The sequence below is a fragment of the Nonomuraea sp. NPDC049129 genome, from assembly GCF_040648495.1.
In the GTDB taxonomy this organism is placed as follows: domain Bacteria; phylum Actinomycetota; class Actinomycetes; order Streptosporangiales; family Streptosporangiaceae; genus Nonomuraea.
The window spans coordinates 1-115,343 of sequence record NZ_JBEZDU010000014.1 but is presented as its reverse complement, the minus strand read 5'-3'; the positions used below and the strand labels follow the sequence as shown (position 1 = coordinate 115,343).

The window sequence follows — 115,343 nt, the reverse complement described above, 5'->3', positions numbered from 1 at the left end:
ACTCCTCTCTAGGGCGACCTACCCCCGCTTTCATGGGCAAACATCGCGGCTGTGTACCCTGCCGAGGGTGTTCGATCCCGGTGTGAGAATCACCACCGCGCGGCTCGTGCTCCGGCCTTTCGGCGTCTCGGACGCCGACCGGATCCGCTCGATCGTGCAGTCCGGTGCCCAGTTCCTGCCGCCCGGCACCCCCGCCAAGGTGTCGGGCATCGCGCAGTGGCTCAAGACCGGCGTGCACGAGCTGCGCCGCTCCGGGCAGGGCGTGCACCTGGCGATGGCCGACGCCGACGACCGCGTCGTGGGCGCCATCAGCCTGTTCAAGACCGCGTGGGGCGCGGGAACGACCGAGGTCGGGTACGGCGTGCACCCCCTCTACCGGGGCCGCGGGTTCGCGCCCGAAGCCGTACGCGGGCTGGTCGAGTGGGTGTTCGCCACCACGGAGCTGCGCAGGATCGACCTGACGGCCAACCTCGACAACCTGGCCTCGCTGCGCGTCGCACAGAAAGCGGGCTTCACCTGGGAAGGCGTGCTCCGGGACGCCGCGATGGAGGACGACGGGCCGCACGATCTGGTGATGTTCGGCCTGCTGCGCGGCGACAGCCGCGTCCCGTGCGACACGCTGCCCCGCACCGAGCTGCGTACCCGGCGGCTGCTGCTCAGACAGCCGGCCGAGGCCGACGTGGCGGACCTGGCGGCCACGGGCGCCGACCCGCTCACCCAGGCCGAGACCGGGCTGCCGCGCGGCTACACGGTGGCGGACGCCCGCGCGTTCATCGGCGCCGCCGAGCGGATCCGGATCAGGGGACAGGGGATCGCCTACGCCGTGGAGGAGCTGGCCGGCGGCCGTTTCGTGGCGAACGTGGACCTCAGGGACGCCGACTGGGTCAACAGATCGGCGGAGGTCGGCTACATGACCGCGCCCTGGGCCCGCGGCCAGGGGTACGCGGGGGAGGCCGTGCTGGCGATCGCCCGCTGGCTGTTCGTCACGCAGGGCTTCGGACGGCTGCAACTGCGGGCGGCGGTCACCAACGTGGCCTCGCAGCGGGTGGCGGAGAAGGCGGGCTTCGTCCGCGAGGGCGTAGCACGCAACGCGCTCCAGGGGCGTGACCTGGTCGTCTACAGCCTCACACCGGCCGATCTGGCGTGACGGATCTCACCGGTCCGGCCGGACAGGACGGGGTGGTTCGTGCGGACAGGCATACCGGACAGGCGTTCGTACCCTTTGTGAAACACCGCGGCACCCGTCACCCTTAGTGGTGAGGCGGTGGTGCGCATGATCACAGTGGTCGGGTGGGACGGATCGGAGCTGTCGGCCAGGGCGGTCGAGCGGCTGCGCGGGGCGACGCTCGTGGTGGGGCCGGACGCCATCATCGGGCAGCTCAGGCTGACCGCTTCGGTCGTGGCCGACGGGTCGCTGCTCCAGACCCTCGACAGCCACTTCGAACAGGGCCAGGGCGCCGCCGTGGTCGTCGCCGAGGGTGATCCCGGCTTCTTCGGCGTGGTACGCAGGCTGCGCGCCCACGGGCTCAAGCCCGACGTACTCCCCGCCACCTCGCTCGTCACCCGCGCCTTCGCCTGCGCCGGGCTCAACTGGGAGGACGCGCTCGTCGTCGCCCCGGCCGGCCCGCACCAGCTCAACCGGGTCGTCAACGCCTGCCGGGCGCACCCCAAGGTGGCCCTGCTGGTCGCGCCCGGCGTCGGGCCCGGCGACATCGCCCGCGAGCTGGCTCCGACGACGCCGCGCGAGCTGATCGTCTGCGAGGACATCGGCGGACCCGATGAGCGGGTCACCCACAGCCGCATGGGCGAGGCCACCACCCGGCCGTGGAAGGACCCCGACGTGGTGCTCGTCATCGACCCCCTCCACCAGGCCAGGGAACCCGGCTGGGTGGCGGGCGCGCAGCCGGGGCCGGCCGAATGGGCGCTGCCGTTCGAGAGCTCGATACCGGCCGAGGTCAGGGCGTACATCCTGGCCAAGCTCGGCCCCCGGCTCGGCGACCTGGTCTGGGACGTGGGCGCCGGCTCCGGCGAGATCGCCGTCGAGTGCGCCCGGCTCGGCGCCGCCGTCGTGGCCGTCGAGCGGGACGAGGCGGCCTGCGCCCGGCTGCGCGCCACCGTGCTCGAACACGGCGTCAAAGTGGCCCTGGCCAGGGGACAGGCGCCGCCCGCGCTCGAACCGCTGCCCGACCCCGACGCCGTCTTCGTCGGCGGGGGCGGGGCCGACGTCATCGTGGCCTGCGCCGCCCGCCGGCCGCGCACGCTGGTCTGCGCGCTTAAGACGGTCGAACGGGTCTCCGCGGTGCTCGACCGGCTCCGCGAGCACGGCTATCGTGCCGAGGGCACGCAGATAATCGCCTCAAAGCTCACCATTCAGCCGGACGGATCGCATAGCCTGGCCGCGGCCGACCCTGTCTTCGTCGTACACGCGACCCCCTCGCGTGTGGCGTGACCTGTTTCAACCGGCACGCATCGGTTATCCTCGCGTGTCTTGCCTACGCACCGGAGATTCCCTCAATGAAGCCCCCGCTCCTGCTCATCGGGCAGGGCTCGAACGATGACGCCGACTCCGCCGAGTTCGGCAGGTTCGTCCACAGGCTCCGTTGCCGCCTGGACCAGCGGGCCGCCGACGTCTCCGGAGGCTATCTGGAGCGCGCCACGCCACGGGTCAGCGAGTCCGTCGCCTCCCTGGTCGCTCGCGGACACCACCGGCTGGTGGCGCTGCCGCTGAGCCTCAGCCGGGTGGGCGCGGAGTTCCCCGCCGCCATGGCCAGGGTGCAGGAACGCCACCCGACCCTCATGTGCGACTACGGCCGCCCGCTGGGGCCCGACCCCCGCGTGCTCGCGCTGCTGGCCGAGCGCCTCAACGACGCCGCCACCGAGATGCCCAAGCTGCGCCCGCTGGAGCTGGTCGGCGGCCGGCCGCGGCTGCGCGCCGTCGACTCGGCGGCCATCGAGCTGCCCCTCCACGTCGAGCCGGGAGAGACCGCGGTCGTCCTGGTCGGCGAGGGCTCCACCGACCCGGCGGCCAACGCCGAGATCCACCGCGTCTCGCGGCTGTTCTGGGAGACGCACGCCTACGACTTCATGACGGTCGAGACCGCCTTCGTCTCGGTCACACCGCCCGGGGTGCCCGGCGGGCTCGAGCGCTGCCGCCGGCTGGGCGCCAAGCGGGTGATCGTCGTCCCGTACCTGCTGTTCGCGGGCGGGATGCTGGAGCGCGTGTGGGCGCAGGCGCTGGCCTACGGCGCCGGCCACCCCGATCTCGACATCCGTTGCGCCGAGGTGATCGGCGACTGCGAGACCCTGGCCGATGTCGTCATCGACCGTTACGAGGAAGCGCTCCAACTGGTCCCCTGACCCCCTACCCGGAGGTAAGCCGTGCTCGCTGAGACGCTCGCCGCGATTCACCCCGCCGACCCGCGCGCCATCGCCGACGCTCGGGCCTACCAGGACCGTCTCACCAAGCCGCGCGGCTCGCTCGGCGCGCTGGAGGAGGTCGCGGTACGTCTGGCGGGCGCCGCGGGCACCACCCCGCCGCCCATGCCGACCCCGGCGGCCCTGGCCATCTTCGCGGCCGACCACGGCGTCCACGCCCGGAACGTCACCCCGTGGCCGCAGGAGGTCACGATCCAGATGGTGGCCAATTTCCTGTCGGGCGGCGCGGTGGCCAACGCCTTCGCCAAGCAGGTCGGCGCGACGGTGACCGTGGTCGACGTGGGCGTCGCGGCGGACCTGCCTGACGCGCCGGGCCTGGTGAAGCGGAAGATCGGCTACGGTACGGCCGACCTGGCGGCGGGGCCGGCCATGACAGTGGATCAGGCCGTACAAGCTCTGGAAGCCGGCATCTCGGTGGCCCGCGAGCTGGTGGCGGGCGGCGCCCGCTGCCTGATCACCGGCGACATGGGCATCGCCAACACCACCGCCTCCGCCGCGCTGATCTCCGCCTTCACCGGCCGGGACCCGGCCGACGTGACGGGCAGGGGGACCGGGATCGACGACGAGACGCACGCCCGCAAGGTGAGCGTGATCCGTGAGGCGCTCCGGGTGAACGGCGTCAACTCCGTCATGTCCCTGCCCAACGACGCCCTGCGGGCCCTGGCCGCCGTGGGCGGGTTCGAGCACGCGGCGCTGGTGGGCTTCATCCTCGGCGGCGCCGCGGCCCGCGTGCCGCTGATCCTCGACGGAGTCATCGCCGGGGCGGCCGCCCTCGTGGCCGCGGCGCTCGACCCCGCCGCGCTGGACCACTGCGTCGCCGGGCATCGCTCGGCCGAGGTGGGCCACACCGCCGCTCTCGGACACCTCGGCCTGCGCCCCATGGTGGACCTGGAGCTGCGGCTGGGGGAGGGCACCGGCGGGCTGCTCGCCTACCCGCTCGTCTGCGCCGCCGTACGCGTCATGCACGAGGTCGCCACCTTCGACTCGGCGGGAGTGACCGAAAAACACGTGTGATGATGGGGCCATGTCGAGATACGGCCCCATGTACGGCCCCGATGTCACCTTCCTCGGCGTCGAGCGGTGCGATGTCGGCGACCCCGCGACGTACGCGGGGGCCGACGTTGTGATCATCGGGGCTCCGTTCGACGGTGGCACCTCCAACCGTCCCGGGGCCAGGTTCGGCCCGATGGCCCTGCGCCAGGCCTGCTACCTGCCGCACGACGGCTCCAGGCCCAGTCTGGCCCTGCGCGTCGACGCGCTGCGGGACCTGCGCGTGCTCGACGCGGGCGACGTCGAGTGCTACTCCGGCGACGTCGAGTCCTCACTGGCCGCCATCGAGGACGCGGTCCACCGCGTCGCCGCCTCCGGGGCCGTGCCGCTCGTCCTGGGCGGCGACCACACGGTCGCGCTGCCCGACGCCAGGGGCACGTCCAGGGCGTACGAGCCGGGCCGGACCTCGATGATCCACTTCGACGCGCACGCCGACACGGGCAACATCGCCTTCGGCCACCTGTACGGCCACGGCCAGCCCATGCGCCGCCTCATCGAGTCCGGCGCCATCCGCGGCGACCGGTTCCTGCAGATCGGGCTGCGCGGCTACTGGCCGGGTCCCGAGACGCTCGGCTGGATGGCCGAGCAGAACATGCGCTCGTACGAGATGACCGAGATCGTCACCCGAGGGCTCGAAGAGTGCCTGACGGAGGCGTTCGGCATCGCGCTCGACGAGTGCGACCAGATCTTCCTGTCCGTCGACATCGACGTCTGCGACCCCGGTCACGCCCCCGGCACCGGCACCCCCGAGCCGGGCGGGCTGTCGGCCAGGCAGCTCCTCGACTCGGTCCGGCGGATCTGCTACGAACTGCCGGTGGCCGGCATGGAGGTGGTCGAGGTGGCTCCGCCGTACGATCACGCGGACATCACCGCGTTCCTCGGGAACCGGGTTATCCTTGAGGCGCTGTCAGCGATGGCCAGACGCCGGAGGGACGATAATGGCGGGCCCCGCTGGGATCCTCACCAGCCGCTCCTTGACGGCCGATAAATCTCTCGGTAAGACCCGGTAGGTTTACCTCTTAACACACCAAGCTTCGCGAACGGGAGATTCCCCAGCATGGGCCCCTACCTCCTCGGCCTGCGGCTTTCCGGGCGCAGGGTCCTCGTCGTGGGCGGCGGGCGCGTCGCGCAGCGGAGGGTGCCCGCCCTGCTGGAGGCAGGCGCCGAGGTCACCGTGGTGTCCACGAGCGTCACCCCCGCTCTCGACGACCTGATCGCCACCGGCCGGGTCACCTGGCACGCCCGCCCCTACGAGGTCGGCGACTGCGACGGAGCCTGGCTCGTCCAGGCGTGCACCGACGACAAGTCCGTCAACACCGCCGTCGCGGCCGAGGCCGAGGCCAAGCGGATCTGGTGCGTGCGCGCCGACGACAAGGACGCCTCCGCCGCCTGGACGCCCGCCTCCGGGCGGGTGGACGAGATCACCGTGGCCGTGACCGCCGGCGGCGACCCGCGCAGGGCGGCCGGCATCAGGGACGCGGTCGTGGGCGCGCTGCGCGACGGCACGGTCGACGCCCGCCGCAGCCGCACCAAGCCCGTCGGAGTGGCCCTGGTCGGCGGCGGCCCCGGCGATCCCGGGCTGATCACCGTGCGCGGCCGGCAGCTGCTCGCGCAGGCCGACGTCGTGGTCGCCGACCGGCTCGCGCCCCGCGCCCTGCTCGACGAGCTGGCGCCCGACGTCGAGCTCATCGACGCCGCCAAGGTCCCCTACGGCAGGTCCCTGTCGCAGGAGACCATCAACGAGTTGCTCGTCGACCGGGCCAGGCAGGGCAAGTTCGTGGTCCGGCTCAAGGGCGGCGACCCGTTCGTGTTCGGGCGCGGCGGCGAAGAGATGATCGCCTGCGCCCAGGCGGGCATCCCGGTGCTCGTGGTTCCCGGCATCACCAGCGCCGTGGCGGTGCCCGCCTCGGCCGGGGTCCCGGTGACGCATCGCGGGGTCAGCCAGGAGTTTCACGTGATCTCCGTGCACGTCGCGCCGGACGACGCCCGGTCGACCGTCGACTGGCCGGGGCTGGCCCGTTCGCAGGGCACGCTGGTGCTCATGATGGCCGTCGAGAGGCTGGCGAAAGTGGCCGAGGCACTCCTGAGAGATGGACGCCCTCCGGAGACTCCCGTAATGGTGGTACAGGACGGTACTCTTCCGACCCAGCGGGCGGTTGTGGCTCCACTTTCCAGCGTGGCCGACCGCGTGTCCGCGGCTGGTATACGGCCGCCGGCGATCGTCATCGTCGGCGACGTCGTAAGGGTCGGCCAGGAGGTCGAGATGGTCAGAGCGGAGCGTCTGCCGTGAACACGGCCATGGATGACGGGCGGCAGGAGTCGCCCGGGGAGCAGACGTTGAGCTTCCGCGCCTTCACGGACGAGTCCGCGGCGCCGGCGGCGGCATCCGCTGCTGACGAGGAGGCTTCGGGCTCGGGCTCGGCTGGGGAGTCGCCCGGCGAGCCGGCGGAGCTCGGGGCGTCGCCGTCCGGCGACGAGCCGTCTGACGAGGCTGATGCGTCGTCAGACGAGCCCTCCGACGAGGCTGAGGTGTCGTCTGACCAGCCACCGACTGATGAGCCTGAGGCGCCGTCCGATGAGCAGCCGTCGGACGAGCCTGAAGCGCTGTCTGACGAAGAGGCTCTTGGTGTTGCCGAGGCGTCTTTCGACGAGGAGCCTTCGGGCGATGCCGAGGCGTTGTCGGAGGCTGAGGCGTGGGCCGAGTTGGTGGAGTCGGCCGCGTTGGCCGATCCCGGGGGCGATGAGCCCGCGGACGACGACCTTCGCCTCGCTGATGACGAGCCTGAGGGGTCGGCGGATGTCCGCCCGGAGCCGTCCGCGTGGCACTTCCCGGACCCGCAGGCCGAACAGGGCTCAGACGACTCGCAGGCCGGACAGGATTCGGATGACGCGCGGGCCGAACAAGTCTCGGACGCGCAGGCCGTACACGCTGAGCCGGTTGAGCCCGTGGCTCCTGCGGAGCCCGTCGGCGCGGAGCAGGCCGCGCGGCCCCCCGCCCGGCGGGTCGAGCCGCTGCCCCCCGAGATGGTCGCCGCGCTGACGGCGGCGCTCGACGCGCTCCGCGAGAGCGTGTCCGACCTGCGGTTCGGCCTGGACCTGCCGGGCGCGGCCGAGGCCAGGCAGGCCCGCGCCGACCTGCTCGCCCAGCTCAAGGACTACGTGCTCCCGCGAGTACGGACGAACACCGCGCCCGCCCTCATCGTGGTCGCGGGCTCGACCGGCGCGGGCAAGTCCACGCTGGTCAACTCCCTCGCCGAGAAGAACATCTCCCGCACCGGCGTACGACGGCCCACCACCGGCATCCCCGTGCTGGTCTGCCACCCGGACGACCGGCAGTGGTTCACCAAGGGCGACCTGCTCGGCGGCATGCGGCGCATCGACAAGCCGTCGCCCGAGGACGGCATCGGCAGCCTGGTCGTGGTCGCGACCGAGAAGCTGCCGCAGGGCGTCGCGCTGCTCGACACCCCCGACATCGACTCGGTCGTCGAGGAGCACCACGAGATCGCCCACCGCATGCTCGACGCCGCGGACCTGTGGATCTTCGTGACCACCGCCGCCCGCTACGCCGACGCCCCCGCCTGGAACCTCCTGCGGCTGGCCAAGGAGCGCGGTGCCCGGCTGGCCATCGTGCTCTCACGGGTCCAGCCGAAGGCGCGTGAGGTCGTACTGAAGCACTTCATCCGGATGCTCACCGAATACGGCTTGGGCGAGGTCGACCGGTTCGTCATCGGCGAGACGAAGGTCGTCGACGGCAGGCTGCCCGATCATGAGATGACCGATCTGCGCCTCTGGCTGGCCGAGCTCTCCGTCGACGAGGACCGCCGCGCGCAGGCCGTACACGAGACGCTCAACGGTGTGCTCGACAGCTTCCGTACCCGCGTCCCCGCCCTGGCCAGGCATCTGGAGGGGCAGGTCGCGTTCCGCACCGAGCTGCGCGCGGACGTGGAGGCGGCCTACATGAGCGCGCTCGCCGAGATCGACAAGGCGACCAGGAACGGCATGCTCGTCCACGGTGAGGTGCTGGCCCGCTGGCAGGACTTCGCCGGGTCCGGCGACCTCATGCGCACGATCCAGTTCCGCAAGCGGGGCAGGTCGAGCAGGCAGGCGCCCGAGCGCGTCACGGCGTTCCGCGCGGCGCTGCGCGCCGGTCTGGAGTCGGTGATCGTCGCCGCCGCCCACCGCGCCGCCGAGGAGGTGGTCGCCCGCTGGCGGCACCGCTCGGAGGTGGGCGGCACGATCGGGGCGGGCCTCGAACGGCCTTCCGACGAGCTCGTACGGCATGCCACCCGGGCCATCTCCGCCTGGCAGGAGCACGTGACGGAGCTCGTACGCACGGAGGGTGTGGCCAAGCGGTCGGTGTCCAAGTTCGTGTCGTTCGATGCCGACTCGCTATCGTTGATCTTCATGGTTGCGATGTTCAGCGGCGGCACCGTCGAAGGCCTGCCGCACCGGCTGGTCAATGCCCTGCTCGGCGCCGAGTCGCTGCGCGGCATCGGCGCCAAGGCACTCAGTGACCTGCGAGCCAGGATCGGCATGCTGTTCGACGAGGAATCCATGCGTTACGTGCAAGCGCTCGACTCGGCCGGGATACCCGACGAGTCCACCGCGACCCGCCTCTACCAGGCGACGTACAACCTCGAGGTCGCTCGATGACCGCCGTCACCACCAGGCCGGGCCTGGCTCCGCGGCTGACCGCCCTGACCAAGGTCGTTGAGCTCGGGCCGGGTCGGCTCGACCAGAAGGTGCTCTCCGAGGCGAGCGCGCTGCTGACGCGGGCCGGCGACCGGCTCAAGCTGTCGTCGGAGCACACTGTGGTCGCCCTTGCCGGTGGCACCGGCAGCGGGAAGTCGTCGCTGTTCAACGCGATCTCCGGGCTGGAGCTCTCGCCGACGGGCGTACGCAGGCCCACCACGGCCCGTACCCACGCCTGCGTTTGGGGGCTGGAAGGCGCCGCGCCGCTGCTCGACTGGCTGCAGATCCAGTGGCGCCACCGCTTCGCCCGCGCCAGCGCGCTGGACAAGGGTGAGAGCCAGCTCCACGGGCTGATCCTGCTCGACCTGCCCGACCACGACTCGATCCGGGCACTCACCGACACCGAGGCCGACCGGCTCATCGGCCTGGCCGACCTGGTGGTGTGGGTGCTCGACCCGCAGAAGTACGCGGACGCCTCCACGCACCGGCGCTACGTCACCGACCTGGCCGGGCACGACGCGATGACCGTGTTCGCGCTCAACCAGGCCGACAAGCTGTCCACCGAGGAGCTCGCCGAGCTGGTCATCGACCTCAACGACCTGCTCCGCCGCGAAGGCGTCGAACATCCCAGCGTGGTACCCACCTCGGCGGTCAGCGGCCGGGGCATCGACAGCCTCAAGAGCGTCATCTCGGGCGCGGTCTCCCGGCGGCGGGCGGCCATCCACAAGATCGAAGCCGACCTGCGCCGGCTGGAGCGGCGTCTCACCGAGACCATGCCGGTCGGCGAGGCCCTCTCCGCGCCGGCGTCGGTCGACGAGGCCCGCAGGCTCGGCCTGACGGACGCGCTCTGCGACGCCGTGGGCGTTCCGGCCGTGGGCGAGGCCATGGAGAACGTCTACGCCGAGCGGTCGAGCCGCTGGGTGGGCTGGCCGTACCCGCGCTGGCTGGCCAAGTTCCGTCCGGACCCGCTCAAGTCGCTGCGCCTGGAGGATGTCAGCGACGAGATCCGCGGCATCACGACCGGTTCGGTGAGCGCGCAGGCCGCCGAGGTGTCCAACGCCGTCCAGGCACTCGCCGACGGGCTGTCGGTCGGGATGCACCCGGTGTGGCGTACGGCGGTGCACCGCGCGGCCCGCTCCCGCTCCAGCCAGCTGCCCAAGGTGCTGACCGAGGACCTCACGGAGGTCGCGCCGGAGCTCGACCGGGTGCCGGGTTGGTGGCGGATCCTGAAGATCTGGCAGTATTTCCTGGTCGGCGCCTTCATCGGCGGACTCGCTTGGCTGGCGGTGGGGCTGACCGTCCCCGGCCAACTCCCCCCGTCCCTCCAACTGCTCGGCGACAGCGCCGCGCTGCCCTGGGTGGGGCTGATGATGGCCTCCGTACTGGGGTTGGGGGCGCTGTCGGGCATCGCGTCACGCAACTTCGTCGTACTCGGGGCATCGAGGGAACGCGAACGCCTGGAACGGGAGATGCGCCGTCGGGTGGCGGCGGTGTCGGAGACCATGGTGGTGGAGCCGGTGGAACGCGAACTGAGCCGCCACCACGCCTTCTACAGCGCCATGCGTGGGCTGTCCGGCTGAGTCCTCAGTAGGCTGGGTGGCTTTTCTCTTACGGCGCTGAGTGCGGTCGACTTTCTCGCGGTGCTGTGCGTGGTCGGTTTTCTCACGGTGCTGTGCGTGGTCGTCTTTCGGAGCGCTCGCCTGGCCTCTTTCGCGGGCAGCCGTCTTGGGGCAGCCTCGTGCACGGGCAGTTACGACAGGGGCGGCTCTCTCCACGGGAAGCCGTCCCAGAGACCGCCTCGCTCCACGGGAAGCCGTCCCAGGGATGGCCCCATTCCACGGGCAGTTCCCACAGGGGTGACTTGTCCACGGGCAGTCACCTCAGAGGTGGCTTCGTCCACAGGCAACTGTCCTCAAGGCGACGCTATCCACAGAACCCCGTTCGGCCCCGCCCGCCCACGCCTACCTGAGGCACCGTACTCCCAGGCCGCGGGCACCCCGCCCGCCACAGTGGAGGCAACGGGATGAACGACATCTACATCACACTCACCGGCAACGTCGCAGCAGAGCCACGCCAATACAGCTTCGACGACGGTGCCAGGGTGACCTCACTCCGGGTGCTCACCACCCACCGTTACTTCGACAAGAGGACCGGACAGTGGGCCGACGGGGAGCGAGTGTGCTTCGCGGTCCGTTGCTGGCGTGCCCTCGGTGACAACGTCGCCAAATCCGTGCAGGTAGGACAGCCCGTGGTCGTCTCCGGCAAACTCCGTATCAGAGAGTTCGGCCCCGAGGGCGACCGGCGCTTCATGCCCGAGGTCGAGGCCAGCTCGGTGGGCCACGACCTGCGCTGGGGCACAGGCGTCTTCGCCAAGCCGGAGCGCGGCGGCGGCACCGGCTCGGTGAGCAAGGAGATGCGCGACCGCCTGGACGAGGAAACCCAGGACTGGGCCATGGGCGCCAAGCCCGCCCCCGACCGCCTCACGACAACCCGGGTGACCGCCCGAGTAGATGCCCGGATGGATGAAGGCTCCGCCCCCCGCGTCGCGGAGGAGCAGAAGCGCGGCCCTGACCGTCCAGCGGAGCCGCTAGACGTCGCCGCGGCCAGGCCGACCGGGCCGGTGCTGGCAGACGAGGTGCTGGCACCGGGGAACCGCACGGCATCACAGCAGAACCACCCGGCTTCACCGCCCCACACGTCCGAGGAGAGCGGCACGTCCGAGGAGGGGCATGCGCCGACTCGCAGCATCGAGGACCAGATATCCGCCAGCGTGCTCGGCACCGGCTCCCGTAGCACCCGCGCCCTCGAAAGCCCCGCTACGGGAGCCGCCACCAAGCGGAGCGGCCCCGCAGCCACCAAGCAGCCCAACACCAAGCATTCCGCCTCTTCACCGAGCGCCACCTCGCCCACCGGTGATTCGTCAACCGATCTCGCACCCACCCACGCCGAGCCAATGGCTGCGGCGTCGATAGGTGCGGTATCAACGGCTGCCGCATCAAGGGGTGCGGCGTCAGCAGATGCCGCATCAACTGGCTCTGCGCCAGGCGCCGGACTAACCAGCACCGCGTCAACAGTTGCGGCGTCAACAGATGTCACGTCAGCAAGGGCGGCGTCGACGCGGTCCCAGTCCCGAGGTGCTCCGTCTCCGGCAGGCAGGAGCGGCGGCGCGACCGTACGGATCCTGGGTGCCGACGACAACGAGACCGAGGCGGAGGACGCTGGTTGGCCGACGGAGGAGCGAGCAGCGGCATAACGGACCAGGAGCGAGCGGCGGTGTAGCGGGCGAGGACCTGGCGGCGCCATAACGGGCGAGGACCGAGTGGCGACGGCGTAGCGGGCCAGCATCGAGCAGCGGCGGCGTAGCGAGCCAGGACCGAGCGGCGGCGTAGCGGGCTCTGCTGCACAACGGCTCACGCATGAGCGGAGCATCGGTCGATCAAGCCGGTGCCCGCTCATGCGCCCGCAGGTGAGAGCGGGAAGGAAGGGAGGGGTCACCGGCCGTACGCGGTGATGCCATGAAGCCCCACGGGGTGGCACCGAAAATTCGGCCGATGGTGTTGCCGGGGTGTCAGATTGCTAGAGCGTCTCTCAGGTCCAGGTCACGCCCTGCACCATGGCTGCTCCTTTCAACACGGTCCACTCGCGGAGTGAGCGGGTCATTCGCCGACTACAGCACGTATGTGGTCACAACGTCAAACGTAGTTGGTTCCCATCGCGCAACGCACACTCCGCAATTAATGTGTTACACATCGTTAGTCAGGGAGGGGACGAGATGGCGGCGACCAGTCACGCCTCGGTCAAGCCTCGCAACGGTGTTTCAACGCTGGCCGGCCGTTGGCCACTGCTCGGACAACGTCGTCCGCTTCTTTACTACCTGAGCGGGATCGTCATCCTGAATCTCGCCGCAACCGTCTTTTTCACGACATCTACCGAACTCCGGTGGCCGCAGCTATTGACGTTCGCCGCTCTCATGGGCTGCGGCGCGGTCTGCATCGAGGCCACCAGGCGTCTGGGCATGCCCGCCGGTGTCTCCCGCGACCTGCTGTCCGCGTGGTGGTTGCCGGTGGCGTTGCTGCTGCCGCCGGTCTACTCGCTGTTCGCGCCGATAGTGCTGCAGGTCCTGCTGCAATGGCGGGTCCGTGCGACGGTCCTCTACCGCCGGGTGTGCAGTGCGGCGGTCATCGGGCTGGCGGCCTGCACGGCGTCCGTGACGTTCCACTGGCTCGTACCCGACTCGGCGGTGCTCTCGCGGGGCAACGGACTCCCGATCCTCTGCGCGATCGGCTCCGCCGTGCTCTTCGCCCTGCTCAACACCATCCTCATCGCGATCGCGGCACACACCGCCAACCCCGACATCTCCTGGCGCGAGGTGCTCTGGGACAGGGAGAACGTGCTCCTTGACGTCGTGGAGCTCTGCCTCGGCGTCACGGTCGCGATCGCCTGCGGGCTCAACCTCGCCCTCTTGCTCCTCGCCTTGCCGCCGGTCGTCCTCCTCCAGCGCAGCCTCCTGCACGCCCAGCTCCAGGCGGCGGCCCGCACCGACGCCAAGACCGGCCTGCTGAACGCCGCCGCCTGGCAGCGAGAGGCCGACACCGAGATCGTCCGCGCCCGCCGCACCGGCGAGACGCTCGCCCTCCTGATCATCGACATCGACCACTTCAAACGGGTCAACGACACCCATGGCCATCTGGCCGGCGATCAGGTTCTCGTCGGCGTCGCGGCCACTATCCGCAGCCAACTGCGCGACTACGACGTGGTGGGCCGCTTCGGTGGAGAGGAGTTCGTGGTCCTCCTACCGCGCGCCGACATCCACGAGGCCCGCCGAGTGGCCGAACGCCTCCGCTACTGCATCGGCCGCATGTCCGTCCCGGCGGACGACGCGATGATCTCGGTCACCATCTCGGCAGGCGTGGCCTTGATGAGCGTCCACGGCGACGACCTGATCGAACTCCTCGCCGCCGCCGACCTGGCGCTGTACCGCGCTAAAGAACTCGGCCGCGACCGAGTCTGCGTCCCCGTCGTCCAACCACCTCCACCCGCCCTCCCTGAAGACCCCGCCGCCTGACATCTTCCCGAAGCCCTCGTCACCTGATCCCTAGTCATGGGCCTGCCGCCTGCCGCCTGCCACCTGGCGTCGTGGCGGGGCTTCGGCGGGCTGCTGCCTAATGTCCTTCTGGGGAGGTCGTCGTGTGGCGTCACACCAGACTTCTGCAGCACGCTGCCTGGCGTCTTCCCGAAGATCCCGCTGCGTGACGTCCTCCCGAAGGCTTCGTCGCGTGATGCCCTCCTGGCGTGACGCCCTTCCTGAAGGCTGCTGCTTGACGTCGTATTGGGACTTTAGCGGGGTGCTACCTGATGTCCTCCTGGAAAGGTTGCCGTGTGATGTCGCGCTCGACCTCTGCGGCCCGCTACCTGGCGTGCTCCTGAAGAGGTCGCCATCTGACGTCGAACCCGCAATCCTCCAGCCCGCAATCTGAGCCCAGCGCCCAAGCCGGGGGCTTTGTATGCGTCCTTCGGACTGTTGCTACACGGCGAGGCAATGCATACACTTCGTCAAGTACGTACTTTACGATAACGTCGGAGTTCGCATAGATGGAGCCGCAGGAGACCGAGTTCGTCGACCGAATGGGTCTGGTCATGGAGCGTTTGGGCGGGACGCGGACGATGGGCCGCGTGTATGCGTGGCTGATGATCTGCGACCCCTCGTACCAGTCGCTCACTGATCTGGCCGCGCAGCTCGACGTGAGCAAGACCGCGATCAGCACGGTGGCCAGACAGCTTGAGGGCGCCGGGATGATCGAGCGTGTTCCCACGTCAAGCCGTGAGCACCGTTACCAGATAGCCGGCGGGGGATGGGAACACGTCCTGAGGGTTCAGCTGGGCGGGGTGGGATTCGGCCTGGAAACGTTGGACTTCGGGTTGTCGATCGTCGGCGAGAGCCGGCCCGACCAGCGAGCGCGGCTGGAGGAGTCTCGGGAGTTCTTCGCCTTCATTGAGCACGACACGAACGAGTTCCTTCTGCGCTGGCAGGACTATCGCGAGAAGTCGGGTCACGAGGATCGGAGCGCTAAATGAACGCGGGAAAGGGTCCACTTCAGCGGCATGCCGATGAGGGGGTGACCTGAACACTTGTCGACATCCTCTACCTGTGGGGATGAGAGAGAGTCGTTCGCCACGGAGAATCCTCAGCGACCACTACGTGAGCGATGGAACCCCTACCTCGGATGCGTAGCGCATGTGCCCTTCATCACGCACCGCCGCGGGACCAACGTATTTCCTCAGGCTCGCGGCATCACCAGGCGACCCACGCACCAAAGCGTGATCCGCTCGCCAACGTACGATCAACGCGCCAGCGAACAATAGCGGCGCTAATGAATAATCAACGCACTTAGGCACGTTAACGGCGCTACTGCAAGATCAACGTATTTCCATATATTTCCGGCATCACGGCAGGATCTGCGCACCACCGCAGGGCCCACGTTCCACCGCAGGACTCACGTACCACCACAGGACTCACGTTCCACCGCAGGGCCCACGTACCACCACAGGATTCACGTACCACCACAGGAGTCACGTACCACCACAGGGCCCACGTACCACCACAAGATCCCGGTACGGCGCTACCACGTCCGTTATCGGCCCCAGGCGTCCTGTGTCAGCGCTACTGAACGTGGCCAGCGAAAACCGATCCCTGCTCTAAGCGCGCCGATGTCACGAAATCGCTCTCGCCGCGCATGTCCACGGAGATCGTCGCGGAGTCCACCGCGACGTCGCGCGCCGGGATCCAGCACGGATGCAGCTGCACGCGTCTTCCCGGCTGAGGTGCTCGCCGCAGCGGGGAGAGACAGGCGGCCGTATGTAGATGGCCGCATCTACCTGACCTCGGGCCGTCCCCGGGTGGCCAGGGAAGTACATCTCGATCTTTCAAGAACTGATCCCCAACCGAAAACGGATCCACTACCAAGGGAGAGGCGATGGCCGACATCGTCGAGAGGTACAACATCCCCAAACAGCACTTCTGGCTGCACGGGCCGCGAGCGGGTCAGCCGGTCGAGTACGACGCCGACATCGGAATGTGGAACGTCTACGGCTACCCGGAGCTACAGGAGGTCCTCGGGGACCCGGCGACGTTCTCCTCCGACACCATGCGGGTGATTCCCAAGAGCCTGATGCCTGCCGCCGAGGAATTCTCGATGGAGGGTTTCATCACCCAGATCGACCCGCCGGAGCACGGCAAGCTGCGCAAGCTGGTCAGCAGCGCCTTCACCCGTAAGGTCGTCGCGGATCTCGAGCCGAGGATCGCCGCCCTCACCCACGAACTGCTCGACGAGGCGCAAGAACGCGGCCAGCTCGAACTCGTGACCGATCTCGCCTACCCGCTTCCGGTCATCGTCATCGCCGAACTGCTGGGTGTGCCCAGCAGCGATCGCGCCCTGTTCAAACAGTGGGCTGATGCGCTGTTTCAGCGCGACGCCAAGATCTCACTCTCCAAGCCCACAGAGGAACAGAACGCGGACATTCAGGCCTCACTACGACCCTGGCATGAAATGTCCGCCTATCTCGCTGGCCATGCCGCAGAGCGCAAACGGCAGCCGCGTGCGGACCTGCTCACCAGGCTGGTGGAGGCCGAGGTGGACGGCGAACGCCTTCCCGACGTCCAGGTGGTCAACTTCGCGATCATCCTCCTGCTCGCTGGACACATCACCACGACAATGCTCCTCGGCAACACGGTGCTCTGCCTGGACGCCTTTCCCGAGCAGCAGGACAAGGTACGGGCTGACCGCGAATTGGTCCCGGCCGTCATCGAGGAATCTCTCCGCTTCTTCACCCCGTTCGCCGCCCTCGGCCGCTCCACCACCCGCGAAGCCGAACTCGGCGGCGTGACGATACCGGCCGACCAACTGATCATGGTCTGGCCCGGACCGGCCAACAGAGACCCTCGGCAGTTCCCCAACCCCGACGTCTTCGACCCCGGTCGCGACCCCAACCCGCATCTCGCCTTCGGCCGCGGCATCCACTTCTGCCTGGGCGCCCCCTTGGCCCGGCTGGAGGGACGGGTCGCCCTGAACATCCTGCTCGACCGGTTCAACCCCCTGCGCACCGATCCGAACGACCCCGTGGACTTCATGCCCGCGCCGACCATGACAGGAGTGCGCCGCCTTCGATTGATCTGACCATTTGCGCGTCGAGTCGCCTGGTCGAAGTGCACAAGCAACTCGTCGAGAACGGCATCCCGCGCGCGCCATCGGTCGGCCAGGGGCATGTCCGGTGAGGAGGGCGGCGCGTCGCGTGTGCCAACGGTCAGTTAGGGGGTTGTCCGGTGCGCCAACGGTCGGCCAGGGGCGCGTCCGGTGAGGGGGCGGCGCGTCGCGTGTGTCAACGGTCAGTTAGGGGGTTGTCCGGTGCGCCAACGGTCGGCCAGGGGCTGTCCGGTGAGCAGGACGGTCGGCCCGCCCTGGACGGGATGCTCGCCGGGATGCCGCGCCCCTGCCACGTTGAACGGCCGGATGGCCACCCCGCGCAGCCCGTGCTGGCGGCTCCGCGCGTCAGCGGTCGGCCAGGGGTGTGTCCGGCGATGCGATCCAGCCGGTGAAGCCGGGTGGGGTGGCCGATCTCACCCGTGGCCTGGCCGATCCGTCGACGATCACCCGTACCAACCCCAAGGAGTTGGGGTTGGTACGCCGATCTCGGGTTGTGGTGCGGCGGACGAGGTCGTCTCCGTGGCGACGACCCGAGTTTGGGATCACGCCGCAGCCGATGGCCGACACCCTGTGGAGCCCGGCCACACTGATCGTCAGGTGGCACGTACGGCTGATAGGAAGAGGTTCCAGACGGCCGACTGCGCAACGCGGCGGTGGACGATGGCGAAACGGACTCTGGTCGTTCACCTGAGCTCTTGGCGGGGATGGGTTCCGGCGCATGAAGCTGGTGTCGGGGATGGGTCCCGACGACCGAGGCCGTCACCGGGCATGGGTCCCGACGACCGAGGCCGTCACCGAGCATGGATCCCGACGACCGAAACTGTCGCCGGAGATCGCCCACTATCCGATGTGGCGCCTGCCGTCTCATGACCGTCCGGTGGAGCGGCGGAAGCCCGGGTCGAGAGCCCCTAAGCTAGATGCCATGCCGGAGTACATCTATACGTTGCAGCGCGTGCGCAAGGCGCACGGCGACAAGGTTGTCCTTGACGACGTCACGCTGTCGTTCCTGCCCGGAGCCAAGATCGGCGTCCTGGGTCCGAACGGCACCGGAAAGTCGACGCTGCTCCGGATGATGGCCGGCCTGGAGCAGCCGTCCAATGGCGACGCCAAACTTATGCCGGGCTTCACCGTGGGCATGCTCCAGCAGGAGCCCCCGCTCAACGAGGAGAAGACCGTCCTGGGCAACGTCCAGGAGGGTGTCGCCGAGACGCTGGAGATGCTCGAGCGCTACAACGCGATCGCCGAGCAGATGGCCACCGACTACAGCGAAGAGCTGCTCGCCGAGATGGGCAAGCTGCAGGACCAGCTTGAGCACCGCAACGCGTGGGACGTCGACAGCCAGCTCGAGCAGGCCATGGACGCCCTGCGCTGTCCGCCGCCCGACGCCGATGTGACCACGCTGTCCGGTGGTGAGCGCCGCCGTGTCGCCCTGTGCAAGCTGCTGCTGGAGGCCCCCGATCTCCTGCTGCTCGACGAGCCCACCAACCACCTCGACGCCGAGAGTGTGCAGTGGCTGGAGCAGCACCTGGAGAAATACGCGGGCACCGTCCTCGCCGTCACCCACGACCGCTACTTCCTCGACAACGTCGCCGGGTGGATCCTGGAGCTCGACCGCGGCCGCGCCTACGCCTATGAGGGCAACTACTCCACGTACCTGGAGGCCAAGACGCAGCGCCTCAAGGTCGAGGGGCAGAAGGACGTCAAGCGTAAGAAGCGGCTCGAAGACGAGCTTGAGTGGGTCCGCTCCAACCCGAAGGCCCGCCAGACCAAGAGCAAGGCGCGTCTGCAGCGCTACGAGGAGATGGCGGCCGAGGCCGACAAGCACCGCAAGCTCGACTTCGACGAGATCCAGATCCCGCCGGGCCCGCGTCTCGGCACCACGGTGATCAGGTCCGAGGACCTCACCAAGGGGTTCGACGACCGGGTGCTCATGGAGAAGCTGACTTTCGACCTGCCGCGCAACGGCATCGTCGGCATCATCGGCCCCAACGGCGTCGGCAAGACCACGTTGTTCCGCATGGTCACCGGCAGTGAGACGCCCGACAGCGGGTCGATCGTCGTCGGCGACACCGTCAAGATCTCCTACGCTGACCAGAGCCGTGGCGGCATCGACCCGAACAAGAACGTCTGGGAGGTCGTCTCCGACGGGCTCGACCACATCAAGGTCGGCAACGTCGAGATGCCGTCCCGCGCCTACATCGCGGCGTTCGGCTTCAGGGGGCCCGACCAGCAGAAGAAGGCCGGCGTTCTGTCGGGCGGCGAGCGCAACCGCCTCAACCTGGCGCTCACCCTCAAGCAGGGCGGCAACGTCCTCCTGCTCGACGAGCCCACCAACGACCTCGACACCGAGACGCTCTCCTCGCTGGAAAACGCGCTCCTCGACTTCCCGGGCTGCGCGGTCATCACCTCGCACGACCGGTGGTTCCTCGACCGCATCGCCACGCACATCCTGGCGTGGGAGGAAGGGTCGAACTGGTTCTGGTTCGAGGGCAACTTCGCCGACTACGAGAAGAACAAGATCGAGCGCTTGGGCGCGGACGCCGCCCGCCCCCACCGGATCACCTACCGCAAGCTCCACCGCGACTAACTTCTGCCCCGGCCGGGAGCGCACGAGTTTCCTCGACACTCCCGGCCCCGGACATCTGCGGTCATCAGCGGCCGGACGCCTGCGGTCATCAGCTGCCGGTGAATCTTGGCGGCTCGTCCGCCGTACGGGACCGGGGTGTGTGTCGTTGGAAGTGGTCGGGCGTTTCTGAGGTGTGTCGACCCGCGCGGTCAGGCTCGGCTGGCGCGCGAGGACGGCGGGCGGGCCGGGCTCGGGCCGCCCGGGGTGTGGGTTGTTGGCGGTGACGGGCTGTTTCCGTTGGTTTAGGCCTAGCCCGGTGTGTCGCGTGCCCCGTGCGGGGCGTGTGCCGCTGGACGTGGCTGGGCGTTCTCTTACCTGTTACGGCAGGCCCGGTGGGCCCCACCCTCTGTGCGTGGCTGGGGTCTGTCCAGGGGCACGCTCCTCCGGTGGAGGTGGCTGAGCGCCGTGACGTGCGTATAGTCGGCCGTCTGGGTGCTGAACCGACCCCGTGGATGCGACGCTAGCCGTCTACGAGGCGGCAGGCGCCAGCGGCATCCTGGCGAGCTCGGCGGACAGCTCGGTCGTCTTCGGCCTCCTCTGGTCGGCCACGCTTCGCCCCCAGGGACGGCCATCTTGGGCATCCCGAATGCGGCCATCCCTGCGGCCATCCCTGCGGCCCGGGCGGTCGTCGCTTGGCCCGCCGAGGGCGGTCGGCCTTCAGCCGACTTCAGGGGGGCTGTCAGCCTTCGGCCGACTCTAGGGCGACGGTGACAGGGGTGCGGGAGGGTCGGCGCCATGGGCCGTTGAACAGGACGATCGCCGGTATGAACAGGATCAGGCAGCCGAGCGAGATGAACAGCCAAATCTGCCAGTTCGTGGCCTCGACCACCCGAGGGATGACGACCAGCCCGATCACGGCGATGCCCTTGGTGAGGAACCCGAACAGCCCCCAAGCCGTGCCCTGCAGCCGCGGGTCGGCGTCCTCCGCGTCCTCGGAGTAGTTGGCCATCCAGGGTGCGTACGCCACGCCGAGCGAGCCGCCGAGCAGCGCGCCCACCAGCATGAGTGTGCCCGTCGAGACGCTTTCCTGCCCGAGCGAGACGGCGAGGTAGGCGGTGACGAGCACCGCGGCGATCGTGCCGCCCAGTGAGAACGGCTTGCGCAGCTGTGTGCGGTCCGAGAGGCGTCCGGTGATGATCAGTGTGATCAGGTTCAGGCTCCAGAACGCCGCCATGATGGTGGACGCCTGAGCGGTGCTGATGCCGAGCGCCCCGACGAGCATCGTCTGCCCGAACAACGACAGCGTGAGGTAGAGCACCAGCCAGAGCGAGATCCCCACCACGTGCGCCCAGATGTTGCGCCTGGCGAACAGCGAGCGGAGGCGGGCCGGCTGGCTCAGGTCGACCACCTGGGTGGCGGCCTGTTCGGTGTGCTGGATCCTGGCCCGCAGCTCGGGGGAGAGGTCGGCGATGTTGAAGGCGATGACGAACGAGATCACCAGCGAGAAGCAGCCCATGATGACGAACTGCGAGCGCCACGAATCGTGGAAGATCGGCAGCGTCCAGCCCGCGATGGCCGCGGCCAGGAAGTTGGCGCCGACCGGTCCCCAGGTCCAGAAGCCGAACGCCTGCGCCCGGCCGAGCCGCGGCGAGAAGTCGCGTACCAGGGGCGCGGTGCTGGCCATGGCCACGCCGTCCACGAACGCCAGCAGGATGCGGGCGAGCAGCAGGTCGCGCGGACTGTGCACGAGCGTCATGACGAAGCAGCACACGGCGGTGAGCATCATCAGGGGAACCAGCAGCCGCACCCGGCCGAGCCGGTCGGTGAGCCGTCCGCCCAGGATGGAGGCGATCGCACCGGCGATGGCGGCGGCGCCCGACACGGCGCCGTAGGTGGCCAGCGTCATGTGCAGGTCCTTGAGCAGCAGCGGGACCACCGGCGCGATCTGCGCCTCGTAGGACCCGATGAGGATGGCGAGCACGGCCATCGTGAGGATTTTCATGCGCCGGGCGCCGGTGGGGTACTCGTCGAGTTCGCGGACGTAGGACAGTCTCATGACTCGCCTCTCTCGTCGTACAGGCCCCCGTCATGAGTTCTAGAAGGTAGCTCTAGAATCCATTTCTGAAATGCTGCTCCTCACAACGCCCCACGTCAAGAGTGCGGGACGCTCCGCTAAGATCTAGAATCGAATTCTAGGAAGGGAGTCAGTGTGGACCTGGAACTGGACGGGCTAGAGGTGACCTTCGATCACACGGCCGTGGCGGCGCCGCGTATCCGGGACCTGCTGCCGATCTATCGCGACCTGCTCGGGGGCCGTCACCTGGGCGGCGGTGGCGATAACCGTTCGAGCGGCTACCGCACTCTGCAGCTCACCTATGAGGGCGGTGGCAAGGTCGAGTTGATGGAGCCGCTGGCCGGTTCGGACTTCTTCGACAGCTTCTTCGAGCTGACCCGCGGCAGAGGCGGCGTCCACCACCTGAACTTCCACGTCAACGACCTGGACGCCGCCGTGGCCAGGCTGACCGAGCGCGGCTACCGGCTCCACGGCCTGAACGTCCGGGACCAGCGCTGGCGTGAGGTGTTTCTGCATCCCAAGGAGGCGCACGGCGTGCTGATCCAGCTGGCCCAGGCGGGTCCCCGTGACACGGAGCACCGGCCGTCGCTGGACGACGTACTCGACGGCCGTGGCCGCAACGGCAACGGAATCCCCAGCCCTTGAGGTTCGCCCGAATCCAAATCTAGAGTGTCATTCTAGAACTAGATTGGGGAGGCTGATGAAGCCCGCACCGAGGCCCACACCGGAGACGCAGCCCTTCTGGGACGGCACGGCGGCCGGAGAGCTCAGGATCCAGCGCTGCCGGGCGTGCGCGCGGCACTACTTCTATCCACGGCCCGACTGTCCGCACTGCGGCTCCGCCGACGTGGAGTGGGTGCGGGCCAGTGGCCGCGCGACCCTGTACTCGTACGTGATCAACCACCGTCCCGCGCCCGGCTTCGAGGACGACGGTCCGTACGCGATCGCCGTCGTGGAGCTGGCGGAAGGGGTACGCATGATGACGAACGTCGTCGGCGTCGAGATCGTCCCCGAGAACCTGCCGCTCGACCTGAGCCTCCGCGTGGTCTTCGAGCGGCGCGGCGACGTGTGCGTGCCGCTCTTCGAGCCGGCTGAAGAGACCGGCCGGAGCGATCGTGAAGAGACTGGCCGTAGCCACTCTGGAGCCACCGCATGAACCCGGCTGGAGCCACCGCATGAACATCGTGATCGCCGGCGCGGCCGAGACCGACGAGGTGGGCCGCCTGCCGTACCACTCGACCATGGGACTGCACCTGGAGGCCGCGCGCAACGCGCTCGCCGACGCGGGGATGACCAAGGACGACATCGACGGCCTCGCCACCGTGGGCACGCCGGGGCCGGTACAGATCGCCCACGCGCTCGGCGTCACCCCCGCCTGGCTCGACGGGACCGGCGTGGGCGGGTCGTCGTTCCTCTTCCATGTACGGCATGCGGCCGCGGCGATCCGCGCCGGGCTCTGCCACACCGTGTTGATCACCCATGGCGAGTCGGGACGGTCCCGGGTCGGCGCGGCGCGGTTCGGGATGGGGGCCGACTCGCTGCTGGGGCAGTTCGAGCTGCCGTACGGGGTGGCGGGGCCGCCGACGCTGTTCACGCTGACGGCGCTGCGGTACATGAAGGAGACCGGGCTCACGCACGAGCAGCTCGCCGAGGTGGCGGTCGCGCAGCGGCGGTGGGCACACCTCAATCCGCGCGCGATGTACCGGGAGCTGATCACGGTCGAGGACGTGCTGGCGTCTCGGCTGGTGGCCTACCCGTTCCACCTGCTGGAATGCTGTCTGGTGACGGACGGGGGCGGCGCGCTGATCGTCACCTCCGAGGATCGGGCCAGGCGTGAGCCGGTCCACCTGCTCGGCTCGGGTGAGGCGGCCGACTCGCCGATCATCTCGCAGATGGAGGACTTCACCTCGTCCAAGGCATTCCGGCTGTCGGGGGAGTCGGCCTTCGCCGAGGCCAAGATCTCGCATGAGGACGTGGACCATGTGATGGTGTACGACGCGTTCGCGCACGTGCCGATCTACGGGCTGGAGGATCTGGGCTTCGTCGGGCGGGGGGAGGCGGGGGCGTTCATCGCCGAAGGGCACACGTCGCCGGGCGGTCGGCTGCCGCTCAACACCAACGGGGGCGGGCTCTCGTACACGCATACCGGGATGTACGGGATGTTCGCCATCCAGGAGGCGGTCCGGCAGCTCCGCGGGGAGGCCGCCGCCCAGGTGCCGGGGGTGGAGGTGAGCGTGGTGCTGGGCAACGGCGGCATGTTCGCCACCGCCGCCACCTTGGTCCTGTCGAACCGGCTGCTATGACCGACCCGGCCCTGCCGAACCGGCCTCCGTGACGGACATCCGTAGTCCCGTCCGGCTGCCATGACGGACGCCTGCCGTCCCGTCAGGTGCGCCATGTCACCAGCGCGTCCAGAGCCTCCACGTGGGACCCCCTGACCAGCAGCGGGTTGATCTCCAGCGACTCCAGGCGGTCCCCCAGTGACTCCGCGAACGCCGCCACCCGCGCCACCACCTCGGCCACCGCGTCGAGGTCGGCGGGCTCACCACCCCTCACGCCTCGCAGTGACGCGGTCCCGCGCAGTTCCGTCAGCGCCTCCCGCACCGAACGGGCGTCCACCGGCAGGATCCGCAGGGCAGTGTCACGCAGCACCTCCACCCAGATCCCGCCCAGTCCCACAGCCAGAGTGAGGCCCCAGGCGGGATCCCGCACGACGCCCACCAGCAGCTCCACCCCGCCGTCGCGCTGGGGCTGCACCAGGGCGGCCGTCTCCCCCGCCAGCGCGGCGACCACGTCGCGGTACGCCTGCCGTACCTCGTCGGGAGAGGAGAGCCCCAGCCGTACGCCGCCCAGGTCGCTCTTGTGGCCCAAGCCCTCGGCGGCGGTCTTGAGCACCACCGGGAACCCGAACCGCTCCGCCGCCGCGACCGCCGCCACCTCATCGCCCACCAGCTCCGACGGCACGACAGGCACGCCCGCCGAAGCCAGCAGGGCAGCGGCGCGATGCTCCCCCCACACCCCGGCCGCCCCGACCAAGGCCGCCTCCTCACCCGCGCCGGCAGGGGCTCCAGCCAAGGCCGGATCGGCGAGGGCGCGGGTGTGGGCCGCCGACCAGCGGACGGCCGCGCCGATCGCCGACATCCCGTGCTCGATCCCGCCCACCACGTACGGAAACCCGGTCTCCTCCTGCACCGCCCGGCCGAACTCCGTCACATCCGTCAGCACGTTGCTCACCACGACGACAGGCACCGGCGACTCGGCGATCCGCCGGGCGCTGGCCGCGTACAGGGCGAAGGCCGGAGCGGGGTCGGGCGGCGCGACCCGAGGCGGTTCCGACAGCAGCATGACCAGGTCGATCCCCGGATCGGCGGTCACGGCTTCCAGCGCCCGGCCCAGCAGCGTCCGGTCGATCAGCACGTAGCCGGTCACGTCGAGCGGGTTCTGCACGGTGCCGAAGGACGGGACGATCTCCGCCAGCCGCGCCACCGTCGACGGTGCGAACGGCGGCAGCTCCAGACCCTCGTCCTCGGCCCGGTCGGCGATGATCTCCGACGCGCCACCCGACGGCGTGACGACGCCGACGCGCCGCCCGGGCAGCGGTCCCACGGAGGCGAGCAGCCCCGCCGTGATGACCAGGTCCTCCAGAGACCGGACCCTGATCACGCCGAGCTGCCGCAGCGCCGCGTCGATGACGTCGTCGTCCCCCACCAGCGCGCCGGTGTGGGCCTGCGCCGTGTGGGAGGCGAGCCTGCTGCGGCCGATCTTCAGCGCCACGATCGGCTTGCCCGCCAGCAGCGCCCGCCTGGCGACGCGGGAGAACTCGGCCGGATCCCGGATCGTCTCCAGGAACAGCGCGATCACCTTGGTGGCGGGATCATCCACGAGATGGTCGACCACGTCGGTGACGCTCACGACCGACTCGTTGCCCATCGAGGTCAGCAGGCTGATGCCGACGTTGCGGGCCTGCGCGAAGCCGAGCACGGAGCTGGCCAGCGCGCCGCTCTGCAGCACCACGCCCACCGATCCGCGCAGCAGCGGCTGGGGGATGGGCAGTCCGTACGGGGTGATGCCGGCGGCGGCGTTGATGTAGCCGTTCCCGTTCGGCCCCAGGATCGTCAGATCATTTTCCTCAGCAAAAGCCGAAATTTCCGACTCCAGCCGCGCACCCTCAGGTCCCGCCTCCCCGAAGCCCGCCGTCAGGATCACGTAACACCGGATCCCCAGCTTGGCCCCCTCCCGCAGCACCCCCAGCACCGCGCCCGTCGGCACCATGACGTAGGCCAGGTCGACCGGCGCCGGAACCTCGGCGAGACTCCGGTGGGCGGGCTCGCCGTGCACGGTCCCGCCACGCGGATTGACCAGGTACACGCGCCCGGCGAAGCCGTAGGTACGCAGGTTGAGCAGCGTGCTGATCGACCACCCCGACTTGTCGGTGGCGCCGACCAGCGCGATGGATCCCGGGTTGAACAGCGCCTCGACCGACATATCACTCCCCAATGGTGCCCAAGCGGGCGTGTCCCTTGATCAGATTGCGGGCGATCGTACGGCGCTGGATCTCGTCGGTGCCCTCGAAGATGCGCAGCAGGCGCAGCTCGCGATACCAGCGTTCGATCGGCAGTTCCTTGGTGTAGCCCATGCCGCCGTGGATCTGCAGCACCCGGTCCACGACCTGGTTGGCCATGATCGCGCCGTTGAGCTTGGCGATCGACGCTGCGTGCCGGGCGTCCAGGCCCTCCTGCACCCGCCAGGCCGCGTACAGGGTCAGCCACTTGGCCGCCTCGATCTCCACCTGCGAGTCGGCGATCATCCACTGGATCGCCTGGTACTCGGAGATCGCCTGCCCCATCGACTTGCGGATCTTGGCGTAGTCGATGGCCATGCCCAGCATGCGCTCGGCCGAGCCGATGGCCCGCGCCGGGATCATGTAGCGGCCCTGGCCGATCCACTGCATGGCCAGCTCGAAGCCCTTGCCCAGCTCGCCGAGGATGTTCTCCTCGGGCACCCGCACGTCCTGGAACACCAGCGACGCCGGACCCCATTCGCCCATGGTCGGGATCGGCTCGGACGTCCAGCCCATGTCGCGGTCGACCAGGAAACAGGTCACGCCGTACGGCTCGGCCACGGCGAACACCATGACGAAGTCGGCCTCGCTGCCGCCGGTGATGAACGTCTTCTCGCCGTTGATGATCCACTCGGCGCCGTCACGGACCGCGCGGGTACGGATGTTGCGCGCGTCGGAACCCGCGCCCGGCTCGGTGATCGCGAAGCAGGAGCGGCGCTCGCCCTCGATCGTCGGGAGCAGGTAGCGCGCCTGCTGCTCGGGGGTGCCCGCGTAGAGGATGTTGTCGGCGCTGCCGCCGAACATGAACGGGACGAAGGTCCGGCCCAGCTCCATGACGATGATCGCGGACATGACCGGGCCCAGCGCGGCGCCACCGTACTCCTCGGGGGTGTTGATCCCCCAGAAGCCCATCTTCCTCGCCCTGGCCCGCAGGTCGCGCAGGACCTCCGGGGCGAGCGCCGGGCGGCCCTCGCGCTCGTTGCGCAGGACCTCCGGCTCCAGCGGCATGATCTCCTTCTCGACGAAGGAGCGCACGGTGTCGCGGATCTGACGCTCCTCGGCGCTGAGCGAGAAGTCCATGACCGCCTCCCCAATTTCTAGAACGTTCCTCTAGGAAGCCAGCCGGGACGCGTTCCTGTCAAGAATCAAATTCTAGAATTCGCCCCGGTACGATAGGACCCATGGCACGGAAGTCGTCGTGGGAGTGGAGCCGTACGGCCCAGACCCGCCAGAGCATGCTGACCGCGGCTCGCGAGGTCTTCAGCGAGCACGGTTTCGCCGAGGCGAACGTCTCCGAGGTCGTGGCCCGCGCCGGCTCCAGCGTCGGCAGCCTCTACCACCACTTCGGCGGCAAGACCGAGCTGTTCCTCGCGCTCTACGAGGACCACCAGGCGGCGCACGAGGAGGCCGCGGCCGCCAGCGTGTCGCGGGCCAAGCAGGCGGGCGTCCACGACCCCGTCGAGCTGCTCATCGCCGGGGCGCGGGCCTACCTCGCGGGCGCGTGGGAGCGGCGCGACCTGGTCCGGCTGTTCATCGACGGCGACGGACCGCCGGGCTTCGAGCTGGTCCGCCGCACCCGGGGCCGGGAGTGGGTACGCCAGAACGCCGTGCTGCTCGGTGCGGGCGCCGACTCGCTCGACCGGTTCACCGTCGCCGCGCTGACCAGCATCATCGGCGAGGCGGCCCGCGAGGTCGCCACCAGCGACACCGAGGACGCCGCCCGCGAGGTGATCGAGGCGGCGATGACGCTGATCCGCCGCCTCGACCCACTCAGGGTCCTGGCAGAGGGCTGATCACCCCGACCACACGCGGCGCACCACGTTCAGCTCTCCCGCCAAGAGATCGGTCAGCTCTCCCGTCCAGGGATCTGGCCGTTGGTCAGCGCGTTGGGCGCGGCCTTGTCGACCAGGGCGGGGATGACCGCGCCCAGCTCGGCCGGGTCCCACCGGCCACCCTTGTCGACGGCCGGACCGGCGTGCCAGCCCTCGGCCACGCTGATCACCCCCGCCCGTACGTTGAACACCCGCCCGGTGATCCCCCTGGCCTCGGCGCTGGACAGCCAGACCACCAGCGGCGCGATGTCGTCGGGGTCGGCGCCCGATGAGCCGGCGCCGGTCGGGACGAGGTTCTCCGTCATACGGGTGAGCGCCGCCGGGGCGATCGCGTTCACGGTCACGCCGTAACGCTCCAGCTCCTTGGCCGCGATGACCGTCAGGCCCGCGATGCCCGCCTTCGCGGCGCCGTAGTTGCCCTGCCCCGGATTGCCGTAGATGCCGGAGGACGAGGTGGTGTTGATGATCCGCGCGTCCACCCGCTCCCCGGCCTTCGCCTTGGCCCGCCAGTAGGCCGCCGCGTGCCGCAGCGGCGCGAACGTCCCGCGCAGGTGCACCCTGATGACCGCGTCCCACTCCTCGGCCGTCATGTTGACCAGCATCCGGTCACGCAGGATGCCCGCGTTGTTGACCAGCACGTGCAGGTCGCCGAAGCGGTCGACGGCCGCCTGGACCAGCCGGGCCGCCCCGTCGAAGTCGGAGACGTCCTCGCCGTTGACGATCGCCTCCCCGCCCAGCGCCTCGATCTCCTCGACCACCGCGGCGGCGGCGTCCGATGAGCCCGTGCCGTCGACCTCCGCGCCCAGGTCGTTGACCACGACCTTCGCGCCCTGCCGGGCGAACTCGAGCGCGTGACCGCGCCCGATGCCCCTGGCCGCGCCCGTGACGATCACCACGCAACCCTCGACGATACCGCTCATGTCGCACCTCCTTGACTACCTGCCGATGCGAACTAGATTCTAGTATTGAAATCTAGAAAGGACAGGCCCCGTGGTGACGGTAGTCGAGGAACGGGAGCAGGTCCGGTACGCCTGGCGCACCCTGTCGGTGGTGAGCCTGGCCAGCGTCCTCACCGGGCTCGGCGGCAGCGCGATCAACGTCGCCCTGCCCGAGATCGCCAGGAGCACCCACGCCGACGCCACGGCCGCGAGCTGGATCCTGCTCGGCTTCCAGCTGACCAACACCGTGCTCATGGTGGTCTTCGGCCGGTTGGCGGACATGTTCGGGCGGCGCATGCTCTACCTCTGCGGGCTGGGCACCGACACGCTCGCGGCGCTGCTGGCCGGGCTGTCGCCGGACGCCTGGACGATCGTCGCCCTGCGGGTGTTACAGGCCGCCGGCGCCGCCATGCTGATGACCAACAGCGCCGCCCTGGTCACGGACGCCTTCCCCCGCGCGCGGCTCGGCGAGGGGATGGGCGTCTATGTCGCCTCGTTCTCGATCGCCCAGCTCGCCGGGCCCACGCTCGGCGGCCTCCTGGCCGAGCAGCTCGGCTGGCGCTGGGTGTTCTGGTACAACGTGCCGCTCGGGCTGGCCTGCCTGGTGTGGGGCGCGATCGTGCTGCGACGGGTCGAGCCCGCCGGGCGTGATCGCGGTCTCGACCTGCCGGGCAACGTGCTCGTCCTGGTCACCCTGGGCGGGTTGCTGCTGGCGCTGTCGGAGGTGACCAGGCTCGGCTGGGGCCACCCGCTGATCCTCGCCGGGCTGGCCGCCTTCGTACTGGGGTTGCCGCTGTTCGTGGTCAGGGAGCTCAGGGCCGCCCATCCGGTCGTGGACATCGGCCTGTTCGGGGATCGCGGCTTCGCCTTCGGCACGCTGGCGTCGTTCCTCAACTCCGTCGCCCGCGTGGGGCTGGTGTTCCTCGTCGCGCTCTACTTCCAAGCCGTGCGCGGCGACGACCCGGTGCGCGCTGGGCTGAAGGTGCTGCCGCTGGCCGCCGCGGGGATGATCGGCTCGGCGGGCTCGGGCCTGCTGCAGCGCCGAATGAGCCCGCGCACGCTCGCGGTCGCCGGGGCCGCCACGACCACCGCCGGGCTGTCGCTCCTGCTCTGCACGATCTCGTCGAGCGTCCCGTACGTCACGGTCGCGCTCGCGCTGGTGCTCATCGGACTCGGCTCGGGGGTGTTCCTGCCCTCCAACACCACCGCGATCCTGGACGGCCTGCCCTCGAACCGGCTGGGCATCGTCAACGCGATGCGGCTCATGCTGCAGAACACCGGCGTGGTCGTGGGCACCGCGCTGACGCTGTCCATCATCACCGCGCCGCTGCCCGCCGCGCTGCACGACCGGGTCTTCGCCGGCACGCTCTCGCGGGTCTCCGGTCTTGCGGTCGAGCAGCTGGTCACCGGCTACCGATGGGCGCTCGGGTGCACGGTCGCGATCTCGGTCCTGACCGTTCTGGCCTGTACGGCCCGGCGCAAGGCCACCTGACCGGGGCGGGTACGGTGGCCTGCGTGGTTGAACAATCCCTCGCCCAGCGGCATATCTTCCCCCGAATGGTGAGATTTGCGGACATCGACTCACTTGGGCATGTGAACAACGTCCGCTTCTTCGACTATCTGGAGGACGCCCGGCTGGGGATGCTCCACATCGATCCGTACAAGGCGGGTGACGCCCCCTTCAAAGGCCTCGTCGTCTCCCGCCACGAGATCGACTACCTGCGCCCGCTCGGCTTCCGCCCCGAGCCGGTCCGGGTGGAGACCTGGGTGACCGAGATCAGGCCGGTCCGGTTCACGCTGGAGTACGAGATCCGCGACGACGAGGAGCTGTTCGTCCGGGCCACCTCGGTGATCGTCGCCTACGACGTCGAACGTGCCGCGCCCCGCAGGCTCACCTCCGACGAACTCGGCTACCTGCGGCGGTTCATGTCGGCATGAAGCGCTGGCTGATGCTTGGTCTGGGGGTCAACGCGCACGCCTGCGTCACGCTGGGGCTGTTCGGGCTGCCGCTCGTCATGCCGGATATCCAGCGATATTTCGGTGTCTCGCTGCCGGTGGCCGGAGTCATCGGCAACGCTCCCGGTTTCGGCATCCTGCTGTCCCTGGTCGCCTGGGGCATGCTGGCCGACCGGCGGGGCGAGCGGCTGGTGCTCGGCGTCGGCGTCGGGCTGGCCGCCGTACTGTTCGCCGCCCTGGCCTTCGTGACCGAGATCTGGGCGGTGGTCCCGCTGCTCGCCCTGGCCGGCGCCATGGGGTCGGCGGCCATGGTCGGCGGCGGCCGGATCGTGCTGCGCTGGTTCGAGCCGCCGGAGCGCGGCGTCGCGATGGGGCTGCGCCAGGTCTCCTACACCCTCGGCATGGCCGTGGCCGCGTTCGTCCTGCCGCCGATCGCGCGGGCCCACGGCATCTCGGGGGTGTTCATCGTCTGCGCGGGGGTCAGCCTGCTCGCCGCCGTCCTGGCCGCCCTCTTCCTGGCCGAGCCGCCGCACGCGATCTCGGGCGCTCGTACGGCACCGGCCGCCTCGCCGTACCGGCAGCCCGCGCTCTGGCGGGTGCACGCGACCAGCGCGCTGCACGTGGTGCCACAGATCGTCGTCAGCACGTACGGCGTGGCCTGCCTGGTCGGCGTCTACGGCTGGGACGGCGTACGGGCGGGACAGCTCTTCGGCATGGCGGCGATCGGCGGCGCGGCGGTGCGTATCGCGGTCGGCCGCTGGTCCGACCGGAGCGGCCTGCGGATGGCGCCGCTGCGGCTGCTGACGTTCGGCTCGCTGGCCGTGCTGGCCCTGCTGGTGCTGGGCGCGGTCACCAAGTCGTGGCTCGGCCCGGCCATGCTGGCGCTGGCCGCGGTGATCACCGTGGCGGGGAACGGGCTCGCCTACCTCTCGGCGGGCGAGCTCGCCGGCCCCGGATGGGCGGGGCGGGTGCTGGGCACCCACAACACCATCCAGAACGTCGTCTCCCTGGCCGTCACGCCGCTGGCCGGGCTGCTGATCACGGCCACGGACTACTGGGCCGGGTTCGCGGCGGGGCTGGCGTGCGCGCTGATCTCGCTGCCCGTCATCCCCACGCGCGGCGAGCGGCACGCCACCGCGGAACCGGAGGAGGCCCGCCCGTCAGGCTGACGCACGCAGCCAGACGGCCGTGTCGGGCGGCAGCAGGTCGCCTTCGAGCGGTCCGCTGGGCAGCAGGACGCCGTCGTGCGACGGCAGCCGCACCGGCTCGGTGCCGCAGTTGAGTGCGCAGATCAAGGAGCCGCGGGTGAAGAAGAGCGCGCCTTCGGGGGAGTCCAGCCACTCCAGCGTGTAGGGCAGCGATCCCACCAGCTCACGGCGGCAGGCCAGGGCCCGGCGGTAGAAGGACAGCGTCGATCCAGGATCGGCGGCCTGGGCCGCCGCGCTGAGTGCCCCGAACGCGGCCGGCTGCGGCAGCCACGGCGCCACCCCGTCGGGCGAGAACCCGTACGACCCGCCGTCGGCCGACCACGGCAGCGGCACCCGGCAGCCGTCGCGGCCGGCCACTTCCCCCTTCGACTGGATGAAGACCGGGTCCTGCCGCGCCTCCGGGGGAAGATCCTTCACCTCAGGGAGGCCAAGTTCCTCCCCCTGGTAGAGATATGCCGACCCGGGGAGAGCCAGCATCGTGAGCAACGCCGCCTTGGCCCGCATCAGACCCGTGCCCGGATCGGCGGCGTCGTAGCGGGTGCGGTGCCGTACGACATCGTGGTTGGACAGCACCCACGTGGCGAACGGGACCGCGGCCAGCGTGTCGTCGATGACCTTCTTGAACGCGGTCGCCGACCACGGCGCCTGCAGCCAGGCGAAGTTGAAGCTCTGCTGCAACTCGTCGGGGCGCACGTAGAGCGCCAGGTCCTCGGGGCTGTCCGTCCACACCTCGCCCACCGCCATGCGCTCGCCGGGATAGCCGTCGAGCAGCTTGCGCCAGGACCGGTAGACCTCGTGCACCTCCGGCTGGCCCCAGATCGGGGAGACCGACTTGAAGGACTGGTCCTGGATGTCGGGCAGCCCCCACGCCTTGTACAGGCCCATCGCCACGTCGATGCGGAACCCGTCGACGCCCCGGTCCAGCCAGAACCGCAGGATGTCGAGGAACTCCCGGTGGATCTCGGGGTTGCGCCAGTTGAAGTCCGGCTGGGCGGGGGCGAACAGATGCAGGTAATACTGCCCGTCCGGCAGCCTCGTCCAGGCCGGGCCGCCGAAGGTGGACTGCCAGTTGTTCGGCTCGGCGCGGAAGAGGTAGCGGTCGCGGTGCTCGCCGCGCAGCGCGGCCTGGAACCAGGGGTGCTCCGAGGAGCTGTGGTTGGGCACCACGTCCACGAGGACCCTCAGCCCGAGCCGGTGCGCGTCGGCGACCAGCGACTCGAAGTCGTCCAGCGTCCCGAACAGCGGGTCGACGCCGCGGTAGTCGGCCACGTCGTAGCCGCCGTCGGCCATCGGCGAGGGATAGAAGGGGGTCAGCCAGATCGCGTCGACCCCGAGCTCCGCCAAGTAGGGCAGCCGCTCACGCACTCCGGCCAGATCGCCGACGCCGTCTCCTGAGGCGTCGGCGAAGCTGCGAACATAGATCTCGTAGACGACGGCATCACGCCACCAGGGGATGTCCATGGGGCGGTCATGCCCGCTATGTCGGAGAGTTCACCATGCTGTGCGCCGCGTAGACCAGGTAGTCCCAGAGCTTGGTCTCCTGCTCCTGCGGCAACTCCAGCGACTCGACCGCGTCGCGCATGTGCCGCAGCCAGGCGTCGCGCTCGGCCTCGCCGATGACGAACGGGTTGTGCCGCATCCGCAGCCGCGGGTGCCCGCGCTCCTGGCTGTAGGTGGTGGGGCCACCCCAGTATTGGATGAGGAACCCCCGCAACCGGTCTTCGGCCCCGGTGAGGTCTTCCTCCGGGTAGAGCGGGAGCAGCAGCGGATCCTGCGCGATCCCCTCATAGAAGCGGTGTACGAGTCGCCGGAAGGTCTCCTCGCCGCCGACGGCCTCGTAAAAGGAGGTTTCAGTCACCGTACAAGCCTATGCGGTGGCGACCATGGGGATGCCCGCGGCGTCGAGCGCGGACTTGACCTGGAGCCTGAGCTCCCGTGCGACCTGCGCCTGCTTGGACGGCAGCGTCTTCGCGGAGATCCGGAACACCACCGAGCTGTCGGACAGCTGCTCCACGCCGAACACGGAGGGCTCCTCCACGATGAGCGTCTCGCGGAAGTCGGTGTCGGCCCAGATCTCCTCGGCCACGTGCTCCAGTATGGCTCTAACGGTGGTGACGTCGGTGTTCCAGGCGACGGGGACGTCGAGGTAGGCCCGCGACCAGCCCTGTGACTCGTTGCCGATGCGGGTGATGGTGCCGTTGCGGATGTACCAGACGCGGCCGTCGGCGTCACGCAGCCTGGTGACGCGCAGGGTGACCGCCTCGACGGTGCCGACCGCGGCGCCCGAGTCGATCACGTCGCCCACGCCGTACTGGTCTTCCAGCAGCATGAACATGCCCGCGATGAAGTCCTTGACCAGCTCCTGCGCGCCGAAGCCGATCGCCACGCCGAGGATGCCGACGCTGGTGAGCAGGGGAGCGATGGGGATCGTCAGCCGGTCGAGCACGGTCAGCACGGCGGTGCCCATGATGACGATCGAGGCGATGTGCTGCAGCACCGAGCCCATCGTCTCGGCGCGTTGCTTGCGGCGCTCGTGGAGCAGGGCGTCGATGCCCTCGGTCGCGGCGCCGGACCTGCGGAACCGGCCGGTGATCGAGCCGCCGGTGGCGGCGCGGCTGACCACCCGGGTGATCAGGCGCTTGGCGATGTTCCGCACGACGAGGGCGAGCACCAGGATCAGGATGACCGTGATGAGCGTGGCGATGAGCGGGGCGAGGAAACCTACAGGCAGCGAGGCTTGCAGGAACCCGCACAGGAACGTGTCCTTCTCACAGGCCGCACCCACATCGCTGATCATCTTCGACGGGTCCAGGGGACTCGGCGGAGGAGTAGTAGGCGTTGCCAGCAGGAACACTGGTTGGGTCCCCTTCCGGAAGCGGTTCGGTCGACGGACTTTTCGAGCGGAACGCTCAAAAAGATACCGCCGACCGAACCGGCCGCAGTCACATCACGCCGGGGAAGACGGGGACATCAGGCCTCTTGGGCCGCGGAGGGCGAGGCCTGACGCTCCGGTGACGTACGGCTCGGCTGGGACACACACCCGGAAGCATGTCCCAAGCCGTTTCCGGGAGGGGTCCCCCGAACACCCTCCAGGCGGACCTGGAGGGCATCTCCTGTGTACGGCTGGCTGGCCGTACAAGCACGAGTCCCGCGAGAAGCGGAACCGGCGGGATGGCCAGAGCCCCTGCCGTGTGCAGGAGACCCTCCGCACCGACCACCCCGCCGGCTCCGAGAAGCCGCCATGGATGCGGTGAGCCGTGGTGGCTGCGCTCCACCCGGACCACCGCGTCATCATTCCCCCACGGCGGCGAGTACGCGTGCGACCTTGGTCGCCGCACCAGCCGGGTCGTCGGCCGTATGCATGCGCTCACCCCAGGACCAGCAGTACCACCAGTCCGGAAGCTCGGCGACCGCAGTGGGCCGGCAGGTGACGCTCTCGGTCAGGCTGGTCGCGTTCGGGTTGATCACCCGGACGAACACCCGCCCGTTCTGGGTCCGAACTACTCGTGCGAGCAACCCGCGAGCGTCGAGTTCTGACACCAAACGCTCCAGGTGCCCGAAGTTGTCGTCCCCCACCTTTCGTCCCTCCCTTGAATCGTTGCTGGTGGGCCAAAGATGACTCAAGTCAACGGACTGCGCAACGCGAGGTTTCTGCTCACGGGGCGCCGGTTCTCACTCATAGGTGATAAGAAACAGTCCGCCGGAGGACGATCCTTAACCGGAACCTCCAAGAAGGCGTTTCCAACCCCTCATCAATGCGCCATAGTCATTGGTAGGCGCAGCGCGACCTTAACGCTACGCTCAGTTAGCAGTTTCGGACCGACGGGACTTGCGTGAGAGGGGCCGGGATGTCCGGCAGGCAGCACAGAGAGACGGAGATGGCGCGACGGATCCGGGCCAGAGGGCTCGCGACCGGGCGCACCTCCGCTCAGATCGCTGAGGAGATCCACGAGCACTGTGGGCCCCAGTTCGGCACGACCAGGATCAAGGGACATCGCCTCTCGTACGGCATCGCCTTGGCCGACGTCATCGAGCAGGTCAGAGCCCTGTTCGAGCGCGACGGCAAGACTCAGCCCGGCATCGGCGAAACCCTGCTGTCCGCCTACGAGAGCGGGCTCAAGCGGCCGGGCCCCGAATATCTCCACTACCTCTGCACGGTCTACCGGGTCGAGCCGGGCGCGCTCGGTTACGAAGGGCCGTGCATCTGTGGCCACGGCCACCGGATGCCCGGGGTGGTCGCCGCCGACCTCAAGGAGCGACTCCCCGCCGCGAGCCCGCAGCGCGAGCTGTTGGTGCCGCCGGAGAAGACGACGCCGGCCCCCTCCGACGAGGAGGACGAGAACATCCTGCGCCGCACGCTGCTGAACATGCTGTCCAACGGCCCCCAGGCCGGTAGGTTCGAGGGCCCGGTGCTGGGCGCCTGCGAGGGCATCAGACGGCGGATGGACGCCATGCTGGTGTCGGCCACCGTCTCTCCCGCCATGCTCGATCAGTGGGAGGAGGCCACGCTGGCTTTCGGGCGCCAATACACCACCACCGCGCCGCTACGGCTGCTGTGCGACGTGCTGCTCGAACTCAGCGCCGTCCACAGCGCCATGTCCTGCCGCCAGCCCATCGACCTGCAGGAGCGCCTGTGCCGCATGGCCGCGCAGCTGTCCGGGCTGAGCGGCATGATCATGATCAACCTCGGCGACCACCGGCTGGCCCGCTCCTTCTTCCGCACCGGCCGCACGGCCGCCGACGAGACCGGCGACCGCGCGCTGCGCGCCTGGGTGACGGCTCGTGAGGCGCTCGTCCCGCTCTACTACGGCGACGCCCGCGAGGCGCTCAACCTGGCCAAGAAGAGCCGCGACCTGGCCGGCCAGACGCCGTGCGCCGCGCAGGCGATGGCGCCGGTCGTCGAGGCCCGCGCGCTGGCGATGATCTCGGGCGTCGACAGTAAGAAGGAGGTCGTCGACCAGGCCAAACGCGCTCTGGCGCGGGCCAGGAACGCTTTCTCGCACATGAAATCGCACGAGCGTGAGGACATGGCCTTCGGTTACACCGAACGGCAGCTCTACTTCTACCAGGGCGACGTGCTCACGAAGCTCGGACAGACCCTCGAAGCCGAGGTGGTGCTCGACCAGGCACTCGACAAATATCAAGATCACATCATCGACCAGACGCTGATCAGGCTGGACCGCGCACAGTGCCGCCTGATCGAGGGGGACGTCGATGAGGCCATCGCCATGGGCAGGGCGGCGATGCGCCTGCTCGGCCCCGAATACCGCACCGATTTCATCATGCGCCCGGCTGTCGCGCTCGCACAGGCGATCAAGGCGCGCGACGCGAATCATCCCGACCTGGCCGCGTTCCTGGAGGAACTGCGTCCTTCTGAGCTGGCCACCGGGGAAGGGAGTGCATGAAGCTGAAGATCCGACGTTATCGTTGGTCTGACCTCGACACCATCCTCGCCCTGCACCGGATCTGCCTCGCCGAGGTGGGACTGGCGCCGGGCGACGGTGTTTACTACGACGACGACTTCCCTCGCATCCAGGAGCTCTACCTGGCGTGCGGCGGTGACTTCCTCGTCGGCGAGCTCGGCTCGCGGGTCGTGGCCATGGGCGGCCTGAGACCCATCGACTCGCAGACGGCCGAGGTGTGCCGGCTGCGGGTCCATCCGGGCTTCCAGCGGCGCGGGTTCGGCGCCACCATGCTGCGGGCCTTGGAGGAACGGGCGGTGGAGCTGGGATTCCACCACGTCCGCGGAGACACGACGCTCAACCAGGGGGCCGCCCTGGCGCTGTATGAGCGCCACGGCTGGCGGGAGATCGCCCGGCGGCAGGTCGGCGACCTCGTCGTCGTCTATGGCGAGAAGAGCCTGGTGCCGGAGGAGGGTGACCGCCGGCGGGTCATCGAGTCGGCCGACGCGCTCGAATCGTAGTGCCATAACCCTGTGCCTGCCCGGGCCGAAGTGCGCGGGCAGGCACACTCCGTAGTCGCGAGGTCGGTCCGGGCGAGCGGATGTGACGGAAATGGTGCTCTGGGGACTCCTGCGGATAGGGATGTACGTACCCGCGGGTGAGGCTCGTTCCTCTCGGTGGTAGAGGAACATCTCCGGCTGCTGCCTGTACACCGATGGCTGCTGATTGTAGTGAGATGCTTTTTGGCATGGCCGTTGTGCCCGCTCCCCGGCCCCTCCTGGGAGCCGTGCTCCTGTTGTTCGTCAGCGCCGCCTGGGGGTCGGCGTTCCCGCTGATGAAAGATCTCATCCTCCGGTTACCCGTCGAGGATCTGCTCGCCGAGCGATATCTCCTCGCGGCGCTCACCCTCCTCCTGCTCCGGCCGCGCTGCCTCCGGCGCCTGCCGCGGGGGACCTGGGTCAACGGGGTCATCCTGGGGGTCATGTTCGGCGTCGGGCAGTGCGCCCAGGCCATCGCGCTCGACAGTCTCCCGTCGGCTGTCTCGGGGTTCGCCGTCGGGTGCAACGTGGTCATCACCCCGATCCTGGCCCTGGTGGTGTTCCGGGCCAAAGTGCTCCGCCGGGTCTGGGTGGGCGTGGGACTCGCCTTGGCCGGCATGACCGTATTCACGTTGATGCGCGGCACGGAGGACCGGGAGATCTCCTTGCTCGCGCTCGGGGTGACGCTCGGTGCCGCCGCTCTCTACTCCGGCCACACGCTGTTCCTCTCGCGGCTCTCTGGCGGCGAGAAGGTCTTCGACGCCTACGCGCTCACCGTCATCCAGCTCGCCACGATCGGCGCCATGGCCGGCGTGCTGGCCGTGCGCGACGGGTTCGCGGTGCCGGCCACCCTGCCCGACTGGGGGATACTCGCCCACCTCTCCGTCGTCTCGTGCGCTCTGGGCTTCCTGGCCCGCTCGTACGGCCAGGCGCACGTGCCGGCCATCCCCAGTGCCGTGCTGATGTCGTCCCAACCACTGTGGGTGACGGCGATCGCGGTGATCTGGTTCCACGAGCAGGTGGGCCTGAGCATGGTCGTGGGCGGCGGGCTGATGGCGGCCGCGATGCTGCTGGCCGTGCCCGGCAGGGGCTCGCCGCGAGAGGTGGGCGACCGGGCCCTGGTCGTGGTGACCAGGAGGGCCAGGAGGGTGCTGGCCGACCTGAAGATCAAGCGGGACGATCCGCTGAAGCTGGAGCGGCGCGCCGTGTCGTACCCCGCCAAGACCGCGTGCGCGCGCCCCGAGGCATGCCCGTGGAACGACGGCTCGCACAAGGGGGCGAGGGAGCCCAGTCTCGATCGGTTGATGGAGCAGGCCACCAACATCGTCCGAGCGAAGAACCTTTCTCACCACGGTTGTCCGTCGGATGGTCTCGTCGGCCGTTGTTTGTGCGCGTTGGTCGAGGAATCTGGACAGAAGAGGTCGGTGTCAATCTCCCGCTGGTTTCGGTCCCAATAGGCCACTAATCGCAGTCAAAAAACCAGGGGTTCTTATTGATTGACCGCTCACTTATTCGCCAGAAATCTTGATATTCGCTGAGGTGTCCGATAATGGTGAGTAAACCCAAAGTGAGAGGTTCATCATGAAGCGCATCGCCGTCCGCAAGCCTGGCACCGCGAGGCTCGCCGGGACCTCCAGCGTCATACATAAGGGGTGATCGAGGGGAGATCCCATCTCAGGGCTCAGGGGGCCCCGCCCGACCGATGGGAGGCCGTACACCTGCTGATGCCGGTGATCGACGGGCACAGACGGCCCCTGGGCCCCTACACCGTCGGATCCGCGCTGCTGCACCACCTGGTCCCCGCCGCCTTGGACAGCTCCAAGGAGCTCGTGGCGGCCCATGACATCGAGATCCGAGCAGTGGCACCCGGTCTGTGTGACCGGGTGCCCCTCCGCAGGATGGCCCTGGACGCGGGGCTGTCCGAGGACGAGCGCATTCTGGTGCCCGCGCCGCGCCGCTCACTGCGGCTGGCCAACGGGATCGCGGAGTTCGTCCGCGCGGTGGTGCCGCCCGGCCGCACGCTGGCCGTGTGCAACGCCGACGCGGCCGATCCCACCGACGCCGAACTGCTCGACGTGCTGATGCGCAGGATCCCGCCGGACATCCTGACGATCATGGTCTACTCCGGTGGGCCGGAGCCTCCCGAGGATTCGCGCGATGCCGAGGAGCTGTGGGAGCTCGTCGACCGCTGCACGAGGGAGGGCTTCCTGCACGCGCTGGTCGAGCTGGGCCAGCTCGGACTCGCGCGCACCGAGCCCGGCAGCCACCGATGGTGGCTCTTCGCGCAGCGCACCGCGACCGCGCTCGGCGCGCTCGGCCAGACGCTCGAGGCCCGCGTGCTGTGGGAGGCCGCCCGCCGCTCCAGCCAGGATCCCGCCGTCCACTCCGCCAGCGCGTACGGCACCGCCATGCTCGACGCCCGCCACCACGACGCCGCCCAGCGCGACCTGGGCCGGGCCACGGGCTGGATCAACCAGGCGATAGCCATCTCCAGCCTGCTGCCCGACCCCATGGAACGCGCCTTCAAACTCGGCTTCGACCGCAACGGGCTCGCGCTGATCGAGCTGCGCCAGGGCCGTCCCGAAGCCGCGCTCGCCCTGGTGGACTCGGCCCTCGACCTGGCCCGTGAGCTGGGTGAGCGGCACCCGGTGCACCGGATGGTGCTGCTGGCCAACCGCGCCCAGCTGCTGGCCTCGCTCGGGCGGGTCAAGGAGGCGCTGGAGGAGTACGGGGCGGCCATCGCGATCGACCCGATGTTCCCCGACTACTACCTCGACCGCGGCAACCTGCTCTTCCGGCTCGGGCGGCACGGGGAGGCGCTGGCCGACTACGAGTGGGCGATGCGGGCCGGGCCGCCGCTGCCCGAGGCGTACTACAACCGGGCCGAACTGCGCGTCGTACGCGACGATCTCGACGGTGCCCTCGCGGACCTCGGCCGGGTGATCGAGCTGGACCCGGACTACCTCGACGCCTACATCAACCGGGCGGGCCTGCTGGCCATGCTGGAGCGGGACGAGGAGGCCAGGACCGACGTGACGATCGGGCTCGGCCAGTCGCCGGGCAACCCGTACCTGCTGGTCGTGCTGGGCCAGCTGGATACCGCGGCCGGTCGGCTGGGCGAGGCCCGCCGGGCGCTGGACCTGGCGGTCGGCGCGGCGCCCGAGCTGGCGTCGGCCTGGGGCAACCGCGGCGTGCTGCGGTACGAGTCGGGGGACTGGGCGGGCGCGCTGGCCGACCTGACGCAGGCCATCACGCTCGAACCCCAGCAGCCGACCCTCTACGACAACCGCGCCGTGGTCCATCGCGCCCTCGGCCACCCGGCCGAGGCGGCGGCCGACGACGAGCGGGCGGCCCGTCTCCGGTCGGCCAGCCTGTAGGGCATCGGCCAGTATGGAGGACATGTCGAAGCAACGGGCGGCCAGGGCGGCGGCGGTCTACGCGGCCCTGGGCGTTCTCTGGTGGGCCACCGCCCGCATCGGATGGACGGCCGTCGGCTGTGAGGCGTGGAACTGCTTGCCTCCGGCGCTCGGTACCCTCCTGGTGATCAGCGTGGGCACGTTCGCCCTGTCGGCCGTGGTGCTCAACCGGGTGGAGGTACGCCCGGGGTTTCGCGTGGCCTGGGTGACGGCCGCCATGCTGATGGTTTTGAGGGTGGCGGGTGAGGTGCTTCCGTCCTCGTCGTCCAGGTTCGCCCACGTGGTGATGTCGGCGGTGGCGTTCGCGATGGCGGGTGCCGTGGCGGCCTTCGCGACGGACACGGAGGTCGCCAAGGGGAGGCGGCTGCTCGTGTCGCTCGGCGTCCCGGCTCTGGTGCTCGTCGCGATCGTGGTGGCCTGGTGGTGGCGCGGCCCTTGATCCGGCGACCCGCCGGACGCGGAGTGGCACGAAGGGCGCTGGCAGAGCCCTCCTACGGCTACGGTGGACCCGTGGCCTTCGACGAGCAGTTGCGCGACCTCCAGGAAGGAGCCAGCGCTCAGGCGGCGGGCATCAGGCGTGGCTACGGTGGCCCGCCCGCCCGCGCGGTGAGCGTCCGCTCCGGCCTGGCCCGGCTGCGCTGCGCCTCGCTGCTCAAGCCGCTGTACGCGTGGGTGGCGGCCGCGCACATCCCCGACGCCGAGCGCTGGCGCCGGCACGCCGAGCCGGCGGTGGTCGTCTCGTCCAACGCCGACACGCTCAACCTCTGGCTCGCGGTCGGGCCACGGGTCATCCTGGACGACATCTATCAGCGCACGGGCGTCGTCTGGGCGCCGCCCAACGGGGATCCGTCGCGCTTCGGCTCGGTAGAGGTGGCGGCCGACGAGGTCGCCACCGCCTACGCGGCGCTCGCCCAGACCGCCGCCGCCGGCGACCCGGTGGCGGGCACGGTCCTCGACTGGATGCGCCAGGTCTCGGGCCAGCAGGCGTTCGGCACCCGCGAGGCGCTCAGCTCGCCGGAGGCCGGGATCAAGTGCGGCTGGTACGGCGCGCCGGACGAGAGCTGCCTGCGCACACATGCCGTGGCCGTGCTCCCCAGGGGCGGCACCCGGGCGACGGTCGTGGTGGGGATGACGGCGCAGCCCTACACCGACCCGGGGGAGCGGGAGGTCTACCAGACTCGGGTGAACGAAGGGCAGTCGGTGGAGGGCGAGCACGAGAAGGTGGCGGGCGAGCTGCTGCGCGGGCTGATGCTGGCCACGCTGACGGAGCTGGGCCACCGTTATCCGTCCTGAGCCCGCTATATGCTGACCGGCGGCGGCCGGGTGGTCGCGTACACGGGAGACACCGGGCCCGCCCCCGAGCTGGCCGAGCTGGCCCGGGACGCCGACGTGCTGCTGGCCGAGGCGACCTATCCCGAACAGGTGCCCGACGAGGACGCGCCCTACCTGTCGAGTGCCCTCGACGCGGGTCGTACGGCGGCTCGCGCCGGTGTGGCCCGGCTGGTGCTCACCCACCTGTGGCCGGACAGCCCGCCCGAGCCCGCGCTGGCGGCGGCTGCCCGGACATATGACGGCGAGCTGGCCGTGGCCACGGGTGGCCTCACACTGGACCTGTGACCGTCCGTCAGGCCGGTCCCGTCAGCTTGGCGATCACCTCGGCCAGTTCGGGCGGCTCGACGCCGTGCGGCAGCTCGTCGGCGGCGAACCACCGGTAGCCGAGGTAGGCCCGAGCCTCCTCGTCCGTGAGCTCACCCGGGTCCACCTCGGGGGCTTTCCCGGGGAAGCGGGCCAGGTAGAACGGCTCGGTCTTCACGTACCGCACACCGAGCCAGGTGAAGTCCCGATGGACGGGCACCCACTGATCACGCACCGCCGACCCCGGGAGGCCGGTCTCCTCGGTCAGCTCCCGGGCGGCCGCCTCCAGGGGCGTCTCGCCGGGGTCGATCCCGCCACCCGGCGGCTCCCAGATCGCCTCGCCACTGACGTGGTCATGCCATCGCACGAGCAGCACCCGGCCCTCGGCGTCCACGCAGACCACCCGCGCGGCCGGACGGTCACTGCTGATCTGGTGGGACTCCACGCGGCCTCCTCACGCACGTACCGCGGTCAGCGTTTCATGGAACCGTCGGCGATGGCGTCGGCGGCCTCGCCGATGGCCATGCCGACGATCTCCAGGCGGCGCACCAGCTCACGTTGCTTCATCGCGTCGGACGTCAGCTCGCCCGAGAAGATGCGGGCGATCTCGTACTGGTACATGCGCCTGATGGACCGGCCCGTCTTCTTCGCCTCCAGCGCGTCATGGAGCACGGCCGCGGGGCGGGCGGCGAGGTCGCGGACGGCGTTCTCCAGGGCGTCGATGCCCTCGATGACCTGGTCGAGCAGCGGCGCGAAGCGGAGCTGGTCCGGCACCCGATACAGGTGCGACTCGCGCACGAAGTCGCGCAGCGAGTCCAGGACGTCGTCGATCGAGCGGGAGAGTCGGTAGAGGTCCTCCCGGTCGATCGGGGTGACCAGGGCCGACTTGAGCTCCTCCACCAGGGTGCGCCGCTCCTGGTCGCCGAGGTGCTCGATCACCCGCATCTTCTCGTGCGCGCCCGTCCTGCCCACCTCCCCGCCGATCATGGCCATCGCCAGCCAGGCGCCCTCCTTGGTCGCCGCCAGCTGACCGAGCAGGGCCTCGGTGAGCGCGCTGTCCATGCGTCCTGACAGCAGCGCCTGGGCCCTTCGCAACCGCTTCATGCCGTCACCCCCTCACCGCGTACGACGCGAGCGCGGCCACCAGCGCGCTCATCGGAAGCGTCAGCACCCAGGCGACGACGATCTTGACGGCGGCGTGCCAGCGGACCCGGCCGGCACCCTGTGCCACCCCGGCGCCGATCAGCCCGCCGGCGATGGCCTGGGTCATGCTCACCGGCATACCCAGGGCCGAGCTGCCGATCACCGCGAGGCCCGAGGCCAGTTCGGCCGTCACGCCGTGCAGGGGGCGGAAGACGATGAGCTCCCGGCCCAGCGTGCGTCCGGCCTTGGGCAGGCCGTACACGGTGCCGAACCCGAACAGCACCGCCACCAGCGAGGTGTAAGGGAGCGGCGCGTTCGAGAAGCTTCCCGCGACCATCAGGACGGCCAGCACCTTCTGGCCGTCGTTGGCCGAGTAGGCGACGGTCTGCAGCAGGAAGCCCGCCCAGTGCCAGCGTGGGAGCCCCTTGATGGTCGTCACCAGGAGCAGCAGCCGAATCACCAGCCAGCCCAGCAGCCCGCCCACGACGGGCGCGGCCAGGGCGAAGGCCAGCACCTGGGCGACCGACCCGGCCGAGACCGGCAGCCCCCAGCCCAGACCGGCCCCGGTGAGGCCGCCGACGACGGCCAGGGTGAGGCTGGTCGGCAGGCCCTTCGCGCTCAGTGCCATGACCACGCTCAGCGCGGCGACCACCGCGATCGACATCGCGATCTTCGCGCCCGGCCCCTGGAACGTGGCCAGCCGGGTCACGAACGTCCGCGCGACCTGATGGGTCACCAGCGGCACCAACGCCATCAGCACCACCAGGGTGAGGGTGCCGACCGCCGGACGGATCGCGGGCAGTTTGAGCCCGGTCGCGAGCAGGGCGCCGCCGTCGTTCATCCCGGACACGAACGCGAACACACAGGCGATCGCGATCAGTACGGAAGCTTCCAAAGGCGGGCACTCCATCCCGTTTGGGTCGGCCTAGCGGGTGAGGCGCTCCGCATGCGCTGCCCGTCGGCCGGACGGCGATGTGGAGTCCGCCGCTGAGAGGTAGTCTGCCCAGGTCAACCGGAAGCCACCCCGTGATCTTCTGTCCGTGAGAGTGAAACGATGAGCTCTGCCGAATACATCCTGACCTTGTCCTGTCCCGACCGGCCCGGTGTCGTGGCCGCGGTATCGGGGCTGCTGGCCGGGCACGGGTGCAACATCATCGAGAGCCAGCAGTTCGGGGACCGGGAGGCGCAGCGGTTCTTCATGCGGGTCCAGTTCGCGGCGCCGCTGCCGGAGGACGAGCTACGTGCGGCCTTCGCCGCTCTGGCGCCGGAGTTCGGTATGGAGATCAAGCTGCGCGACGTGGCCAGGAAGCCGCGGGTGCTGATCATGGTCAGCAAGTTCGACCACTGCCTCAACGATCTGCTCTACCGGGTGCGCGCCAAGGCCCTGGACATCGAGATCGTCGCCGTCGCGTCCAACCACCCCGACCTGCGGCCCCTGACGCAGTCGTACGGCATCGACTACCACCACCTGCCCGTCACCCCCGAGACCAAGGCCCGGCAGGAGACGGAGGTGCTGGCGTTGGTCGAGCACTACCAGGTGGAGCTGGTGGTGCTGGCGCGCTACATGCAGGTGCTGTCGGAGGACCTCTGCGAGAAGCTGGCGGGGCGGGCGATCAACATCCACCACTCGTTCCTGCCGTCGTTCAAGGGTGCCCGGCCCTACCACCAGGCGCATGATCGGGGCGTCAAGCTGATCGGCGCGACGGCGCACTATGTCACGTCCAACCTGGACGAGGGGCCGATCATCGAGCAGGAGGTGGCCCGGGTGAACCACAGCCACTCCCCGGCGGACCTGGTGGCGATCGGGCGGGACGTGGAGTGCGTGGCACTGGCCAGGGCCGTCAAGTGGCACGCCGAGCAGCGGGTGCTGCTCGACGGCCACCGGACGGTCATCTTCCCCCGCTGACGCTCCTGTTCTCGGCTACAGGCCTGTCTCGGCTATAGGCCTGTCTCGGCTACAGGCCGGTGTGCCGGGCCAGGAACGTCAGCGTGTCAGCCGACAGATCGACCGACCTGCTGATCGAACGGGCGCCATGGCCCACCTCGGTCTCGTTGCGCAGCACGATCGGCCCCTCACCCGTGGAGGCGTGCTGCAGCGCCGCGCACATCTTCCACGCGTGCAGCGGGTGCACGCGAGTGTCCGACTGGAAGACCGTGAACAGCGTCGCGGGGTACGCCACCCCCTCGCGGACCTGGTGATACGGCGAGTAGGCCGACAACCAGCCGAACCCCTCGGGGTCGGCGGCCGAGCCGTACTCGACGTTCCAGGTCGCGCCCAGCCCGAACTGCTCGTAACGGATCATGTCCAGCAGCGGCGCGGAGCAGGCGACGGCCGCGTACAGCTCGGGACGCTGCGTCAGCGCCGCGCCCACCAGTAGCCCGCCGTTGGAGCCGCCGGAGATGGCCAGCTGCTCGGAGGTCGTCACGCCGGTCGCGATGAGATGCTCGGCCGCGGCGTGGAAGTCGTCGAAGACGTTCTGCTTGTTGCCGAGCATGCCGGCGCGGTGCCAGTCCTCGCCCTCCTCGCCGCCGCCGCGCAGGTTGGCGATCACGTAGACGCCGCCCGCCTCCACCCAGGCGAGCACCGAGGCGGAGTAGCCGGGGGTCATGGACAGCCCGAAGCCGCCGTAGCCGTACAGGATGGTCGGGCGCGGCCCGTCGCCGTCGACCGGCGAGATGACCAGCATGCGGACGTCGGTGCCGTCCTTGGACTGATAGACGACCTGGGAGGTACGCACCGGCGGCACGTCCACCACGCCCGGTGAGGCGGCCCAGAGCGTGGTCTCGCCGGTCCTGGCGTCGTAGCGCTGGATGGTCGGCGGGGTGGTGTTGTCGGTGTAGCCGAACCACGCCTCGTGGCCGCCCTCGGGACGCTCGGCGATGCCGCCGATCGAGCCGAGGCCGGGGGTGGGCACCTCGCCGATCCGCTCGCCGGTAGCCAGGTCGTGCACCGTGATCTCGCTGATCGCGTGGCGGGTCCAGCTCACCAGCATGACCGGGCGTTCGAGGTCGTCGAGGATCGCGAAGTCGGCCAGCACCGCTTCGGAGTCCTCTGGGATCAGGTCGCGCCAGTTGTCGAAGCCGGGCGTCTCCGGGTCGGTGACGCAGATCCGGACGCGCGGCGCGTCGCGGTCGGTGTGGATGTACAGCCTGCCGTCGCGGCCGAACGAGAACCCCGTCTGGGCGTCCACGCCCTCCTGCACGACCTGGAGGTCGGGGCTGTCGGGTGAGGAGGCGGTCAGGTCGGCCACCCACAGGTCGTTGCGCGGCGCCGTGCCCTCACTGGCGGAGATCTGGAGCCAGCGGCCGTCACGCGAGACCGAGACGCCGTAGTAGTTGGTCATCTTCAGGCCCTCGCCGAAGATCATCACGTCGTCCTCGGTGGACGTGCCGACGCGGTGCAGGTAGACGCGGCGGTGGAACTGCGACTCGCTCTCCGGCAGCTCCGTGCTCGGCAGCCGGCGTACGTAGTAGAACGCCTCGCCGCCGGGCAGCCACGCGATGGGGGAGTAGCGGCACCGGTCGATCGGGCCCTCGACGCGGGCACCGGTGGCCACGTCCATGACGTAGAGGACCGACTCCTCGTTGCCGCCCACCGAGATCTGGTAGGCGAGCAGGCGGCCCTCCTTGTCGGGCTGGACGGCGTCGAGCGTGGTCAGCCCCGACGGGTCGATGGCCATGGGGTCGATCAGGACCCGCTCGGTGCCGCCGGACTCGTCGTTTTCCGCGACGTAGTAGACCGCGTGCTCCTGGTCCGGCGTACGGCGGCTGAAGAAGTGGCGGTCGCCGCGCCACGCGGGCACCCCCACGGAGCCCGACCTGAGCAGCTCGGCGATGCGGTCCCCGAACCGCTGCGGCTTGCTCTGCCGCTTGAACAGGTCGGCCTGCGCGAGCAGCCATCCCTGCGTCTCCGGGCTGTCGGGATCCTCAAGCCAGCGATAGGGGTCCGCGACGGGAGTGTCGTGCAAAATCTCGGCGCTTTCCTCGCGGCGTGCTGTGGGGTAGGGCTCTCGCGTCATGCCCGAACCTTACTGCCAAGCAGGGCGCGTAAAGCCCTGGTGAAGTGGGCATAAAACGTACCGTGCGTCCCTCTGGTCATTCCGGCTGGGGGTTATGGGGTGGCGGGGACCACGCGGTAAACGTCAGACTTGGTGACAGGACGGTGCCGTGGTGACCATCCGCTGGACCGTCCGGCGGAGGTCCACGTGACGGAAGCACCAGTGCCCCAGGAGGGGCCGACAGCCGGGACATGCCACGGCATGTCCCCCTTGATACCCATGCAGCAGGGAGAGGCCCGATGACGCGCCAAGTCCTGCTGCTCAACGCTACTTACGAGCCACTCACCACTCTGTCGCTGCACCGAGCCATCGTGCTCGTGCTGCGGGAGAAGGCCGATATCGTCCACCGTGACGGCGGGGGCGCGGTCCTGCGCTCCGCGACGTGCACGCTGGAGGTGCCCTCGGTGGTCCGGCTGCGCAGATACGTCCGTATTCCCTACCGGTCTCGCATCCCCCTGACCAGGGCCGCGCTCATGCGGCGCGACGATTACCGCTGTGCCTACTGCGGCCTGCGGGCCGAGACCATCGATCATGTCGTCCCCCGGTCGAGGGGCGGCCCCCACACGTGGGAGAACTGCGTCGCCTCGTGCACGCCGTGCAACCACAGGAAGGCCGACAAGTTCCTGGAGGAGCTGGGGTGGACGCTGCGCGTCGCCCCGGCGGTGCCACGGGGCGCTCACTGGCGGCTCATCGGCGCCTCGCTCGTCGGCGATCCCCAATGGGCGCCCTACCTGGAAGCGGCTGCTTGACCTTCGGGCCCGGATCCCTGGGATCCGGGCCTGCAATGTCTTTGTCGTGCTTCACGGCTCCTGGCAGGATTCCAGGGCATGTGGACCTTTACCACCGACGTCGAGGAGTACGCGAGCGCCGCCGAGGCGTTCCTGCTGGCCGACCCCGTGGGCAACACAGTGCCGCTGACGGTGCTGGCCAACATTCGCGCCGGGATGCCCGCCGATGACGCCTCCTTCGGCTGGTGGACCACCGACGGCGAGGTCCGGGGGGCGGTCTTCCGTACGCCGCCGCATCCGATCGGTCTGGCCCGCATGCCGGTCGAGTCCATCGCGTCGCTGGTCACGGCGTGGCGGGGCGAGATCACGGAGGTCCTGGGCCCGCTGGAGCTGACCGGCGCGCTCTCCGAGGTGCTCGGCGAGCCCCGCTCCGTGCTGTCGGAGCGCCTCTACCGCCTCGGCACCCTGATCGTCCCCGACGCGGCCGGCCACGGCCGCCTGGCGGGTGTCGCCGACTTTCCCCTGCTGGTCGCCTGGTTCCAGGCGTTCGGCGAGGAGGTGGGTCTGGGCGTGGGCGGGGATCCCGTCCAGCAGGTCGAGCACCGGCTGGCCGGGCGGCAGCTGTTCATGTGGGAGGTGGACGGGGTCCCGGTGTCGATGGCCGCCCTGTCGCCCGCGGCGGGCGGGGTCTGCCGCGTCGGGCCGGTATACACGCCGCCGTCCTGCCGCAGACGGGGGTACGGCGCCGCGGTCACCGCGTTCGCCAGCCGGGTGGCGCTGGAGATGCGCTGTGAGCAGGTGGTGCTCTTCGCCGACCTGGCCAATCCAACGAGCAACGCCATTTACCGGTCGATCGGCTACGAGCCCGTCTACGACTACGCCCAGGTGACCTTCGCATCTTTGCCGTAGCCGTGTTTGCCGTAGTCTTGGGGGCATGCCGCGCTATGACTTTCGCTGCCGTGCCTGCGGGTCGACCTTCGAGGTGACCCGTCCGATGGCCGCCTCCGACGAGGCGGCCGCGTGCCCCGAGGGGCACGACGACACCGTCAGGTTGCTCTCCACGGTCGCGATGACCGGCGGCGCCGCCGCGCCGAGCTCGGGTGGCTGTTGCGGCGGGGGCTGCTGCGGCTGACGCCTCACCGGCCGCCCAAGCCGCCCCGCGATGCCGCAGGCCATCAGGCCGACCCGCCGCGCCAACAGCTGGGGCGCGACGGGTTCCGGCAGGGCACTTCTTAGGCGGCGCGAGCCCGCTTGCGTCGCTGGAACGGCAGGAACCGGTCCGCTAGGTGCGGCCGGGACGGGGTCAGCGTCGGTTCGACCGCGAGAATCCGGTCGAACCGGAACGCCCGGATGGCCCGCCGCATCCGGCAGATCCCGACGAGATACCAGTATTCGCGATGCACCAGGCACGTCACCGGTTCGACATCCCGAGCCGTGACATGTCCTGAAGCATCCCGATAGTGCAGACGAATCATCAGCCTGCTGGTGATGGCGTCCGCGATGAGCCTGGCCCGCGACGCGATGTCCACGGGCAGCGGCTCGGTGAGCGTCGTGAGGGTGGTGGCGATGACATCATCGTCGAGCTCCAGGTGCTCGAGCGCGTGCTGCAGACCGCGCCTGGCGGTGACGGCCTGCGGACCGGACCCCAGATGAGCGAGGGACAGAGCGAGGGCAGCGATCTCGGCGGTGGTCAGCGGGCGAGTGTGGGAGTTCACGCCTGTAGCCATACCCCCACAATAGAGACGACCACCGACAGTTTTCGAAAGCCTGTACGGCTGGTAAGCACCCTGTATCGAACGGATAAGGCCCTTCAGCCGCCACGCCACCACTGACGGAACCCGCAGGCCACACTGACGGAACCGCAACGTCCCCACCGGCGGAAGCCGCACGCCATCGCGGGCGGAAGCCACGGCCGACCATTGACGGAAGCCATGGCCGGCAAGACGCACGTCACGGCGCTCAGCCGGTGAACCGGAGGAGCGTGCCCCTGGACAGACCCCAGCAGGCACGGCGGGTGGGGCCCACCGTGCCTGCCGTAAAAGAAACTTATCGCGACAGCTGGGAGAGGTCGCGAGAGGCGCCCGTGGAGGCCGAGGTCGTCATGGCCGCGTACGCCTGCAGGGCGGCGCTGACCGGGCGGTTGCGGTCGCGGGGCCGGTAGCCGCCCAGGTCGGCGAGCAGGCGCGTACGGCGCTCCGCCAGCTCGGCCTCGGGGACCCGGAGCTCCATCGACCGGTTGGGGATGTCGATCTCGATCGTGTCGCCGTCCTCGACCAGCGCGATCATGCCGCCCTCGGCCGCCTCCGGAGAGGCGTGCCCGATCGACAGCCCGGACGTGCCGCCGGAGAAGCGGCCGTCGGTGACCAGCGCGCACGCCTTGCCCAGGCCCCGGCCCTTGAGGAACGACGTCGGGTAGAGCATCTCCTGCATGCCCGGCCCGCCCTTCGGCCCCTCGTAGCGGATGACGACCACGTCGCCCTCCTTGACCCGGTCGCCGAGGATGCCCTCGACCGCCTGCTCCTGCGACTCGAACACCACCGCCGGCCCGCTGAACTTCCAGATCGACTCGTCGACCCCGGCCGTCTTCACCACGGCGCCGTCACGCGAGATGTTGCCGTAGAGCACCGCGAGCCCGCCGTCCGCGCTGTAGGCGTGCGCCAGGTCGCGCACGCAGCCCTCGGCCCGGTCGAGGTCGAGGGAGTCCCAGCGGTTGTCCTGCGAGTATGGCTTGACCGTGCGGACGTTGCCCGGCGCCGCGTGCCACAGCTCCAGGGCCTCGGGCCGCACCGTGGGCGACTGGGGGTCCCAGGCGGCGATCGTCTCGCCGAGCGTGGCGCCGTTGACCGTCGGCACGTCGCGGTGGAGCAGCCCGGCGCGGTCGAGCTCACCCAGGATGGCCGGGATGCCGCCCGCGCGGTGCACGTCCTCGACGTGGTATTTGTTCGTCGCCGGAGCCACCTTGCACAGGCACGGCACACGCAGGGAGATCTCGTTGATCTCCTTGAGCCCGAAGTCGACCTCGGCCTCGCGGGCCGCGGCCAGGATGTGCAGGATCGTGTTGGTCGAGCCGCCCATCGCCACGTCCAGCGCCATCGCGTTCTCGAAGGCCTCGCTGGTGGCGATCGAGCGCGGCAGCACCGACTCGTCGCCGTCCTCGTAGTAGCGGCGGGTGATCTCCACGAGCTGGCGCCCGGCGTCCTCGAACAGGTTCTTGCGCGCCTTGTGCGTGGCCAGGATCGTGCCGTTGCCCGGCAGCGCGAGGCCGATCGCCTCGGCCAGGCAGTTCATGGAGTTGGCGGTGAACATGCCCGAGCACGACCCGCAGGTCGGGCAGGCGTTCTCCTCCATCTCCAGCAGATCCTCGTCGGAGACGCTGCTGTCGGCGGCGGCGACCATCGGGTCGATCAGGTCGAGCTTGCGGCCGGGCGTCTTGCCCGCCTCCATCGGCCCACCCGAGACGAAGATCGTCGGGATGTTGAGCCGGAAGGCGGCCAGCAGCATGCCCGGCGTGATCTTGTCGCAGTTGGAGACGCAGATCATCGCGTCGGCGCAGTGGGCGTTGACCATGTACTCGACGGCGTCGGCGATCAGCTCGCGCGACGGCAGCGAATAGAGCATGCCGCCGTGGCCCATCGCGATGCCGTCGTCGACCGCGATCGTGTTGAACTCACGCGGGATCGCCCCCGCCTCGCGAATCGCGGCGGACACCACGTCGCCGACGTCGCGCAGATGAACGTGGCCCGGCACGAACTGCGTGAAGCTGTTGGCCACGGCGATGATGGGCTTGCCGAAATCGCTCCCGGCTACGCCGGTCGCCCGGAGGAGGGCGCGGGCGCCGACCATGTTCCTGCCATGGGTGACCGTACGAGACCTGAGGGCGGGCATTGAACTTCTCCCATCGTTGCGAGTCCTCACATCGTACGACCATTTGCCCGGTTGCTGAGACAACTGTCCACGGCTCGGAACGCGTACGGCGGCGAGCTGGGTGGATCCCGCCCACGCGGGGCGTGCCTCCGGAACTGCCGAAGGCACGCCCGTCGGAACTGTCGACGGGCGTGCCTTCAGAGCTGGATCGGTCAGCCCTCGCCGTATCTCGCGGGCAGGACCTGGGCCGCGATGTCGTGCAGGCGGTCGATCTCGGCCTTGGTGAGCGCCCGCTCTCGCTTCGTGATCCACTTGCGGGCACGGCCGCCTTCATAGACGTCCACGCCGCGGATCGTCATGATCTTCCACGGCACGGGCGGCCCGTAGATGGCCAGCGAGGGCACGACGGAGATCTCCTTGCCGTAGGCCTCGCTGATCAGCTCGCTGGCCCGCGAAGCCTCCCATTTGGCCTCGGTGAGACGTGGCTTCATGTCGAACGGCCCATGGAAGAGCTTCTTGCCCATCTGGACGCGTACGGGCAGCCGTTTGTCCCACTTCTCGGAGTCGACCGCGTAGACGCCCGTCGGGCCCACCACGAGGTGGTCGATCTGGGCCTCGCTGTCCGGTATCGCCCGCGCGTGGAGCGTGCGATAGCCGTTGCGTTCGAGTTTGCGCAGTTGGGCCTCGGTGCGGCGCTCCGCGATGGAGGCACGGCGCCAGGCCGGCACGGTCGAGTTGGACCGCGCTCGGTAGACAGTGTCGAGGATGGCCGCGATCACGCCCGCGGTCACGCCTACCCGCCAGTCGCCCACGAGGATGCCCACGACCACGCCGACGGGGATCGCCAGCAGGGCGCGGTTGCGCATGCGGCGGAAGCGTGGCTGTTGGAGCAGGCTGCGCAACGACGCGCGCTCGATGGGCGCGTAGGTTGACGTGGGCGCCGATTGCTTCGCGGGGGCCGGCTCGCCTTCGGGTCGGTCACTCACCCAGATGGGTGAGGAGTTGTGACCGTCTTCTCGCTGATGGTCGGAGTCCACGTAACTCACCGTAGCCCGTGGTTCTTGTCGATTCCTAGTGCTGCCTTGTCCATAGTTTTATGGCCCAGCTCACTGTGTTCTACGCCCGTTTTCCGGGTATCTATTACGTTCTTCTCTAGAGATGCCTAGTGTGCGGTAGCGTGCGAGAACTTCACGAGCTTTCGGCGCTCGAGCAGGCGCAAGCCATCCGTGACCAGGAGATTTCGCCGGTCGAGCTCACGCGGCACTACCTCGATCGGATCGAGCGAATCGATCCACAGGTGGGTGCGTTTGTGACGGTGACCGCCGAGAGAGCGCTCGAACAGGCGCACCGTCTGGCCAAGGAGCTGCCAGACGGACCCCTCGCCGGAGTGCCGATCCCCATAAAGGATCTTAACCTGGTGAAGGACGTGCCCATCATGTTCGGGTCGTCGACATACCGGGGTTTCGTCGCCCCGGTGGACGACACGGTGGTCGAGCGCCTGCGTGACGCTGGCACGGTGATGCTGGGGAAGACCGCGACACCGGAGTTCGGCCTGCCCTGCTACACCGAGACCGCCCTCTCGCCGCCCTCTCGCTCGCCATGGGATCCGCGTACCTCCGCGGGCGGGTCGAGCGGCGGCGCCGCCGCGGCCGTGGCCGCCGGGCTGGCGCCGGCCGCGCAGGGCAGCGACGGGGCCGGTTCGATCCGCATCCCGGCTTCGGTGTGCGGGCTGTTCGGCATCAAACCCACCCGTGGCCGGATCAGCTTCGCGCCGATCATCCCCGACCTCGCGGGCCTGTCGACGAACGGCCCCCTCGCCCGTACCGTCGCCGACGCCGCGGCGCTGCTCGACGTGATGGCGCACAACAACCCCGGCGACCTCTACCTCGCGCCGCCGCACGAAGGCACGTTCCTGGAGTGCGCCGGACGCGAGCCGGGCCGGCTGCGCATCGCCCGCTACGCCCGGCCGGTCGTGCCCGGCGCCGACGTCCATCCGGACGTGCTCGTCGCGTACGAGGCCGCCGCCGCGACGCTGGCCGCACTCGGCCACGAGGTCGTCGAGATCGAGCCGCCGTTCGGACCGGAGACCGTGCCGCAGTTCACCGTCATGTGGTACGCCTTCGCCTGCATGCACCCCGTGGCCGAGGACCAGGTCGATCTTCTCCGGCCGCTCACCAGGCGGCTGCGCGAGCACGGCTTCGCCACTCCTGCCCCGACGTTCCTGCAGGCTCAGGCCGCTCTGCAGCTGGCCACCAGGGCGGCGCTCACGGTGACCAACGCCTATGACGCGGTGCTCACGCCGACGGTCACACAGCCGCCGCGGCCGGTGGGCTGGTTCGAGGACGTGGACGACGTCGAGGAGACGTTCGAGCGGATGAAGAGGTTCGCCGCCTTCCCCGCGATCTACAATGTGACCGGCCAGCCCGCCGTGAACCTGCCCCTGCACTGGACCGCCGACGGGCTGCCGATCGGCGTCATGCTGGCGGGCCGCCTGGGCGCCGAAGGCACACTGATCTCACTGTCGGCCCAGGTCGAGTCGGCCAGGGGCGGCTTCTGGGGCGACCGGCGACCGGCGATCTGGTAGCCGTGTCGTGCCGCTGGCGTGATGGTCGGGGGCCGAGTCCGCAGAAGAAGCGGCCCATGGCGGGCTTGCGCCGCCACCCGGTCAGGCCCTCCTGTGCCCGCGCCGTCACCCGCTTCCGCCCTACCACCAGGGTCTACGCCTGCACCTCCACCTGCAGATGCGTCCGCGCCCGCATCTGCACTTGCGTCCGCGTCCGCGTCCGCATCTGCACCTGTGGCAGCACGGCCGCCCTGATCGGGGCCCGGCTCGACGGCTCTCTCGGATCGCATCCCACAGTTGAGTTGACCTTGTCTGGGGGATCTTGAGTCAGACTCTCTCACGACCGGGTCTGGCCGGACAGCCGAACCGGGATTACGTTCTTGGGTGTGGACAGCGCGCTGGAGATTCTGGCTTTTCTCTTGGGGGTTTCGCTCGCTCTGTTCGTGCTGATCAGCCTGGCGGTCATGGTGCCGGGGCGGGGTTCGGCGCGGAGGATGGAGACGGGCCCGGTGTGGCTGGGCGGTCCGTCCGGGAGCGAGCACGGCGTGAGCACCTCGGGCCTGGTGCTGGCCGACCGGGTCGCTCATTGGGCGCCGGCGCCCGAGTCCGACTGGGTCGCGATGGCGGAGACGGCCGAGCCCGGCAGGCGCGTCGGCGGCGCTTCGGCGGGATGGTGATGGCGATGCGCGGACTGACCTCGGCTCAGGCCGACGACATCAGGCAGGCGCTCCACGTCGCCGAGCGGCGCAGCGGCCTGCGCTTCGGCGCCTTCCTCGGCGCGCCGGTGGGCGGCCGGCGGCACTTCGCCGAGCGGCTGCACGCCGCGCTCGGCGAAGAGGCCGACGAGGCCGTGTTGATCTTCGTGGACGTCGCCGGCCGGGCGCTGGAGATCGTGACCGGCGAGAACGCCCGGCGGCGGCTGCCCGACACCGCGTGCCGGCTGACCGCCATGTCGATGGCCACGGCGTTCAGCGCGGGTGACCTGGTGGGCGGGCTGCTGTACGGCATCGGCATGCTGGGTGAGCAGGCCACCGCCAGGCGGTAGATCGGGCGTCGCCTGCGCCCCCGCGGTAGGCGACGCCCACCCCGCCTTTCTAAGCGAGGCGGGCGACGCGGTCAGTCTGGAGGCTTCCAGGGTGCCCCCGCCACCCCAGGCCCAGGGGGCAACGGCAACCCCAGGCCCAGAGGTCAGCGTTGGAGCAGGCCGGCGACGTGCTCGCTGACGCCCGCCAGCAACGTGGCGGGCACGATCGGGGTGCGGCCGATGGCCGAGAACAGCGCGGGCAGGCCGGGCAGCGGGAATCCGTCATCCTGGAGCGCGGCCGAGCCGATCTCGTTCTTGTCCAGCGCCGACCGGCTGCGCTGCCAGGCGTCGAGCACCTCTTCCGGCGAGGGCACGCCGAAGCCGTGGCCGACGGGCGCCGCGTGCCGCAGGCGTACGAGCGGCGTTTCCGCGAACGCCAGCGCGGTGCGGGCCCGTACGTGCAGGTCGGCGCGTTCTTCCGCGTCGATCCAGTGCATCGCCGTGCACGGGTTGCGGCAGTCGGCGACGCAGACGGCCATCGCGCCGGCCACCTGGCTGTGCTGCCGGTCGAAGTACGCGCGCCAGCCCTCGGGCGGCTCGCTCGCCACCCGCAGGGTCCGGTTGGTGGCCGACTGCTCGGACTTGGTGTGGTCGCACTCGCGGTCGCCGATCACGCCGAACCTGCTGCCCGGCGCGCTCAGCCCCGCGGGCCAGCGCGCGGGGTCGCCGGCATGCCCCAGGTGCGGCTCGTAGGCCAGCAGCGGCAGGTATTCGCTGGCGATGTGGACGGCGGCGATCATCGAGCTCAGCTCGCGGCGCTGCCAGCGGACGGCGATGACCTCCAGCAGCAGCCCGTAGGCGGGCCGCAGCGACTCCAGCGCGCCGCGTGGCTGCTCGCGCGGGGTCTGCGGCATGTGGCAGGCCCGTGCCCGCCGCCGCAGGTCCGCGGGCACGGCCTTCGCCTCGACCGCGAAGTCCTCGGCGTCCAGCGAGAGCAGCCGGCTGCCGAACTCGCACACGCCGGCGATCTCCTCGGATGAGGCCAGTGCTCCGAGGTCGGAGAAGGCGTAGCGGCGGGCCAGCGCTACGAGCAGATCGCGAGTGGTATCCACCCGATCACCCTACTCACGACCGGATAGTCGCCTGTCCGGCCGAGACCGTCAGGAGGGCGGCTACGTGTGGCAGGGCGCCTTGATGCACTGGATGGTGTCGGTCGGTGGCTCGCTGACCGGTGGCTCGATCGTGGGCGCCGTCGGCTCGGGTGTGGTGGGCTTGTCTGTCGGCTCGGGGTCGTCGGAGGTCGGGGTGGCCGTTGGGGCGGTCACGGTCGGGCGGGCGGTGGCCGTCGCGGTGGCGGTCGGTGTGCGGGAGACGATCGGCCGCGCGGTGGGGGAGCGCTTCGACGGAGGCGCCAGCGGCTTCTTGCTCGGCGTGGCGGGGGTCGAGCGTGTGCTCGAGGCGGTCGTGACGGGGGGCAGGACGCTGCCGCTCTGCTCGGCCGCCTGGTCGTCGCGGATCCACACCGACCCGGCGACCGCCACGGTCACCAGGACCGCGACGGTCACCGCCAGCGCGGCGGCCAGCGCGCGGCGGCCGCGTGGCGTCGGCGGCAAATCCGGCGTGGGTGGCAGGTCCGGCAAGTCCGGCGTAGGCGGCAGGGCCGATGAGCCCAGCGAGTCAGGCGCGTCATGGGCCTTCCTCGCCGCCTCGGCCATCAGCGTGGCCGTCGGCCAGCGCCGGTCCGGCGTCTTTTCCAGCGCTCGCGTCACGACCTGGCGCGGCCCCGGCGGCACGTCGGCGGGTAGGTCCGGGACGGGGGCGTGCAGATGCTTGTAGATGATCTGGACAGGAGTGTCGCCATCGAACGGCAACCGCCCGGTCAGGCACTGGTAGGCGACCACGCCGAGCGCGTAGATGTCGACGGCCGGGGTGACGTCGCTGGCGGTGGCCATCTCGGGGGCGCAGTAGCCGGCCGAGCAGAGCATGGCGCCGGTGGCCGTGAGCTGGACCGCGGAGACCGAGTGGGCGATGCCGAAGTCGGTGAGCGCCACGCTGCCGTCGGGCCGGACCATCAGGTTGGCCGGTTTGACGTCGCGGTGCACGATGCCCTGCGCGTGGGCGGCGGCCAGCGCGTCGCCGACCTCGGCGACCAGCCGCATGGTGGCCGCCGGGCCGAGCGCCTCGCGGCGCAGGACGCGGTCGAGCGACTCGCCCTCGACGAACTCCATCACCAGGAAGCTCACCTGGCGCCCGTCGACCTCGGAGGTGCCGTAGTCGTAGACGTCGACCACGCCGGGATGCCGCAGCGTGGCCATCGCCCTGGCCTCGTTCTGGAACCGCTGGGCGAACTTCGGGTCCTCGGTCAGGGCGGGGATGAGCACCTTGACCGCCACGGTCCGGCCGAGCACCGTGTCGGTGGCCCGCCAGACCTCGCCCATGCCGCCGCCGCCCACGCGGCTGATCAGCGTGTAGCGATCGTTGAGGCTGGTCCCGGATCCGAGCACGTCTTCGAGGCTAACACCGCGACCTCGATGGACGCGCCGGATCCGGCGCTCAGAACGCCCCTGTGGTAGTGCCTCCCGTTCCCGAGGCGGGGCTGGTGAAGGTGCTGTTGCCACCGGGTTGCCACTGGTCGGCGGTGTCGGGGAAGTTCGTCTCCTGGCGCTTGACGCACTTCCACTCGATGGCGCTGTTCGGCGGCAGCTTGCCGATGGTTCCGGTCCAGGTCGGGTAGGCGGTCGGCGACAGTTTGACCGCGCTGGCCACCGACCAGCCGCCGAGCTGCGGGACACTGCCCACGGCGTAGACGGACTGGCCCGTGGTGGTCGTGCCGTTGTCGCACCTGAACGTCATCGACGCCGGAGCCTGCCCGAGCGTGAACGCGAACGTCTTGGCGGTTGTGACGCTCGTGCTCGCCGACTTGGCGACGATCAGGTTGCCGCCCGCGTTGTACCAGCCGCTGGTCGCGGCGTCGAAGGCCGCCTTGGTGGCGTGCTGGGTGAGCGCGGTGCCGTTGAGCGTGACGGCGGATGCCTGGGTGTCCGAGACCAGCTCGACCACGTTCGTCCTGCTCGCGGGCGCGCCGGTGTAGGTGCCGCTGGAGGCGGCCACCGTGACGGTCGCCGTGCTACCGCTGAGCTGCTGGCTCAACAGCGTCGTGCGTACAGCGCCGCTCTGGTAGCCGGTCGTCGCCCCGTCGTCCTCGTACAGGGTGAAGTTCGAGGCGGCCGGGTCGGTGTAGACCCGGGCCACCAGCTCGTTCCTGGTGGTGGCGTCGGTCCGCTTGCCCACGACGTTCATGGTCTTGTCGTCCACGTACATCTTCGGGATGATCGCCCCCGCCCTGGCGAACGCCGGCAGCCGGAACGCGCCGCCGACCCAGAGCGGCCGGTCGGTGAACCACTGGCCGGTGCTGGTGAGCTTCTCGCCCGAGGCGTAGTCGAACCAGGAGCCCGCCGGCAGGTAGACGTCCCGTTTGCGCTCGTTCGCGCCGGCTACGACGCCGACGAGCAGGTCGCGGCCGATGAGCTTCTCGTGCCCCATCTCGCGGACGTTCGCGTCGTTCTGGTACTGGTACACCAGCGGCGGCACCACGGGCTCGCCGTACAGGTAGGCCCGGTGGGCCAGGGAGTAGTAGTACGGGGCCAGCTCATACCGTTGCCGGAGGTTGGCGAGGTTGCTGGCCGTGTGCCCGATCGCGTCCGGCGAGGTCTGGGCGCAGTTGCACAGGTTCTCGGTGTGCGGCCGGATCGGCACCTCGAACCAGGCGCCGTCGGCGAACCACTGGGTGTAGAGCTCGTTCAGGTCGGAGTCGAGCATCTCGCGGCGGAAACCGCCGATGTCGGAGCCGTAGTAGTCGATGCCGGACATCGACATGTGCAGCTGCGCGTTCTGCTGCTGGGCGAGCGCGGTCAGCTTGGAGCCGATGTCGGCCGACCACATGGCCACGCCGTAGCGCTGCATCCCGGCGGCGCCGGAGCGGGCCAGCACGAACGGCCGCTTGGTGCTCGACGCGTAGCCCCTGGCGATGCTCTCGGCCCACTTGAGGTTGTAGACGTTGTGGTAGTCGGCGTGGGCGTGCTTGCCGGGCAGCACGCCGGACGTCCAGTCGGCCGCGTCGTACATCTCCGGTTCGCCCAGGTCCAGCCAGTGGCCCATGATGCCCTGGTCGATGAGCGGCTGGCGCTTGGTCGTCTGCCAGTAGTCGGCCGCGGCGTCCTGCGTCCAGTCGATCATGCCGCCGCGGCCCCACCAGTCGTTGGCGGTGAGGTAGACGGGGGAGCAGGTCGCGCAGCCGGACCTGACGAGGTAGCCGCGGTTGGCGAGGTCGGCGTGCTCGGCGAGGTTCTTGCCGACGTACGACTCCTCGATGGTCATCAGGCCGATGCCCTTGTTCGCCTGATAATTGGAAATAGTGGTCGCTGGGTTGGGGAAGTTGGCCGTGTCCCAGGAAAGCGTGCCCATGCGGGTGTTGTCGGACCCGGCCGTCACCCCGCCGAACCAGGGCAGATCCAGGACGAACCCATCCACGGGGAACTTCGCCGCCCGCAGCCCGTTCAGCCGGCTGTCGATCTCGGCCCAGTTGTCGTAGCCGAACTCCGACACCCACATGCCGAACGCCTTCTTCGGCGGCACCGGCGGCCGGCCGGTCAGCTCCATGTAGTCCTTGCGCAGGTCGGGCAGGTCCGGCCCGGTCATCGTGTACCACCTGAGCTGGTCGCCCCAGGTGTCGACCGTCCACGGGTCGCCGGTCAGGTTCCACTCCTGCTTGTAGACCTGGTCGAGCAGCAACCCGTAGTTCAGGTTCGACGCGCCGACCCCGAACAGCACGGGGATCTGCGCGTTGCCCACCGGGCCGTTGTCGGTGTCGTAGGCCATGGCGTTGCCGTAGGGGCCTCCCGGGGTGCGGGAGCGCCCCACCCAGTCGCCATCGGAGCTGCCGCCCATGAAGAACTGCTCGCCCAGCCCGTACGCGTTCTGGATCGAGCCTTTGGTGATCGTCAGGCCCTTCCACGCCTGGGTCAGGTTGCGCGGGCACGCCTCGTACAGCTGCCTGACCGGGTCCGAGACCCGCACGCACAACGTGCCGGCCGTGACCTCGACCTTCATCGAGGCCGTGGTCAGCGTGTTGCCGCTCTGGCTGAACGAGGACGGACCGGTGTAGTCCTTCTTCGCCACCTGCGGCGTGGTGAACAGCGCGGATCCGGTGCCGGGGCTGGTCCCTGAGGCCAGCTCGAAGTGGACGAGGTCGTCGTCGAGGAACTCGACGATCAGATAGGTCGATCCGCTGGTGAACTGCACCCGCTGGACCGCCGCCCGAGCCTCCCCCGCGACGAGGAAGGTGCCCAGGAGCACCGTCAGAAGGATGAGAGCGCGTTTCATGGCCGGCCCACCACCAGGTTGTCGAGGTTGATCCCGCCGGTGTTGGCCGCGTCATAGGCGATCTTGACGGTGTGCGCGCCCGCGGTGAGGGCCGTGGTGAGCATGGCGGTGCCCCAGGTGTCCCAGTTCGCCTGCGCGGGCAGCGTGAGCGTGCCCGCCGAGACGCCGTCGACGTAGACGGTCCTGGTGCCGGCCACCGTGGTCGAGTAGCGGAACTTGAGCTGATGGCTGCCCGCCGCGTCCGCCTTGACCTGGAAGGTCACCGCGTCACCCGAGCTCGCGAAGTTGTCGACGAACCCGGTGCCGGTGTAGCCCGCGTGGTCGGTGTTGGTCGTCGTGCCGGTGCCCGTCCCGAACTCCGCCTCGTACGCGGCCTTGTCCACGCCGTTGAGCGTGACGGTCCTGCTGGACGCACTGGCGGCCAGCTTGACGTAGGTGAGCTGCCGCACCGGGTCCCACCACCAGCCCTCGGCCGCCGCCTGGAGCGCCGCCAGCGTGGCCCGCGCGGTCGCGCCGGTCACCGTCGTCGGCTTCGTGCTCGCCACCTGCAGCGTGCTGGTCGTGGTGAGCGTGGGCACGGTGAGCGTCACCGAGTGTCCGGCCCAGTTCTCGGCCGAGCTGATCGTCCGGTTCGTGCCCGCCGAGTCCTCGAAGTAGGAGTAGGAGGAGCTGCCCGACGGGTAGATCCGGAAGACCAGGTTCGGATAGCTCGTGACGCTGTTGCCGATCTCGCCGCCGAGCTCGTAGTCGGCGTTGAGGTTGAGCGGGATGATCGCGCCCGGCCTGGCGTAGACCGGGATCGTGTCGAGGGCCGTGGCGTAGGACTTGGTGCCGGGGCCGGTGAAGCGGCCGCCGTTCCACAGGTCGTACCACTCGCCCGCGGGCAGGTAGACGTTCCTCGTCGTCGCGCCCTGCGTGGTCACCGGCGCGACGAGCAACTGGGAGCCGAACAGATACTGCTGGTCCTGCGCCGCGGCCGTCGCGTCGCCGGGGAAGGCGAAGCTCATCGCCCGCATCATCGGCGCCCCGGTGGTCGAACTGGCCTTGGCCTCGGTGTACAGGTAGGGGATCAGGTTCATCCGGACGTTGGCGAACTTCCGGAAGGTCGGCACGACCGTCGTGTCGCCGCTGCGCGCCTGGACGTTCCACGGCGTGCGGGCCTCGGACGTGCCCGGGTTCGACTTCTCCGAGTGATACTGCATGACCGGCGAGAACGTCGCCTGCGCCGCCGCCCGCAGGTAGAGCTCGGCGCTGGGGAAGTCACCGGTGAAGCCCGCCAGGTCCCAGGCCGTGTACGGCACGCCGGACTGCCCGGCGCTGAGCTGGGCCCTGACCGCCTCCTGGAAGGCGGAGAAGCTGGAGTTCTGGTCACCGGCCCAGAAGATCGAGTTCTTCTGACCGCCGGCGGTGGCCGCGCGGCTGAAGATGACGTTGTCCGCGCTCTCGGCCTTGACGTAGTCGCTGTAGGCCTTGGTGTAGCTGTTGGGGTAGGCGTTGTGCATCTCGTCGCCCTTGCGGCCGTCGGCGAACGTGACGCCCCGGCCGAAGATCGCCTCGCTGCCGTCGGTCTTGAAGCCGTCGATGCCGACCTCGTTGATCAGGTAGTCGCGCTTGCTCATCCACCAGGTGGTCGCCGCCGTACTGGTGAAGTCGGGGACCATGCTGTCGCCGAACCACTGTCCGGTCGGAATCCGATACGGCGCGTTGGACGGATTTTTCGCGACAAAGCCCTGCGCCTGGGCGTAGCTCTTGTCGTTGAGATGCTGCTGCGGCGCGGTCGGGGGATTGGTGTCGAAGTTCTCCTTGAAGACCGGGATCTGCCAGAGGATCATCTTGATCCCCTTGCCGTGGGCGTTGTCGACCATGGCCTTCGGGTTCTGCCACTCGCCGCCCGCCGGGAAGGTCAGGTCGCCGTAGGCGAGCTTCCCGCTGCCGGCGCTGGGCGTGTACGTGGCGCCGTGCCACAGGTAGAACGTGGCCTCGTCGCTCCACTGCTCCAGCACCATCGCCGTGTGCGGGATCTTGTACGTCCCGACCTTGTCCAGCTCGCTCTCCACCTCGGCCTGGGTGTTCCACTCGTTGGCCGACATCCACACGCCGAACGCCCACTTGGGCGGCAGCTGCGGCCGGCCGCTGACCGCGGTGTAGTCGTCCACGATCTCCGCGGGGGTGCCGGCGAAGAAGTGGTAGTCCAGCGTCGAGTCGAGCGCGCCGCTCGTGTCGACGGTGAACCCGGCCAGGTCGGCGAGGTGGGTGTTGAGGTTGAAGATCGCGTAGCGGGTGCTGGGGAGGTAGACCCCGTAACCGGCCGAGTTCAGGAAGAACGGCACGCTCAGGTAGGTGCGCCGGGTGCTGCCCTGGTCGCGATACTGGTTGTAGACGTAGTTGTGCACGTCGGTGCCGCGCTGGTCGAGGCGGTCATAGCGCTCGCCGAAGCCCTCGAACCGCTCGCCCGACGGCGACATGAAGTGGTCCTCGATCTTGGTGACCGTGGTGGCGCCGTCGCTGGCCCAGCCGATGTTCCTGAACGTGGCGGGGTCGTACTGCCGGGTGATCAGCGTCGTCCCGTCGCCCTTGTAGACCGACAGGCGGTAGGGCGACTTCTGGATCTTCAGCACCAGGCTCGTGGTGGAGAGGGTGAGGGTGCTCGCGGAATCCGTCACCGTATAGCCGGACACTCCGGAAATGTTCAGACCCTGGCCGCTGGGGGCGATCTGCGTGCGGAAGCAGTCGAGCGCCGGGAAGGCGAAGCGGATCTTCGGCGTGAAGCTCCCCGCGCTGTCACCAGTCGTGACATCTACCGACGTGCTGTTGTTGGTGTAGCCGGTCACGTTCGTCACCGTGCTCCACGAGGTGACCGTGAACGCGAACGGGCCCGTGCTCTTCTGCCCGCCCCCGTTCACGTCCGCGTTGACCGTGTAGGAGATCTTGTCGCCTCGGGCGAAGGTGCCCAGGTTGATCTTCCAGTAGCTGTTGTTGCCGTTGTTGTGGTCCCAGGCGGCGCCGATCGGGGTCTGGGCGGTCCCGTTCTTGGTCCAGGTCACCCAGACGGTCTGGCCGGACTCGATGGGCCAGGTGGTGGCGTTGATCTGGACGGCGTCCCCGGCCATCGGGTCACGGGGAGCGCGTTCGGTCGGCTCGCTGGAGTAGAGGTCGTCGATCCCGGTCGGGTTGTGAAAGATGCCGTCGAGCGCGTACGCGGGGACGGTCACGAGGGAGGCCAGCAGGGCGATCACCGCGACGATGACGCCCGACCGTAACCGGATCACGGGGGAGCTCCTATCAGGTGGCGAACACGGGTGAGAGATGAGGCCAGTGCTCCGCCGCGCAGAGGACCGGCGGACGGTCGAGCGGCGCGGGCAGCGTGACCTCGCGCCCGCCGCGATGGGCGCGGCCGGTCCAGACATCGACCCAGTCGCCTGCGGGCAGGTAGACCGCCTGCTCCGCGACCCCGGGCGCCGTCACCGGGGCCACCAGCAGCGCATCGCCCAGCTTGTACTGCAGCGGACGCTCCCAGACGCGCGGGTCGTCCGGGTGGTCGAAGAACAGCCCGCGCATCAGCGGCGCCCCGCCGCCGACCGCCTGACGGGCCTGCCCGGCCAGGTACGGCACGAGCCGCTCGCGCACCTTGGCCAGCCGCCTGAAGACGGGCAGCACCCGGTCGTCGCCGGTCCGCTCGGCCACGTTCCACGGCGTGCGGTCCCTGAGGGGCAGGCGGTGGTGGTTGAACTCCGAGTGGTACTGCATGATCGGCATGAACGCCGCCGCCCCCGCCGCCCGCAGATAGAGCTCGGCATCGGGCAGGTCACCGGAGAACCCGGCCAGGTCCCAGCCCCAGTAGACGATCCCGCAGGCCGAGGCGGTGATCCCGGCCCTGATGGACGACTGAAACGCCGCCCAGGTCGAGTCCTCGTCCCCGGCCCAGAACACGCCGTGCGGCTGGGATCCGGCGAACCCGGCCCGGCTGAACGTCACCGGCGCCTTGCCGTAGCGCTCCAGCAGCTCGCCGAAGGCACGCGCGTAATGCACGGGGAACAGGCCGTTGCCGTCGTCACCCCTGCGCCCGTCGGCGTAGCGCAGGTCGTGGCCCCACGCGTGCTCGCCGCCGTCGGTCTTGAACCCGTCCACGCCCACCTCGTCCACCAGGTAGGCGCGCTTGGCCGTCCACCAGTCGCGGACCTCGGGCGAGGACAGGTCGGGCATGAGCGCCAGCGGGAACCACCAGCCCCGGTTCCGGTACGGCCGGCCGTCGGCCTCCCTGACCCCGTAGCCGTTCTCGACCAGCTGCCGGGCGTCCACGGCGGCCTGGTGCCGGGGGTGCGGGCGCATCTTCTGCAGCGGGATCTGCCAGAGCAGCACCTTGACGTCCCGCTGGTGCAGCTCGTCCACCATGCCCTTGGGGTCCGGCCACGGCCCGTCCGGCGGGAAGACGTAGTCCGCCAGCCGGTGCGGCTCCTCCGACGGCTCGTATTCGGCCCCTCGGAACGCCGTGAACGTCGTCTCGTCACTCCACGCCTCGATGACCAGCGCCCCGACCGGGATGTCGTGCTCGCGGTGCCGGTCCATCTCGGCCATCACGCGTTCCTGCGTGTTCCACTCGTTGCCGCTGGCCCACAGCCGGAACACCCACGAGGGCAGCTCCGTCGGCCGCCCCACCTCGTCCAGGAAGTCCCGCAGCACGTCGGCCGGGGTCGCGCCGTCATAGAGCCGGACCGAGGGCTCGCCGTCCGGCCCCACCTCCGCCTCCACGACCAGCCGGTCCGGGGTGGACGCGCCGACGTCGTACCAGGTCCGCCTGGACGTCTCGACGTGGAACCCCCAGCTCGCCGCCCCGCCGACCACGAGCGCGAACGGCATCGGCAGGTACGTCCTGCCGTGCGCCCCTTGCGCCTTGTACTGCTCGAACACCACCGCGTCCAGCCGCCGCCCGCGCTGGTCCACCGCGTCGAACCGCTCGCCGAACCCCACCACGTGCTCGCCGTCGGCCAGCGCCAGCTCGAACCGCACCCGCCGCGCCCCGTCGCCGCCGACCAGCCACCGCACGCTCCCCGGCACCACCCGGTCGGCGCCGCGCACGACGAGCTTCCCGCCGCTCCGGCCCCACGCCGCCGCCGTCACCTCGAACCACCTGCTGGTACGGCTCCCACCGCCGTCCAGCGCGGCCCGGAACCGGTAGGCGTACCGGTGTCCGGCGCGCAACACGGGTGAGCGCGCCACCCATGATCCGGCGGCGGCCCGCGCCGCCCTGGCCTGCGCCGCGGCCAGATGCCCGCCGTCAACGGTCTCCGCCTCGGCTGCCTCCGCGGCCTCCGCCGCCTCCACTGTTTCCGCCGTGTCCGGGTCCGGTGCGGCACCCGACCTGGCCAGCGGCAGTTCGACGGGCGCCTTCCCGCCGGTGGCCCACTCGCACACCACCGAGACGACCTTCGCCGAGGCTCGCACCCGCAGCTCCACCGCCTCGCCGTCCATCGGCCAGGCGGGCACGCGCTGGTCCTCGGTCGTGGCGTACGGGTGCCCGGACCCGTACGGCCGATGCCGGATCATGCCCGCACCCCCTGTTCGTCAAGCCCGCCCTGCTCGTCAAGCCCACCCTGCTCGTCCAGCTCGTCCAGCTTGTTCAGCTCGTCGGCGAGGATCAGGTACATCCCGTGCGACCACAGCAGCGGCGTGGCCACGGTGCCCCATCGGTCCAGCCACTCCTGGAGCCGGTCGGGCGCCAGCAGCAGGTCGGACACCTGCTCGGGCAGGTCACCCTCGGCGGTCGCCTGGGCCGCCATCCAGTCCAGGTACCGCCGGGCCTCCGCACGCCGCCCGGCCCGCGCGTGGTTCCAGCCGAGGAACCCGGCCAGCAGCACCCAGCGCCCGCCGCCGTAGAAGGTGTCGGCCCGGTAGCGGTACACGCCGCCGTCGACGGCGAGCTGCCGCTCCACTTCGGCCACCGTCGCCGCGCCGACCGGGTGATCGGCCGCGTAGAGCCCGAACGGCTCGACGCACGCGAGCAGACTGGCGTCCACGGCCTCGCTGCCCAGCCATTTCGTGAGATATCCGGACTTCTGAGCGGCGGAGCCCGAGACGCCCTCGGCGGCCACCAGGGCCGCGATCCCCTCCACCGCCCGCCCCGCCGCCTCTGACTCGGCCCCGCTCAGCACACCCAGCCCGACGGCCGCCCGCAGCCCGGCGTGCACCGCGCCCAGCGTCGCCACGTGCCGCTGCTCGACATGCTCCTCCCACCAGTCGTAACACGGCATGTCCCAGAACGAGGTGAGATACCGGGCCGCCGTCCGCACCCCCTTCTCCACACCCGAGACCGCCCGGCCGTGCCGGAAGGAGTGCTCGCGCAGCGCCCACAGCCACGTGCCGTACCCGTCGAGCTGGAAGTCCCACCAGTCGACGTCCCCGTCCACGCCGTCGAGTGTGAACCGCGTCGGCAGCATCTCGGCGGGCGAGACCGGTTCACCGCGTCCCGCGCGCGAGACGAGCGAGTCGACCTGTCCCGCCCGGTCGCCGATCACCCGGGCGCACCAGGTGTGGAAGGCGTCCGCACCGGCGGCGTCGCCGTGCCTGCTCACCCCCTCGGCGATGAACGCCCCATCACGCAGCCACGAGTAGCCGCGATAAGCGGAGAAGGTGGGCGAGGCCGGGTAGGCGCCGGTGGGGGACTGGAGCCGCTGGATCAGGTCGAGGCTGTGCGAGACAAGGGACAACGAACTCTCCTAAGACAGCAGGGCGTCTACGTCGGCGGCGGCGGTCTTGAGCGCCTCCTCCACCGGCTTGCGCCCGGCGGCGGCCTCGGTCAGCTGCTTGGTCACGGCGTCCTGCATCTCCTGCTGGCGCTTGATGACCGGCGGCAGCGCGATCGACTTCAGCGAGTCGAACACCGCCTGGCGGTTGGCGGGCTTGGGGTCCTTGAGATAGCCGGACAGCACCGCCTGGTCGGCGACCGGCGGCAGCTCCCACGACGACTCGACGCGGGTGGTCGCCGCGGTGTTCGACGACGACAGGAATCGGGCCCAGGCCCAGGCCTCCTTGCCGTGCTTGGTGCCGGAGGAGGCGGCGACGGCGTTGTGGAAGACGGCGCTGGCCTTGGCGCTGTCACCGGGCTCGACGACCACGTCCCAGGTGAAGGCGGCGTCCTTCAGCCCGGCGAACTGCCAGATGCCGTTGTGCCACATGGCGAGCTTGCCGGACTTGAAGAGATTCGTGTCGTAGTCGGCGGTGCCGCCGATCTCCGCCTCGGTCGGCATCGTCTTGCCGACCTTGGAGACCAGCCACTGCGCCGCCTTGACCCCGGCCGGGCTGTTGAACGCCGACTTCTTGCCGTCGGCCGACAGGAACTCGCCGCCCGCCTGCTTGAGCGTCTTGTAGAACTCGAAGAACTGCACCGGCTGGAAGTCGCCGAACACGCCCTTCTTCTTGTCGGTCAGCTTCGCGGCGGCGGCCTGCTCGTCGGCCCAGGTCCAGTCGGCCGTCGGCGGGGCCACTCCGGCCTTGTCGAACAGGTCCTTGTTGTAGAAGAGCACGACCGTGGAGAACGAGGCGGGCAGCGCGTACTGCTTGCCGTCGCGCTTGAACGCCTCGAGCGACTCCTTGGCGTACACCGACGGGTCGCCGTCGCCCTTCACCGTGTCCAGGTCGAGCAGGGAGCCCGCGCTGGCGTAGGTCACGAAGTTCTCGTAGTTGAGCTCGAAGGTGTCGGGCGCGGTGCCGCCGGCGATGCTGGTCTGGAGCTTGGTGAAGTACTCGTCGAAGGGGGCGGTCTCCACCACCACGTCGACCTTCGGGTTCTCCTTCTCGAAGGCCTTCTCGATCTTGTCCAGGTCCTTCACATGGTCGGGCGCGGCCGAGAACGTGAAGTAACGCAGCGTCACCTTGCCGCCCTCGCCGGACGGGGCCTTCGTCGCCGACCCCTGGGAGCAGGCGGTGGCGAGCAGCGCGGCGGCCGCCAAAGAGGCGGCGACCCTGATCTTCTGTGACATGGGGGGACTTCCTTTACTTGTGCACAACTACTTGAGCCCGCTCTGCGCGACACTGGCGATGACGTGCTTCTGCGCGAAGACGTAGAGGATGAGGATCGGCACCACGCTGATCACCGAGCCCGCCATGACCACGTCCCACTCGGTGGTGAACTGGCCGTGCAGCGTGGCCAGGCCCAGCGGCAGCGTCATGAACTCGGGCGACTTGATGATGATCAGCGGCCAGAGGTAGCTGTTCCAGCTGGCCATGAAGCCGAAGATGGCGAACGTCGCCAGGGCCGGCCTGATCAGCGGCAGCACCACGTACACAAAAATCCGGAAATGTCCGGCGCCGTCCAGCACGGCCGCCTCGTCGAACTCCCTCGGCACCTGGTTGATGGCCTGCCGCAGCAGGAACACCCCGAACGCCGACGCGATCGTCGGCGCCAGCAGCGCGAAGTACGTGTCGACCAGGTTGAATGTGCGCATCTCGATGAACAGCGGCACGACCAGCACGGGCAGCGGCATCATCAGCGTCGCCAGATAGACGGCGAACAGCGCGCTCCGCCCCGGGAACGGCAGCCTGGCGAAGGCATAGGCGGCCATCGCGCTGGTGAGGAGCTGCAGCGTGGTGGAGGCCGCCCCGATCCAGGCGCTGTTGGCCACGATCCGCCAGAAGGGCAGCGTGTCGAGCAGCTTGCCGTAGGCGTCGAGGCTCGCGTTGTCGGGCGTGAAGTCCGGCGGTACGGCCAGCACCGCGTCGCTCGGCGTGATCGACGTGATCACCGCCCAGGCGAACGGGAACAGCATGACCACCGCGCCGAGGCCCACCAGCAGGTAGCGGATCGCCTTACCCATAGGTCACCCACCGCCGCTGCCCTCGGATCTGCACGATCGTCACGAGCAGCACCAGGGCGAACAGCAGCCACGACAGCGCCGAGGCCGCGCCCGCCCGGCCGTACCGGAAAGTGAGGTCGTAGATCTGCGACACGACGACCTGCGTCGCGCCGCCCGGCCCGCCACCCGTCATGATCTTCACCTGGTCGAAGACCTGGAAGCCGTTGATCAGCGAGATCACCACCACGAAGAACGACGACGGCGACAGCAGCGGCAGCGTGATGTGCCTGAACCGGCGCACGGCGCTCGCCCCGTCGACCATGGCGGCCTCCTGGAACTCCTGCGGGATGGCCTGCAGCCCCGCCAGCAGGATGATCATCACGAAGCCCAGGTCCTTCCAGGCCGAGGCGAAGATGATCGACGGCATCGCCCAGTCGGGATCGGTCCACCAGCCGGGCCCGCTGACACCGAACAGCCCCAGCGCCCAGTTGACGACCCCGCTGGCCGGGTTGAGCAGCCACTTCCACATCAGCGCCACGACGACCCAGCTGGTGATGACGGGCAGGAAGTAGACGCCGCGCAGCAGCCCGCGTCCCGGCATCGCCCGGTTCAGCAGCAGCGCCAGCCCCAGCCCGCCCAGGTAGACGAGCGGCAGGTAACCGGCGATGAAGTACAGCGTGTGCAGGAACGCGGCCCGGGTCCCGGCGTCGCCGAGCAGTTCGATGTAGTTGCCGAGGCCGACCCAGCGCATCTCGGTGATGAGGTCCCATTCGTGGAGGCTCGTCCAGAACGAGGCGACCATCGGGATCAGCGTGTAGAGCGTCAGCGGGATCAGGCTGGGCAGCAGGAACACGGCCACGGTCCCGGCGTACCGCCAGCGCCGCCGCGGCGCCCGCCGCTCCTGCGTGCCCCCGGCCTGCGGCCGGACGGCGGTGAGGGTCATGCGCTCGCTCCTCTGTAACTGGCTCATGGCGTCGTCCCGATCAGGCGGGCCCGGACCAGGCGGCCCTGCTCCCCGGCGGCCCCGGCGGCGTCGAAGGGGGTGGCCAGTACGAGGGCCGCCGCGCCCTGGGCCCAGCTGGTGTCGTCCCAGCTCTCCACCTCGATCGAGATGTCCCTGCGCCCCGGGTACAGCTGCGCCCTGACGGCCGGGTCGAAGCCCACCTGCCAGAGCGGCCAGTCGGCCGTCCCCTCGCCGAGCACCACCACGACCTCGGGATCGACGACGTTGATCAGCCCCGCCGCGGCCCGCCCGAGCACGGCCCCCGCCTCGGCGAACACCTCCCGCGCCGCCGGATCGCCCGCCGCCCCGGCCGCGCCCGGCCCGGTAAGACCGGCCGAGCCGCCGTTCTTGGCGCGGGCCGCCGCCAGTAGTCCCGCCGAGCCGACGTACGCCTCCAGGCACCCGCGCGCCCCGCACCCGCACACCGGCCCCGCCGGATCGACGGGCACGTGCCCGAACTCCCCGGCCCCGCCCCTGGCGCCCCGGTAGACCCGCCCGTCGGCCACGATCGCCGCGCCGACGCCGCGCCCGATGGTCAGCACCAGGAAGTCCCGGTGGGTACGCCCCCGGCCGTAGAGCCGCTCGGCCGCCGCCAGCGCGTTCACGTCGTTCTCCACCAGCACGGGCAGTTTGAGCCGCCGCCGCAGCCGCTCGCCCACCGGCATGGCCTGCCAACCCAGGGTCGGCGCGTTGACCGTACCGACCGCCTGGTCCTCCACGCTGCCGGGCACCCCGACACCGATCCCGAGCAGCGGCGGCGCCTGCCCGTGGTCGGCGGAGACGGACGTACGCGCCGTCAGCCCGTGCCCGCTGCCCGAGACCACCGCCTCGACGGCGTCGGCCAGCCGGTCCAGCGCCTCAGGAGACGACGGGTCGAACGCGCACTCCCAGGCCCCCAGCACCTCGCCGTCGAGCCGCACGTCGACCAGCACGAGATGGTCGGCCGTCACCTTCACGCCGAGCGCGCGCCCCGCGCTGCCCACCAGCCCGAGCCGCTGGGCCGGCCGCCCGCCGCGCGACGGCTTGAGGTCGAGCTCCTCGAGCATCCCGTAACCCATGAGCTCGCGCGTGAGCTGCGTGACGGTCGCCGGGCTCAGGTCCAGCTCGCGCGCCAGCTCGGTGCGGCTCAGCGGCCCGACGGTGCCGAGGAGCGCGAGGATCGCCGTCCTCGTGAGATCACCGCGATCAGTGCCTGCCATGTGATGAGAACGACTTTCTTTAGAAATAAAGTTAGTGGTGAAAATATGAAGCCGCGGCACGCCGCTGTCAAGGGTCCGGGAACGCGAAAAGGGGCCTCCGTCGCCGGAGACCCCTTCTCAAGAGCTGTTCGCTAGGACGCGTCCTTCGCGCGGTTGCGCAGCGCCCGGCTGACGCCGTCGGCGCCCTCCAGGATCATCCGGCGCAGCGCCTGCGGCGGCTGCTCCTTCTCCAGGTAGGACTCCGCCGCCCGCACCGTCTCCGGCTCGATGAGCAGCGCGGGGAAGCAGCCGACCGTGAACGTCTGCGCCTGGTCGAACGTCCACTCCCGGTAGATCCGGCCGATCTCCGCGAAGTACTTCTCCCGGTAAGGGGCCAGCAGCTCCGGGTGATGCGGATCCTGGAAGCCGTTGACCGTCGTACGGGCGATGTGGTTGGCCAGCTTGCCGCCCACGATCGAGGCCCACGCGGCGGCCTTGCCCTCGGCCGTCGGGATGGCCGCCCGGCACAGCGCCGCGGAGCGCTCGCCGGTGGCGGTGGCGTCACGCGCCAGCTCGGCGTCGATGTCGGCGCCGTCCAGCCGGCCGCCCACCACCAGCGCGTGGACGAGCGTCCAGCGCAGGTCGGTGTCGACGGTCAGCCCCTCGGGCACGGCCGAGCCGTCCAGGATGCCGGCGATGATCGCCAGGTCGGCCTCGGAGGTCGCCGTGGGCGCGAACGCCTGCAGGAAGGCGAGCTGGTGGTCCGAGCCCGGCTCCGCCGTGGCGAGCAGCGTGCGCAGCTCGGTGGCCAGCAGCGACAGGCCCTCGGCCCGCCACGCCGGGTCGGCGTACTGCTGAATGGCCATCCGCGCCTGCCGGAGCACGGCCTGCAGGACCGTGATGTCCTTGACCGTGCCGACGCCCGAGACGACCAGCTTGACGTAGTCGCGGGTGGACATCTCGCCGTCGCGGGTCATGTCCCACGCGGCCGACCAGCACAGGGCCCGGGGCAGCGACTCGGTGAAGCCGGCGATGCCGCCGTCGACCAGGGTACGCAGCGACCGCTCGTCCAGCCGGATCTTGGCGTAGGTCAGGTCGTCGTCGTTGACCAGGACCAGGTCGGGCTGCTCCTCCCCGACCAGCTCCGCGACGCTCGTCTTGGCGCCCACCACGTCCAGCTCGACCCGCTTGGTACGCGTCAGCACACCGTCGGCCAGCGAGTAGAGGCCGACCGCGACCCGGTGCGAGCGCAGCGTCGGGTAGTCGGCCGGCGCCTCCTGCAGCACCTCGAAGGTCTCGAAGCGGCCGTCGGCGACCGTGAACGACGGGCGCAGCGTGTTGACCCAGGCGGTCTCCAGCCACTCCTTGGACCACGACGACAGGTCGCGCCCCGAGGTCCGCTCCAGCGCCCCGAGCAGGTCCTTCAGCTCGGTGTTGCCCCAGGCGTGCTCGCCGAAGTAGTCGCGCACCCCGGCCAGGAAGTTGTCCAGCCCGACGTAGGCGACCAGCTGCTTGAGCACCGAGGCGCCCTTGGCGTACGTGATGCCGTCGAAGTTGACCTCGACCGCCTGCATGTCGGGGATGTCCGCGGCGATCGGGTGCGTGGACGGCAGCTGGTCCTGGCGGTAGGCCCAGGACTTCTCCACGTTCGCGAACGTCGTCCAGGCGCCCTTGCCCCAGCGGGTCGCCTCGGCCTGGGCGAGCACCGACATGTAGGTGGCGAACGACTCGTTCAGCCACAGGTCGTCCCACCAGCGCATGGTCACGAGGTCGCCGAACCACATGTGCGCCATCTCGTGCAGGATCGTCTCGGCGCGCCGCTCGACGACGGCGTCGGTGACCCTGGACCGGAAGACGTAGTCCTCCAGGAAGGTCACGCAGCCGGCGTTCTCCATCGCGCCCGCGTTGAACTCCGGCACGAACAGCTGGTCGTACTTGCCGAACGGGTAGCGGACGCCGAACACCTTGTGGAAGAAGTCGAAGCCCTGCCGGGTGACCTCCAGGATGTTGTCGGCGTCGAGGTGCTCGGCGAGCGAGGCGCGGCAGTAGATGCCCAGCGGGATGCCGTCGTGCTCGGAGGTCACCTTGTGGTACGGCCCGGCCACCAGCGCGGTGATGTAGGTCGACATGACGGGCGTGGCGGGGAACAGCCAGCGCCTGGCCGCCTGCACCATGCCGTGCTTGCCGGCCTGCTCGGGCAGGTACTCGACCGAGGAGGCGGCCGCGTTGGAGACGACCTCCCAGTCGGCCGGGGCCAGCGCCGTCAGCTGGAAGCTGGCCTTGAGGTCGGGCTGGTCGAAACAGGCGTACATGCGGTGCGCGTCGGCCGTCTCGAACTGGCTGTGCAGGTAGACCTTCTGGTCCACCGGGTCGACGAAGCGGTGCAGCCCCTCGCCGCTGCGCATGTAGACGCAGTCGGCGTCGACGCGCAGCTCGTTGGACTCGGCCAGCGAGGGGAGCGGGAAGCGCCCCTTCTCCGCGTCGTAGGTGGAGACGTCGAGGTCGGCCCCGTTGAGCGTGACCTTGCGAACGTGCGCGCCGTGGAGATCGATGAACGTGGCCGAGCCCGGGCGGCTGCTGCTGAACCGGACGGTCGTGACACTCTCGAAGCGCTCGTCTCCCTCGGTCAGATCGAGTGCGACCTCATACGACTCGACCTTCAACAGCCGGGCGCGCTCGCGAGCCTCGTCCCGGGTCAGGTTGCCTGCCAAGTTCCACTCCTTTTCGCACTTCTTTTCGCCACTTTATGGAGGTTTGTCGGTATCCTGCCACGCGGGGAATAGGACATCGACACCCCAGGTTATGGCCCTCGTGACTGACACGACCCCCGTAGACCTTTGGTTCGATCCTTTCTGCCCATTTGCCTGGGTGACGTCACGATGGCTGCTCGAAGTCGAGAAGGTTCGACCGATCGAGCCTCGCTGGCGCATCATGAGCCTGCAGGTCCTCAACGAGGACAAGGACGTCTCCGACGAATACCGTGCGTCGTCCGCCCGGGGCGCGAAGCTCATCAGGGTCATCGCCACCGCCGCCGACCGCTTCGGCGAGGAGTACATCGGCCGCCTCTACACCGAGTTCGGCACCCGCCTGCACAACGAGGGCCGGGGCCGAGACATCGACACCCTGCGCCTGATCGCCGAGGAGTCGCTCGAGGCCGTGGGTCTCGACAAGGGCCTGGCCGCCGAGGCCATGGAATCGACCGAGTACGACGACGCCATCCGCAAGTCGCACAACGAGGGCATCACCCTGGTCGGCCAGGAGGTCGGCACCCCCGTCATCCGCGTCGGCTCCAACGCCTTCTTCGGCCCGGTGGTCACCACCATCCCCCGGGGCGAGGACGCGGGCCGGCTCTGGGACGGCGTGCTGCTGGTCACCGAGTTCGACGACTTCTTCGAGCTCAAGCGCTCGCGTACCCGGCGGCCGAGCTTCGACTGACTTTCACCTCGCAGTGACTTGTAGCGGCGCAATCCGCGCCTATCCGGTGTGTCCGGCCGTACTCTTCTGAAAGAGCAGCACCCTTCTGAAAGATGCAGCCGAACGAGGCGCCACGCCCTCGCTCAGCGACGGCCGGCGCGCAAGGATGGGGGCTATGCGTCAGCTGTACATCGGCGGTGTCTGGACCGCTTCGGTCTCCGGCGAGCCCATCGAGGTCGTCAACCCGGCCACTGAGCAGATCATCGACCGGGTGCCGGCCGGCGCCCCCGACGACGTCGAGGCGGCCGTACGCGCCGCCCGGAGCGCCTTCCCCTCCTGGTCCGCCACTTCCGCCGCCGAGCGCGGCAAGCTGCTGGCCGCCGCCGCCGAGCTGCTGACCGAGCGCGCCGGCGACATCGCCAAGACCATCGCGACCGACATGGGCTCACCCCTGGGCTTCGCGCTCAAGGTGCAGACGCTGATGCCCGCGGGCGTACTGGCCGGCTACGCCCGGCTGGCCGAGAGCCATCCGCGCGAGTCGCGCGTCGGCAACTCGCTGGTGCTCAAGGAGCCGGTCGGCGTGGTCGCCGCCATCACCCCGTGGAACTACCCGCTGCACCAGATCGTCTGCAAGGTCGCCCCGGCTCTGGCCGCCGGATGTACGGTCGTGCTCAAGCCGTCCGAGGTGGCGCCGCTGGCGGCGTACGCGCTGACCGAGATCTTCCACGAGGTGGGCCTGCCCGCCGGCGTGTTCAACCTGGTCAGCGGGCGCGGACCGGTGGTGGGCGAGGCCATGGCCGCGCACCCGCAGGTCGACATGATCTCCTTCACCGGCTCGACGGCCGCCGGGCGCCGGGTGGCGTCGCTGGCGGTCGAATCGGTCAAGCGGGTGGCGCTGGAGCTCGGCGGCAAGTCCGCCAACCTGATCCTGCCCGACGCCGACCTGGGCGCCGCCGTCAAGGTCGGCGTCGCCAACTGCTTCATCAACGCCGGCCAGACCTGCTCAGCGTGGACCCGCATGATCGTCCACCGCGACCAGTACGACGACGCGGTCCACCTCGCCGTCGACGCGGCGCGCCGCTACACCGTGGGCGACCCGTTCGACGAGGCCACCCGCATCGGCCCGCTCGTCTCCGAGGCCCAGCGCGACCGCGTGATCCACTACATCAACCGGGGCCAGGAAGAGGGCGCCAGGCTGGTGACCGGGGGCACCGAACGCCCGCACCCGCGCGGCTACTACGTCGAGCCGACCGTCTTCGCCGCGGTCGAGCCGGGCATGACGATCGAGCAGGAGGAGATCTTCGGCCCGGTCCTGTCGATCATCCCCTACACCAGCGAGGACCAGGCCGTCCGCATCGCCGACGACACCCCCTACGGCCTGGCCGGCGCGGTGTGGGCGGGCACCCAGGAGCGCGCCGTCGCGGTGGCGCGCAGGCTGCGCACCGGGCAGGTCGCGATCAACGGCGGCGCGTTCAATCCGCTCGCACCGTTCGGCGGCTACAAGCAGTCAGGCATCGGCCGCGAACTGGGCGAGCACGGGCTGGAGGAGTTCCTCGAGGTCAAGTCGCTGCAGCTCTGAAGCCGTCGCGGCTCCGCAGTCGTCGCACCGCGGAAGCCGTCGCGGCTCAGAGGAGCAGCCCGCCGGCCGCCAGCAGGTTCTGGCCGGTGATCCACCGCCCGTCGGGTCCGGCCAGGAACGCCACCACGGCCGCGATGTCGTCCGGCTGCCCCAGCCGTCGCAGCGCGGTCATCGCGGGGATCTGTTCGAGCGCCTCCGGCGGATTGCTGCCGTGCAGCATGTCGGTGTCGGTCGCGCCGGGCGAGACGATGTTGGCCGTGATGCCGCGCCCGCCCAGCTCACGCGCCGCGACCTTGGTGAACTGCTCGACGGCCGCCTTGCTCCCCGCGTAGAGGGAGATCCCCGGGCCGGGCACGCGCGTGTTGAGCGTGGAGATGTTGATGATCCGCCCGCCGTCGCGCATCACCCGCCCGGCCCACTGGATGGCCAGGAACACCGAACGCGCGTTGACCGTGAACACCCGCTCGTAGGACTCGTCCGTGATGTCGGCGATGAGCCCCTGCCCGGTCTCCGCCGCGTTGGCGACCAGGATGTCGAGCCCCGGCAACAGCTCCTCGGCCGTGGCGAACAGCCGGTCGAGATCCGCCCTGCTCGCCTGATCGGCTTGTACGGCATGCGCTCCGGTCGCCGTGGCCACCTCCTTGGCCAACTCCGCGTTGCCGCGATAGGTGAAGACCACTTCGGCGCCGTCGGCGGTCAGCCGTTCGACGATGGCCCGGCCGATGCCCCGGGAGCCACCTGTGACCAACGCGCCTTTCCCCGAAAAAACTTGTCCCGAAGATTCACTCATACCGCCAACCTACGTTCTGAGCATGATCTTGCGCGCCTCCGGCTTCGGCAGCCGGTCGACGTACAGCCGCCCGTCGAGGTGCTCGGTCTCGTGCTGGAAGCAGCGGGCCAGTGAGCCGCGTGCCTTGACGCGCTGCGGGCGGCCGAGCCGGTCGAACCCCTCGACGGTCACCCCCGCCGCCCGCGCCACCGGGGCGTAGATCGGCGTGCCCGTCTGCCGGTCAGGCACCGACAGGCAGCCCTCCTCGTCCAGCACCTCTTCGGGATCGTCCACGGTCAGCACGGGATTGATCATGTGACCTTTGCGGCGGTTGATGTCATAGACGAACAGCCGCCGCGGCACGCCGATCTGCGGGCCGGCCAGGCCGACGCCGTCCACCGCGTACATCGCCTCGAACATCTCGTCGATGAGGCGGCGCAGCTCGCGGTCGAAGCCTTCGACGGGCTCGGCGGGTGTGCGCAGCACAGGATCGCCGAGGACGCGGATCTCGCGCATGATGCTCTACTTCCGTAACTTCCGTAAGGGATGGATAACCGATGAGGTCCTTACTCTAGCCAGCCGACGCGCTGGTGCGAGGCCCGTGTGCGGCGCTGTGGAAGACTGGGCGCGTGCGTGTCTATATCGGTGCCGACCATGCCGGCTATGAGTTCAAGAACCACCTTGTGTCCTGGCTCAAGGACAACGGGCACGAGGTGACCGACTGCGGTCCGTTCGTCTATGACGCCGAGGACGACTATCCGGCGTTCTGCCTGCGGGCCGCCGAGGGCGTCGCCGGCGATCCGGGCAGCCTGGGCGTCGTCATCGGGGGGTCGGGCAACGGCGAGCAGATGGCCGCCAACAAGGTGCGCGGCATCCGGGCCGCCCTGGCCTGGAGCCAGGAGACGGCCAGGCTCGCCCGCGAGCACAACAACGCCAACATCGTCTCCATCGGCGCGCGCATGCACTCCGACGACGAGGCGACCGGCTTCGTGGAGACCTTCCTCGCCACGCAGTTCTCCGGCTCGGAGCGGCACGCCCGCCGCATCGCGCAGGTGGCGACCTACGAGACGATCGGCCAGCTGCCCTCTCTGCCCTAAGCCCGCCGCTTGGGCTCGCGTCTGGGCATCTCGTCACGCAGGGGCCGCCTGTCGGCGGCCTCCTGCTGCTCCTTCGAGGGCCGCGACACGTCGCGGGCCCGCATCGCGGTGATCGCGGTGATCTGCAAGCTCTGCAGTGCCATGCCCGCGAGCCTACGTCAGAGGGGCCTGTGTCGGATGGGACGGCGTCAGAAGGACAGTCCGCCCCACGGCTTCGGGCTCCACGCCATGGCGGCGTCGAGCCTGCGCACCGAACCCGCCGAGTGCTCGCGCAGGAGCCCCGCGTCGAGCTGCGCCGAGAGCAGGCCGTCGCCCATGTACGCCGAGCCGAGCGAGGAGACCCGCAGCGACATGTCGGGCTCGTCCTCCACCGGCTTGCACTCCGCGCCGGAGGTGTCGGCGCTGAGCCGCCAGCGGCGGGCGTTCCACGGGCACACGTCGTCCTCGACCTCGATCACCACGTCGACGGCCGACGAGTACGCCCGCGAGGTCAGCGCCCGGTCCACCTCCACGAGGCGTACCCACAGCTCGTCGGTGCAGCTCGCCCGGAGCTGCCGTGGGTCGGCGAGCAGCGCGAGGAGCGCGTCGTCCACCGGCCGGCTGCCCTCCACCCGGGAGATCAGGTCGCGGTCGAGCACGCTGCGCCACAGCAGCGCGCGGGCGGCGGGGTCGGCCGCCTCCAGCTCCGCCAGCTTCAGCAGGCCGTTGGGCACGCCGTTGTCGTCCCAGCTCGCCTTGACCCTGAACAACGCGTAACCGCGTACGCCCCGGTCGTCCTCGGCGATCACCGAGCGGAGAGCCCCGTCTCCATGCCGGTCGAACTCCTCGTCGGCCAGTAGACCATCCCAGAAGTGCTTGTTACGGAGATAGCGCCCGGGACGGGCGGTCACGACGGAGGCGAACAGCCGCTCGAACTCGGCTCGGGCCTCGGCCGGCTTGGCCACCCTGAGGCGCAGCGCGGGGTCCGTGGGGGCGTTCGCCACGAACGCCGAGCCGTGCTTGGCGACGCTGAATCCCATCTCGGTCGACGCCCTGCCGTACCCGAACCTGCCGTAGATGACGGACTCCGAGGCGTACAGGGCGGCGACGGACTCGCCCCGGTCGCGCACGTCGGACAGCTGCCTGCGCATCAGGCTCGACAGCACGCCGCGACGGCGGTGGGAGGGGAGCACACTGACGGCCGTCACTCCCGCGACGGGTATCTGCGCGCCGGGGACCGTCATGGTGAAGGAGAAGACGGCGGTGACACCGGCCATGACATCGCCGTCGAACGCGGCGAGCGTCCGATCGAACTCGGTCTGCGCCTTGGCTCGTTCGAATTCCTGGGGATGCGGCGTCCAGTTGAAGCCTTCGGAGAGCACGTCGGCGAACTTCGGCCACTCGGCCTCGTCCACCGGACGGATCGGATACGTCATCCGTCCACGGTAGGAGCGGGCAAAGGGGAGGGGCCACCCAATATACGTGCTTAATGATCAAGGCCTTGGTCAAGTGGGCTGCCCAAAGGGAGGCCAGAGCGCTACAGTCAGGCGCATCATGAGTTCCCGTTCGGCGCTGCAGATACCGCCACGGCTCCGCGCGCTCCTGGTGCGGGTGCCATTTCTGGTGTCCGTCGTCCGGTTCCTCAGGAGAGGCTCCTTGGCCCGAGACCGCAACCTGCTGGTCACGTTGACGATGCTCACGCTCGTCATCGGGCTGCTGGCCGCGCAGATCTCGACCGAGTGGTTCTCGCCCTCGCTGCTCATCCTCATCCTTCTGGTGGGCGGCCTGCAGCTGCGGCTGAACAGCCTGATCAAGCTGCTCGTCGCGGTGATCATCTCGCTCGGTTACATCGCCGGCACCCTCGGGGTCGGCCAGATCGGCCTCGGGCTCATGGTGACGATCGGCTTCACCACGGTGCTGGCGGTGCTGATGGCCCGCACCCGGGGCAAGCTCGGCGTGCAGGGGCTGCGCGGCGACGCCATGCTGCTGGAGCTGCGCGACCGGCTCAGGAGCCAGGGTGAGCTGCCCGCGCTGCCCAAGGACTGGGGCGGCAAGGTCGTGCTCAAGCAGGCCGGCGGCTCCTCCTTCGGCGGCGACTTCCTGGTCTCCATGCGCGACGAGGACAAAGTGGAGATCGCGCTGGTCGACGTGTCGGGCAAGGGCGTCGACGCGGGCACCAGAGCGTTGCTGCTGTCCGGAACGTTCGGCGGGCTGCTCGGCTCGGGCGTCGACTTCCTGCCGGCCTGCAACACCTACCTGCACCGCCAGCGCGGCGACGAGGGGTTCGTGACGGCCGTGCACGTACGCCTCGACCTGGCGACGGGCGACTACACGATCACCTCGGCCGGCCACCCGCCGGTGGTCAAGTTCGACGCGGGCACGGGCAACTGGCAGGTCGCCACGGCCAAGGGCGTCGTCCTCGGCGTGGTCCCCGACCTGCACTGCGAGCCCGACAGCGGCACCCTGCGCAAGGGCGACGCGCTGCTGCTCTACACCGACGGGCTGATCGAACAGCCGGGGCGCGACATCGACGCCGGGCTCGACAAGCTGCTCGGCGAGGCGGAGCGGCTGCTGCCCTCGGGTTTCCGTGACGGCGCGCGGGCCCTGGTCAACGCCATGGCGTCGGGCCACAACGACGACTGCGCGCTGGTGCTCATCTGGCGTCCGTGACGAATCACACGGGTCAAGGCGTGAACAAGGTCACTGGCAGCGCTTGATCGACTTTGAGATCCTCGAAGAGTTCACCACTCCGGGTCCCGGCGGAGCGGCGCGGCTTCACCGGGATCCGGTCTTCGCCTCCGGCTCTCAGAGCCAGCCTGAGTCGCTCGCGATGCGTACCGCGTCGAGGCGATTGCGGGCCCCGGTCTTGCACATGATGCGCGACAGATGGTTGCGTACGGTGCCCACCGACAGGAAGAGCTGGTCGGCGATCTCCGTCGACCGGGCCCCGCCCGCCGCGATCCGCAGCACGTCGAGCTCGCGCCTGGTCAGCGGGTTGGCGACCGACTGGAGGGCGGCGATCGCCAGGTCGGAGTCGACCGCGCGGCGTCCGGCGGCGACCAGCCGCAGGCTTTCGGCGAGCTGCTCGGGCGCTACGTCGAGGCTCATGAACCCGAGCGCGTGCGTGGCGAACGCCCTGCGCACCTGGCCGGGATTGGGCTGCGCCGACAGGATGAGTACGTGACAGCCCCGCTCGCGCAGTCGCGCCGCCGGGAACAGGCCGCCTCCGCCGGGCAGGTCCAGATCGACGATCGCCGTGTCGGGCGCGCACGCGGCCGCCGCGGGCAGGACGCCGTCCGCGTCTCCCACCTCGGCGACCACCCGCAAGTCGGGCTCCGCGTCGAGCGATGCCACCAAACCGCGCCGGACCAGCGGCAGATGCTCGGCGACCAGAATCCGGATCAAGGCTCCCACCTCCGTCATCTCCCAGAGTGATCGCCCGATCGCGTACTGTCAACGGAATGTGGCGCTGCGGCAAAGGGTGCGCAAGCCATCGAGGTGTGATGACTTCGACTACTCTGGGGCTGTCGGGACCTTCTGTCTGCCCTGGAGCGGGACTAGATGAACTGGCTTTACCTCGCGGGGATCGTAGTCTTCCTGATCGGGCTGATGGCGTCTGTCGCGTTGCACGAGCTCGGCCACTTCGTGCCCGCCAAGATCTTCGGTGTCAGGGTGCCCCAGTACATGGTCGGCTTCGGCTCGACCGCCTGGTCCATCCGGCGAGGTGAGACCGAGTACGGCATCAAGTGGATCCCGCTGGGCGGCTACATCCGCATGATCGGCATGCTGCCGCCACGGCCCGGCGACGATCCCACCAAGCTCAGGGGTTCCTCCACCGGCCCGTTCCAGGGGCTCATCGAGACCGCCCGCGACGCGGCACAGGAAGAGGTGCGGCCGGGCGACGAGGAGCGGGTCTTTTACCGGAAGAAGTGGTGGCAGAAGGTCATCATCATGTCCGGCGGCCCGTTCATGAACTTCGTGCTGGCCTTCATCCTCTTCTCGGTCCTGCTCGTCGGCATCGGCCTGCCCGCGCTGACCCCGGTGGTGTCCCCGCAGACCAACACCTGCGTGATCCCGATCAGCGAGCAGCGCACCGACTGCCGCGCCTCCGACCAGCCGACGCCCGCCGCCAAGGCCGGCATGAAGCCCGGCGACCGGCTCGTCTCCTTCGGCGGCCAGAAGATCGCCTCCTGGGACGACGCCACCCGCTTGATCCGCTCGCACGGCGCCGGCCCCGTCGCCGTCGGCATCGTCCGCGATGGCAAGCCGATGACCCTCAACGTGACGCTCATCTCCCAGGACCGGCCGTCGCCCACCGACCCGACGAAGATCGACAAGAACGTCGGCTTCCTCGGCGTCATGCCCACCGAGGTCATGGAGCAGCAGAGCCTCGGCGTCGTGATCGGCTACATGGGCCAGCTCACCGGCCGGGTCGCCGACTCGCTGCTGAACCTGCCGCAGAAGATGGTCGGCGTGTGGCACGCCGCGTTCTCCGGCGACAAGCGCGACCCCGAGGGCCCGGTCGGCGTCGTGGGCGCCGGACGCATGGGTGGTGAGATCCTCTCCTCTGACCTGTCGGGCGAGAAGAAGGTCGCTTTCCTGGTGAATCTGCTGGCCGGGTTCAACCTGGCGATCGGCATGTTCAACCTGATCCCGCTGCTGCCGCTCGACGGCGGCCACATCGCGGGCGGCCTCTGGGAGGGCCTCAAGCGCGCCTTCGCCCGTGTCACGCGGCGTCCCGAGCCCGCGTACGTGGACATCGCCAAGGTGCTGCCGCTCACCTACGCCCTGGCCTTCGTCATGATCATCATGGCCGGCCTGCTCGTCTACGCCGACCTGATCAACCCGCTCACGCTCACCGGCTGACCGTCGCAGAGCACCCCTTCACGAACTTCTCCAATGCCTTCGAGAACACCCGCGCTACGTCGATCTCGGTGTCCCCACTGGTCGGCGGGCTGCCCCTCAACGTTGCTGTGAGCTAGATCACGGTTGAGGTTGACCTTGGGTCAGGGTGGAAGCTCGGCGCAGCGGCACGACGCCGCCCCGGACGTAACACTCTCGAAGGATCGAACCACCATGACGATCACCCTTTCCGACCAGGACAAGAGCACCCTGCGGACTGCCGCGTACGGCGCCGTGTCGCTGATGGCCGCCGCCGGCGCCGCCGGCAAGCCCCACAAGATCGCCGCCAACGGCGGTATCGCGCTGGGCTCGGCCACCGGTCTGATCGGACACGTGCTCGCCGACTACCCCAAGGGCAAGGACCTGGCCGGCAAGTCCGTGGCCGAGATCGCCGACCGCGTGCTGCCGGCCCTGACCGAGGCCATGAGCCTGCTGAGGAAGCAGGACCCGGCCGAGGCCGACAACTTCCGCGGTACCGTTCTCATCGCTGTCGAAACCGCCCAGATTCACCAGGACCAGCCGAGCCCTGCCGCGGTCGAGATGGCCCGCAAGATCACGGCAGCCCTCGACGCCGCAAGGGTAGCCACTGCCGACAACGGTGCGGCTGCCGGGCAGGATCGCCCGGAGCTGCGGAAGGCAATCGAGGAGATCGTCGAGTCCGGATTCGTCGGGGTGTCGCTGCGCGTACACGATGAGCGGGGCGAGTGGGCCGGTAGCGCCGGGGTGGCCGAGCTGGGCGGGACCGCCAAGCCGCCGGTCAACGGGCATGCCCGGATCGGCAGCAACACCAAGACCTTCACCGCGACCCTGGTGCTGCAACTGGTGGCCGAGGGCAAGATCGAGCTGGACGCCCCGGCGGCGGACTACCTGCCCGAGTTCGTCTTGGACGAGCGGATCACGGTGCGGATGCTGTTGCAGCACACCAGCGGGCTGTTCAACTTCACCGGCGAGGTATACGAGGACGGGTCGATCGTGCACGGGATCCCCGTGCCCTACGGCACCACGGGCAAGGAGTGGGTGGACAACCGGTTCCACACCTACCGGCCCGAGGAGCTGGTATGTCGGGCGCTGTCCAAGCCGGCCCGGTTCGAGCCGGGGACGGGCTGGAGCTATTCCAACACCAACTATGTGCTGGCCCGGCTGCTGATCGAGAAGGTCACCGGCCGCTCGCTGGCCGAGGAGATGCAGCGGCTGATCCTGGGGCCGCTCGGGCTGTCGGGCACGGTGGTGCCGGACGCCTCGCCGGAGCTCCCTGAGCCGCACGCCCACGTCTACTACCGCTACGAGGAAGCCGGCCGGCAGAAGACGATCGACATCACCCGCCACAACCCCTCCTGGGTCTCCACCGGCGGTGACATGATCTCGACCAGCCAGGACCTGGCCACGTTCATCTCCGCGCTGGTAGGCGGCAAGCTCCTGCCGGCCCCGCTGCTGGCCGAGATGTGCACCCCGCACGCCACCGGCCTCCCGAACATGGACTACGGGCTGGGAGTGTTCGTCCAGAAAACGGATTGCGGCGGCACCGTCATCACCCACAACGGCGGCACGGTCGGCTCCATGACGCTGATGTACAGCACGCCCGACGGCAGCAAGACCCTGACCGCCGTACTGAACTGGGTGGACGACGCCGACCTGTCCATAGCAACAAAGGTCCAGAACGCCCAGCAACGGCTCGTCAACGAGGTGTTCTGCGGCGAGCAGGCCGATCCGGCTCAGCCGTCGGACTGAACACCTGTGACCCGCACGCCTCCAGAGGCACCCCCTTCCGGTTGTGCATCAGGGAGAAACCCGAACGGGGCCACGCCGAGCTCGTCGACCTCGGCGTGGCCTGTCCACATGCTCGGCTGTGATCTGCCTAGTCGCCGAGCTCGAGCACAAGGCAGGATTGCGCAGATGAACGGAGTCACGATCGGGCAGGCAGCGGCATTCGTCGGCGTCACAATGAAGACGGTGCGCCACTACCACAAGCTCGGCCTGGTCAAGGAGCCGGAACGCGACAGCTCCGGCTACCGCAGGTACGGATCGGCCGAGCTGTTGCGGCTGGTGCAGGTCCGGACGCTGGCCGTCGCCGGGGTGCCGCTGGCCGAAGTCGGGCCCCTGCTCGATGCCGACGCCGCCCAGTTCGCCGCCGCGCTCGCCGACGTCGAGCGGCAGGTCACCGAACGGATCGAGGAGCTGATCGCGCGCCGTGACATGCTGCACCGGCTCGCCGACGGAGACCGGGCTCTGCTGCCCGACCGCGCCGTGGCGCTGCTGGAGCGGATGTCCGGCCTCGGCCTCCCCACGGAGGAGGTGGCGGCCACCAGGGAGGGCTGGGTGCTGGCCAGGGCCCTGGTTCCCGAGGGCTTCGACGACTTCCTCACCCATGTCGAGCACGCCCTCGACCACCCCCGCTTCGTCGCGTTGATCAAGCGCGCCACCGAAGCCACGGCATGGCAGCCGGACGACCCGCGCCTGGCCGAACTCGCCACTGCCATTGCCGACCACTTCCTCGCCAACCCCGCACACCTGAAGATCGTGACCGGCCTGCAAGCCCGCACCGACGCCGCGGCCCGATACCACCTGATCGCCCACTACGGCGAAGAGCAGGGATCGGCCACGGCCCATGGGATCGCGCTCGTCGAGACCAAGCTCCGCGCCGCTGGCGTCCACATCCCCAGACCAGGCACCCACTGACCGCGCCGTGCCCCGGTCCGGGCGCCCAGCTCTAGAACATCGAGATGTGCACGTGGTCGAAGTGGTTCTGGGTGATGCTGCCGCGGTCGGACATCGAGCTCCACCCCGAGCCCTGGTTGATGCGCTGCTTCCAGATCACGTACTTGACCCCGAGCTTGTCCTTGTTCTCCAGCGCCCAGGCCGCCACGCGGTCGCCAAGTGCCTGGTTGGCCGCGCTGGGCATGCTGCCGCCGGTGCTCATCATGAAGTCGCACGCGCGCCCCAGCGGGTGCTCGCCGCCGCCGCCCGAGCGGAAGCAGCCCACCTCGTACGGCAGCGCGAAGTCCTTCTGGATCAGCCCGCGGATCACCCGCATCCGGGCGGTGATGTTGTCGGTGCCTGAGGGCAGTTCGGGCGCCCAGCTGCCGTCCGAGCGGCGGCCGGGGCCGAACGGGATGAGGCCTTTCAGCTTCTTCTGGATGTCCTTGATGACGCCCTGCGCGTCGTCGCGTTGCTTGGCGACATTGGCGGCGTCCTCGCGGATCTTCGCCTCGAGGGCGGCCGCCTGGTCCGCGGCCGCCTTCTTCTCGTCCCGAGCGGTGGCCACGCCCTGCACGACCGCCTGTTGCTCGGCCGCGAGGTGGTCCAGCAACGCCGCGCTGGAGGCATCGGTCGGGAGGGTGAGGTTCGGCAGCGCGCCGGTGCCGTTCTGGTACTGCAGGCGCGCGAGTTCGGTGACGCGTTTCTGGGCGGTGATGAGCTGGGCCTCCGCCGTGGCCAGCCGTTTCTTGGTCGTTTCCGAATCCTGTTTGGCCTTGGCGAGTTCGACGCGCTTGAGGTTGTAGGTCTCGATGAGCTTGTCGACCTTCTTGTCCAGCTGCTTCAGCTCCGCGCGGAGCTGGGCCTCGCTGGGCTTGGGGGCGGCAGCGGCGGGCGTGGCCGTGAAGGCGCCGAAGGCCATGGAAGCGGTGGTGATGAGAGCGATGGCGAGACTCGAGGGGGACGCAGCCGCCACGAAGGGTTTCCTCTCCCTATGCCGGCCGGGTTAGCTGACGGGTTCGGGCAGGGAGATGCCGCCTTACCACCTGAGTGGATTCACCCCAAGACGCGATGGGTCCCCGGCTCCCGGGCCACGCACCCGGGATTAGGCCAGCACCGACCGTTTCGGTCGGCGCTGAAAAGGGATATTAGTGGTAAAACCAAGGTCATGCGACTCCAAGCGGCAACCAATTAGAGATCTACCTGTGATTTAAGCATGCGTGCGGCTTCCTCCGGCAGGACATCGTTGACGAACGCGCCCATAGCCGACTCCGAGCCCGCCAGATACTTGAGCTTCCCGGGCGCCCGTCTGATGCTGAACAGCTCCAGGTGCAGATAAGCCAGGTCACGATCCTGCCGCACCGGCGCCTGGTGCCAGGCTGAGATGTACGGCATGGCGACGCCGAACAGCCCGTCGAGCGCTCGCAGCACAGAGGTGTAAAGCGGGGCGAAGGCGGCGCGTTCCTCCTCCGACAGCGCGGCCAGGTCCGGCACCTGCCGGTGCGGATACACGTGCACCTCGAACGGCCAGCGGGCGGCGGCCGGCACGAACGCCGTCCACAACTCGTTGGCCGCCACCACGCGCACCCCGGCGGCCCGCTCGGCCGCCAGCACGTCGGCGAAGAGGTTGCCGCCCCGGTGCCGGGCGGCCGCGCCGAGCTGGAGTTTGGTCCGCGGGGTCACGTACGGGTAGGCGTAGATCTGCCCGTGCGGGTGCGGCAGCGTGATGCCGATCTCCTCGCCCCGGTTCTCGAAGCAGAACACCTGCTCGACGCCCTCGATCGCGGACAGCTCGGCCGTACGGTCGGCCCACGCCTCCATGACCAGGCCCACCTGCTCGTCGGAGAGCCGCGAGAACGACGACGAATGCTCAGAGGTGAAGCACACCACCTCACACCGCCCCACCCCCGGCCGGACCTCACTCAACCCCCCGACATCCCCGTAAGTCCCGAAATTTCCGGAAAACGAGGGGAAGCGGTTCTCGAACACCGCCACGTCATAGTCGTACGCCGGGATCTCCGAAGCCCTCGTCTCGGACGACGGGCACAGCGGGCACTCATTGGCCGGAGGCAGGAACGTACGCGTCTGGCGGTGCCCCGCCATCGCGATCCACTCCTCGGTGAGCGGGTCGTAGCGCAGCTCCGACGCCATCGGCCTGGGATCGAGCGCCCGCCGGTCGATCGCGCTCCGGTCGGCGTCGTCGCGCCGGTCGAAGTAGATCAGCTCTCGGCCGTCGGCCAGGTGGGTGATGGTGCGTTTCACTGCGAGTCCTCCGCGATGATCAGTTCGCCGGCGCGTTCGCCCAGCTCCATGCGTGCTTCCTCAGGTAGTCCCGAGTCGCTGATGACCGCGTCTGCCTCGGTCAGATCGGCGATCGTGCTGATGCCGACCGTGTTCCACTTGGTGTGGTCGGCCGGGATGACCAGCCGGTGCGCCGCGTGCACCAGCTCCCTGTCGGTCTCCGACTCCAGCAGGTTGGGCGTGGTGAACCCGGCCCGCACGCTCATCCCGTGCACGCCGAGGAACAGCGTGTCCACGTGCAGCCGCCGGATCGCGGCCACCGCGACCGGGCCGACGAGGGCGTCGGACGGCGTGCGTACGCCGCCGGTCAGCACGACCGTGCGGTCGGCGCGCGGGTTGCGGTGGAAGACGTCGGCCACCGGGATCGAATTGGTGATGACCGTGAGCTCGGGCACCGAGATGAGGTGGTGGGCCAGGGCCCAGGTGGTGGTCCCGGCTGACAGGGCGACCGCGGTGCCGGGCCGGACGAACTGGGCGGCGCGGCGCGCGATGGCCTCCTTCTCCTGCTGCTGGCGGGCGGACTTGGCGGTGAAGCCCGGCTCCTCGGTCGAGCCGGGACCCAGCGCGGTCGCGCCGCCGTGCACCTTCTCCAGCAGCCCGCGCTCGGCGAGCACCTCGAGGTCGCGGCGGACCGTCATGTCGGAGACGCCGAGCTCGCGAACGAGGTCGGCCACCCGAACGCCGCCGCTGCTGCGCACGCGTTCGAGAATCGCCTGCTGGCGCTGCTGTGCGAGCACGCCCCCGCTCCTTCCAACAGATTCCACCAAATTATGACACGGCTTTGTTGGGGAATGTTAGGTCGTACGGGTTGTGCGGTAGACCACAGCGCGAGACGTTGGGAAGCGGACCGATCACTGGAGGTATCCATGGCGAAGCGATCTCGCAAGACCAAGGCGCGCAAGAAGAAGAAGGCCAACCACGGCAAGCGCCCGAACGCGAACTGACGGCCGGCCGGCCGCGGTGAGCTCCTTCACCCCGGCCGGTGCGACGGCTCAGCTCGGGAGACCGTGCAGGGCCTCGTCGATGCGCTCCTGCGGGAGCGGGTAGTCCTCCATGCGCCCCGACAGGTAGCGGTCATAGGCGGCCAGATCGAAGTGGCCGTGCCCGCACAGCGCGGTCAGGATCACCTTCTCCTCACCGCTCTCCCTGCACCGCAGCGCCTCGGCGATGGTCTCGGCCAGCGCGTGCGTCGGCTCGGGCGCCGGGACGATGCCCTCGGTACGGGCGAAGCGCACACCAGCCTCGAAGCACTCGGTCTGTGACTTGGTGACCGCCTCGAACAGGCCCAGCTCGTACATGTGCGACAGCAACGGCGACATGCCGTGGTAACGCAGCCCGCCCGCGTGGATCGGGTCGGGCACGAACCCGTGGCCGAGCGTGTGCATCTTGAGCAGCGGAGTGAAGCCCGCCGCGTCGCCGAAGTCGTAGGCGTAGACGCCCCGCGTGAACGACGGGCACGCCTCGGGCTCGACGGCGCGCAGCGTGACGTCGAGATTCCCGGCCAGCTTCTCGCGCAGGAAGGGGAAGGTGAGCCCGGCGAAGTTCGAGCCGCCTCCGGTGCAGCCGATGATCAGGTCCGGCATCTCCGCCAGCTGGGCCAGCGCCTCCTCGCCGATGACGGTCTGGTGCATGAGCACGTGGTTCAGTACCGAGCCGAGCGCGTAACGGGCGTCCGGGTTCGCGCCGGCCACCTCGACCGCCTCGCTGATCGCGATGCCGAGGCTGCCGGGCGAGCCGGGGTCGTCGGCCAGCACCTTGCTGCCCGCCCCGGTCACGGTCGAGGGGCTGGGGTACACCGTCGCGCCGTACACCTGCATGAGCGAGCGCCGATAGGCTTCTGGTCGTAGGAGGCGCGGACCATCCAGATCTGGCACTCCAGATCGAACTGCGCACACGCGAACGCCAGCGCCGACCCCCACTGTCCCGCTCCGGTCTCCGTGGTGAGCAGCCGTACGCCTTCGCGGGCGTTGTAGTACGCCTGGGGGACGGCGGTGTTCGGCTTGTGCGACCCGGCGGGGGAGACGCCCTCGTACTTGTAGTAGATCCGCGCGGGCGTGCCGAGCGCCTTCTCCAGTCGGCGCGCCCGGATGCAGCGGCGGAGGCGGCGGCGCCGGCAGATCGGGCACGACGTTGTACCAGCGACTGGGAATGCTGGAGCTCATGACCTCAGTCTGCGCCGGTTACCGCCCGTCCTCAATCAGGATGGCCATTCGTCCGGGATGGTCCGCGCGTACGGCCACATCGGCGGTCCGCAGCGGATCGGCCTCCCGCTCGTAGCGCGCGTAGGCGGGCAGCCGCCACCGCTCGTCCTCCCCGGTCATGCGCCCCAGCGCCCCCTCGGACAGCCACAGATGCGCACTCACCTCGAACGGCAGCCCGCGGCCCAGCAGCAGCGTCCCGTCGAGCAGCAGCACAGCCCCCTGAGGCAGCGTCTGGTACGGCAGGCGGTACGCCCGGTCGGCCCGGCTGTCCCAGAGCGCCGGCAGCACCTTGCCGGTCCCCTGGGGCCCCAGCGGCCCGAGCACCTCGCGGGTCAACCCGCCGGTGTCGAGCCAGTCGTCGTAGAAGGCGTCGGGGTCCGTCCGGCCGTACTCGAGCCTGAGGGACGCGGGCCGCAGGAAGTCGGCGGCGGACACCCGCAACACGGCCCTGCCCCGCGTCCTGAGCGGCGCGACCAGCTCGTCCGCCAGCCGTTCGGGATGGGCGGGCGGGGCTCCGTCGACGGCGACCCGCGCGTAGGAGTCGCGCGGCAGGCCCGCGATCCGCTCGGCCAGCTCCTCGACCAGGGCCTCTCGGGAGATCGCTCGCGCACGCATCACCCAGAGCCTACGCGCTCACCTCGCGACTCAACCCGAGCCTGAGCGCTCACTCCGCAACTCAACCCAAGCCCAAGCGCTCGTCCCGCGACCGCTCAGGTGGCGCCGGGACCGCTGGGGCCCTCTCCGGGGCCACTCGGGCGGTTGCGGGACCGCTCAGGTGGGCCCGGGACCGCCCAGGCGGTGGTTGGGGGCCGCTCAGGCGGTGCCGCGTGACCACGAGTGGCCTTCAGGCGGTGCCGCGTGGCCAGGTGGGCCCGTCGTCCTGCCTGGCGTGCCGCCCTCGGCGCACGCAATCGGGGCACACAGGTTCCCGCCGCGACCGAGCCAGGGCTTCCGGCGTGGGCTCACGCTGTGTACCTGCGGGAGCTGAGGTGTCGAGGTCGACCAGGAACATCGTGACGCGTTCCGGGTCGTAGCCGAAGGTGCGCTTGCAGCCGTAGCACCGGCCTATCGTCGTGATCCCTTTGTCCGCCATGCGGCCTCCCTATCGGGCACGCCCGGTACCGAGATCAAGAGCGTAACCGAGCTTGACTCACGAAGTGCGATATCAGCCGAAACCACCACAAGATCGTCTGGCACGGACCGCGTGCGCGGGAGGCCTGACGCGCGCACTCGCATGATGGCTACGTTGATCTCTATGCGCTCACTGACTTTGGCGGATATAACCACGGCATTAGACATGGCGCTCGAGGCGCTCGGAGCTGCGAACGCCAACCCGGCGTATCGCGTGTGCGGCACAAGCGCCGCACTCCTGCAAGGCGTCCCACTCCGCGCTGGGGACATCGACATCCTGCTCGCCAGCCGAGAAGACGTAGAAACGTTCGCCGCGGCGCTCTCCTCGTTCCCCTGCCTGAATGCCGCCTCATGGCTCCCCGAATCTTCCCAATACTTCACCAGGTTCGAGGTGAATGGCGTCGAAGTGGAGCTCAGCACCGTCGAGCGGCAAGTCGATTCGGACGGTTGGGAATGTGTGGGCAGCGGCCCATGGCAGCATTACGTCCTGGTCGCCTGCGGCTCTCACCAGGTGCCGGTAGTCCGGCTGGAGCTCCGGTTGGTCACGGAGCTCCTACGAGATCGGGCTGATCGATACGACCCGCTCCTCGACCACATGGGCACGCACGGATTCGATTCCGCTCTGTTGCAACGGTCGATGAACGCCCACCACATCCCCGCTCACCGCCGGCGTCAGGTCCAAGACCGCCTCGCGCGGTCTTCCCACGGCCCCTCGTCCCTGCCCCCTGCCTGACGCTTCCCGTCTGCCTGGACGTGGCGGCCGGTCGCAGGAGCGCGACCGGGTCATCGCACAAGTGCTCGTGGCCGATCGGGCGCACAACGGGCGAAGCAGAACGAAGATCGCAAAGGCCAGGCTCCCCGTACTGGATGACCTGGCCTTTTGCCGTTACCGTCCTGCACCGTCCACACTGTGCGGTGGGATGCGACATCGCGAAAGAACGCCGCCGCCTGTGCCCCACTCTGACTCACTCCGACACGGTACCTATGACCGAAGTCGTGCGTAATGCACGCATCGGTTGCACATAGGAGCGTCAGGCCTCACCTCAGCCACTCATCCACCGGTCACCGATGGTCGCGATCATCCCGGAGCCGAGCGCCCCCGCCGGAGGCATGGGTGTCCTTTCGCCGTTCGGTGACTGCGCAAACGAGCGCTCCGAGCATCATCCCGAATCCCACCTTCACCGTAATATCGAGGGTTTCATCGCTGGCAGCGAAGGAATTACCGAACAAGCCAGATGAGCTGACCAGGGCAAGAAGAAAAAAAGCCACGCCAGCGCCGAGGAAGCCGGTTCGGAAGGTCGTAACTACGGCGCCAGGATTCATGCCAGCGCGCCATATGGCGTTGCCGAGAGCGGTCAGAGGGAGAGCGACGAGGAGCACGTCAAATAAGGTCGTCACGGCGGCTAATCGTAGGGCAATGGTGCCGGGACCGGAATAGTGGAGGAAGGTAGCGCATCCCGATTGCGGCCCGAGTGGCGGACCGCACGCGAGAACGGTCCCCAGACCGCACGCGCAGCACGCGGCCCGAAGGGTGGCCGGCTGCGCCGCTCGGCCTTCCGGCGCATCTGGAACAAAGTCCAGATCACGGTGAAGCTGCCCGACCTTCACTTCCATGACCTCCGGCACGCGCGAAACACCCTCGCCGCGTCCACAGACGCGAGCCTCCGCAAGCTGATGACCCGGATGGGGCACTCCTCCACCCGAGCGGCGCTGATCTACCAGCACGCGACACAGGACCGTGACCAGGCCATCGCGCAGGCGCTCGGCAAGGCGCTGAAGGAGCACGGAAAGAAGGCATCGGGCACGCGACAGGCACGGAAGATCGAGAAGAAGTGGCGGAGATCGCAAAGGCCAGGTCGCCTCATGGGGCTGACCTGGCCTTTCGCCGTGAGAGCGGACGACGGGAATCGAACCCGCGTAGCTAGTTTGGAAGACTAGGGCTCTACCATTGAGCTACGTCCGCGCGAACCGGTCGAAGTCTGGTCTAGACTTCATCCGGTCGTCAGGGCGTAAGCGTACCGGAGTCACGGAGCGCGTGCGTACCCGGCGAGACGGGGCGTGGCGCAGCTTGGTAGCGCGCTTGCTTTGGGAGCAAGAAGTCGCAGGTTCAAATCCTGTCGCCCCGACCAGCTCAAAGGCCCCTCCTGGTGTGGGAGGGGCCTTCTGCTTGTCTAACTGCTTGACTGTGGCGTCAGACGTGGCTCGGAAGCCGGAGCTTTACCATGACGCGGACCGAGACCTAGATCACCACGAACCGTGTCCACGACTTCGTGGTAGCTGTCCACGACGACGTCTTGGGGATGCTGGTTGCCGGGAACAAGCTTGCGTGCGCGCAGTTCATACATGGTAAATCGGTAGAAGTCCACAACTTCCATGCACGTGTTGTAAACCTTGCTTGATCCAAGTAACGATACTCGCGCCATGACTTCGTCAGCCTCACGTTCCATCGGCGACATCGCTTCTAGGTTTTCCTCGCTCACGGGGTTCCCTCGAAGCATGTTCTCCACCTCCTCATAGAGAAGGGGTTCCCAACGTCCGAGGACTTGCGTGAGTCGGACGTATGCCTCAAAGCGTTCATCCCGCCAGTGGGCCTCTACGTCGCGCTCCTGGTCACGGTTCCACCGGAGCTCTTCGCGCTCCACCTCTCGCTGCCACCGGCGATCTTCCCGCCGGAAGCTTAGAAACTGTCCTGCTAGCACGCCCAGGATGCCGAGTACTGCAACAGCAATCGGAACCCATACAGAGACTTGTCCTGCTGGCATGTGCCAATGTTAGGCATGGGCGCGGGACCTGCGGTCGGAATGGCTGGCTCTGGTATGGGGCCACACACGAGGCGCGTGTCCCCATACCCGTCAAAGCCTGAAAATGTGATCCATAGCTACGGCCCCCGATTGGACTACCGGACGGATCTGCTTCCGGTAAACGGCTTCGGTCGTCGCTGTGCTGCTGTGACCGACCAGCCGGGAGATCTCTTCGAGCGGTAGCCCGTTGTCGGAGAGCAGGGACACGAAGCTGTGCCGCAGCTCTCGGGGCGTCCACTCCTTCGGATTCAGCCCGTCGGCATCCTTGATGACGTTGCGGAGCGCGCGGCGTACGTTGGCCGCGTCCAGCTCGGTTCCGGCCGTGGACGCGAATACCAGGCCGCTTGTCTTCCACGAGTCGCCCTGTGCCTTTCTCTGGATGCCCTGGAGCCCTCTGAGTACATCAACGCACCTCTTGGGCAGTGCCAGCGTGCGCCGGGACTTCCGGGTTTTGGTGTCCCCGCCCGCCCGTACGGAACGCCATACGGCCATATACGGCGGTACGGGCGGGTCCGCGTTCGGGAGCCCTGTCAGGTCCACGTGATCCCAGATGAGAGCTCTCAGCTCCTCTGTCCGCGCCCCGGTGAGGAGTGAGAGGACGATGTAGGCATGCATGCCGGTCCCCTCAGCGGCTCTGAGGACCGCGTCCGCTTGGGCGTACGTCATCGCCTTGGACTGTCGGCCTTCCTTGCCCGCGGTGACGCCACATAGTTCCACGACGTTCCGCTTGACCCTGTCGCGGGCCATCGCCCGCTTGACGGCTCGACTCAGGCAGGACCGAATGATCTGCAACGTCCGGGTGCTGAGGGTCTTGGCCCTGGCGGCGAGCCACTTGTCCACGTCTTCCGTACGAAGCTCGCGGAGCTTCCGCTTGCCCAGTGCGGGAATGATGTGCTTCTGGCACTCGGTGGCGTACAGGTCCACCGTGCTCTGTGCGCGCCCGCTGAGCCCGTAGGTCAGCCAGTCCATGACGGCCTGCTCTACGGTGTAGTCGCCCGGTACGGTGGTTAGGCCGTCTTCGTAGTCTCGGACGATCTCTTTGAGCTTGTTCTTGGCTTCAGTCTTAAGCCTTTCCGCTGCCTGTCTTGACGATGCGCTTCCGGCGGGGGTGTAGCCGACTGTCAGTGTGGCGATCCAGCGCTGGCGGCGGGCGTCCCAGTGCAACCCGCCGTCGCCTTTGCTGCGGCGTTTGGTCATCAGGCTGCTTTCTCGGCACTCTCCGACTTCTGCCGCGAGAACGGCATCCGTCAGGGCTACATCCCCATGTTCCTCGCGGGCTTCCCTGAGGCGGACACGTAGGCACGTGCGAGAAGCTTGAAGACCCCGACGCTCCGATCTGGTCCGAGGTCCACCTGACCAACGCTGAAGCCATGGGATGCGGGACCATCGCAGCGGACACCGAGACCGGCGGCATCCTGCCGCACATCCACACCACGCTAGGGCTCAAAGAGCGGTCCGCAGTAGGCCACACGAGCCACCTGCTGTCAGCTCGCGTGCAGTTCCTTACGGAAATGCTCGTAGTCGAGGTGGTCTCACCGTCCATGACGAGGCCCCGACAGCCGAGTCTCTATGACGTTCCGCTTCTTACATTCGGAGCTTGAGTCCATGTCATCGACTCCGCTGTCTAGATGTCCCCGCTGTCCCCGGTGTCCCTGAACTGCTTCTGACCAGCACAAAAACGGCCGATTTTGAGGGACACGCCACCACGTCGGGTGTCCCCGTTGTCCCTGCGCGCCGAGAAGCTCCCTAACAAGACCATGTTCGTCCGCACATCATGAACGTCAAGCTTCTTGCCTTAGGCGCCCTGCGACGCTCTCAGGAGGAGCAAGAGGCGCTACGCACGCGGCTCCAAGCTGCGTGCCAAGGCCACCGATGACTTCTAGATCACCTGGCGCGTCGTCCGGTGACGGTCCGACTTCGCAAGCCCCTTCCACCTGGCATTGCCGTCAGTGAACCGTCACCGCGCCCTCGCTATGCGACCTGTCCGCGAATTCATACTGTCCAGGCATGGCGGCCAAGAAGAAGAGCCACGTCAAAGGGCACTATCGGAAGCGGCCGGGCGGCGGACGCACATGGGTTCGGCCACACACCCGGAGCGTGCGCGGGACGCTCCTCGCAGGAGGCGCTGTGATGCTCGCAGTGCTCGTCGGCTGGGCGATGTTCGCCAAGGGTGAGGCGAAGGAACCCGGCGAGGCTCCGCAGCCTGCAGTCGCCTCCATCACGTCCTCTCCATAGCCCCTGGAGTCAGGGGAGGAGCAAAAGGCACTACGCGCGCCCTCCCTGCGCGCTGCGCGCGATGACGGCTGCAACATGTTGCAGCGCTTCTCCCGTGCGAAGCGCGGTTCGTGGAAGGGCGCGCGAAGCGCCTATCTGCTTGTCGTTCTGCTTGACAATCGGGGCGGACGGCCGCGCACACGGACGGACTCCAGCGGACGCTGAAAGTGTGTCTACCTAACGGCTGGCACATATAGAATATGAGTTCGATCTGATTTGGGAGAGAAGTCGCAGGTTCAAATCCTGTCGCCCCGACCAGCTCAAAGGCCACCTCGAACTCAGAGGTGGCCTTCTGCGTGACTACCGTCCCGCGCCGGCCAGGGTTCGGGGTCTATCTACGGACATATCGCGCTGGGCATGGAACGGCTGATCGCAAGGCCCTGGACCCGCAGCCGGGACGCGGTGTCCCGGCGGGGTGTCGTCGCCACCGGCTACGGGGTGGACTGACCGGTGTCTCCCGGCGGGGTCTCTTCGTCGGCACCCTCATCGGTGGCGGGATGTTCGCTGCGCCGCCTGCGTCCGTGGTACTCCGAGTCAGGGTCGCTCTCCGCCGGGGCGAAGGGGTCGAACGGGGAGGTCTCCGGGAGGTTGACGACGCTATTGCTTGGTTCGGAGCTGAAGAGCGACTCCAGGGGGCCGGGGGGATTGAGGGGCTCGAATGCTGGAGTCCAGGCGGCGGTCTCCTGAGGGTCCGTGGCGGAGCCGAGTACCGGCGAACTGTTCTCGGGTCGCGGGTTCTCCTGTCCGTAGCGTGCGTCGGGTAGGACATTTTCCCGTCGGTCAGCGGCGGCGGCCTCGATGGCTTCCAGGAGTTGCCGCCTCCACTGGTCGCCCTCGTCGGCCTCGGCGGTGCTGTGGTGGGGGGTGGACATGGATGGGATGGGTTCCACGTATCCGGCGGTGGCCAAGCGCGTCCTGTGGCGGGCCTTGGCCACAAGCACGGTGAGCACAGCCAGCAGGGCCGCCACGACCACCACGGCCGAGGTGATCATCGTTGGAGTGGACAAGCTCGGCAGCGGGTCGGTGACCGCGGCGTTGACGTGTGTGGGGAGTGCTCTTTGAGCCATGGTGCTGGACGACGTCGGCGTGGCTGGGGTGTCCTCCGCAATGGCGGGCTCGGTTGTGGAGCTCGTGGTTGGCATGGGCGAGGACGAAGTCGTGGTCGTCGCCTCAGCGGAGGTGGCGGCCGGCTCGGCTTCGGAGGTGGCTGTGGCTGACGGCGAGTCCGACGTCGTGGCGGTATCCGAGGGCGAGGGCGAGCCGGATGTTGTGGGGGTGGGGGTGGGGGTGACTGACGATGAATCCGACGGCGTAAAGGTGGGGGTGGATGACGGTGAGCCTGACGATGTAGGGGTGGCAGCGGGGGAGGACGAGTCCGACGCGGTGGCGGTGGGCGTGGAGGAAGGCGTATCGGAGGTGGGGGTGGCAGTCGGTGCATCTGAAGTTGGCCGTGGAGTAGCCGTGGTTGAAGATGCGTCGGATGCCGAGGTGGGTGTGTCTGAGGAGGGCGTCGGTGCGGTCGCGGATGGCGGCGTGTCCGAGGCGCGGGTCGGTTCAGGTGTGGGGCGGGTCGCGCTCGGCGACGGGTTGACGCCCTCGTGGTGGGAGCCGTTTCGGCTGGTGCCGTCTTCGTCGGGGCTCGCTGGGCCGGTCGGCTTCACCTGAGTGCCCTGACGGTTCTCGTGAGAATCCTGGCGGCCTCCGGCATCCGTAGGCGGTTGCTGAGAGCGCTGGCCCGCCGGCTGGCCCGCGTGGTCATCGGCTGCCTGTGGAGCGGTCGGGGCAGTTTGGTGCGTCATGGAGTCGTGGGACCTCCGGGACGAGGCCGGATTTACCCATACAGATCCTGACAGAAGTGATGACTATGGACTGATGTGGCTAAACCGGAAGCTTGTGGTAGGGCGAGAGTACCTCGCCGTTTCCGCAGGTCAAGTGCCTCTAAAGAGGTAGCTGGGGACTCCGTCAAGAGTAAAAGACCAGGTCAAGGACCGTGTCGGAAATATCGTATAACGGGAAGTATGTGTAGAAGATCTACCAATTTTCGTAGCCCCGCACCCGTCATCAGCAACCCGTAGACGCGTGGGCTCTCCATTTTGGAGATCGCCCGACATCAAGCTTCCCGGCCTTTCGCTCCAGGCGGCACCGAGAGACAACCTCGCGCCCGAGTTGGCCCGGGGAGTGAGTGACAAGCAGCGCGGACGATCATGGACGTGGGCGTACGCCAGGGCCCCGCTGACGTCTGTTCCAACAGCTCAACCCACGATCGAGCGCGCATTCGATCGATCCTCCTATATGTCGTCAAAGCCGCCGCCCGATGGGGCGGCGGCGCGGGCGTGCGGCCTCTCCTAGCCGGTTCGCCTCGACCGCTCCGCCGTACATCGACCGCAGACCCTGTGCCGTAAATAGGCATGAACCCTCGCATCCCGCAGTGTTACGCTCCGCACATCCCGACAACAGGCGCACGAGGGCGCCCGAGGCTTCGGCCGAACCGGTGGGTGTAAGAGGCGGTAGGCGGGAGGTCCGCGCGATCGAGGCGCACGACCGGCGCTCTGAGTAGTCCCCTCCGGACCTCGCCAAGCCCCAGGAGCCCACGGCGGATCGCGGACCTCTCCTCTGGAGCAGCGCTTGTCTAATGCCTCAAGACCTCTGACGCCGTCCGCTTGCCATTTGCCAGACGTCGCGGCCTTCTACGTCGCTCAAAGCGGCTTTTCCACGCCAGGCGGGCTGGCCACGCTCTATGCCGACCTGCCGATGGATCTGGCCCGGCTCGCAAGCATTGTCCGCGGTCTCATGATCCATCGATGGGAGGGCGACCGCTTCCGGTACGACATCCCGAGGGATCGGCTCCACAATGATGCCGAGACGCGCTATGCCGACGACATTCTGGCGATCATCGTCGGACGGAACGATGAGCCCTTGGCGCGGCGTCGCGAGCCTGATGACCGGTTCGTTGGGGTCTGCCGGGATTTCGCGCTGCTGTACTGCTCGTTCCTGCGTCACGTGGGGATACCCGCGCGTCTACGGTCCGGCTTTGCCGCCTATCTCGGCCCCGCAGGCTTCCATGTGGACCACATGGTTACGGAGTACTGGGACGATGAGCGTGGCTGGTGTTTGTCTGATCCGCAACTCGCCGACGTAATGATCGCTGAGCCGCTCCGGGTGGACATCGACCCCCTGGACATCCCGCGCGACCGCTTTCTCGTCGCAGGCAGAGCCTGGCGGATGCTTCGTACGGGTGAGGCGGATCCACGAGCCTTTGGGCTCCACTTTCCGGGCCGGATCATGTCCGGGGAGGGCTTCGTGGCCGGGAATCTGCTGCTCGACATCGCAGCGTTGAACAAGATGGAGACGCTGTTATGGGACGTCTGGGGCGCGATAGCCGACATCGACCATGGGATCACGGAAGCCGACAGGGAACTGTACGACCACATCGCGGCGCTGACGGCCGACGATGTGCCGTTCGGTGAGGTGCGGAAGGCGTTCGTGGAGAACGAGAGGCTGCGGACCCCGGCAACGGTGCTGTCGCTGGCGCCGTTCAACGGACCGCGCGACGTGACCCTCCGCGAGGAGGTCTTTGCGGATGTGTGACGCCGGGCGCGCCATGCCGTCCGCAGTCCTACTCCGCCACAGTGATCGACAAATGTTCGTCGAGGGCAGAGATGAGCCGGTCAGCCAACCCTGGGGCGGCGGCGGTGGCCCATCGCTGGGCGAGGTCGAGGAATCCGGTGAGTCGCTGTTGTGCCGTGGCGAGCAGGTCTGAGAGCTCGCTGCGAGTGATCTCGATGGGGACGCCCTGATCGTCTTGCCGGAGTTGGAGAATCTGGCCATTGTGGGTGACCTGTGGCGTGGGGTCGTGGCCGAGCCAGGTCTCTTGCCCGTGGACTACGCTCCACCAGTCGCGCCAGTTCTCCAAGCCGAAGCAGCACCCGGGCGAGACGTTGACATTCGTGGTGGTGTCGCGGAAACGCAGCCCACCCGGAGCGATGAGAACTTGCCTTTCGGCAAGATGCTGTTCCAGGTGGGCGTCGGTCATGCCGGCGGCGTGGACGACTGGGATGTGGTTGTAGCTGAAGATGACGGCCATGGCCGTTCCGACTTCGGCGGGGGACATCTGGCCGGAGAGAGCGAGCAGACGGTCACTCGACGGCTCTGCGATCGGCCAGGCCGTGAAGTCCACCGCGTCGTAGGTTTCCAAGACGACGTCGACGATGACCATGACCGCCAGTATCCAGTCATCCCGCGCATGGACGGCAACGAAATGTCGGAATCCGTGTCGCGGCTGTCATCCGGTTCAGGCCCCCAGAGAGTAATGACCGGTGATGGATGGATTCGCGGAGTATGTGACAGCTCGGTCGGGCCGGCTGCGCCGGATCGCCTACGTGCTCACCGGCGACTGGAGTACAGCCGATGACCTGGTGCAGACCACCCTGGCCAGGGCATGGCAGGCGTGGCGCCGCATCAAGGGCGACCCCGACCCGTACGTCTACCGCATCCTGACCAACACGCACGCCTCCTGGTGGCGCAGACGATGGCGCGGCGAGGTGCCCACGGAGTCGCTCCCCGACACGAGCGCCCGCGGCGACTTCGCCCGCGAGCTCAGTGAGAAGGACGCGCTCTGGACGGCGATCAGAGGGCTGTCGGACCGTCAGCGGGCGGTCATCGTCCTGCACTACTTCGAGGACCTGACGCTGCCGCAGTGCGCCGACGTGCTCGGCTGCTCTCTGGGCACGGTGAAGACCCAGCTCGGGCGGGCGCTGACGCGGCTGCGGGTGCATCCGACGATCCAGCTGATGGAGGTGGAGCAATGAACCATACCGAAGACGACCTGCGCGAGCTGCTCGTCGAACGTACGACGTACGGACCCGGAGGGGACATGGACGTGGCCGAGATCGTACGGAGAGGCAGGCGCGGCCGGTTCGCCCGGTGGAGCGTGGGCGCGGTGCTGGCGGGGGCCGCCGCGACCGCCGTGGTGTGGGTGCTGCCGGGGGCGGTGACGGCCCCGGCGCCCGTACCGGCGGCCCAGTTCGTCGTGTCGGCCGGCCCGTCGAGCGCGGCCTCCGCGCTACCGGCGCGCGTGCCCGATCCGCCGGCCACTCTGGACGGCCTGACCAGGGTCGCGGCTGTGATGAACTCGATGTCCGCGACCGGACATGACCTCCAGATCAAGCCGACCAGCCACGCCACCACCGTGGCCGTCATCTGTGCGAACCCGCGGTCGTGGGTGGTCACGGCCGTCAGGGGCAGCCGCGCGGGACAGGTCAGCCGGTGCCAGGGCGGCACGGCCCGGCACACCTACAACCGGCGGTCGCTCCCCTCCGGATGGTTGAACGGGAGCCAGTCCATCCGCGTATGGGTCTTCCCTCCCACCGAGCTCATCGGGCAGGCGTCACTGGACGGCTGCGCCGTGCCCGACAAGCGGAAGGGGACCTGCAACGGCAGGTACGCGGCCCAGGAGCTGATCAGGTACGACGTCGCCCTGGAATTGGCCGCCGACCTGGGAGCCAGGCCCGGAACGTGGTCCGCCGGGGTCTACGACAAGAGCTGAGGGAAATGACGCTTACCAGGAGTTCTATATCGCCATAAAGCATGACGTACTACCGTGGCGCGGTGCATTCGATCATTTCCCTCTTACTCACCGCGGCGGTAGCCGTGCCGGGCGCACCCGACAAGGGGCTCTCGGAGCCGGTGGCGGACCCGGTCTACCCCGCCTACGGCAACCCCGCGATCGACGTTCTCCACTACGGGCTGAAGCTGGACTGGAAGCCGTCCAAGCGCCTGCTCACCGGTACGGCCCGGCTCACCGTCAGAGCCGTCAAGAAGATAGACAAGATCTCGCTCGACTTCGGCCGCGCGTTGCGCGTGGACGGGGTGACGGTCGCCGGGAAGACGGTCAAGGCCCGGCACCCGGGTGACCACCTGGTCATTCCACTGGCGATGGCGGCGGACAAGCGGATCGAGGTGTCCGTCCGCTATCACGGTGTTCCCAAGCCTGTACGCACGGGGCAGTACCGGTCGGACACGAGCAAGCTCGGCTTGCGCTCGGCCGCCGACGGGTCGGCGTGGGCGCTGCAGGAGCCGTACGGGGCCTTCACCTGGTTCCCCGTGAACGACCACCCGTCCGACGAAGCCCGCTACGACGTGGCGGTCACAGTGCCGCGCGGGTGGGCCGCGGTGGCGCACGGACGCTTCGAAGGCCGTAAGGGGAACACCTACCTCTGGCGGTCGACCGAGTCGGTGGCCAGTTACGTCACGCTGCTCGCCGTCGATCGCTACCAGCGCTTCGACGCCAAGGGGCCGCGCGGGATCCCGATCACGTACTGGCTCCGCCGGGGTGACCGGAAGGAGTACCTCCCCGTCGTACGGCAGACGCCGGCGATCCTGCGCTGGCTGGAGAAGCGGCTCGGTCCCTACCCCTTCAACAGCGCGGGGGTGGTCGTCACCAGCGACTCCGGGATGGAGACCCAGCAGATGGTGACGCTGGCCCCCGAGTTCCTCACCGCCAATGTGGTGGCGCACGAGATGGCGCACCAGTGGTTCGGCGACGCGGTCACGCCCCGGACCTGGCGTGACGTCTGGCTGAACGAGGGCTTCGCGATGTACTTCGAGTGGGCGTGGTACGCCGACCACGGCGGCTCGAAGCTGGAGAGCTACCTCCGCGACGCCCGGGCGCTCGACGGGAGGCTGCGCAACCAGTTCGGGCCGCCCGGGCATTACCAGGCGAGCGCGTTCGGGGCGAGCAACGTGTACTACGGTCCCGCGGTGATGCTGCACGAGATCCGCAAGCGGCTCGGGGACGAGCGGTTCTTCGCGACCCTGCGTGCCTGGGTGCAGGAGCACAAGGGGACCACGCAGGACCGGGCGTCGTTCGTGAAGTGGCTGAACGAACGGACGGGCGACGACTTCACCGCCCTGGTCGACGACTGGCTCGACTCGCCGACCACACCGACCGCCCAGTAAGAGGGACTACCCCATGAGCCGCCGCACCCGTACATGCACGTGCGGGTGCGTGGCCATCAGGGAGCCCTTCTTCGTACGGCAGGCCACCAGCCCCAACGCCGGCACCCCGCGCCGCAGGTCGGTCAGCGGGATGCCGTCCTCCGCGTGCACCTTGAGCAGCGCCGAGGCGAGCAGCCCCGGCTGGCCGAGCAGGTCGGCGGCGGCGCGGTCGGCGGCCAGCTCCCTGGAGCGGCTGAGCCAGCGCAGCGGCAGGTGCGCGAGGTAACTGGCCAGCCCCGCGGCGGCCCCGCCCGTCAGGATCGCCAGCCCGACGAACAGCCCGAAGGGGAACTCCTCGAAGAACAACCCCGGAGCCTCCACCGCCGCCCGCCCTGTGCCCTTGGCGAACGCCGCCAGCGCGATCGCGAACGAGCTCGCCAGCGTCATCACCGCCACGTCACGGTGCTGGATGTGCGCGATCTCGTGGGCGAGCACCGCCGTCAGCTCGTCGGCCTCCAGACGGGCGCGCAGCCCTTCGGTGACGATGATCGTCGCGCTGCGCCGCGAGCGGCCGACCGTGTAGGCGTTCGGAGCGGGGGAGGGGCTGATCGCCAGCCGCGGCTTGGCCACGTCGCTCAGCGCACAGAGCCGATCGAGTACGGCGTGCAGCTCGGGCTCCTGCTCGGCCGTGACGTACCGGGCCCGGGTCATGCGCCGCGCCAGTACCTCGGTGTACCACCACTGCACGAGCAGAATGAGGGCCGCCCCGAGGGCGACGTACACGACCGGAATCCCGAGCAGCACCAGACCGGCCAGAACGGCCGAGTAGATGGCCGCGAGCAGGGCCATGGGGATGAGCATGCGCACCTTCGGAACCTCCAGCCGACGACGATGGGCCGGAAGGTCTCCCTCGCCACACAGGGCCCACCTGACCGGGCCGCGCGGGCCGTCATGACGATCAGGCGTGTTCGGAGGTACTCCCCTTCACTCCAAGAAAGAGTAATAAATCAGGAGTCAGTACGGAAGAGGGCCCACACGGCTTTGCCGCCACGAGCCAGCGGGTCCCAGCCCCAGCATTGGCTGTAGGTCTCGACGATGTAAAGGCCACGCCCGTTCTCGGAGATGAAGTCGGGCTCCTTGGGCGTGGGAATCTTGTCGCTCGGGTCGGCCACGGCCAGCAGCACGTGGGGGACGACCCGCATCAGCAGCAGCTGGATCTCTTGCCGGCCACGCGCGTACATCGCGTACCTGACCGCGTTCGTCACCAGCTCGGACACGACCAGGGCGGCGTCGTCGCCCAACTCTGGCAGGCCCCAGCCGCGTAACGTGGAACGGGTCACGTCCCTGGCGGTCTTCACGGAGTCGGCCTGGAAGGGCAGCGGACACGAGGTCGTGTACGGCTTGCCCGAGCTCAACAGGCTGTCGAACCCCACTTCACGGGTGATCTGCAGGCAATCGGCAGTGGCCAAAGGGTCCTCCACCATCCCGCCGATACCTCCCGATTGTTCCTGGGTTCGTGCATGTTTGGCCCAATATGCACTAGGCCATCATGGATCACGATCCCCGGCCGCTGCAAGACCCAAATGCACGTGCATGTGCAATGTGCAGCAGCATGAGCGGCTACGGGTAGGGGTATCCGAATCGGACACCAGGTTGAGACCTTGTCATACCCGGCAATGTGGTGTCACTGTGTGTGCGGACCTTGATAGGAGGCAGAGTGACGCAGAACCAGCCGGGTTCCGGCCCTACGGCGCTGCGCATCCTCCTGGGCTCCCAGCTGCGCAGGCTCAGGGAGGGGAAGGGCGTCACCCGCGAGGAGGCAGGCCACCTCATCAGGGGCTCCGAATCCAAGATCAGCCGCATGGAGCTGGGACGCGTCGGCTTCAAGGAGCGCGACGTGGCTGATTTGCTGACCCTTTACGGGGTGGTGGACACCCAGGCGCGCGCAGCCGTACTCGACCTGGTGGCCACGGCGAACGAGCCCGGATGGTGGCACCGGTTCAACGACATCCTGCCCACGTGGTTCCAGGCCTACGTCGGGCTCGAAGAGGCCGCGGCCAGGATCAGGACCTACGAGGTCCAGTTCGTGCCGGGGTTGTTACAGACCAAGGAATACGCCCGGGCGGTCGTCACGGCCGGCTCGGCAGGCATCGGCGCGGAGGAGATCGCCCGCAGGGTGGACCTCCGGCTCGAACGCCAGCGCATGTTCGACCGGCCCGACGGCCCGGTCTTCTGGGCGGTCATCGACGAGGCCGCGCTGCGCCGCCCCATCGGCGGCGCCGAGGTGATGCGGGCCCAGCTCGAACACCTCATCGACCTGATGCGCCAGCCCAACATCACCATCCAGGTCATGCCGTTCAGCTTCGGGGGCCACAGCGCCGAGGGCGGCGCGTTCAGCGTCCTGCGCTTCCCCGACCACGACCTGCCGGACGTGGTGTACGTCGAGCAACTCGCCAGCGCCCTCTACCTGGACAAACGCGAGGACGTCGACCGCTACACCGAGGTGATGGAGCGGCTCTGCGCCGTCAGCACGACGCCGGACGAGACCATCGAGCTCCTGCGGGTGATCGCCGAGGAGTTCTGAGGGTCGTCACGTCGTTGTTGGGTACGCATCTACCCTAGACTGGCGAACGGCGCTTGGATCCCGCCAAGGCGGAGCATGCCCAGCGCCGCTCATGTGGGCGCGGCGCGTGAGCCGTACCAAATCTGGACGCGCCCGCGATCACTCGAAGCTTGATCAAGGAGACCACCCCGTGAAGACCGCTGTCGAGGAGCTCAGCCCGACCAGGGTGAAGCTCACTGTCGAGGTGCCGTTCGAAGAGCTGCGCCCGAGCCTGGATGCGGCGTACAAGAAGGTCGCGCAGCAGGTGCGCGTCCCCGGGTTCCGCCCTGGCAAGGTTCCGGCCCGCATCATCGAGCAGCGCTTCGGCCGCGCGGTGGTGCTGGAGGAGACCCTCAACGACGCGGTGCCCAAGCTGTACGGTCAGGCCGTCGACGAGGTCGACCTCTTCCCGGTCAGCCAGCCCGACATCGAGATCACCAAGATCGAGGATGGCGAGCAGGTCGAGTTCACCGCCGAAGTCGACGTCCGGCCCGCCTTCGAGGTCCCCGACTACGCGGGCACCGAGGTCACGGTCGACTCCGCCGAGGTCGCCGACGCGGACATCGACGCCCAGCTCGACGCGCTGCGCCAGCGCTTCGCCACGCTGACCGGCGTCGAGCGCGCGGCCGCCGCCGGCGACTTCGTCGTCATGGACCTGCGCGCCGAGATCGACGGTGCCAACATCGAGGAGCAGCAGGCCAACGAGGTCTCCTACGAGGTCGGCGCCGGCTCCGTGCTGCAGGGTCTCGACGACGCCCTCGCGGGCATGTCCGCGGGCGACGAGAAGACCTTCAAGACCGAGCTGGTCGGCGGTGAGAACGCCGGTGAGGAAGCCGACGTCATCATCAACGTCAAGACGGTCAAGGAGAAGGTCCTGCCCGAGCTGGACGACGAGTTCGCCCAGCTGGCCAGCGAGTTCGACACGCTCGCCGAGCTGAAGGACAGCATCCGCGAGCAGGCCCGCCGCAACAAGCTGGTCGACCAGGTCGTCCAGGCCCGCGAGAAGGCCCTCGACTCGCTGCTCGACAAGATCGAGATGCCGATCCCCGACAGCGCGCTCAAGGCCGAGGTCGACGCCCGCAAGCACAACCTCGAGCACCAGATCGCCGAGAGCGGGCTCAGCCGCGACGCCTTCTTCCGCCTCTACCAGACGACCGAGGAGGAGCGCTTCGCCGAGTTCGACAGCAGCTCCGCCAAGGCCATCAAGGTCGGGTTCGTCCTCGACAAGATCGTCAAGAGCGAGGACCTGGGCGTCTCCGAGCAGGAGCTGACCAACTTCGTCGTCCGCCGCGCCATGGAGATGGGCGTCCAGCCCAACCAGCTGGCCCAGCACCTGGCCGACAACGACCAGCTGACGCTGGCGATGGTCGAGATCGTCCGTGACAAGGCCAAGTCCGTCATCGGCGACGCCGCCAAGGTGGTCGACACCGACGGCAACGAGGTCGACCTCAAGGCCATCTACACCGAGATCAACGGCGAGGAGCCCACCGAGGAGCCGGCCGACGAGCCGGCGGCCGAGGAGAAGGCCGACGCCTAGCCCCAGAAACGGCACCAAGCCCCCGATCCGGACGGTTCGGGGGCTTCGCGCTGCTCTGGGCGGCCTTACCTGCGCCGTCAGCGAACAGTAGGCAGACCGGGCATGAGCTGTGTGCCCCGCGCGTTAGGGTCACAAGCAAAGCCAATCGATTACGACGCATCGGAAGGTGACGCTGTGACCAGCCCGCCGACCTTCTATCAGCCTGAGTCGCGAGGCCGTGAGAACGGCTCGTCCTTCCGGCTTGAGGACCAGCTTTACCAGCGCCTGCTGCGCGAGCGCATCATCGTGCTGGGGCAGGAGGTCAACGACGAGATCGCCAACCGCATCTGTGCCGAGCTGTTGCTGCTCGCGGCCGACGATCCCGACCGTGACATCTGGCTCTACATCAACTCGCCTGGCGGGTCGGTGACCGCCGGCATGGCCATCTACGACATGATGGAATATGTGCCCAACGACGTGGCCACGGTCGCCATGGGGCTGGCCGCCTCCATGGGGCAGTTCCTGCTGTCGGCGGGCGCGAGAGGCAAGCGCTACGCGCTGCCCCACGCGCGCATCATGATGCACCAGCCGTCCGGTGGCATCGGCGGCACCGCCGCGGACATCGCCATCCAGGCGGAGCAGATGCTCTATGTGAAGAAGACTCTGGCCGAGCGGATCGCGCACCACACGGGCCAGTCGCTCGACCAGATCGAGTCCGACTCCGATCGAGACCGCTGGTTCACGGCCGAAGAGGCCAAGGACTACGGCTTCATCGACCACGTCGTGCGCAGCGCGAGGCAGGTGCCCTCGCAAGGCGCCGTCTCCTAGGGGAGTTGAAGTGAACATCGAAAGCCGGTACGTTCTCCCCTCCTTCGTCGAACGCACGTCCTATGGCGTGAAGGAGATGAATCCGTACAACAAGCTCTTCGAGGACCGCATCATCTTCCTCGGAGTGCAGATCGACGACGCGTCGGCCAACGACGTGATGGCTCAGCTGCTGACGCTGGAGTCGCTCGATCCCGACCGTGACATCAGCATCTACATCAACTCGCCGGGTGGCTCCTTCACCGCCATGACGGCGATTTACGACACGATGCAGTTCGTCCGGCCGGAGATCCAGACCGTCTGCCTGGGGCAGGCCGCCTCCGCCGCGGCCGTGCTGCTGGCCGGCGGGACTCCCGGCAAGCGGTTCGCGCTTCCCAACGCCAGGGTGCTCATCCACCAGCCGTCCACCGAGGGCGGCGGCCAGGGAAGCGACATCGAGATCCAGGCCCGCGAGATCCTTCGCATGCGCTCCCTCCTGGAGGAGATCGTGGCGAAGCACTCCGGAAAGCGCCCTGCGGAAGTCCGAAAGGACATCGAACGCGACAAAATTCTCAACGCGGACGAGGCAAAGGCGTATGGTCTGATCGACGACATCATCCCGTCGCGGAAGAAACGAGCTCAGGCCGTCGCTTCCTGATGAGATGTGACGCACCGGAGCGCTGCCCAATAGGGCACGTTCCGGTGCGACTCGCCGCCAGGGGGCTCACTGAGGGCCCAGAAGACGGTAACGTCGAAACCTGAGCGGTTCGGACCCGGTCCGGAGGATACGGATCGCGGGAGCAGGGCGGTCCCACGCAAAGGAGTATCTGGGGTGGCACGCATCGGCGACGGGGGAGACCTGCTGAAGTGCTCTTTCTGCGGGAAGAGCCAGAAGCAAGTCAAGAAGCTCATTGCCGGTCCAGGCGTCTACATCTGCGATGAGTGCATCGATCTCTGCAACGAGATCATCGAAGAGGAGCTCTCGGAGTCCTCTGAGCTCAAGTGGGACAACCTGCCCAAGCCGAGGGAGATCTACGAGTTCCTCGACGCCTACGTCATCGGTCAGGACAAGGCGAAGAAGGCGCTCTCGGTGGCGGTCTACAACCACTACAAGCGGGTGCAGTCCGGCGACCGAGGTAGAGACGACGGTCTAGAGCTGGCCAAGAGCAACATCCTGCTGCTCGGCCCCACGGGCTCGGGCAAGACGCTGCTCGCGCAGACGCTGGCGAAGATGCTCAACGTGCCCTTCGCCATCGCCGACGCCACCGCGCTCACCGAGGCGGGCTACGTCGGCGAGGACGTCGAGAACATCCTGCTCAAGCTGATCCAGGCCGCCGACTACGACGTCAAGAAGGCCGAGACCGGCATCATCTACATCGACGAGGTCGACAAGATCGCTCGCAAGAGCGAAAACCCGTCGATCACCCGCGACGTCTCCGGTGAGGGCGTCCAGCAGGCGCTGCTCAAGATCCTGGAGGGCACGACCGCGAGCGTGCCGCCGCAGGGCGGGCGTAAGCACCCCCACCAGGAGTTCATCCAGATCGACACGACGAACGTGCTGTTCATCTGCGGCGGTGCCTTCGCCGGTCTGGAAAAGATCATCGAGTCGCGCATCGGCAAGAAGGGCATCGGCTTCAACGCCATCATCCGGTCGAAGGAAGAAGTCGACATGGCCGACATCTTCTCCGACGTGATGCCCGAGGACCTGTTGAAGTTCGGCATGATCCCCGAGTTCGTCGGCCGTCTGCCGGTCATCACCTCGGTGCACAACCTCGACCGCGAGGCGCTCATCCAGATCCTCACCGAGCCGCGCAACGCGCTGGTCAAGCAATACCGCAAGCTGCTCGAGCTCGACGGCGTGGAGCTGGAGTTCACCGACGGCGCGCTCGAGGCCATCGCCGACCAGGCGATCCTGCGCGGCACCGGCGCGCGCGGCCTGCGCGCCATCCTCGAAGAGGTGCTCCAGTCGGTGATGTACGAGGTGCCGTCGCGCCAGGACGTGGCCCGCGTGGTCATCACCCGCGAGTCGGTGCTCGAACACGCCATCCCGACGCTCGTACCCCGCGACCAGCTCGCCGCGAAACAGCAGCGCACGCCGCGGGAAAAGTCCGCCTGATCCTTCCCTTACGGCAAGCGCCCCGCGGAGACAAACTCCCTGGGGCGTTTCGCTTTCCACCACCTCCCTAGAATTGGTCACTGTGACAACGCCAGAGCTGCCCACCCAGTACACCCCGGCCGACGTCGAGACCCGGAGCTACGAGCGCTGGGTATCCGAAGGCTATTTCCACGCAGACCCGGGCAGCCCGCGCGAGCCGTACAGCATCGTCCTCCCCCCGCCCAACGTGACCGGCGTCCTGCACATCGGGCACGCGCTCGACCACTCCATCCAGGACGCGCTCACCCGCAGGGCCCGCATGCAGGGCCGCGAGACGCTGTGGCTGCCCGGCATGGACCACGCCGGCATCGCCACCCAGAACGTCGTCGAGCGCGAGCTGGCCAAGGAGGGCCTGTCGCGCCACGACCTCGGGCGTGAGGCGTTCGTGGAGCGTGTCTGGCAGTGGAAGGAGGAGTCCGGCGGCCGGATCCTCGGCCAGATGCGCAAGCTCGGCGACGGTGTCGACTGGGAGCGCGAACGCTTCACCATGGACACCGGCCTCTCGCGGGCCGTCCAGACCATCTTCAAGCGGCTCTTCGACGACGGCCTGATCTACCGGGCCGAACGCATCATCAACTGGTGCCCCCGCTGCCTCACCGCGCTGTCCGACATCGAGGTCGAACACAGCGAGGACGACGGCGAGCTCGTCTCCATCCGCTACTCCGACGAGATCGTGGTGGCGACCACCCGCGCGGAGACCATGCTCGGCGACACCGCCGTGGCCGTGCACCCCTCCGACGAGCGCTATGCCCATCTGATCGGCACGCTCGTCGAGGTGCCGCTCACCGGCCGACAGATCCCCGTGGTCGCCGACGAGCACGTCGATCCGGCCTTCGGCACCGGCGCGGTCAAGGTGACGCCGGCCCACGACCCCAACGACTTCGAGATCGGTCGGCGGCATTCGCTGCCGTCGCTGACCATCATGGACGAGCGCGGCGTGATCACCGCGCACGGACCGTTCGAGGGGCTCGACCGGTTCGAGGCGCGACCCGCCGTGGTCGCCGCGCTGCGCGCCGAGGGCAGGATCGTCGCCGAGAAGCGCCCCTACGTCCACTCGGTCGGCCACTGCTCGCGCTGCAAGACGGTGGTCGAGCCGAGGCTGTCGCTGCAGTGGTTCGTCAACGTCTCGCCGCTGGCCAAGGCCGCCGGCGACGCGGTGCGCGACGGGCGCACCCGCATCCACCCGCCCGAGCTGGCCAAGCGCTACTTCGACTGGGTGGACGACATGCACGACTGGTGCATCTCGCGCCAGCTGTGGTGGGGGCATCGCATCCCGGTCTGGTACGGCCCGGCCGGCGAGGTCGTGTGCGTGGGCCCCGACCAGGATCCGCCCGCCGGCTACGTCCAGGACGCCGACGTGCTCGACACCTGGTTCTCCTCGGGCCTGTGGCCGTTCTCCACGCTCGGCTGGCCGGACGCGACACCGGAGCTCGCGCGCTTCTACCCGACCTCCGTGCTGGTCACCGGCTACGACATCCTGTTCTTCTGGGTCGCGCGCATGATGATGTTCGGCCTGTACGCCATGGACGGCGAGCCGCCTTTCCGCGTGGTGGCGCTGCACGGCATGGTTCGCGACCAATACGGCAAGAAGATGTCCAAGTCGTTCGGCAACGTGGTCGACCCGCTCGACTGGATCGAGCGCTTCGGCGCCGACGCCACGCGCTTCACGCTGCTGCGCGGCGCCAACCCCGGCGCCGACGTCGCGGTGAGCGAGGAGTGGGCGGGCGGCTCGCGTAACTTCTGCAACAAGATCTGGAACGCCACCCGCTTCGCGCTGATGAACGGCGCGACCACCGGCTCCCTCGACGGCCTGGACCTGACGGCGGCCGACCGGTGGATCCTGTCCCGGCTCCAGAGCGTGATCTCCACGGCCGACGCGGCCTTCGAGGAGTTCGAGTTCGCCAAGGCGTCCGACCTGCTCTACCACTTCGCGTGGGACGAGGTCTGCGACTGGTACCTGGAGCTGGCCAAGATCCAACTCGGTGAGGGGCTGGAGCACACGCGGCTCGTGCTGGGTCACGTGCTCGACACACTGCTGCGGCTGATGCACCCGCTGGTGCCGTTCGTGACCGAGGAGCTGTGGCGAGCCGTCACGGGCGGCGAGTCGGTCGCCGTGGCAGCATGGCCGCAGGTCGATGCCGCCCGGACCGATCCGGCGGCCGAGGCGGAGATCGTCGCTCTGCAGGAGCTGGTGACGGAGGTGCGCAGGTTCCGTTCGGATCAGGGGCTGAAGCCCGGTCAGAAGGTGGCCGCGCGGCTCGGACTGACCGGCACGGCTCTCGCGGGGCAGGAAGGGGCCATCCGCTCACTCCTGCGGCTCACGGAGCCGTCTGACGCCTTTTCCGCCACTGCCCGCTTCACTGTGGGCGGGGTGACCGTGGAGATCGACACCGCCGGCGCCATCGACGTGGCGGCCGAACGCAAGCGGCTGGAGAAGGATCTGGCGGTCGCGCGCAAGGAGGCGGCTCAGGTCGCGGCCAAGCTCGGCAACGAGCAGTTCATGGCCAAGGCGCCCGAAGATGTCGTCGCCAAGGTCAGAGGGCGTGCCGAGCAGTCGGCGGCCGACATCGTGCGGCTCGAGGCGCAGCTCGCCGGCTTGGGTGTTTGAGCGAGACACACCGGGGGAAGACCTATTCGTTACCGAAGTTGGGTCTTCTCCCGCACCAGGACTGCTAGAGTCTTCAACGCGGGGCAAGTTAGCCCGGCAAAACCCAGTGATCTCTCCCGAACTTCAGGCTGTGTCCACATGTGATTGGACATAAGTCAGAACTTCAGGTAAGTTAGCAGGGTTGCCCGGAACGTACCGGATTGGCCGATTTGACAAGGATCGCGCGGATCTGATAAACTGGGCAAGAGGAAATGTGCGCCTCTCGCAGGTTGGGGAGTACGCGTCCGTTTCTTGAGAACTCAACAGTGTGTTAAAAGCCAGTGCATGATGCACAACCCCGTCA

Annotated in this window: 98 protein-coding genes, 3 tRNA genes and 1 riboswitch; of the genes, 56 read left to right on the top strand and 45 right to left on the bottom strand. The window is 69.1% G+C overall.

Annotated features, from left to right (window positions below):
* The first annotated feature begins 82 nt into the window (after positions 1 to 82).
* From AB0B64_RS36570 to ettA, 13 genes are all read left to right on the top strand, one after another.
* Positions 83 to 1,147 (top strand): GNAT family N-acetyltransferase, encoded by a 1,065-nt coding sequence (locus AB0B64_RS36570; RefSeq protein WP_357953605.1) that lies wholly within the window; start codon positions 83 to 85, stop codon positions 1,145 to 1,147.
* A gap of 126 nt (positions 1,148 to 1,273) precedes the next feature.
* Complete coding sequence (locus AB0B64_RS36565; protein WP_357953603.1) at positions 1,274 to 2,449, top strand: SAM-dependent methyltransferase; 1,176 nt, start codon at positions 1,274 to 1,276, stop codon at positions 2,447 to 2,449.
* Positions 2,450 to 2,514: 65 nt separating this feature from the next.
* Positions 2,515 to 3,357, top strand: coding sequence for a sirohydrochlorin chelatase (locus AB0B64_RS36560; protein WP_357953601.1), 843 nt, complete (start codon positions 2,515 to 2,517; stop codon positions 3,355 to 3,357).
* A 21-nt stretch (positions 3,358 to 3,378) separates the two neighbouring features.
* The gene (gene cobT / locus AB0B64_RS36555) at positions 3,379 to 4,449 is read left to right on the top strand and encodes a nicotinate-nucleotide--dimethylbenzimidazole phosphoribosyltransferase (RefSeq protein ID WP_357953600.1); all 1,071 of its coding nucleotides are present in this window, start codon (positions 3,379 to 3,381) and stop codon (positions 4,447 to 4,449) included.
* Positions 4,450 to 4,459: 10 nt separating this feature from the next.
* Entirely contained in the window at positions 4,460 to 5,473 is a 1,014-nt protein-coding gene (gene speB, locus AB0B64_RS36550; RefSeq protein ID WP_358183230.1) for an agmatinase, read from the top strand.
* Positions 5,474 to 5,542: 69 nt separating this feature from the next.
* Positions 5,543 to 6,775, top strand: coding sequence for a uroporphyrinogen-III C-methyltransferase (cobA, locus tag AB0B64_RS36545; protein WP_357953596.1), 1,233 nt, complete (start codon positions 5,543 to 5,545; stop codon positions 6,773 to 6,775).
* Positions 6,772 to 9,138: a dynamin family protein gene (locus AB0B64_RS36540; RefSeq protein WP_358183226.1), complete on the top strand. Its 2,367-nt coding sequence runs from the start codon at positions 6,772 to 6,774 to the stop codon at positions 9,136 to 9,138. The genes cobA and AB0B64_RS36540 overlap by 4 nt, the downstream gene beginning before the upstream one ends.
* Entirely contained in the window at positions 9,135 to 10,757 is a 1,623-nt protein-coding gene (locus AB0B64_RS36535) for an ABC transporter (RefSeq protein WP_357953593.1), read from the top strand. The genes AB0B64_RS36540 and AB0B64_RS36535 overlap by 4 nt, the downstream gene beginning before the upstream one ends.
* Before the next feature lie 443 nt (positions 10,758 to 11,200).
* Positions 11,201 to 12,430, top strand: a complete 1,230-nt coding sequence (locus AB0B64_RS36530; RefSeq protein ID WP_358183223.1) for a single-stranded DNA-binding protein — start codon at positions 11,201 to 11,203, stop codon at positions 12,428 to 12,430.
* Between the two features lie 519 nt (positions 12,431 to 12,949).
* Positions 12,950 to 14,242 (top strand): GGDEF domain-containing protein, encoded by a 1,293-nt coding sequence (locus AB0B64_RS36525; RefSeq protein WP_357953589.1) that lies wholly within the window; start codon positions 12,950 to 12,952, stop codon positions 14,240 to 14,242.
* 527 nt (positions 14,243 to 14,769) lie between these two features.
* Positions 14,770 to 15,252: a MarR family transcriptional regulator gene (locus AB0B64_RS36520; protein ID WP_358183218.1), complete on the top strand. Its 483-nt coding sequence runs from the start codon at positions 14,770 to 14,772 to the stop codon at positions 15,250 to 15,252.
* Between the two features lie 899 nt (positions 15,253 to 16,151).
* Positions 16,152 to 17,351 carry a cytochrome P450 gene (locus AB0B64_RS36515; RefSeq protein ID WP_358183214.1) on the top strand — a complete coding sequence of 400 codons (1,200 nt, stop codon included), beginning with the start codon at positions 16,152 to 16,154 and terminating at the stop codon, positions 17,349 to 17,351.
* Between the two features lie 949 nt (positions 17,352 to 18,300).
* Positions 18,301 to 19,965 carry an energy-dependent translational throttle protein EttA gene (gene ettA, locus AB0B64_RS36510; RefSeq protein ID WP_225292519.1) on the top strand — a complete coding sequence of 555 codons (1,665 nt, stop codon included), beginning with the start codon at positions 18,301 to 18,303 and terminating at the stop codon, positions 19,963 to 19,965.
* A 718-nt stretch (positions 19,966 to 20,683) separates the two neighbouring features.
* Here the strand turns inward: ettA and AB0B64_RS36505 are convergent.
* On the bottom strand, positions 20,684 to 22,000 hold the full coding sequence (locus AB0B64_RS36505; protein WP_358183211.1) for an MFS transporter: 1,317 nt from the start codon (positions 21,998 to 22,000) through the stop codon (positions 20,684 to 20,686).
* A gap of 153 nt (positions 22,001 to 22,153) precedes the next feature.
* Between AB0B64_RS36505 and AB0B64_RS36500 the strand changes: the two genes are divergently transcribed.
* Genes AB0B64_RS36500 through AB0B64_RS36490 form a run of 3 tightly spaced genes read left to right on the top strand, consistent with a single transcriptional unit; the run spans position 22,154 to position 24,321 of the window.
* Positions 22,154 to 22,663 (top strand): VOC family protein, encoded by a 510-nt coding sequence (locus tag AB0B64_RS36500; protein WP_358183207.1) that lies wholly within the window; start codon positions 22,154 to 22,156, stop codon positions 22,661 to 22,663.
* Between the two features lie 55 nt (positions 22,664 to 22,718).
* The gene (locus tag AB0B64_RS36495; RefSeq protein ID WP_358183203.1) at positions 22,719 to 23,174 is read left to right on the top strand and encodes a Zn-ribbon domain-containing OB-fold protein; all 456 of its coding nucleotides are present in this window, start codon (positions 22,719 to 22,721) and stop codon (positions 23,172 to 23,174) included.
* A gap of 19 nt (positions 23,175 to 23,193) precedes the next feature.
* Entirely contained in the window at positions 23,194 to 24,321 is a 1,128-nt protein-coding gene (locus tag AB0B64_RS36490) for a thiolase (RefSeq protein ID WP_358183200.1), read from the top strand.
* 82 nt (positions 24,322 to 24,403) lie between these two features.
* Here the strand turns inward: AB0B64_RS36490 and AB0B64_RS36485 are convergent, their stop codons facing one another.
* Together AB0B64_RS36485 and AB0B64_RS36480 are read right to left on the bottom strand one after the other, a co-directional pair.
* Positions 24,404 to 26,503 carry an acetate--CoA ligase family protein gene (locus AB0B64_RS36485; protein WP_358183197.1) on the bottom strand — a complete coding sequence of 700 codons (2,100 nt, stop codon included), beginning with the start codon at positions 26,501 to 26,503 and terminating at the stop codon, positions 24,404 to 24,406.
* 1 nt (position 26,504) lies between these two features.
* The gene (locus AB0B64_RS36480) at positions 26,505 to 27,659 is read right to left on the bottom strand and encodes an acyl-CoA dehydrogenase family protein (RefSeq protein ID WP_358183194.1); all 1,155 of its coding nucleotides are present in this window, start codon (positions 27,657 to 27,659) and stop codon (positions 26,505 to 26,507) included.
* 101 nt (positions 27,660 to 27,760) lie between these two features.
* On the opposite strand from AB0B64_RS36480, the gene AB0B64_RS36475 reads away from it, so the two are divergent.
* Complete coding sequence (locus AB0B64_RS36475; RefSeq protein WP_358183191.1) at positions 27,761 to 28,372, top strand: helix-turn-helix domain-containing protein; 612 nt, start codon at positions 27,761 to 27,763, stop codon at positions 28,370 to 28,372.
* A gap of 53 nt (positions 28,373 to 28,425) precedes the next feature.
* Here the strand turns inward: AB0B64_RS36475 and AB0B64_RS36470 are convergent, their stop codons facing one another.
* A complete protein-coding gene (locus tag AB0B64_RS36470; RefSeq protein ID WP_358183187.1) occupies positions 28,426 to 29,331 on the bottom strand; it encodes an SDR family oxidoreductase in 906 nt (301 codons plus the stop codon).
* 70 nt (positions 29,332 to 29,401) lie between these two features.
* Here AB0B64_RS36470 and AB0B64_RS36465 point away from each other — a divergent pair, with 70 nt between their 5' ends.
* From AB0B64_RS36465 to AB0B64_RS36455, 3 genes are all read left to right on the top strand, one after another.
* Entirely contained in the window at positions 29,402 to 30,841 is a 1,440-nt protein-coding gene (locus tag AB0B64_RS36465; protein WP_358183184.1) for an MFS transporter, read from the top strand.
* Between the two features lie 65 nt (positions 30,842 to 30,906).
* Positions 30,907 to 31,287, top strand: a complete 381-nt coding sequence (locus tag AB0B64_RS36460) for a thioesterase family protein (protein ID WP_357953568.1) — start codon at positions 30,907 to 30,909, stop codon at positions 31,285 to 31,287.
* On the top strand, positions 31,284 to 32,474 hold the full coding sequence (locus tag AB0B64_RS36455) for an MFS transporter (protein WP_358183181.1): 1,191 nt from the start codon (positions 31,284 to 31,286) through the stop codon (positions 32,472 to 32,474). Before AB0B64_RS36460 ends, AB0B64_RS36455 begins: the two co-directional genes overlap by 4 nt.
* Here AB0B64_RS36455 and AB0B64_RS36450 read toward each other — a convergent pair.
* The 4 genes from AB0B64_RS36450 to AB0B64_RS36435 form a co-directional block, all read right to left on the bottom strand.
* On the bottom strand, positions 32,466 to 33,974 hold the full coding sequence (locus AB0B64_RS36450) for a glycoside hydrolase family 13 protein (protein ID WP_358183178.1): 1,509 nt from the start codon (positions 33,972 to 33,974) through the stop codon (positions 32,466 to 32,468). The two genes, AB0B64_RS36455 and AB0B64_RS36450, sit on opposite strands and share 9 nt — an antisense overlap.
* Positions 33,975 to 33,990: 16 nt before the next feature.
* Complete coding sequence (locus AB0B64_RS36445; RefSeq protein ID WP_357953563.1) at positions 33,991 to 34,371, bottom strand: globin; 381 nt, start codon at positions 34,369 to 34,371, stop codon at positions 33,991 to 33,993.
* 9 nt (positions 34,372 to 34,380) lie between these two features.
* On the bottom strand, positions 34,381 to 35,310 hold the full coding sequence (locus AB0B64_RS36440) for a mechanosensitive ion channel family protein (protein WP_357953561.1): 930 nt from the start codon (positions 35,308 to 35,310) through the stop codon (positions 34,381 to 34,383).
* Between the two features lie 494 nt (positions 35,311 to 35,804).
* Positions 35,805 to 36,089: a hypothetical protein gene (locus AB0B64_RS36435; RefSeq protein ID WP_357644622.1), complete on the bottom strand. Its 285-nt coding sequence runs from the start codon at positions 36,087 to 36,089 to the stop codon at positions 35,805 to 35,807.
* 302 nt (positions 36,090 to 36,391) lie between these two features.
* Between AB0B64_RS36435 and AB0B64_RS36430 the strand changes: the two genes are divergently transcribed.
* The 7 genes from AB0B64_RS36430 (at position 36,392) to AB0B64_RS36400 (ending at position 43,487) form a co-directional block, all read left to right on the top strand.
* Positions 36,392 to 37,918 carry an XRE family transcriptional regulator gene (locus tag AB0B64_RS36430; RefSeq protein ID WP_358183175.1) on the top strand — a complete coding sequence of 509 codons (1,527 nt, stop codon included), beginning with the start codon at positions 36,392 to 36,394 and terminating at the stop codon, positions 37,916 to 37,918.
* Entirely contained in the window at positions 37,915 to 38,436 is a 522-nt protein-coding gene (locus AB0B64_RS36425) for a GNAT family N-acetyltransferase (protein ID WP_358183173.1), read from the top strand. Before AB0B64_RS36430 ends, AB0B64_RS36425 begins: the two co-directional genes overlap by 4 nt.
* A gap of 227 nt (positions 38,437 to 38,663) precedes the next feature.
* Positions 38,664 to 39,911, top strand: coding sequence for a DMT family transporter (locus AB0B64_RS36420; protein ID WP_358183170.1), 1,248 nt, complete (start codon positions 38,664 to 38,666; stop codon positions 39,909 to 39,911).
* 195 nt (positions 39,912 to 40,106) lie between these two features.
* A complete protein-coding gene (locus AB0B64_RS36415) occupies positions 40,107 to 41,831 on the top strand; it encodes a tetratricopeptide repeat protein (RefSeq protein ID WP_358183167.1) in 1,725 nt (574 codons plus the stop codon).
* A gap of 22 nt (positions 41,832 to 41,853) precedes the next feature.
* Positions 41,854 to 42,309: a hypothetical protein gene (locus AB0B64_RS36410; protein ID WP_358183164.1), complete on the top strand. Its 456-nt coding sequence runs from the start codon at positions 41,854 to 41,856 to the stop codon at positions 42,307 to 42,309.
* Positions 42,310 to 42,380: 71 nt separating this feature from the next.
* Positions 42,381 to 43,163, top strand: a complete 783-nt coding sequence (locus AB0B64_RS36405) for a hypothetical protein (RefSeq protein ID WP_358183162.1) — start codon at positions 42,381 to 42,383, stop codon at positions 43,161 to 43,163.
* Positions 43,164 to 43,172: 9 nt separating this feature from the next.
* A complete protein-coding gene (locus AB0B64_RS36400) occupies positions 43,173 to 43,487 on the top strand; it encodes an MBL fold metallo-hydrolase (RefSeq protein ID WP_357953548.1) in 315 nt (104 codons plus the stop codon).
* A gap of 7 nt (positions 43,488 to 43,494) precedes the next feature.
* Here AB0B64_RS36400 and AB0B64_RS36395 read toward each other — a convergent pair whose 3' ends face one another.
* Genes AB0B64_RS36395 through AB0B64_RS36385 form a run of 3 tightly spaced genes read right to left on the bottom strand, consistent with a single transcriptional unit; the run spans position 43,495 to position 45,543 of the window.
* Complete coding sequence (locus AB0B64_RS36395; RefSeq protein ID WP_358183161.1) at positions 43,495 to 43,950, bottom strand: NUDIX domain-containing protein; 456 nt, start codon at positions 43,948 to 43,950, stop codon at positions 43,495 to 43,497.
* Positions 43,951 to 43,976: 26 nt separating this feature from the next.
* On the bottom strand, positions 43,977 to 44,609 hold the full coding sequence (locus AB0B64_RS36390; protein ID WP_357953544.1) for a DUF47 family protein: 633 nt from the start codon (positions 44,607 to 44,609) through the stop codon (positions 43,977 to 43,979).
* Between the two features lie 4 nt (positions 44,610 to 44,613).
* Positions 44,614 to 45,543, bottom strand: coding sequence for an inorganic phosphate transporter (locus tag AB0B64_RS36385; protein ID WP_358183159.1), 930 nt, complete (start codon positions 45,541 to 45,543; stop codon positions 44,614 to 44,616).
* A gap of 159 nt (positions 45,544 to 45,702) precedes the next feature.
* Here AB0B64_RS36385 and purU point away from each other — a divergent pair, with 159 nt between their 5' ends.
* Positions 45,703 to 46,554 carry a formyltetrahydrofolate deformylase gene (purU, locus tag AB0B64_RS36380; RefSeq protein WP_358183156.1) on the top strand — a complete coding sequence of 284 codons (852 nt, stop codon included), beginning with the start codon at positions 45,703 to 45,705 and terminating at the stop codon, positions 46,552 to 46,554.
* A gap of 49 nt (positions 46,555 to 46,603) precedes the next feature.
* Here the strand turns inward: purU and AB0B64_RS36375 are convergent, their stop codons facing one another.
* On the bottom strand, positions 46,604 to 48,667 hold the full coding sequence (locus AB0B64_RS36375; protein WP_357953541.1) for a prolyl oligopeptidase family serine peptidase: 2,064 nt from the start codon (positions 48,665 to 48,667) through the stop codon (positions 46,604 to 46,606).
* A 278-nt stretch (positions 48,668 to 48,945) separates the two neighbouring features.
* Here AB0B64_RS36375 and AB0B64_RS36370 point away from each other — a divergent pair, with 278 nt between their 5' ends.
* From AB0B64_RS36370 to AB0B64_RS36360, 3 genes are all read left to right on the top strand, one after another.
* On the top strand, positions 48,946 to 49,455 hold the full coding sequence (locus AB0B64_RS36370) for an HNH endonuclease (protein WP_357953539.1): 510 nt from the start codon (positions 48,946 to 48,948) through the stop codon (positions 49,453 to 49,455).
* Positions 49,456 to 49,533: 78 nt separating this feature from the next.
* A complete protein-coding gene (locus AB0B64_RS36365) occupies positions 49,534 to 50,343 on the top strand; it encodes a GNAT family N-acetyltransferase (protein ID WP_358183153.1) in 810 nt (269 codons plus the stop codon).
* Positions 50,344 to 50,368: 25 nt separating this feature from the next.
* Complete coding sequence (locus AB0B64_RS36360) at positions 50,369 to 50,566, top strand: zinc ribbon domain-containing protein (RefSeq protein WP_357953535.1); 198 nt, start codon at positions 50,369 to 50,371, stop codon at positions 50,564 to 50,566.
* Between the two features lie 100 nt (positions 50,567 to 50,666).
* Here the strand turns inward: AB0B64_RS36360 and AB0B64_RS36355 are convergent, their stop codons facing one another.
* The 3 genes from AB0B64_RS36355 to AB0B64_RS36345 form a co-directional block, all read right to left on the bottom strand.
* Positions 50,667 to 51,161: a WYL domain-containing protein gene (locus AB0B64_RS36355; protein ID WP_357953534.1), complete on the bottom strand. Its 495-nt coding sequence runs from the start codon at positions 51,159 to 51,161 to the stop codon at positions 50,667 to 50,669.
* A 319-nt stretch (positions 51,162 to 51,480) separates the two neighbouring features.
* The gene (ilvD, locus tag AB0B64_RS36350; RefSeq protein ID WP_357953532.1) at positions 51,481 to 53,319 is read right to left on the bottom strand and encodes a dihydroxy-acid dehydratase; all 1,839 of its coding nucleotides are present in this window, start codon (positions 53,317 to 53,319) and stop codon (positions 51,481 to 51,483) included.
* Between the two features lie 191 nt (positions 53,320 to 53,510).
* Entirely contained in the window at positions 53,511 to 54,335 is an 825-nt protein-coding gene (locus AB0B64_RS36345; RefSeq protein WP_357953531.1) for a nuclease-related domain-containing protein, read from the bottom strand.
* 140 nt (positions 54,336 to 54,475) lie between these two features.
* Here AB0B64_RS36345 and AB0B64_RS36340 point away from each other — a divergent pair, with 140 nt between their 5' ends.
* From AB0B64_RS36340 to AB0B64_RS36330, 3 genes are all read left to right on the top strand, one after another.
* The gene (locus AB0B64_RS36340) at positions 54,476 to 55,882 is read left to right on the top strand and encodes an amidase (RefSeq protein WP_358183150.1); all 1,407 of its coding nucleotides are present in this window, start codon (positions 54,476 to 54,478) and stop codon (positions 55,880 to 55,882) included.
* A 365-nt stretch (positions 55,883 to 56,247) separates the two neighbouring features.
* Positions 56,248 to 56,538, top strand: coding sequence for a hypothetical protein (locus AB0B64_RS36335; protein ID WP_357953528.1), 291 nt, complete (start codon positions 56,248 to 56,250; stop codon positions 56,536 to 56,538).
* A gap of 5 nt (positions 56,539 to 56,543) precedes the next feature.
* Positions 56,544 to 56,906 carry a DUF5130 family protein gene (locus AB0B64_RS36330; RefSeq protein WP_357953526.1) on the top strand — a complete coding sequence of 121 codons (363 nt, stop codon included), beginning with the start codon at positions 56,544 to 56,546 and terminating at the stop codon, positions 56,904 to 56,906.
* A gap of 143 nt (positions 56,907 to 57,049) precedes the next feature.
* On the opposite strand, the gene AB0B64_RS36325 is transcribed toward AB0B64_RS36330, so the two are convergent.
* The 11 genes from AB0B64_RS36325 to pepN form a co-directional block, all read right to left on the bottom strand.
* On the bottom strand, positions 57,050 to 57,997 hold the full coding sequence (locus AB0B64_RS36325; RefSeq protein WP_357953524.1) for a hypothetical protein: 948 nt from the start codon (positions 57,995 to 57,997) through the stop codon (positions 57,050 to 57,052).
* A 60-nt stretch (positions 57,998 to 58,057) separates the two neighbouring features.
* Positions 58,058 to 59,389 carry a serine/threonine-protein kinase gene (locus AB0B64_RS36320; protein ID WP_357953522.1) on the bottom strand — a complete coding sequence of 444 codons (1,332 nt, stop codon included), beginning with the start codon at positions 59,387 to 59,389 and terminating at the stop codon, positions 58,058 to 58,060.
* Positions 59,390 to 59,438: 49 nt separating this feature from the next.
* A complete protein-coding gene (locus AB0B64_RS36315) occupies positions 59,439 to 62,267 on the bottom strand; it encodes a TIM-barrel domain-containing protein (protein ID WP_357953519.1) in 2,829 nt (942 codons plus the stop codon).
* Positions 62,264 to 65,536 carry a TIM-barrel domain-containing protein gene (locus AB0B64_RS36310; protein ID WP_358183147.1) on the bottom strand — a complete coding sequence of 1,091 codons (3,273 nt, stop codon included), beginning with the start codon at positions 65,534 to 65,536 and terminating at the stop codon, positions 62,264 to 62,266. Before AB0B64_RS36310 ends, AB0B64_RS36315 begins: the two co-directional genes overlap by 4 nt.
* A 13-nt stretch (positions 65,537 to 65,549) precedes the next feature.
* Positions 65,550 to 67,811: a TIM-barrel domain-containing protein gene (locus tag AB0B64_RS36305; RefSeq protein ID WP_358183143.1), complete on the bottom strand. Its 2,262-nt coding sequence runs from the start codon at positions 67,809 to 67,811 to the stop codon at positions 65,550 to 65,552.
* The gene (locus AB0B64_RS36300; RefSeq protein ID WP_358183140.1) at positions 67,808 to 68,971 is read right to left on the bottom strand and encodes a glycoside hydrolase family 15 protein; all 1,164 of its coding nucleotides are present in this window, start codon (positions 68,969 to 68,971) and stop codon (positions 67,808 to 67,810) included. Before AB0B64_RS36300 ends, AB0B64_RS36305 begins: the two co-directional genes overlap by 4 nt.
* Before the next feature lie 9 nt (positions 68,972 to 68,980).
* Positions 68,981 to 70,243 (bottom strand): sugar ABC transporter substrate-binding protein, encoded by a 1,263-nt coding sequence (locus AB0B64_RS36295; RefSeq protein ID WP_358183137.1) that lies wholly within the window; start codon positions 70,241 to 70,243, stop codon positions 68,981 to 68,983.
* A gap of 27 nt (positions 70,244 to 70,270) precedes the next feature.
* The gene (locus tag AB0B64_RS36290; RefSeq protein WP_358183134.1) at positions 70,271 to 71,077 is read right to left on the bottom strand and encodes a carbohydrate ABC transporter permease; all 807 of its coding nucleotides are present in this window, start codon (positions 71,075 to 71,077) and stop codon (positions 70,271 to 70,273) included.
* On the bottom strand, positions 71,070 to 71,999 hold the full coding sequence (locus AB0B64_RS36285; RefSeq protein ID WP_358183131.1) for a sugar ABC transporter permease: 930 nt from the start codon (positions 71,997 to 71,999) through the stop codon (positions 71,070 to 71,072). The genes AB0B64_RS36290 and AB0B64_RS36285 overlap by 8 nt, the downstream gene beginning before the upstream one ends.
* 23 nt (positions 72,000 to 72,022) lie before the next feature.
* On the bottom strand, positions 72,023 to 73,258 hold the full coding sequence (locus AB0B64_RS36280) for an ROK family transcriptional regulator (protein ID WP_358183128.1): 1,236 nt from the start codon (positions 73,256 to 73,258) through the stop codon (positions 72,023 to 72,025).
* Between the two features lie 131 nt (positions 73,259 to 73,389).
* Positions 73,390 to 75,948, bottom strand: coding sequence for an aminopeptidase N (gene pepN, locus AB0B64_RS36275; RefSeq protein ID WP_357953502.1), 2,559 nt, complete (start codon positions 75,946 to 75,948; stop codon positions 73,390 to 73,392).
* A gap of 220 nt (positions 75,949 to 76,168) precedes the next feature.
* Here pepN and AB0B64_RS36270 point away from each other — a divergent pair, with 220 nt between their 5' ends.
* Positions 76,169 to 76,672 carry a disulfide bond formation protein DsbA gene (locus tag AB0B64_RS36270; RefSeq protein WP_357953500.1) on the top strand — a complete coding sequence of 168 codons (504 nt, stop codon included), beginning with the start codon at positions 76,169 to 76,171 and terminating at the stop codon, positions 76,670 to 76,672.
* A 154-nt stretch (positions 76,673 to 76,826) separates the two neighbouring features.
* Positions 76,827 to 78,230 carry an aldehyde dehydrogenase family protein gene (locus AB0B64_RS36265; RefSeq protein ID WP_357953498.1) on the top strand — a complete coding sequence of 468 codons (1,404 nt, stop codon included), beginning with the start codon at positions 76,827 to 76,829 and terminating at the stop codon, positions 78,228 to 78,230.
* A 46-nt stretch (positions 78,231 to 78,276) separates the two neighbouring features.
* On the opposite strand, the gene AB0B64_RS36260 is transcribed toward AB0B64_RS36265, so the two are convergent.
* Complete coding sequence (locus tag AB0B64_RS36260) at positions 78,277 to 78,978, bottom strand: SDR family oxidoreductase (protein ID WP_357953496.1); 702 nt, start codon at positions 78,976 to 78,978, stop codon at positions 78,277 to 78,279.
* 51 nt (positions 78,979 to 79,029) lie between these two features.
* Complete coding sequence (gene def, locus AB0B64_RS36255; protein ID WP_357953494.1) at positions 79,030 to 79,515, bottom strand: peptide deformylase; 486 nt, start codon at positions 79,513 to 79,515, stop codon at positions 79,030 to 79,032.
* A 113-nt stretch (positions 79,516 to 79,628) separates the two neighbouring features.
* Here def and AB0B64_RS36250 point away from each other — a divergent pair, with 113 nt between their 5' ends.
* The gene (locus AB0B64_RS36250) at positions 79,629 to 80,096 is read left to right on the top strand and encodes a ribose-5-phosphate isomerase (protein WP_225292568.1); all 468 of its coding nucleotides are present in this window, start codon (positions 79,629 to 79,631) and stop codon (positions 80,094 to 80,096) included.
* On the opposite strand, the gene AB0B64_RS36245 is transcribed toward AB0B64_RS36250, so the two are convergent.
* Together AB0B64_RS36245 and AB0B64_RS36240 are read right to left on the bottom strand one after the other, a co-directional pair.
* Positions 80,093 to 80,239, bottom strand: a complete 147-nt coding sequence (locus AB0B64_RS36245) for a hypothetical protein (RefSeq protein ID WP_357953492.1) — start codon at positions 80,237 to 80,239, stop codon at positions 80,093 to 80,095. The two genes, AB0B64_RS36250 and AB0B64_RS36245, sit on opposite strands and share 4 nt — an antisense overlap.
* 45 nt (positions 80,240 to 80,284) lie before the next feature.
* A complete protein-coding gene (locus AB0B64_RS36240; RefSeq protein ID WP_357953490.1) occupies positions 80,285 to 81,511 on the bottom strand; it encodes a GNAT family N-acetyltransferase in 1,227 nt (408 codons plus the stop codon).
* Positions 81,512 to 81,629: 118 nt separating this feature from the next.
* Here AB0B64_RS36240 and AB0B64_RS36235 point away from each other — a divergent pair, with 118 nt between their 5' ends.
* The gene (locus tag AB0B64_RS36235; RefSeq protein ID WP_358183124.1) at positions 81,630 to 82,745 is read left to right on the top strand and encodes a PP2C family protein-serine/threonine phosphatase; all 1,116 of its coding nucleotides are present in this window, start codon (positions 81,630 to 81,632) and stop codon (positions 82,743 to 82,745) included.
* 135 nt (positions 82,746 to 82,880) lie between these two features.
* Here the strand turns inward: AB0B64_RS36235 and AB0B64_RS36230 are convergent, their stop codons facing one another.
* A complete protein-coding gene (locus AB0B64_RS36230) occupies positions 82,881 to 83,489 on the bottom strand; it encodes a response regulator transcription factor (RefSeq protein ID WP_357953486.1) in 609 nt (202 codons plus the stop codon).
* A 147-nt stretch (positions 83,490 to 83,636) separates the two neighbouring features.
* On the opposite strand from AB0B64_RS36230, the gene AB0B64_RS36225 reads away from it, so the two are divergent.
* The 3 genes from AB0B64_RS36225 (at position 83,637) to AB0B64_RS36215 (ending at position 87,653) form a co-directional block, all read left to right on the top strand.
* Positions 83,637 to 84,941: a site-2 protease family protein gene (locus AB0B64_RS36225; RefSeq protein ID WP_358183122.1), complete on the top strand. Its 1,305-nt coding sequence runs from the start codon at positions 83,637 to 83,639 to the stop codon at positions 84,939 to 84,941.
* 210 nt (positions 84,942 to 85,151) lie between these two features.
* Positions 85,152 to 86,705, top strand: coding sequence for a serine hydrolase domain-containing protein (locus AB0B64_RS36220; RefSeq protein WP_358183119.1), 1,554 nt, complete (start codon positions 85,152 to 85,154; stop codon positions 86,703 to 86,705).
* 165 nt (positions 86,706 to 86,870) lie between these two features.
* Positions 86,871 to 87,653, top strand: a complete 783-nt coding sequence (locus AB0B64_RS36215; RefSeq protein ID WP_358183116.1) for a MerR family transcriptional regulator — start codon at positions 86,871 to 86,873, stop codon at positions 87,651 to 87,653.
* Positions 87,654 to 87,684: 31 nt separating this feature from the next.
* On the opposite strand, the gene AB0B64_RS36210 is transcribed toward AB0B64_RS36215, so the two are convergent.
* From AB0B64_RS36210 to AB0B64_RS36180, 7 genes are all read right to left on the bottom strand, one after another.
* Positions 87,685 to 88,647, bottom strand: a complete 963-nt coding sequence (locus AB0B64_RS36210; RefSeq protein ID WP_357953466.1) for a hypothetical protein — start codon at positions 88,645 to 88,647, stop codon at positions 87,685 to 87,687.
* Positions 88,648 to 88,652: 5 nt separating this feature from the next.
* A riboswitch (cyclic di-AMP (ydaO/yuaA leader) is annotated at positions 88,653 to 88,793 on the bottom strand.
* Between the two features lie 69 nt (positions 88,794 to 88,862).
* Positions 88,863 to 89,933, bottom strand: a complete 1,071-nt coding sequence (galT, locus tag AB0B64_RS36205; RefSeq protein WP_358183112.1) for a galactose-1-phosphate uridylyltransferase — start codon at positions 89,931 to 89,933, stop codon at positions 88,863 to 88,865.
* A complete protein-coding gene (locus AB0B64_RS36200) occupies positions 89,930 to 90,709 on the bottom strand; it encodes a DeoR/GlpR family DNA-binding transcription regulator (RefSeq protein ID WP_357644708.1) in 780 nt (259 codons plus the stop codon). Before AB0B64_RS36200 ends, galT begins: the two co-directional genes overlap by 4 nt.
* A 255-nt stretch (positions 90,710 to 90,964) precedes the next feature.
* On the bottom strand, positions 90,965 to 91,846 hold the full coding sequence (locus AB0B64_RS36195; protein ID WP_358183109.1) for a TrpB-like pyridoxal phosphate-dependent enzyme: 882 nt from the start codon (positions 91,844 to 91,846) through the stop codon (positions 90,965 to 90,967).
* On the bottom strand, positions 91,744 to 92,016 hold the full coding sequence (locus AB0B64_RS36190) for a pyridoxal-phosphate dependent enzyme (protein ID WP_357953937.1): 273 nt from the start codon (positions 92,014 to 92,016) through the stop codon (positions 91,744 to 91,746). The genes AB0B64_RS36195 and AB0B64_RS36190 overlap by 103 nt, the downstream gene beginning before the upstream one ends.
* A 136-nt stretch (positions 92,017 to 92,152) precedes the next feature.
* Entirely contained in the window at positions 92,153 to 92,788 is a 636-nt protein-coding gene (locus tag AB0B64_RS36185; protein ID WP_357953461.1) for a uridine kinase, read from the bottom strand.
* Between the two features lie 229 nt (positions 92,789 to 93,017).
* Complete coding sequence (locus tag AB0B64_RS36180) at positions 93,018 to 93,266, bottom strand: hypothetical protein (RefSeq protein ID WP_357953459.1); 249 nt, start codon at positions 93,264 to 93,266, stop codon at positions 93,018 to 93,020.
* A 162-nt stretch (positions 93,267 to 93,428) separates the two neighbouring features.
* Between AB0B64_RS36180 and AB0B64_RS36175 the strand changes: the two genes are divergently transcribed.
* Positions 93,429 to 94,037, top strand: a complete 609-nt coding sequence (locus tag AB0B64_RS36175) for a hypothetical protein (RefSeq protein WP_357953458.1) — start codon at positions 93,429 to 93,431, stop codon at positions 94,035 to 94,037.
* Positions 94,038 to 94,741: 704 nt separating this feature from the next.
* On the top strand, positions 94,742 to 95,242 hold the full coding sequence (locus tag AB0B64_RS36170) for a tyrosine-type recombinase/integrase (RefSeq protein WP_358183497.1): 501 nt from the start codon (positions 94,742 to 94,744) through the stop codon (positions 95,240 to 95,242).
* Here AB0B64_RS36170 and AB0B64_RS36165 read toward each other — a convergent pair.
* Positions 95,197 to 95,267, bottom strand: a tRNA-Gly gene (locus AB0B64_RS36165). The two genes, AB0B64_RS36170 and AB0B64_RS36165, sit on opposite strands and share 46 nt — an antisense overlap.
* An 89-nt stretch (positions 95,268 to 95,356) precedes the next feature.
* Between AB0B64_RS36165 and AB0B64_RS36160 the strand changes: the two genes are divergently transcribed.
* Positions 95,357 to 95,433 (top strand) — tRNA-Pro (locus AB0B64_RS36160).
* A 42-nt stretch (positions 95,434 to 95,475) separates the two neighbouring features.
* On the opposite strand, the gene AB0B64_RS36155 is transcribed toward AB0B64_RS36160, so the two are convergent.
* On the bottom strand, positions 95,476 to 96,066 hold the full coding sequence (locus AB0B64_RS36155) for a hypothetical protein (RefSeq protein WP_357953456.1): 591 nt from the start codon (positions 96,064 to 96,066) through the stop codon (positions 95,476 to 95,478).
* Between the two features lie 90 nt (positions 96,067 to 96,156).
* Positions 96,157 to 97,302: a site-specific integrase gene (locus AB0B64_RS36150; protein WP_358183106.1), complete on the bottom strand. Its 1,146-nt coding sequence runs from the start codon at positions 97,300 to 97,302 to the stop codon at positions 96,157 to 96,159.
* Positions 97,303 to 98,499: 1,197 nt separating this feature from the next.
* Between AB0B64_RS36150 and AB0B64_RS36145 the strand changes: the two genes are divergently transcribed.
* Positions 98,500 to 98,637, top strand: a tRNA-Pro gene (locus AB0B64_RS36145).
* A gap of 173 nt (positions 98,638 to 98,810) precedes the next feature.
* On the opposite strand, the gene AB0B64_RS36140 is transcribed toward AB0B64_RS36145, so the two are convergent.
* On the bottom strand, positions 98,811 to 99,446 hold the full coding sequence (locus AB0B64_RS36140; RefSeq protein ID WP_358183103.1) for a hypothetical protein: 636 nt from the start codon (positions 99,444 to 99,446) through the stop codon (positions 98,811 to 98,813).
* Here AB0B64_RS36140 and AB0B64_RS36135 point away from each other — a divergent pair.
* Positions 99,445 to 100,044 carry a hypothetical protein gene (locus tag AB0B64_RS36135; protein WP_357953450.1) on the top strand — a complete coding sequence of 200 codons (600 nt, stop codon included), beginning with the start codon at positions 99,445 to 99,447 and terminating at the stop codon, positions 100,042 to 100,044. The two genes, AB0B64_RS36140 and AB0B64_RS36135, sit on opposite strands and share 2 nt — an antisense overlap.
* Before the next feature lie 1,002 nt (positions 100,045 to 101,046).
* Complete coding sequence (locus AB0B64_RS36130; RefSeq protein WP_357953449.1) at positions 101,047 to 101,967, top strand: transglutaminase-like domain-containing protein; 921 nt, start codon at positions 101,047 to 101,049, stop codon at positions 101,965 to 101,967.
* A 28-nt stretch (positions 101,968 to 101,995) separates the two neighbouring features.
* On the opposite strand, the gene AB0B64_RS36125 is transcribed toward AB0B64_RS36130, so the two are convergent.
* The gene (locus tag AB0B64_RS36125; RefSeq protein WP_357953447.1) at positions 101,996 to 102,595 is read right to left on the bottom strand and encodes a hypothetical protein; all 600 of its coding nucleotides are present in this window, start codon (positions 102,593 to 102,595) and stop codon (positions 101,996 to 101,998) included.
* Positions 102,596 to 102,698: 103 nt separating this feature from the next.
* On the opposite strand from AB0B64_RS36125, the gene AB0B64_RS36120 reads away from it, so the two are divergent.
* Genes AB0B64_RS36120 through AB0B64_RS36110 form a run of 3 tightly spaced genes read left to right on the top strand, consistent with a single transcriptional unit; the run spans position 102,699 to position 105,336 of the window.
* Entirely contained in the window at positions 102,699 to 103,187 is a 489-nt protein-coding gene (locus AB0B64_RS36120; RefSeq protein ID WP_357953446.1) for a SigE family RNA polymerase sigma factor, read from the top strand.
* Positions 103,184 to 103,924 carry a hypothetical protein gene (locus AB0B64_RS36115; RefSeq protein ID WP_358183099.1) on the top strand — a complete coding sequence of 247 codons (741 nt, stop codon included), beginning with the start codon at positions 103,184 to 103,186 and terminating at the stop codon, positions 103,922 to 103,924. Before AB0B64_RS36120 ends, AB0B64_RS36115 begins: the two co-directional genes overlap by 4 nt.
* A 41-nt stretch (positions 103,925 to 103,965) precedes the next feature.
* Positions 103,966 to 105,336 (top strand): M1 family metallopeptidase, encoded by a 1,371-nt coding sequence (locus tag AB0B64_RS36110; RefSeq protein WP_358183096.1) that lies wholly within the window; start codon positions 103,966 to 103,968, stop codon positions 105,334 to 105,336.
* 6 nt (positions 105,337 to 105,342) lie between these two features.
* On the opposite strand, the gene AB0B64_RS36105 is transcribed toward AB0B64_RS36110, so the two are convergent.
* Both AB0B64_RS36105 and AB0B64_RS36100 read right to left on the bottom strand, forming a co-directional pair.
* Positions 105,343 to 106,176 (bottom strand): M48 family metalloprotease, encoded by an 834-nt coding sequence (locus tag AB0B64_RS36105; RefSeq protein WP_357953440.1) that lies wholly within the window; start codon positions 106,174 to 106,176, stop codon positions 105,343 to 105,345.
* 146 nt (positions 106,177 to 106,322) lie between these two features.
* Positions 106,323 to 106,784, bottom strand: a complete 462-nt coding sequence (locus AB0B64_RS36100; protein WP_358183093.1) for an ATP-binding protein — start codon at positions 106,782 to 106,784, stop codon at positions 106,323 to 106,325.
* Positions 106,785 to 107,032: 248 nt separating this feature from the next.
* Here AB0B64_RS36100 and AB0B64_RS36095 point away from each other — a divergent pair, with 248 nt between their 5' ends.
* From AB0B64_RS36095 to AB0B64_RS36070, 6 genes are all read left to right on the top strand, one after another.
* Entirely contained in the window at positions 107,033 to 107,899 is an 867-nt protein-coding gene (locus tag AB0B64_RS36095; RefSeq protein WP_225292604.1) for a helix-turn-helix transcriptional regulator, read from the top strand.
* A 169-nt stretch (positions 107,900 to 108,068) separates the two neighbouring features.
* Positions 108,069 to 109,454, top strand: a complete 1,386-nt coding sequence (gene tig / locus AB0B64_RS36090) for a trigger factor (RefSeq protein ID WP_358183090.1) — start codon at positions 108,069 to 108,071, stop codon at positions 109,452 to 109,454.
* 174 nt (positions 109,455 to 109,628) lie between these two features.
* Positions 109,629 to 110,261, top strand: coding sequence for an ATP-dependent Clp protease proteolytic subunit (locus AB0B64_RS36085; protein ID WP_357953434.1), 633 nt, complete (start codon positions 109,629 to 109,631; stop codon positions 110,259 to 110,261).
* 10 nt (positions 110,262 to 110,271) lie between these two features.
* Positions 110,272 to 110,895 (top strand): ATP-dependent Clp protease proteolytic subunit, encoded by a 624-nt coding sequence (locus tag AB0B64_RS36080; protein ID WP_214637437.1) that lies wholly within the window; start codon positions 110,272 to 110,274, stop codon positions 110,893 to 110,895.
* A 174-nt stretch (positions 110,896 to 111,069) separates the two neighbouring features.
* The gene (clpX, locus tag AB0B64_RS36075) at positions 111,070 to 112,353 is read left to right on the top strand and encodes an ATP-dependent Clp protease ATP-binding subunit ClpX (RefSeq protein ID WP_225292608.1); all 1,284 of its coding nucleotides are present in this window, start codon (positions 111,070 to 111,072) and stop codon (positions 112,351 to 112,353) included.
* A gap of 82 nt (positions 112,354 to 112,435) precedes the next feature.
* The gene (locus AB0B64_RS36070; RefSeq protein ID WP_358183087.1) at positions 112,436 to 115,000 is read left to right on the top strand and encodes a valine--tRNA ligase; all 2,565 of its coding nucleotides are present in this window, start codon (positions 112,436 to 112,438) and stop codon (positions 114,998 to 115,000) included.
* Positions 115,001 to 115,343 lie beyond the last annotated feature (343 nt).

Excerpts from the sequence above, each read along its gene's own strand:
- purU (WP_358183156.1), top strand. The coding sequence starts at position 45,703 with ATGAGCTCTGCCGAATACATCCTGACCTTGTCCTGTCCCGACCGGCCC.
- AB0B64_RS36355 (WP_357953534.1), bottom strand. The coding sequence starts at position 51,161 with ATGGCTACAGGCGTGAACTCCCACACTCGCCCGCTGACCACCGCCGAG.
- AB0B64_RS36135 (WP_357953450.1), top strand. The coding sequence starts at position 99,445 with ATGGTGCTGGACGACGTCGGCGTGGCTGGGGTGTCCTCCGCAATGGCG.
- AB0B64_RS36490 (WP_358183200.1), top strand. The coding sequence starts at position 23,194 with ATGAACATCGTGATCGCCGGCGCGGCCGAGACCGACGAGGTGGGCCGC.
- AB0B64_RS36295 (WP_358183137.1), bottom strand. The coding sequence starts at position 70,243 with ATGTCACAGAAGATCAGGGTCGCCGCCTCTTTGGCGGCCGCCGCGCTG.
- AB0B64_RS36215 (WP_358183116.1), top strand. The coding sequence starts at position 86,871 with ATGAACGGAGTCACGATCGGGCAGGCAGCGGCATTCGTCGGCGTCACA.
- AB0B64_RS36520 (WP_358183218.1), top strand. The coding sequence starts at position 14,770 with ATGGAGCCGCAGGAGACCGAGTTCGTCGACCGAATGGGTCTGGTCATG.
- AB0B64_RS36290 (WP_358183134.1), bottom strand. The coding sequence starts at position 71,077 with ATGGGTAAGGCGATCCGCTACCTGCTGGTGGGCCTCGGCGCGGTGGTC.
- AB0B64_RS36150 (WP_358183106.1), bottom strand. The coding sequence starts at position 97,302 with ATGACCAAACGCCGCAGCAAAGGCGACGGCGGGTTGCACTGGGACGCC.
- AB0B64_RS36235 (WP_358183124.1), top strand. The coding sequence starts at position 81,630 with ATGAGTTCCCGTTCGGCGCTGCAGATACCGCCACGGCTCCGCGCGCTC.
- AB0B64_RS36115 (WP_358183099.1), top strand. The coding sequence starts at position 103,184 with ATGAACCATACCGAAGACGACCTGCGCGAGCTGCTCGTCGAACGTACG.
- AB0B64_RS36525 (WP_357953589.1), top strand. The coding sequence starts at position 12,950 with ATGGCGGCGACCAGTCACGCCTCGGTCAAGCCTCGCAACGGTGTTTCA.
- AB0B64_RS36330 (WP_357953526.1), top strand. The coding sequence starts at position 56,544 with ATGCGCGGACTGACCTCGGCTCAGGCCGACGACATCAGGCAGGCGCTC.
- AB0B64_RS36265 (WP_357953498.1), top strand. The coding sequence starts at position 76,827 with ATGCGTCAGCTGTACATCGGCGGTGTCTGGACCGCTTCGGTCTCCGGC.
- AB0B64_RS36105 (WP_357953440.1), bottom strand. The coding sequence starts at position 106,176 with ATGCTCATCCCCATGGCCCTGCTCGCGGCCATCTACTCGGCCGTTCTG.
- speB (WP_358183230.1), top strand. The coding sequence starts at position 4,460 with ATGTCGAGATACGGCCCCATGTACGGCCCCGATGTCACCTTCCTCGGC.
- AB0B64_RS36410 (WP_358183164.1), top strand. The coding sequence starts at position 41,854 with ATGTCGAAGCAACGGGCGGCCAGGGCGGCGGCGGTCTACGCGGCCCTG.
- AB0B64_RS36245 (WP_357953492.1), bottom strand. The coding sequence starts at position 80,239 with ATGGCACTGCAGAGCTTGCAGATCACCGCGATCACCGCGATGCGGGCC.
- AB0B64_RS36270 (WP_357953500.1), top strand. The coding sequence starts at position 76,169 with ATGAGCCTGCAGGTCCTCAACGAGGACAAGGACGTCTCCGACGAATAC.
- AB0B64_RS36375 (WP_357953541.1), bottom strand. The coding sequence starts at position 48,667 with ATGACGCGAGAGCCCTACCCCACAGCACGCCGCGAGGAAAGCGCCGAG.
- AB0B64_RS36220 (WP_358183119.1), top strand. The coding sequence starts at position 85,152 with ATGACGATCACCCTTTCCGACCAGGACAAGAGCACCCTGCGGACTGCC.
- AB0B64_RS36495 (WP_358183203.1), top strand. The coding sequence starts at position 22,719 with ATGAAGCCCGCACCGAGGCCCACACCGGAGACGCAGCCCTTCTGGGAC.
- AB0B64_RS36180 (WP_357953459.1), bottom strand. The coding sequence starts at position 93,266 with ATGGCGGACAAAGGGATCACGACGATAGGCCGGTGCTACGGCTGCAAG.
- AB0B64_RS36125 (WP_357953447.1), bottom strand. The coding sequence starts at position 102,595 with ATGGTCATCGTCGACGTCGTCTTGGAAACCTACGACGCGGTGGACTTC.
- AB0B64_RS36225 (WP_358183122.1), top strand. The coding sequence starts at position 83,637 with ATGAACTGGCTTTACCTCGCGGGGATCGTAGTCTTCCTGATCGGGCTG.
- AB0B64_RS36285 (WP_358183131.1), bottom strand. The coding sequence starts at position 71,999 with ATGACCCTCACCGCCGTCCGGCCGCAGGCCGGGGGCACGCAGGAGCGG.
- AB0B64_RS36365 (WP_358183153.1), top strand. The coding sequence starts at position 49,534 with ATGTGGACCTTTACCACCGACGTCGAGGAGTACGCGAGCGCCGCCGAG.
- AB0B64_RS36530 (WP_358183223.1), top strand. The coding sequence starts at position 11,201 with ATGAACGACATCTACATCACACTCACCGGCAACGTCGCAGCAGAGCCA.
- AB0B64_RS36475 (WP_358183191.1), top strand. The coding sequence starts at position 27,761 with ATGGCACGGAAGTCGTCGTGGGAGTGGAGCCGTACGGCCCAGACCCGC.
- AB0B64_RS36315 (WP_357953519.1), bottom strand. The coding sequence starts at position 62,267 with ATGAAACGCGCTCTCATCCTTCTGACGGTGCTCCTGGGCACCTTCCTC.
- AB0B64_RS36140 (WP_358183103.1), bottom strand. The coding sequence starts at position 99,446 with ATGGCTCAAAGAGCACTCCCCACACACGTCAACGCCGCGGTCACCGAC.
- AB0B64_RS36430 (WP_358183175.1), top strand. The coding sequence starts at position 36,392 with ATGGCGCGACGGATCCGGGCCAGAGGGCTCGCGACCGGGCGCACCTCC.
- AB0B64_RS36515 (WP_358183214.1), top strand. The coding sequence starts at position 16,152 with ATGGCCGACATCGTCGAGAGGTACAACATCCCCAAACAGCACTTCTGG.
- AB0B64_RS36505 (WP_358183211.1), bottom strand. The coding sequence starts at position 22,000 with ATGAGACTGTCCTACGTCCGCGAACTCGACGAGTACCCCACCGGCGCC.
- AB0B64_RS36370 (WP_357953539.1), top strand. The coding sequence starts at position 48,946 with ATGACGCGCCAAGTCCTGCTGCTCAACGCTACTTACGAGCCACTCACC.
- AB0B64_RS36480 (WP_358183194.1), bottom strand. The coding sequence starts at position 27,659 with ATGGACTTCTCGCTCAGCGCCGAGGAGCGTCAGATCCGCGACACCGTG.
- AB0B64_RS36240 (WP_357953490.1), bottom strand. The coding sequence starts at position 81,511 with ATGACGTATCCGATCCGTCCGGTGGACGAGGCCGAGTGGCCGAAGTTC.
- AB0B64_RS36120 (WP_357953446.1), top strand. The coding sequence starts at position 102,699 with ATGGATGGATTCGCGGAGTATGTGACAGCTCGGTCGGGCCGGCTGCGC.
- ettA (WP_225292519.1), top strand. The coding sequence starts at position 18,301 with ATGCCGGAGTACATCTATACGTTGCAGCGCGTGCGCAAGGCGCACGGC.
- AB0B64_RS36460 (WP_357953568.1), top strand. The coding sequence starts at position 30,907 with ATGGTGAGATTTGCGGACATCGACTCACTTGGGCATGTGAACAACGTC.
- AB0B64_RS36450 (WP_358183178.1), bottom strand. The coding sequence starts at position 33,974 with ATGGACATCCCCTGGTGGCGTGATGCCGTCGTCTACGAGATCTATGTT.
- ilvD (WP_357953532.1), bottom strand. The coding sequence starts at position 53,319 with ATGCCCGCCCTCAGGTCTCGTACGGTCACCCATGGCAGGAACATGGTC.
- AB0B64_RS36175 (WP_357953458.1), top strand. The coding sequence starts at position 93,429 with ATGCGCTCACTGACTTTGGCGGATATAACCACGGCATTAGACATGGCG.
- def (WP_357953494.1), bottom strand. The coding sequence starts at position 79,515 with ATGCGCGAGATCCGCGTCCTCGGCGATCCTGTGCTGCGCACACCCGCC.
- AB0B64_RS36470 (WP_358183187.1), bottom strand. The coding sequence starts at position 29,331 with ATGAGCGGTATCGTCGAGGGTTGCGTGGTGATCGTCACGGGCGCGGCC.
- AB0B64_RS36535 (WP_357953593.1), top strand. The coding sequence starts at position 9,135 with ATGACCGCCGTCACCACCAGGCCGGGCCTGGCTCCGCGGCTGACCGCC.
- AB0B64_RS36420 (WP_358183170.1), top strand. The coding sequence starts at position 38,664 with ATGGCCGTTGTGCCCGCTCCCCGGCCCCTCCTGGGAGCCGTGCTCCTG.
- AB0B64_RS36360 (WP_357953535.1), top strand. The coding sequence starts at position 50,369 with ATGCCGCGCTATGACTTTCGCTGCCGTGCCTGCGGGTCGACCTTCGAG.
- AB0B64_RS36390 (WP_357953544.1), bottom strand. The coding sequence starts at position 44,609 with ATGAAGCGGTTGCGAAGGGCCCAGGCGCTGCTGTCAGGACGCATGGAC.
- AB0B64_RS36485 (WP_358183197.1), bottom strand. The coding sequence starts at position 26,503 with ATGTCGGTCGAGGCGCTGTTCAACCCGGGATCCATCGCGCTGGTCGGC.
- AB0B64_RS36110 (WP_358183096.1), top strand. The coding sequence starts at position 103,966 with ATGACGTACTACCGTGGCGCGGTGCATTCGATCATTTCCCTCTTACTC.
- AB0B64_RS36440 (WP_357953561.1), bottom strand. The coding sequence starts at position 35,310 with ATGATCAGCGATGTGGGTGCGGCCTGTGAGAAGGACACGTTCCTGTGC.
- AB0B64_RS36565 (WP_357953603.1), top strand. The coding sequence starts at position 1,274 with ATGATCACAGTGGTCGGGTGGGACGGATCGGAGCTGTCGGCCAGGGCG.
- AB0B64_RS36400 (WP_357953548.1), top strand. The coding sequence starts at position 43,173 with ATGCTGACCGGCGGCGGCCGGGTGGTCGCGTACACGGGAGACACCGGG.
- cobA (WP_357953596.1), top strand. The coding sequence starts at position 5,543 with ATGGGCCCCTACCTCCTCGGCCTGCGGCTTTCCGGGCGCAGGGTCCTC.
- AB0B64_RS36455 (WP_358183181.1), top strand. The coding sequence starts at position 31,284 with ATGAAGCGCTGGCTGATGCTTGGTCTGGGGGTCAACGCGCACGCCTGC.
- AB0B64_RS36155 (WP_357953456.1), bottom strand. The coding sequence starts at position 96,066 with ATGCCAGCAGGACAAGTCTCTGTATGGGTTCCGATTGCTGTTGCAGTA.
- AB0B64_RS36425 (WP_358183173.1), top strand. The coding sequence starts at position 37,915 with ATGAAGCTGAAGATCCGACGTTATCGTTGGTCTGACCTCGACACCATC.
- AB0B64_RS36560 (WP_357953601.1), top strand. The coding sequence starts at position 2,515 with ATGAAGCCCCCGCTCCTGCTCATCGGGCAGGGCTCGAACGATGACGCC.
- AB0B64_RS36305 (WP_358183143.1), bottom strand. The coding sequence starts at position 67,811 with ATGATCCGGCATCGGCCGTACGGGTCCGGGCACCCGTACGCCACGACC.
- AB0B64_RS36185 (WP_357953461.1), bottom strand. The coding sequence starts at position 92,788 with ATGCGTGCGCGAGCGATCTCCCGAGAGGCCCTGGTCGAGGAGCTGGCC.
- AB0B64_RS36280 (WP_358183128.1), bottom strand. The coding sequence starts at position 73,258 with ATGGCAGGCACTGATCGCGGTGATCTCACGAGGACGGCGATCCTCGCG.